Below are 115,343 nucleotides of genomic sequence, written 5' to 3'. Positions count from 1 at the left end.
ACCGCCGCTGGTTCCGATGGAGTACTCGTGCGCGATGTCGTCGAGTACGTCGGCGCTGGCAGTGCCCACGCCGGGCCCGAACACCAGGGCAGCAGATAGACCGACGGCGGCCAGCGCGGTGCCTGCGAGGGCGCTTACGCGTCTCGGCATTGTTGGCATTGACGAGTTCCTTCTGGTGTTCCCGGGAAGTGCTGAGCCGCCAGCCTAACAACAACCAGGCATCTCAGCAGCGGAAGGCGACGGGCAGGTGTACCGGTCCGCGAATTGCGGGGGTGTCCCGCCATACCGGCGGACCTGCGAGAACAGGATCGCGGGCGAGGATCCCGCGCAACGCGATCTCGGTTTCCAACCGGGCAAGCGCGTTACCCAGGCAGTGATGCGCACCGTATCCGAATGACAGCGGCAGTGGCCCCCCTCGGCTTGGACGGAAATCCGTGGGGTTATCGAAGATGTCGGGGTCCCGGTTTGCGGCGGCGATGATCACCAGCGCCTGCTCACCGATGCTGATGTGCGCGCCGTCGAGGTCGTGTCGCTGTGTCGCGACGCGACCCACGGCCTGCACCGGCCCGTCGAGGCGCAGCAGTTCGGTGATGAGCGCGTTGTCCACGCCTGCGCATTGGTCAAGCAATCGGGATCCGTCGGGGAAAGGGGTGAGCAGCCGCAGCATCGCGGTGCCCAACAGGTTGGCGGTGGTCTCGTGCCCGGCGACCGCGATGGTGACGGCCGTGACGACGACATCTTCGAGCTCGAGGTTGGCATCGGCAGCCAGGTGGCTGATCAGATCCTCGCCGGGGTGTCCGCGACGGTCGGCTGCCACCGGCAAGAGTTCGGTCATCAACGTCATGAACGCGCCGATGCCGGCGTCGAAGGCGGCTGTCTCAGAAGGACCCAACGCGCCGAGCATTCGGGCGATGGCCGGTGATTCGTCACGGAGCAGTCGCGAGGAATCGGGTTCCAGGTCCAGCCAGGCGGAGACGACGGCAATCGGCAGCGGCAGTGCGATCTCCGACATGAAGTCGACGGTGGTTCCCACCGGCACCTGGGCGATCGCAGCACTGGCGATCGCTTCGATTCCGTCGCGCAGACCGCCAATAAAGTTGGAGGTGAACACATCCCGCACTGATCCGCGGAGCCGACGGTGATTATCGCCGTCGGAGAAGAGCATGGAGCTCGAGAACATGTCGGGCCCGGCGACGGCCGTCAGATCCCTGAATTGGGGTGTATCGGTGGCGTCGCTGGTCCAGCCGGCGTCACTGAGTACCTGCCGAGCAGCGCGGTACCCGAGCACCAGCCACACCTCGTTTGCGTCATCACGGATCACCGCGCCGCGTCGGCGCTGGTCCTCGTAGTACGGGTATGGGTTCGTCGCATTCCACGGAAGGCGTCGAATATCGGGACTATCGACAGTTGTCATGATCATCCAATCCGAGAGGCGCGCTGGCGATGTTCCTCGTGGTCATCCAGCCCGAAGGGCAGCCCGCGCTCGAGCACCCACGCGCGATGCTGGATGCCGAGCGGTGACACGGGATCTGCGAGGCCGGCAAGGTCTTCTATCATCCCGCGGGCATGGAAAGTGCACCCGAGCGTTCCGAGAATGATGTTGATACCAAAGGTGATTCGTCCGAAGTAGGTGTGTTCGCCGGGGACCGTGAATTGGCGGACCCGCGGGTCGCCGATACTGAATGTCCTTCGAGCCGAACGATCGGCGGTCTCTCTGTCGTAGGTGACCGGCTGTGGCGCCAGAAACTCTTGATAAGCCTCCGCCATCCAGGAATACGCATCCTCGGCCGATATGGTCGAATCCGTGGGTATGAAGCCGCCCTTGACCATTAGGTGCCGCCACTCATCGGGCTTCAGGTATCCCATCCCGAACATCAGATCGACGATCTGGCGACGCTGCACCTCGGTATATCGCCTCACGCAACCGAAATCGACGATCCCCACAGATCCGTCGGTCCCAAAACGGTAGTTGCCGGGGTGTGGGTCCGCGTGAAAAAGGTTGGAGTGGCAGAGCGACCCGCCGACAAAACGCCAGATCACCTCTCCCCATGAGTCTTTCAACTCTTGTCCGGCCTCTTGGGCAGCGGCCCAATCGAGACCCTCGACAAAGGTCATCGTCAGGACCTTGTCACCGCAGGCCTCGGGGATCAGCTCGGGAACTCGGATGAACGGATGCGCCCGGTACAGCTCGCTGAATGCCGTGATGCTTGCGGCTTCGTACCGGTAGTCGACCTCTTCGGAGATTCGAGCGGCAATCTCCTCGGCCATTTCACGCAGGTCCACTCGAGCGATCCCTGTGGCCGACATCCCGAGTCGCATAAAGGTGGTCACCAACTCTGTGTTGGCGAGGTCATCCCGGATCGCCTGTGCCACACCGGGGTACTGGATCTTTACTGCCACCTGCCGGCCGTCGTGCAGCACGGCGCGATGTACCTGCCCAATCGACGCCGCAGCCATCGGCTCGTCGGAAAACTCGGCAAAGATTTCCTCAACGGTGCGTCCGAGATCGGCCTCCAGCACGTCACGAGCGAGCTGCGGCGCCATGGGCGGCGCGTCGGCCTGGAGACGGCTCAAGGCTTTCTGATACGGCGAGAAGTTCCCTTCCCCGATGTGGGCCATATCCACCATCGACAGCATTTGCCCGACCTTCATGAGCACGCCCTTGGAGTGACCCAGGTACTCGGCGTACTGCTCGGCGGTGTGCTCATGGAACCGCCTCACTGCCCCAACGTCGCCAGCCTTTTCACGTATGCCTGCGACCAATCGACCGCCTGCGGCGCGTGCCGTGAATCCGGCCAACGGCATGGTGCGCCGCATTCTCCCCCGCGTGATTCCGTCCTCGCCGGCCATCGTGACCTCCCTATCGCCGAGCGTATCGAGCTGATAAAGTGCTCACTTGGAAACACTAAGTGGTCACTTTGGAGCTGTCAATGGTGGAAACGAGTACCAAGGATCGCCTGATCGTCGAGGCGATGCGGCTCTTCGGCGAGCAGGGGTACAAGGCGACGAGCGTCGCGCAGATCGAGAAGGCTGCCGGGCTGACGCCAGGTTCCGGCGGGCTGTATCACCACTTCAAGTCCAAAGAGGCACTCCTGGATGCGGGCATCGATAGGCAACTGGATCGGCGCCGGGCCATGCAAGACATTCGTTCGCTCTTCGTCGGGCTCGGAGATCTTCGCAACGAACTGACGATGCTCGGCAGATATGTCTTGGTAGTACTGGACGAGGAGAGCCAGCTGTTTCAGCTCGCTTCCAGTGTTCCGGCCGGGCGTCCGGAGCGACTCACGAATGCCCTTGCGGCGCTGTTCGACAGCATGTACGGGGAACTGTCGGAATGGATCCGGGGGTGGGCACCCGACGTCCCCGCCGCCGAGGCCAAAGCGATTGCGGTGGTGGGCATCAACGCACTGATGGGTAAGCGCGTCGCCAATGGGCTATTGGCGTCGTCCGGAGTCGCGATCGCCGATGAGGACTTTGTCGCAGAGTGGACCTCGACCCTCGCCGTCCGCATCGAGTCGCTTCGCTGACCCGGCCCGCGGCCGTGTCGAACGGCTAGCTCGCGCGTCACCGCTGCCTTCGCTACGGCATGGCCTCCTGCAGCGTGTCATAGGTCGCGGCGGTAAGTCGCTGATAGGCACCGGATTTCGGGTCGAGGTGCCAGGTCTGCCGCCCCGGCTTCGGCAGTCCCAAGGCCCGCAGGTGTGTGGTGGACGGCCGATAGGTCGCGCTGAGCGGCAGATTCGGCACGACCTTGATGATGTCCGGCCGCTCGGAGATCGGAACGGAGGCAAAGGCTTCCGATAGGTCGGCCGGAGATAGCGCCTCTCCCGGTCGCAGCACCACGGCCGTCACCGCGATGCTGGTGTCGCCCGTCTCCACCGGGTAGGTGGCAACCAGGTCGATGGCGGTCACGGAGCCCAACGCGTGGCTGGTGGCTTCGGCGTACACGACGCCGTTCGCGGTGCGGATGGCCGTGTTGCGGCCATCGAGCATCCAGTAGTCGCCGTCCTCGTCCGTCCGGAACAGCGACTCCGAGGACACCCAGGTGTCCCCGGGTGCGAAGACGCCGCGTCGTACCGCGGCGGCGGGGTCGACGTCACCCGGGGGCTTGGCCAGCAGCAGGCCGACCTCGCCGGGCCTGGCGATCTGGACGAAACCGTCCTCGTCCTCAATGATCACGTCGTCGACGGGGTCGTACGCTGCCAGTCGAATCTTGCCACCACCGGGCAGCGGCCGCCCCTTGCTGCCGACCTTGGTGCCGGACACGTTGGCTAGTACCGCCTCCCCATCGGTCGTCGCAAAGAACTCGACGACACGTGCCGGGTCGAACTTGTCGGTGACGCGTCGCCACAGCCCCGACGGCATACCGGATCCGATAAACAGCCGCACCGGGTGATGGACACCCAGGGTAAGGGCCGGGTCATCGATGACTTCGTGCATCATGGCCCAGGTGTAGGACACGACCGTGACGCCGTACTGGTGGATCTCCTGGACGAACCGGTCGGGATTCAGTCCACGCGACAACGCAATCCGCGCACCGCCGGCCACCGCACCGCCGAGGCTGACCAACAGGCCCGATTGGTGGTGCAGCGGGGTGAGGCAGTACACGGTGTCGTTGGTATTGAGCGCGGCCGCTGAGGCGGTGCCGAAGGCCGATAACGCCCAACGGTGATTGGTGATCTGCTTGGGGACCAGCTTGGATCCGTATCCGCTGAACATCACGAATGCCAGATCGCGAGCCTGCCCCGGATCGGGTCGGTACCAGCCGGGCAGCTCGACAGCGTCGGGATCGATCTTTTCCATATCGATGACCGAGCTATCGTCGGGCACCGATAGGTCGCGATTGGCCGCAGCGCCGAGCACCAGCACGTGCACGGGAAGATCCTGTGCAACAGGAAGATTCGGCGGATCGGTGAGCAGCTCGGATATCTCTCCCAGCTTCACGGCGACTTCGAGGTCGGCATCGGGCGGAAGCAATACCGCAACGGCACCCAGGCGGGACAACGCGGCGATCGCGACCAGTGCGCTGGGGCGGGTTTCCATCAGAATCCCCACCCGGACACCCTGGCGGACGCCCACCTCGATGAGACCCTTGACCACGTTGTTGATGCGCCGGTCCACCGCCTCATAGGTGTGCACCCGGCCGTCGAACAGGAAGCACTCACCGTTCGGGGTACGACGAGCTTGCTCGGTCATCAACCGGCCCATCGAGATGCGGGTGTGATCATGGATCTGGCCCAGGCGCGTCAACCGAGGTAGCGTGCGAACCGCCTCGACGGCAATAGATTTCACGGACTTGTTGGCGGCCGCCGCGGCCGCACCCGCGGTACGTGCGGCGGTGATCGCGACCTCGGTAGTGGTGCTCAAACCATGCGCGACGCGCGAAGTCAGCGGGACGCCGCCGCCGTCCAGCTGACCACTTTCGTGTTCGTACATGAGGTCGACCGACGGGGGTTTGGGCGCATCACCGTCGCGCCACCGCACCCATTGACTTACCGTCGGCCAGGTCTGGGCCACGGCTGTCGAGCCGACCACCAGCCCAAAGTGGCCGGCGCGAATCAGGTACTCGTACACATCGGCCTTCGGCGCGGCGCGCAGGATGCCGCGCACCGAAGCAGGCTGCCCGATGTCGTCGACCTCGCCCACCACCGCGAGCACCGGGCAGGTGATATCGCCGAGAGTGACCACGCGATCGTTGACGGTGAAGCCGCCGGTGGTCATGCGGTTGTGCACCACGAACTGGCGCAGCAACTCGGCGATCGCCGGGCCGGACCAGGCGATCCAGCCCTCGTTGGCGAGAAACTTGCGCTGCTGCTCACGCGGTAGCAGCGCGTCGCGGTCATGCAACTGCCGCAGGAAATCCAGGCGGCCCTTGATGGTCTTGACCGGGTCGAGCATCTGGAACCCGATCCGGGCCGACCACGCCGGAATCGAGAACCGGCTGAAGACATGGTCTGCCATGAACTCGGCGATATCGGCGGTCAGTCCGGCCGGTAGACCCATAGGCATCGCGGCATTGGCATCCACCGGGGATCCGAAGGTGATGATGCTCGCGATGGTGCGCGACTTACGCAGTGCTGCAGTCTGATAGCAGAACATGCCACCTTGGGAATACCCGGCCAGGTGTACCTGACGGCCCGTGATGCGATGCACGGTTTCGATGGCGTCGCTGACGGCTACGACGTGATCGGACAGGGTGCGTTCCATGCCGCCGGCCATCCGGTCGGGGCTGCCGAAGTCGATGACCCAGGGATCAATGCCGGCCCGATTCAGGATGCCGACGGCGCCGCCCTCCTGCGCGACGTCCCACATATCGGCGGCCATCATCATCGGGTGCACCATGAGGACCACCGGACCCGCGTCTTCCCCTGGCGAGATGGGCGGGAAGTAGCGGCGCAGGCGGTACATGGGCACGCTCTCGACGATCTGGTGCGGCGAGGCAGTGCTGCCCGTCTCGAGTCCGCCGAGCCGCAGCACTTCCAGACCGTTCTGGGCGGTCGCCGCCAGGCGTGCGACGGGCTTGGTCAAGGAGGAGAGATTGAAGGGCACTGCCACTCCTTAGATGCCGATCATCGACGCAGGTAGCCCTGGTGAGGGCCCGCTTATCCTGTCACAACGGGGGTGCCCGGCTCGCCGAATCCCAACACCCGATCGGACGCGATCGCGTGATAGGAGCCACTACGATGGCCCGGTGGGGAATCTGTTGTTGCGGCCGCTGCGCCTGTGGGTGATGTATCTGCCGCAGCTGGCCGCGTGTTACCTGCTGGGACTGCTGGGACGAAACGTCGCCATCGGGCTCGCGGCCTGGGTGGGTGCAGACAACGCACTGTGGGCCGACCTGCTCATGCCTTTCGCGGGCTTCTCGCGCCTCGCATCGTTTGTCGCGATGTTCATGGTGCTGCGGCGCGCCATCCCTGCGTTGGAACGTCTGCCCAGAACAGCTGCCAACGGCGTCGACCTCTTCTCGAATGTGGTGGTCCCATTCTTCGCCATCTACATCGGCTGGCAGATGCTCAAGGACGATTGGATCGCCTTCGGCGCCACCAGCCTGTACTACATGGGTATCTCCAGCGCCCAGGACAAGGTGACGCAGCTGGATCCGTCCGATATCCCGATCTCCGATGTGGCGTGGGCGCTGATCATTGGCGCATTCGTTCTGCAGCACGTCCTGAAATGGTTCGAGGCGCGTACTCCCAAGTGGTTTGCGGCAATTCGGTTGTACCTGCAGATTTTTCTGGTCTTTCTCACCCTGTCCTTCGCCGCCAGCAAGGGTGCGACCGTGATCCTGGAGCCGTCGAAGTGGTTCTCCGAGCGACGGCTCGTGGTGTGGTACAACGCCGCCAAGGAGCATCTGGTCCACGAGTACGCACCGATCCGCATCGGTTCCAACATCGTCACCGCCATTTGGCATACCGTCTGGGACGTCGCGGCGATGCCGCTGCTGTGGCTGGCGATTGCCGGCCTGGTGTACGGGGTGTCGGCGGCCGCAACGTGGCGCGGCGCAGCGCGTGGCGTCGTCGGCGAGCGTGGCGCGGCGATGATCGATCGTGCGACGCCAGCGCAGGAACGCCTGCAGCAGCGCGTCCAGGAGCGGTTGGCGGTGGCACCCCCCACCTTGGTGGAAAAGTCATGGGCGTGGGTCAAGAACCAGTTCACCGGGTTCTTCGGCAAGTACAGCACCATCGTCAATTCGGCGCGCCCGCTGCTGCACGCGGGGCTGCTTCCGCTGTCGGTCTACGTGCTGGCATTCGTGGGGACCGCCTGGCTGTCGGTCACGGACAGCTTTTACCGGCTGTCCATCGAATCCGGTTATCTGTTGCGGGGCTTCGCGTGGTTAATGGATTGGCATGACGCAACTTTTTGGTATGGCCCCGGTGGGCTCATCTTCCTGCTGGCAGACACGTTGGTGACATGCTTGCGGATCTGCCTTGTTGCTTCGGTATACGCCTACTGTGTCGAGAAGACCGAGGCAGAAGAGCGGGTGGCTGCTCCTGGTCCGGTCCCGGTTACAGCTTCAGTCGCACCCTGACCGCATTGTCGGACCCCATGATTTCGATCGACGAGGGATCCGCGTCTACCGGGACCAAGAACGAAAACTGCAGCGACCCTGGTTTGTTGCAGTCTTGTGAGGTGCCGTCGTCGGGTGGCTTCACCCAGTAGTCGCCGCCATAGGCCGTCTCCGCCTTCCAGCGCCGGTCGCCTTGCACGAGGTAGGCCGTGCATAGATCGGGGTTGGTGGGAGTCCCGGTCCGGACAATCTGCACGACGGTGATCTCGGTGCCCTTCGGTGCCGGATGACGTGCAGTGGGCGCCTTGCCGAGCTCACGGATCGAGCCAAGCTTCCACTCCTGCCCGTCGATCAGCGTGCTCTGACCACGAGTGACAGTGTGTACGAGGTATCTGGTCTCGACGTACTCATGGATCCGCCCGCGCTCGAGGACGTCGACCCAGCTCGAGGCCGCCACCGCGGACGCTGCCAGCACCGCGCCCACCGTGTTACGCACCCACAGACGTGAGAAAGGGCCCGGCGTTGACGCACGGTGTCGCGCTTCGTGATTGCCATCAGGGGCGGTATCGGTGGTCATTGCGCGCCCTCGATCGCGTTCGGCGGAATGATGGTCTGCACACGCGGCGCATGTCCATCGTCGAGGGGGACGGATACCGATGGAATCCTCGGGAAGAACCGCGGAATCGCGGATCCAGTCCCGACCCAGACGCGCAGTTCCGCCGGCCCGGACTCGAGGGCATCATTCGGAACTTCAAACACCCATGCGCCCCGTTGAGTGATGCCTGCGGCGAGGGGTCTGGCGGCGTTCTGGAACGTCCCGAACGGCGCGCGTTCGGACGGGAAATAGGTGCGGTCGCCAATTACCAGGTTCGCGGAGGCATAACCGGGACCTCGAAGGGCCGTGACTGTTCCGTCAATCATGATCCAGTGTCCGGTGGATTTGATCAGGGCATTTCTGGTCTTGAGCTGATTGCCGACCTTCGCGCCAGCCACAGTGAGCTCAATGGTTGGGGTGTCCACCTTCTGGCCGACGGTGCCGTGTGCATAAAACGGTGCCTCCACATCGACCGGATACGGGAGCCGGTTCCACACCAGCACGGCTGCAGTGAGGACGACGACTACCGCAGCACCGCGCACCAGCAGACGGACCCACGAGTTCTTGAACGTCATTTGGGCCCCTCAATCGGGACGGTGATATCGGCATACGAGTCGGCGTCGACCCACATTCGACCGAAACCCGTTGCGGTGTCGCCGAATTTCCGGTCCGGTACCCGGAAAGTTGCCGTATCCCCCACTGCGAGAGCGTTGCTCGGCACCGACCAGACGAATATCAGTTCCTCGGTCATTCCCGGCTGCAGTCTTGCGGAGCTCCCGTCCGACTGCCGAATCACCGGGGCGGGGTATGCCGTCTGGTAGGGGATCTGAACGGGGATCACGGTCCGGCCGAACGGCCCAAAACCCTCGGGAACGGTTCCGTCATTCGTCACATTTGCGACGAGCGCGAGATACAGGCGGCCCTCAAGTGGTTTGAAGACCTTGCCGATTGACGGAACGAGTCTGGCGCGCATGACAACAATGGTCAGCTCCCCGGTGCTGTGCGCTTGGTTCAGTGAAAAGCCCGCCGGTGCGGCGGCGACAGTGTCCATGCCCCCCAACCCTGCCGTCGTGACGACCGCAATGACCGCGAAAACATGCCACAGCTGCTGAATCTGCAGACCGGCCAACCACTTCCTGATGTCGGCACGCTGCCCCGCCGCGAAGCTTTCCCGCGCAGGAGCTGGCGGCGCCTCTGAAGCTGGCGCAGCAGCCGGTGCGGGCACGTGCACACCCTCGTCGCCGCCGGGGCGACGCCATGCCGCATTCGGGTCGTCCGGTGTCTGTCCCCCGTCCATGGCTACGGATGTTAGCCGCTCTGCCCGCGGAGCACGTTCAGACGGGCCAGCACCAGTTCACGCTGCTCAGCCACTCGTTCCGGTGCAGTACCGCCGCGCGCGTCCCGGGAAGCGACGGACCCGGCCGTGGTCAGCACGGCACGTACCTCACCAGTCAGCTCCGGATGAATGCCGGCGAACTCGTCGTCGGTGAGGTCCTCGAGGCCGACGCCGCGTGCTTCCGCTGCCCGTACCGCCTCCCCCGCCGCCTCGTGCGCGACTCGGAAGGGCACGCCCTGGCGCACCATCCATTCGGCCAGATCGGTGGCGAGGGTGAAACCTGCGGGCGCAAGCGCGGCCATGCGATCGGTCCGGAACCGAAGCGTCGCGACCAGACCCGCCATCGCGGGCAGCAGCAGCTCCAGTTGCGCCACCGAATCGAACAGCGGCTCCTTGTCCTCCTGTAGGTCCCGGTTGTACGCCAACGGCTGCGCCTTCAACGTGGCAAGCAGGCCGGTGAGGTTGCCGATCAGGCGTCCGGACTTGCCGCGGGCCAGTTCGGCGATATCGGGGTTCTTCTTCTGCGGCATGATCGAGCTGCCGGTCGACCAGGAGTCATCAAGCTGTGCGTAACCGAATTCGGTTGTGCTCCAAAGAATGATGTCCTCGGACAAGCGGGAAAGGTCGACGGCGATCATCGCGAAAACGAAGGCCGCCTCGGCCGCGAAATCGCGGGCCGAGGTGGCATCGATCGAGTTATCTGCGGCGGCAGTGAATCCCAGATCCAGCGCGATCGCGTCCGGATCCAGTCCTAGCGAGGACCCTGCCAGCGCACCGGCACCGTATGGAGAAACCGCGGTGCGCCGATCCCAGTCGACGAGGCGATCCACGTCGCGTAGCAGCGGTTGCGCATGCGCCAGCAGATGGTGTGCCAGCAGTACCGGCTGAGCGGCCTGAAGGTGGGTCTTGCCGGGCATGATCGCTTCGGGATGCGCACCGGCCTGATCGGCCAGTGCCTGCGCGACATCGAGCACACCCTCGGAGACTCGTCCCGCCGCGTCACGCAGCCACATCCGAAATAGCGTGGCCACCTGATCATTTCGAGACCGGCCCGCGCGCAGTCGCCCGCCGATATCGGGTCCGACGCGTTCGATCAGCCCGCGTTCCAAGGCGCCATGCACGTCCTCGTCGGTGTCGGCCGGCACGAAGGTGCCCGACGCGACGTCCTGATCGAGCCGCTGCAGGCCGTCCACCAGTGCTGACAGCTGGTCGTCGGTGAGCAAGTCCGCCTTACGGAGCACCCGGGCATGCGCAATCGATGCCCGAATGTCATACGGTGCCAACACCCAATCGAAATGAGTGGACTTGCTCAACGCGGCCAGCGCAGGGGCGGGGCCACCGGCGAACCTGCCACCCCACAGCGATCCCTCGTTGGTGCTCACTTCCCCGACAGGTCCCGCTGAGCGGAGATCTTCGAGGACAGGCCGTGGATGTGTACGAAGCCCTTCGCGCTCGACTGATCGAAGCTGTCTCCCTCGTCGTAGGTAGCGAGGTTGAAGTCGTACAGCGACTCGTGGCTCCGGCGACCGTTCACGGCGATGTTCCCGCCGTGCAGCACCAGCCGGATGTCACCGGAGACATGCTCCTGGGTATCGGCGACGAATGCCTCCAGAGACCGCTTGAGCGGCGAATACCACAGGCCGTCGTACACCAACTCTGCCCACTTCTGGTCGGTGTGCCGCTTGTATCGGCCCAGCTCGCGCTCCAGCGTGACGTGCTCCAGCTCCTCGTGTGCCGTGATGAGCACCATCGCGCCTGGAGCTTCATAGATTTCGCGGCTCTTGATGCCGACCAGCCGGTCCTCGACCACGTCCAGGCGGCCCACACCCTGCGCGCCCGCCCGCCGGTTGAGTTCGACGATGGCCTCCAGCACGGTGACCGGATGCCCGTCGATGGCCGTCGGCACACCCTTGTCGAAAGTGAGAATCAGCTCATCGGGTGCACCCCAGTTGAGGGTGGGATCCTCGGTGTAGTCGTACACATCCTTGGTCGGCGCGTTCCAAAGATCTTCTAGGAAACCGGTTTCTACCGCACGGCCCCACACGTTCTGGTCGATCGAGAACGGCGATTTCTTCGTCACGTTGATCGGGATGGCGTTCTCCGCGGCGAACGCGATGGCCTTCTCGCGGGTCCAGGCGTAATCACGGACCGGTGCCAGCACCTCCAGATCCGGTGCCAGCGAGGCAAATCCGACCTCGAACCGCACCTGATCATTGCCCTTGCCGGTGCAGCCGTGGGCGACGATCCCGCCGCCGTATTCACGTGCCGCGGCCACCAGGTGCTTGACGATCAGCGGGCGGCTGATCGCGGACACCAGCGGGTACCGATCCATGTACAGCGCGTTGGACCGGACGGTCGGCAGGCAATACTCGTTGGCGAATTCATCACGAGCATCGACCACAACGGCTTCAACGGCACCGCAGTCCAGGGCGCGCTGCCGCACAATCTCCATGTCCTCGCCGCCCTGGCCGAGGTCGATCGCAACGGCGACTACTTCGCGGCCGGTCTCCTTCCCGATCCAGCTGACCGCCACCGACGTATCGAGCCCGCCCGAGTAGGCGAGGATTACGCGATCCGGGTTAGACATTCAATCTCCTAGGCAAGCTGTTCGAACAGGGTGGCGAGCTGGGCTCCGGTCAAGGGTTCGCGGGCGATCACCGCAATGGTGTCATCCCCCGCAATGGTCCCGACAACGTCGGGAAGGGCCGCGCGATCGATCGCACTGGCCAAGTAGTGCGCTGCGCCCGGTGGGGTGCGCAGCACTGCGAGGTTACCGCTGGCGTCGGTGGATACCAGCAGCTCCCCCAGCAATCGGGAGAGCCGGTCGGTGCCGCCGGATACGCCGCGTACCGGACTGCCATCCTCGGGCACCACGTACACACCCACGCCGCCGTCGGCGGCGCGCAGCTTGACGGCGCCGAGTTCGTCGAGATCCCGGGACAAGGTGGCCTGGGTGGTTTCGATGCCCTCGGCTGCTAGCAGGACCGCCAATTCGCCTTGGCTGCGCACCGACTGAGTGGACAGCAGCGCCACGATGCGCGCCTGTCGCCCCGCCCGCGTATCGGCCGCGTGCGCGGCGGTCATCGCGACTCCAGCAGATACACCAGCAGCGCCTTCTGGGCATGCAGACGGTTCTCGGCCTCATCCCACACCGCGCTCTGCGGGCCGTCGAGCACTTCGTCGGTGATCTCATGGCCGCGATGCGCGGGGAGGCAATGCAGCACAACGGCTTCGGAATCCGCAATGGCTAGCAGTTCTTCGTTGATCTGGAAGGGCCGGAATGGCCGGACGCGGTCGAGCCCGTCATTCTCCTGCCCCATGGACGTCCATGCGTCGGTGACGAGCACGTCGGCTCCGGTCGAGGCAGCCCGCGGGTCGGCGGTCACGGTGACCGTGGCGCCAGTCCTTGCGCCGATCTGCTGGGCCTCGGATACGTACTTCGCGTGTGGTGCAAACCCATTGGGCGCGGCGATGGTCACGTCGATGCCGGCGGTGACGCCGCCGAGCATCAGCGAGTGTGCCATGTTGTTCGCGCCATCACCGAGGTATGTCAGGCGTAGACCCGCCAGCGAGCCCTTGCGCTCGGCGAGTGTCTGCAAATCCGCGAGCACCTGGCAGGGGTGGAAGTCATCGGACAGGGCATTGACAATCGGCACGGTGGAACCGGATGCCATGGCGGTCAAGCGTTCCTGCGCGTAGGTACGCCACACGATGGCTTCCACATAGCGGGACAGCACCTGTCCGGTGTCCTCAAGGGTCTCTTCGCGGCCCAGCTGGGTGGTGCGGCTATCCACGACCACCGCGTGCCCGCCCAGCTGCGCGATGCCCACTTCGAAGGAGAAACGGGTGCGCGTGGAGTTCTTCTCAAAGATGACGGCCACCCCGTGCGGACCCTCAAGCGGGCGACGCGAAAACGGGGCCTTCTTCAGTTCTGCTGCGAGCGCGAGGACTTCGGCCTGCTCGGCCGGTGACAGGTCGTCGTCCCTCAAAAAGTGCCGGACACTCATGCCTGCTCCTGTTCTGCTGCGGTGTCGAGGATGCCGGGCAGCGCGGTGACGAACTCCTCGAGTTGTTGGTCGCTGATGATCAGCGGCGGCGCCAGCCGCAGCACGTCGGGTGCGGCGGCATTGATGAGGAAACCGGCACCGCGCGCCGCCGCCTCGGCGGCCTTGGCGCGCTGCTGCGTCAGCACAATCCCCAGGAGCAACCCGGCACCGCGCACGTGCGACACCAAGGGGTGGTGTAGCTCTTCGATGGCGTGGCTCAGGGTCTTACCGGCAGTCGCGGCATGGTGGACGAGATTCTCCTCGTCGAGGACACGCAGCACCGCCAGGGCGGCGGCGGCACACACGGGGTTGCCGCCAAACGTGCTGCCGTGCAGACCCGGTGTGAGCAGATCCGCGGTCGCTCCGGTCGCGATGCAGGCGCCGATGGGCAAGCCGCCGCCGAGGCCCTTGGCCAGCGTGACAACGTCGGGGGTGATGCCCACCTGCTGATGCGCGAAGAACGTTCCGGTGCGCCCGATCCCGGTCTGCACTTCGTCGAGGACGAGGAGCGCGCCGTGGCGAGCGGTGATCTCACGGACCCCGGCGAGATACCCCTCCGGCGGAACCACAACTCCCCCTTCGCCCATGATCGGCTCCAGAAAGACCGCAGCGGTATCGCTGTCCACGGCCGCTTCGACGGCGGCGAGATCGCCGTACGGCACGTGCACAACCCCGGCGGGCAGCGGCTCAAACGGGGCTTGCTTGGTCGGTTGGCCGGTGAGTGCAAGCGAACCCATGGTGCGGCCATGGAATGCGCCATGGGCTGCAACGACTTTCGTGCGCCCGGTGAGCCGGGTCAGCTTGAACGCCGCCTCATTGGCCTCGGTACCCGAATTGCAAAGGAAGACCCGGCCGGGGACGCCGAGCCGAGCAATCAGCGCCTCGGACAGCTCGATTCCGGGCTCCGTCGCGTACAGATTGGAAGTGTGGCCGAGCGTGGACAGCTGCCCAGTCACGGCGTCGATGACGGCTTGATTGCGGTGGCCCAACACGTTAACGGCAATGCCGCCCAACAGATCCAGGTACTGCTTGCCGTCGACGTCGGTGACGACTGCGCCTTCCCCGGAGGCCAGAACAACCGGCGGTGTGCCGTAGTTGTTCATCATGACGCGTTCCCAGCGCTGCTGGGTCTGACTGGTACCGCTGGTCGCCTCGGTCATGACTGCCTCCTGACGATCGTCCCGACGCCCTCGTCGGTGAAGAGCTCCACGAGCACGCAGTGTTCGACGCGCCCGTCGATGATGTGGGAGCTGGGAACCCCGCCGTCGACCGCGCGCAGACACGCCTCGATCTTCGGGATCATCCCGGACTCCAAGCTAGGCAACAGCACGCGCAGGTCATCGGCTCCGATCTCGGTGACTAACGACTCCCGGTCTGGCCAGTCCGTGTATAGGCCCTCGATGTCGGTAAGCATCAGGAGACGTTCGGCGCCAAGGGCTTCAGCGAGGGCCCCGGCCGCGGTATCGGCGTTGAGGTTGTGCACCACACCATCGGCATCGGGGGCAAGGGTGGACACCACGGGAATCCGTCCCGCGTCGATCAGGTCGAGAATCGCCGCGGGGTTCACCTCGTCGACATCGCCCACTAGGCCGATATCGGTCTCGACTCCGTCAACGGTCGCCGTGCGCCGGACGGCGGTGAACAGTTGGGCGTCCTCGCCGGTGATGCCGACGGCGTACGGACCGTGACTGTTGATTAAACCCACCAGCTCGCGGCCGACCTGGCCGAACAACACCATCCGCGCGATATCGAGGACTTCCGGTGTGGTGACCCGGAATCCGCCCTTGAATTCACCGGATACGCCCAGCTTCTTGAGCATCGAGGTGATCTGCGGGCCGCCGCCGTGCACAACGACGGGGTGAATGCCGCAGTTACGCAGGAACACCATATCCTCGGCGAACGCACTCTTAAGCGTGTCGTCGGTCATGGCGTTGCCGCCGTATTTGATGACGACGACGGTGCCGTGCAGCGCCTTGAGCCATGGCAGCGCCTCGGCGAGCACTCGTGCCTTCTTTGGGGCCTTCATGCGGACGCCTTCATGAGCTGTACGCCGAATTCTCTTCGACATAGGCATGCGACAGGTCGGTGGTCCGGATGGTTGCCGCCTGGTCTCCGGCGCCGAGGTCGATGAGCACCTCGACGTCCGGCCCGGACAGATCGATATCGCGGGCGCTTGGTACACCGGTGCAGTTGGCGCACACCAGATTTCCATTGAAGGACACGGTGACGCGGTCGGGGTCCAGGTCTATCGGTGACATGCCCACCGCGGCCAGCACTCGACCCCAGTTGGGGTCGGAGCCGAACAGTGCGGTTTTCACCAGGCTGTCGCGGGCGACGGTGCGGGCAGTGGCGACCGCGTCGTCCTCGCTCAGCGCGCCGGTGACGGTGATCAGGACCCGTTTGGTGACGCCTTCGGCATCTGCTTGTAGTTGCGCGGAGAGGTCGTCGCAGACCCGGAACACCGCCTCGGCGAATTCGGCTGCGTCAGGCGTGATCTCGCTGGCTCCGGAGGCCAGGAGAAGCACCGTGTCGTTGGTGGAGCAGCTACCGTCGACGTCGAGCCGATCGAAGGTGCGTGCGGTAGCGGCGCGCAGCGCGGCATCAAGCTGCCCGGCGGGTACCGCGGCATCGGTCGTGATGACCACCAGCATGGTGGCCAGCGAGGGTGCGAGCATGCCCGCGCCCTTGGCCATGGCGCCCACGGTCCAGCCAGCCTTATGGTGCAGCGCAACCTCTTTGGGCACGGTGTCGGTGGTCATGATGGCGTGGGCGGCCTCGGTTCCGCCACCCAGGCCGCCGGCCAGCTCGTGCACGATCTCCTGCACGCCGGCCAGCATCTTGTCCATAGGCAACCGATCGCCGATGAGGCCGGTGGAGCACACCGCAACCTCGATGGCCCCGGTTTCGGTGCCCCAGTCGCTGAGCGTCTTGGCAACTTCTTCGGCGGTGGCGTGACTGTCCTGGAAGCCCTGCGGTCCGGTACAGGCATTGGCCCCACCGGAATTGAGAATCACGGCCCGCAGCCGGCCGGTGGTGAGCACCTGCTGCGTCCACAGCACCGGGGCGGCCTTCACCTTGTTGCGGGTGAACACGCCTGCCGCGGCGTAGTCGGGTCCCTCGTTGAACACCAGTGCCAGATCCGGTTTCCCGGAAACCTTGATACCGGCAGTGATTCCGGCCGCCTTGAATCCTGCAGGCGCGGTGACGCCCTGGGTACGCAACAGCGGGCCGCTTGCGGGAAGTTGATCAGTCACGGTGCTACCCCCACAACAGACAGGCCATCGCCCTCGGGCCAGCCGAGTGCGAGGTTCATGGATTGGATCGCGGCGCCAGCGGTGCCCTTCACGAGGTTGTCGATGGCCGCGATCGCCACCAGCACACCGGCATCGGGATCGACGGCCAGGCCGATGTGCGCGGCGTTACTCCCCGAAACCGCCTTGGTCGTGGGCAATTGCCCCTCGGGCAGCACGTGAATGAACGGCTCGTCGCGATACGCCTCCTCGTACGCCTCGCGGATATCGGCGAGGGTTGAGGTGGTCGGCGCGGTGCAAGTAGCGAGGATGCCGCGGGGCATCGGAATGAGCACGGGAGTGAACGAGATGGTCACTGACTTGCCCGACGGATGTTGGAGTCCCTGAGCGATTTCCGGGGTGTGCCGGTGCGCACCGGCGACGCTGTAGGCGCGTGCCGAACCCATCACTTCCGAGGCCAGCAGATCAGCTTTAGGGGCACGACCCGCGCCGGTGGTGCCACTCACCGCGACAACGGTGATCGAGGGTTCGACCAGACCCGCGGTCACCGCGGGAGACAAGGCAAGCAGGGCCGCCGTCGGATAGCAGCCGGGTACCGCGACACGCCTGGTGCCGTGCAGGGCAGCGCGACCGCCGGGCAGTTCGGGTAGCCCGTAGGGCCAACTGCCTGCATGCTTCGAGCCGTAGTACCGCTGCCATGCCGCGGCGTCGGTCAGCCGGAAGTCGGCACCGCAGTCGATGATGAGGGTCTGGGGGCCCAACTCTTCGGCAATCTTCGCCGAGGAGCCGTGCGGTAGCGCCAGGAACACCACGTCATGACCCCGCAGCAGCTTGGGGTCGGTGGGCTGTAGTTTGTGATCAGCCAGTGGCGTCAGGTTCGGATGATGTTCGATGAGGCTGCTTCCGGCATTCGAACCGGCGGTCAGCACCCCGATACGTAGGCGGCCCGCGGCATATGCCGGATGTGCGAGTAGCAGGCGCAGGATCTCACCGCCTGCATATCCGCTGGCACCGGCGACTGCGACCGAGAACCCAGTAGTCATGGAGACAATTCTGTATCTTTATGCAGAATAACGCAAGTTTATTCGCCCGGTTTCTTGCCGAAAATGCATCTACGCAGGAGATTCGGCGGAAATCGCCGTGTGAGTGCCTTCTCGACACAAAAGTTCACTAAACCTCAAGTTGAGATCAACGGTGTATTGGTGGGTGCCCACAGTTACGGTGAGAGGTAGCTGGCGAATCCGCCGGCAGCGAGGAACGAGTACGAGAAGGGAGTCTTCCATGTCGGATCGTGCCGATCGTCAGCGCCAGGAGCAGCACCGCGAGCAGGCTGACCAGCGAGGCAAGTAGACCCGCTAGGCGCGTTGGGTAGCCCCGACGCGTCCGGCCGCAGAAGCCACCGCCGCCACCCGTGCGGCGGTGGCTTCGTCTTCTGTGAGGGTCCGGTCGGCGGCGCGGAAACGCAGCCGGAAGTTCAGCGACTTGTTGCCCTCGCCCGCCTGCGGTCCGGTGTACACCTCGACGAGCCGCACGTCTTCGAGCAGCTCCCCCGCGCCGTCCCGCAACGCACCAGTGACGGCATCGGCCGGCACCGTCTCGGTCACCACCAGTGACACGTCCTGAAGTACCGCCGGAAAAGGCGAAATCCTTGGAGCAGGAAGCGGATTGGCGAACGGCAGCGCATCGAGGCTCAGCTCCAAGGCGCAGGTGCGCTTGGGTAGATCGAGGCGCTCGATCACCGCGGGATGTAGCTCACCGGCGTGCCCGACGATGTGTCCATCGACCACGATCTCCGCGCAGCGCCCGGGATGCCACGGCAATTCCTCAGCGGCGCGCAGCGATACGTCGACATAGGCGGCTCGCCCGATGATGCGGGCCGCCTCCAGCACGTCGGTGACGTCGACGGGACGTCCACGCCCCCACGGTCCGCTCGGCTCGCGGGCCCCGGCCAGCACGAGCGCCACGTGAACCGGCTGTGCAGGCAGGGATTCGAAAAGTGCGGCCAGCTCGGTCTCGGACGGGCGATCGCTCATATCGAGCAGCGGGATGGCCCGGGTTGCCGCCGTAGGCCGCACGACCTGACCGATGGTGAACAACGCGAGGTCCGGAGCGCCGCGGGAGATGTTGCGTGACAATGCTTCGAGCAGTCCGGGCAGCAGGGTGCTGGCCAGCTCCGGGCGATCGGACTCCAGCGGGTTCAGCACCGCCGTGGTGCGGCGCCGCGGATCTGCGTCGGCCAGACCCCATGCGTCGAAGACGCCGGCAGGCAGGAACGGCATCGGGAGTATCTCCGTGTACCCGCCGAGCGCCAGCGACTTTCCCACCGCCCGGCGACGGCGTTGTGCGGGATTGAGACCACCGCCCTGGGGTGCCGCCGGCAAGATCGACGGGATGTCCTCCAGGCCTTCCAGCCGAAGCACCTCTTCGACCAGGTCGGCACCCTCCACGATGTCCGGACGCCAGCTCGGGGGTGTCACATGCAGGGTGTCGCCCTCGGCTGTCTTGTCCCGGCTGACCACGGCGCCAATCTGACGCAGGCGATGCTCCGCCACCCCGTCGGCGTAGTCGATTCCAGCGACGCGTGCGGGCAGGTCGGCTGGAATTGAGATGACGCGGCGCTTAGTGGCCTCGATGGCATCTGAGGTCCAGTCCGTCAACTCCGGTGGCGTGCTCCCGCCCGCGATATCGCGCAGCAGCGCTGCGCAACGATCAAGGGCGGCAATGGATATCGCCGGGTCGACGGAGCGTTCGTAGCGACGTCCGGCCTCGCTGTGTAGGTGCAGTCGACGTTGGGTGCGCAGCACCGCGGCCGTGTCCCATATCGCCGCCTCCAGCAGCACATCGGTGGAATCAGCGCGCATCTCGGTGCTTCCGGCACCCATCACCCCGCCGATCGCGGTGACGGCCGCGTCGTCGACGATCAGCACGTCGCCGGGTTCCAGCGTGCGTTCCACATCGTCAAGCGTGACAACCGTTTCACCCGGTGTCGCGAACCGGACCCGGAAGTCGCCGGTGATGCGCGATTTGTCGTGGGCGTGCATGGGGTGACCGATTTCGAGCATCACGTAGTTGGTGGCGTCTACCGCGGGTGAGATGGTACGGATACCGCACAGCATCAGCCGGCGCTGCAGCCACCAGGGCGAGACCGCCGCCGGGTCAATGCCGATCACGGGGCGGAGCCCGAAACGTTTGACACCGGTCCCGGCATCAACACGCACGGGCAGCGACGGCCCGTCCGCCGGGAGTGGTGGTACCACTGCGGGATCGACGAATTCAAGGTCGTACGCGCACGCAAGGTCGCGGGCCAGCCCACGCACCGACAGGCAGTACCCACGGTCGGGAGTGATGGACAGGTCGAAGACAGCGTCGTCCAGCCCGACCACTTCGGCGGCGTCGGCGCCCGGCTCGGCGGTGCCCGCGGGCAGCACCAGAATCCCTGAAGATCCTGACGATTCCGGGCCCAGGCCCAGTTCGGCGGTCGAGCAGATCATGCCGTCGGAGGTGTGCCCATAGGTCTTGCGGGTTGCGATGGCGAAGTCGCCGGGCAGTGTCGCACCCGGGAGGGCGACCACCACCAGGTCATCGATCGCGAAATTGCTCGCACCACAGACGATTTCCCGCGGCTCATCCTCCCCGACGTCCACCAGGCAGAAGCGGATCGGCTTCTTGAATTCGGTGAGTTCGGTGATCTCGGCGACCCGTCCCACCACCAGTGGTCCGGTGACCGGGCCGGGAACCACGACCTCTTCAACCTCGTGGCCGAGGCGGATCAGGGCTTCCTCAATGTCGGTCGGCGTGGCGGAAAAATCCGGGGCGCCGACGCGCAGGACCTCGATCAGCCAGCTGTAGGGAATGCGCATCAGGCGCTCACCCCGAATGGCTGGCTGAAGCGCACGTCGCCCTCGATCATGTCGCGCATATCGGGCAGGCCATTGCGGAACTGCAGAGTGCGCTCCAGGCCCATGCCGAACGCGAATCCACTGTACTCTTGCGGGTCAATGCCACTGGCCCGCAAGACATTCGGATTTACCATGCCACAACCACCCCATTCGACCCAGCCGGCACCGCCCTTTTTGTTCTCGAACCAGACGTCGACCTCGGCCGAGGGCTCGGTGAAGGGGAAGAAATGCGGTCGCATCCGGGTGTGTGCCTGTGCCCCGAACATGGCGCGGGCGAACGCGTCGAGCGTGCCCTTGAGGTTGGCCATGGTCAGTCCGCGGTCCACCGCGAGCCCCTCGACCTGATGGAAGGCGGGTAGATGGGTGGCATCGATTTCGTCGGTCCGGAAAGCGCGCCCCAGAGAGATCACATACACCGGTAGGTCGCGCGCCAGGAGGGTTCTGACCTGAACCGGTGAGGTGTGCGTGCGCAGCACCTGCCGGGAGCCCTCGGGCGCGATGTAGAAGGTGTCTTGTGTGCTGCGCGCCGGATGATCCGGCAAGAAGTTCAGGGCATCGAAGTTGAAGTGCTCGGTCTCCACCTCGGGGCCGTCGGCCACCTCCCAACCCATGGCGATGAAGGTGTCGGCAATGTGTTCGGACAGAATCGTGATGGGGTGGCGCGCGCCGATGGCCTGGCGGGTCGACGGCAGCGTGACGTCGATGCGTTCGGCCACCAGCGCTGCCGCGTCGCGCTCGGCGCGCAGCGCTACCAGCCTGTTGTCATACGCCTGTTGCGCCTGCGTGCGTACGGTATTGACCAGCTTTCCAGCCTCGGCACGTTGATCCTTCGGCAGTGCACCCAATGCCTGGCGGGCGAGCGCCAGCGGTGACTTCTCCCCGAGATGGTCGATCTTGGCCTGTGCGAGGGCGTCGAGGTCGTCGGCGGCGTCGAACGCGGCGCGAGCAGCATCAACTGCGCTGTTCAAGGTTTCCTGCGAGTGTTCGGCCACGGATGCCGATCATAGGGTAAGGCGGGTTAACCACCGTTCGGTCGTACCCACCGCATCGGCCTAGTGTCGACGATATGGAGGGCGCCCCCGTACGCCGCTGGATCTTCGAAAGACATTGTCACCCGGTGAGTGCATGGTCACGCTGGGTAACGACCCCGCTATTGCTGGTGCCGGTGTGGACGCGGCGATGGCGTTGGGTGTTCCCCATAGCCCTCTGGCTCGTGGTCAACCCCGTCCTGACTCCGCCGCCCAGCGACGACAGTGCCTTCGCCACCCGTGCGATACGTGGTGAGGAGATCTGGATGACCAAACCCACATCGGATACCGCACTGACCATCCTGAGCCTCGTCGGGAGCGCCGCACTGCTGTTGGCGCTTGTCGCGGCCTGGCGCCGTTCGATCGTCGGCGCGACTGCGGGAACGGGGGCGTCGATGGCGGTAACGCTGCTGGCCTGGCGCCGCTATGCGCTGATTTGGGAGATAAACCGTCCTTGACGGTAATGTCCGATTTCCGCTAGCGCTGCTCTCTGTACGCGGGCATGCTCATGGCATGGAACTTGACGCGGAGGCCTGCTACCGGGCCGTCCAGTCCCGCGATACGCGATTTGACGGGCAGTTCTACACGGCGGTGCGCACCACCGGAATCTATTGTCGGCCGTCGTGTCCCGCCATCACGCCGAAACCCCAGAACGTCTCCTTTCATCCCACCGCGGCCTCGGCGCAAGCCGCCGGCTACCGCGCGTGCCGCCGGTGCCTGCCCGACGCCGCACCGGGCTCGCCGTTGTGGAATCTCAAGTCTGACTTGGCCGTCCGCGCGATGCGCCTCATCGGTGACGGCATGGTCGAGCGCGATGGCGTTGACGGGCTGTCACGTGCCCTCGGGTACTCGAGCCGCCAACTCAACCGGGTCTTGCTCGCGGAGCTTGGCGCAGGACCGCTGGCCCTGGCGCGGGCTAACCGGGCCACTACCGCACGGTTACTGATTCAGCGGACCGACTTGTCGATGTCGGATATCGCCTTCGCCGCAGGGTTTTCCAGCATTCGTCAATTCAACGAAACGATTGCCGCGGTATTCGCGACGACCCCATCGAAGCTGCGCACGGAACTCCCCCGCAGCGGTAGCGCAGCCTCGGCGCCGGTCCCCGGCGCGGTGAGCCTAAAACTGCCACTGCGGCAACCCCATAACGTCTCCTGGTCAACGTGGCTGTTGGAGCATCACTGTGCGCGGGGGGTCGAGGAATTCTCCGACGGGCGGTACACCCGAGCCCTGAGGATGCCGCACGGTGCCGTCATTGTGACCTTGACGGTCGCCGAGGATCAGGTTCGCGCGGACCTACAGCTGACCGACATGCGGGACTTAGCCCCGACGGTGGCGCGCCTGCGTCACCTCCTGGACCTCGACGCCGATCCCGCAGCCGTCGACGAGGCGTTGCGCATTCATCCGGCCCTGGCCCGCCTGGTGGATGAGGCGCCCGGTTGTCGAGTACCCGGCAGCGTCGATGGAGCGGAGCTGTTGTTACGCACCATGATCGGTCAGCAGATTTCCGTTGCGGCGGCCAACACCGCGACCGCGGCACTGGTCGCCGCGCTGGGTGATCAGGTGACCGACACGACGGGGCGGGTGACTCACCTCTTCCCCCTTCCGGAAGCCGTCGCGGAGCTCGGTGCAACGGTGCTGGCAGGCCCGGGCGCACGAATCGAGGCAGTGGTGGGTGCTGCAGAACGGCTGGCCACCGGCAAGCTGGAGCTGCATCACGGGATGACCGCCACCGAATTGCGCCGGCAACTGTTGGACATCAAGGGAATCGGTCCGTGGACCGCGGATTACGTGGTGATGCGCCAACTTGCGGATCCGGACGTTCTCCTCGAGCACGATCTGGTGCTGCGCAAGGGTGCGGAGGCTGAAGGAATCGACATCACGGCTGCCCGCGGCTGGTCGCCGTGGCGGTCTTATGTGTCTATGCACCTATGGCGCAAAGGAATTGCCGCCCAATCGCGTCCACGCACCCGCAAACCGAAAGGAAACTCATGAGCGACTACTCGACCGTCACAACACCGGTAGGACCATTCACCGCGATCATCGATGGTTCAGGAACGGTTCTTGCCTCGGGCTGGACCGACTCCCCCGAACTGCTTCGTGCACTGATACACCCGACGCTGCGACCGCAGCTACTGAGCCACAAGCGTGACCTCGGAAAGGTCACGAAGGCCGTCGCGGACTACCACGCGGGCGATCTGACGGCCATCGACCCGATACCCGTTACCCAGCATTCCGGAGACTTCCTCATCCACGCCTGGGACGTGCTGCGCATGGTTGGTCCGGAAGCCCCGATCACCTACAGCGAGTTCGCCGTACGCGCCGGTAGACCCGCGGCCATCCGCGGCGCCGCCAGCGCCTGCGCACGCAACGCGGCGGCACTGTTCGTACCCTGCCACCGGGTCTTCCGCGTCGGTGGAGCGCTAGGCGGCTTTCGATATGGCTTACCTATCAAGCGTTGGCTGCTTGACCACGAGGCTGCCTCCGCACGCTGACCCAGTGCGTGATCAACACCACGGCACCGGCGGCAGGTAATGCGACCGCAAGCGTCTGGCCCTCCTCGGCGAATAACATGACCGCGAACAGGCCTCCAAAAATCAAGAGCGACAGTCGAAGAGTCGACCAGTGGGGCGTGTGCGACGGCACCATGCGCGCGGCAAGCATCCCCAGCAACAGCGCCGTTAGGTGGCCGACCTCGGTAAAGGTCTGATTGCAGATGATGGATACGACGCCGACGGTGATCCAGCCCGCCACCCATGAGCCACGCCAGCGCGGCGGGATCGAAGCCGTGAGCGCACCGACGACGGCGGCCGTCCCGTAGCTCATCCCCACATCGCTTGCCCGCGCGATGGAGACCGGGGCCCACTGCAACCAGATGGCCAGCGCAAGCCCGACCCCGACGATAAGGGTGGCGCCAATGTGGCCAAGTGCAAAGGTGAGTGCCAAGCGCCCACTGCGCCATTGCAGTTCGGCGAGGGCGAGAATGCAGACCAGGCCGGGTAGCCACAGGTAGATCGGTCCGGCGTCGGTGACGAACGCGCTGCCGATGAGAGTGCCGAGACGGCCCTGATGGAGATTGTGCAGATTGGTGCTTGCATGGGCGACGACCCGGTCTTGCATCCGCGGACTTTCGCCGACCAAAAGGGTGGCCACCGCGACCAGGGCCGCCGCATAACCGATCGTCACTCGCAGCCGGACTAGCGCGGCCCAGACTCTCCGCATGACACATCATCGCACCGGTTAGGCGCGACCGTCATCCCCCGCGACTGGCAGTTCCCTGCGAGTTTCGAGCAGATACATCTTCATGTTCTCGGGCACTCCGGCGGGCCTGCTGGAGAACAACGGGCGTCGCACAGGAGTGGGCGTGAGTCCTAGCTGGTCGAGTAGCGCCAACGGCACCTTGGCGAGCGCGGGTTGCGAGATGGCAAGCCCGCCTTTCGCGGCGCTCTCCATGACGCGAGCAGCGATGTTCACGTCAACCCCCAGCCAGTCCGACCCGATTCGCTGGGGTGTGCCGGTGTGGATGCCTATCCGCATCAGCGGCGTGTATCCCTGGATCTCAACGTTTCTCAAGGCTTCGCGGGCGGGGATCACGGCACGCAGGGCCGTCACCGGATCGTCAAAGACAGCCATGATGCCGTCGCCCATACGTTTGACGACATGGCCTCCGGCGTTGAGCATGGGCGGTTCGGAGACCACCGCCACGCGGCGCAGCAATTTCAGCGTTGCTTCGTCGCCGGCCTCAAGCGCCCATGCCGAGAAGCCGACGAGGTCGGTGAAGACCAGCGTGACTTCGCGATTAGCTGGCTGCTTGCTGACCTTCTCGGTAAAGGCCTGCCAGATCTGCAGGGCGCCGAAGCCGAACTCGCGGAATGCAGTATCTCTATCGGTGACCAAACGGTCGGCGGCACGTGCCACGGCACTCGCCCCACCAAAACCGCTGGTCGAGAGCGGGTCGCCGAAGTATGGATCACCAGGCAGTGAGCGGCGTGCGCGGCGTACCGCCGCCACGACCGCGGGGTCCCGATCCATCTTGCGGAACCAGGTGCCGGCCGTGCGGGACGCACGCGAAATGTGGCGAGATGCGGGTTCTACGGGAACGGAGCCGTCTGTGGCCTGATCTGACCCGGATGAGCCCAGCGCGGGATCATGCTGCACAGGCCCACGGGTGCGGCCTCGCCTGCGCTTACGGATCCCAGTGTCGTGCTCACCGTCCGGTTCGGCATCGAGGCCTGACGGCTCGACATCCACTGGGTCAGCCTATGTGCTGGGCCGGGCGGCGGCAATCTTGTCGTTGCCAGTGTCGCCGTAAGCGTGCCGATCCTCAACTGCCTGGTCGCCGTCCGTCGGCGCTGGTAGCGGCGGAGTGGAGTTACGGACACGGATGGCAAACGGTTCCGAACACCGTTGACGTATTCGTTGACAACGTCAGTTGTCACCCATAACGTACGTGATAGGCACCACACAGGAGGGTCAACGATGACATCCGCCACTGCCGATCGAGGCACCCGCCGATCTACCCCCACGCGTTCGTTGCGTGCGCATCCAGCCCCAGAATCTGGGGGCGAAATCGATCAGGACGAGACTCCGCAACCGCTCGGTCCAGATTCGCTGACGTGGAAATACTTCGCGGATCTGCGTACCGGACTGCTGGGTGTGTGGATCGGGTCGATCCAGAACATGTACCCCGAGCTAGGTGCCGGCGTCGAGGATCACTCGATTCTGCTCCGCGAACCCTTGCAGCGAGTGGCGCGTTCGGTCTTCCCCATTATGGGTGTGGTCTACGACGGTGATCGCGCCGCCCAGACCGGGCGACAGATCCGCGGCTATCACGACACCATCAAGGGTGTGGACGCGAAAGGGCGCCGGTATCACGCCCTCAATCCAGACACCTTCTACTGGGCGCACGCGACCTTCTTCATGCTCATCATCAACACGGCCGAGTACTTCTGCGGCGGGCTCACCGAGGCCGACAAGCGCCAACTCTTTGCCGAGCATGTGCAGTGGTACCGGATGTACGGCATGAGCATGCGGCCCGTGCCCAACTCATGGGAGGAGTTCCAGGAGTACTGGAAGCGGGTCTGCGCCGACGAGCTAGAGATCAACCGGGCGACGCTGGATATCTTTCGGATCCAGATCCCCAAGCCGAAGTATGTACTGATGCCGGATTTTCTGTGGCATCAGATGTGGGCGCCCGCGCGGGCCTTCCAGAACTGGGTGGCGGCCGGGGTGTTCGATCCGTCGGTCCGCGAGAAGGCCGGAATGCGGTGGACCCCAGGCGATGAGGTACTTCTTCGATTGTTTGGGAAGGCGGTCCAGCTGGCATTCAGCCCGCTGCCCGACGATATTCGGCTCCACCCTCGCGCGGTGTCGGCGTACAAGCGCTCCCGGGGCGATTTGCCTGCGGACGCACCTCTCATCGAGGCCCCCAAAATCACCGCTCCGCCAAGGGAGCGGCGCGGGATGCCCATGCACTACGTGCCGCCGTCGGCACAACCGAAGTCGATCGCGGCACGAGTGGGCGAGCTGCTACATGCCACCTTTTCGCTTGCATCTCCCCCGACGGTGGCACGCGGTCGCAGGGACGTGGCATAGCGAATTTCCGTCGTTTACAAGACGTTTACGCGCCCTGGTTGTTGTGTAGACCACAGTTCAAATATTCTTCTGGCAGACGAAATCGAATCGTCCGGATAATGGGTTTACGTTGCCGTAGATGCCCCGACATCCGCCGTTCACTCTGCGATTAGCGCTGCATACAGCCTGTTTTGCGTCATTGACGCCCTGAGCTGGGCAAATGTCCAGCAACGAACATCAACTCACAGCGAATGAATCACGAAAGTGAGCGGTCATGTCAGCCGAGTCCATTCCTGGGATTTTCCTGTGAATTTTGGCCAGCGACGCCGCTGGTGGAGGCGTATCTTCGCCTCAGTTCACATCACGATCCCGTCACGACCGGTAATCAAAGGCGCTGCAACATTTCTCAAATGCAGCGCCAATTATGCCCTCAAGGGGAAGCGAGGCACTTTCATGGCAGTTGTTCCACGCGTCGGCGCCGTCATGGCGATGGTCGCCACGATCTGCATGCTGGGTACAGCGACGGCGTCCGCCGATCCGGTGTCGATGGCGGCTCAGACGTACACCAAGATAAGTCGTGACGGGTGGACTCTGATGATCCGGATCGACCACGAGTCGATCAACTCGATACCCAACCTCGCTGAGGCATCGAACTCCCGGGAAGCCTTCGTGACGTTTGACGCCACCGCCATAGCCACCGGCGGATCGGCTCCGATTACCGACAGCCTCTTCATTGCCGGCTACCAACTCGGTTGTCAGACAGATGTTTCCAGCGGTCTACAAATCGGCGGCACCGGTGGTCTGGCAGGAAATGTGGGCTACAGCGGTGGTCCGCAAGTGGGCGGCGCCGGCGGCGTGGCTGGCTTCGCGCAGACCATCCTGCAGCCCGGTGTGATCACCGATCTGCCGCTGGCCAATATGGCGCTAAGCGACGGCGGGAAGGCGATGCTTGACGTGGACAACCTGCACGTCAAGGCGGATGCTTGCGGAGGCGACGTCACCATCCGCTCGTACGTGTACCTGCGGATCTCGACCGCTGCCGCGCACACCGAATTCGCCATCTATGGCGACCCGATGAAGATCTAGGGAGGTTCTTGTGCCGAAACGAAGAATCGTCGCGACGGTGGCCACGGTGGCCGGAGCGTTGGCGCTCGGCGGGCTTGCCGCTCCCACGGCCGCGGCGGATCCCCCATCGATTCCGTTCCTTCCGGGAGTTCCCGCGCCGCTGCCTGCGACCCCGGGTAGTTATACGTACATCTACAACAACTTCCCGGCTGTTGCGCCCGCAACGGTGGACGCACGTGGGGTCAAGATCGCGACCAATGCTGACCCTGCCGCCGGAGCCACCGGGCTCCCGGGCAGCAAGTTGGGCAACAGCGCGCATATGTCCAATCAGCTGACGTCGTCGAGCACGCGTTATGGGATCCAGGGCGGGTCCACGGCCCCCGCCCCGGCCAGTACCACCGGAGTGCAGTTCGGTGCGGGGAATGAGAATCCCGCACTGGAGGACCCGCATGGCGAAGCGCCAAAGACTGCTGCCGCAGTCGAGCCGACCGCGCCTACGGTGAATCCAGGTGCGCCGGCCCTCCCGGTGCTGGAATCGCCGGACGGTCAGCCGCCGAAGGCAGAAGAGCCAGCTGGCGGTTAGATCTGGAGCGAGTGACGGGCGAAACACGTTGCCTGACATGATTGTTGAACTCGTATCGGGCTGATGCGGGGCGCGCGAGTGCCGCCAGTTCTCCAATTCAGCGGACGGCACCCACCAAATTGGTCGGCGGCGGTTTCCGGCAGTGATTGGTTGTGTGACATAGCTGTCGCTGCTACCGTCGACCGACACGAGGGGGTGGGATGAGTTCTGGGCTCGATATCAATTCCGAAGACATCAAGAAGTTAGCCGGTGCGTTGAAGCGCACGGTCGCCGAGCTGGGCATAACCGGAAATGCTCTATCTGGGCTTGCTAGCGAAGCTCCGAAGTACTTCAAGGGCGAGGCCGCTGTCCGCATTGCATCTGCGCTGAGTGAATACAACGCGGTATGGGCAAAGGTCTCTGAGGAAGAGAACCGTATTATGGAGCAGCTTTCTGCAACGGGGATCTCGTTCGCTTCCGCTGACGACGAGTCCGCGGGCACCTTCCAAACCGGCTCACTGAATTTGTAGGGAGACGTTATGGGCGGTTCGGTGTTCAATTTTGCTGGCCTCAGCACGCTGGGGCACGAGTGGCAATCGAATATTGTCCACATGCAAGCGCTTCTGGAATTGCAGAAAGTCGACATCTCGAAGTTGGGCGCGGCGTGGACCGGCGAGGCCGGCGAGGCATTTCGTCGAGAGCAAGCTGCCTGGCAGACGCAGGCAGATGCACTTCTTGTGGCGGGGGCCAAGATCGGCGAGATGCTGCTCGCTGCGGGGGCGCAAATGGAGAAGACGGAGCAGACGGTCGTCGAGCAGCTCGAAGCCGCCAAGGACATTGACGTCGACTACGAACCGCCCCCCAAGCCTGCGCCAAAACCTACGAAGACAAAATAGAGCGAGTGACGGGACTCGAACCCGTGTGAACGGCTTTGCAGGCCGGTGCCTAGCCTCTCAGCCACACCCGCGTCGAGCACCGATATTGCCGAACCTCGGTGCCCGACACGAGTGTTGGACTCAGGGTGATCCCAGTCAGGCCTTGCCGGTGAGGGCCGAGTAGTCCGCGCCGGTCAGCTCCACTGACTTTTCCCACAGCTGGGCGGCCAGCTGCGGGTCGCGAGCCTCACGGTTGCGCGGCGCCCGCCTCACCGGCCCTCGCATACCCTGCAGCTGCGTGGGCCCCAGGTAGTCATCGGGCTGCACATCAGGCATGGTCGCCGCGTACAGCTCCCCCTCAGCACCCTGACGCTCATCCTGCAAAACCAGGCCCATGCCGAAATAGAAGGCCTTCTGCACGCCGGGCAGATTCGGGATCATCGAATCGAAAAGGTTGGTGGCAGCCACCCCGGGATGGACGTTGACCGAGAGCAGCGCGGAGCTGGCTGCCGCGGCCTTGCGGGCCAGTTCGGAGCCGAACAGCATGCAAGCCAATTTGGAGGCGCGGTACGCGGTCAACCGGTTGTACGGCCGCCGGTTGAAGTTCAGATCGTCGACGTCCAAGTTATTGCGGCCCTGGGCGTGCGCGATGCTGCCCAAAGAGATGACCCGCGGCGCGTCGGCGGCGAGCAGCGAGGGCAGCAGCGCGTCGGTGAGAACGAAGTGTCCCAGGTGGTTGACGCCGATCTGCGTCTCGAACCCTTCGGCGGTGCGCCGCAACGGGATTGCCATCAGCCCGGCGTTGTTGAGCAGCACGTCGATCTTCGGTGCCTGGGTGCGGATGGCTTCGGCGGCCGAGCGTACCGAGGCGAGGCTGGTGAGGTCGAGCTCGACAAGCGCATGGTCGGCGTTCGGTCCGAGGGAGCGGACCTTGTTCAGGGCGGCGCGGCCGGTGTCCTGGTTGCGGCAGGCCAGCACCACGCGGGCGCCGGCGCGGGCGAGCGCCTCGGCAGCGACCAGGCCTAGGCCGTTGTTTGCGCCGGTGATGACGTGTGTCTTACCGGTCTGGTCGGGAACATCCGACTCGCGGAAGTGCCTGATCTGCAGGGGTGCGGGCATGAGGTTCCTCGATCCGTGGAAGTTACTAGTACTCGTTGTTACGGCTATGTCGGATAGTACTGGAGGCTATTGACTGCGATGCATCCGCGCTGTGGCGTACAGGCAAATCGAGGCCGCGCTGGCCAGGTTGAGACTCTCGGCTCCCCCGCGCATGGGGATCACGATCCGATGCGTCGCCAAGGCCGCGGTGGCGTCATCCAATCCGTGGGCCTCGTTCCCGAACATCCATGCGCACGGACCGGACAGAACGGTGTCGGCGTCGTCGAGAGACAGATCCCCATCCAGAGTGGTGGCCAGAATGGCGACGCCCTGCTGCGACAACCCTTTGAGGATGGTCTCGGCGCTGACGTCGGAGACCACCGGGATGTTGAAGATACTGCCCGCGGAGGCGCGCAGGGTCTTGCCGTTGAACGGATCGACGCTGTTTCCCGCGAGTATCACCGCGTCGGCGCCCATGGCATCGGCTACTCGGATGAGGGTCCCTGCATTGCCGGGCTCCGAGATATCCACCGCCACCACGACGAATCGTGGCGAACGGGCCAGCACCTCGGCATGGGGTACCGCGATCGAACGGCACAACGCCACCAGTCCGACAGGAGTGACGGTGTCGGACAACGCCTTCGCGGCACGGTCGGTCACGAGACGCACGGGGGTTGAGGACAGCAGGGCGGCGAATCGCGCCACGGCGGACTCGGTCGCGAAGACTTGTTCCACCACGCCGGAGTGCAGCGCAGCCTCAACCAGGTTGGGTCCTTCTGCCAGAAAAAGACCGGCCCGCCGACGGGCGGCGGGCCGGTGCAGTTTGACCGCGTCGATCACTGTCTGTGATCGCTCGGTCAGAGGCAAGTTGCTCAGGCGGCTTCGCCGGCCGGGGCGTTGACATCCTCGGGCAGTGCAGCCTTGGCGATCTCGACCAGCGCGGTAAACGCGGCGGCATCGCTTACGGCCAGCTCGGCGAGGTTCTTGCGGTCAACCTCGACACCAGCGATCTTCAATCCCTGGATGAAGCGGTTGTAGGTGATGTCGTTGGCGCGAGCCGCGGCGTTGATGCGCGCGATCCACAGCTTGCGGAACTCACCCTTGCGGGCGCGACGGTCCCGGTAGGCGTAGGTCAGCGAGTGCAGCTGCTGCTCCTTGGCCTTCCGGTATAGGCGCGACCGCTGACCGCGGTAGCCCTTGGAGGCCTTCAGGATTGTCCGGCGCTTCTTCTGGGCATTGACGGCCCTTTTCACGCGTGCCATAAGTCTGTTCCTTCTAGTAATGCAGTGTGGTGCTGAGTATTGGGGTGGTCGTAAACGAGGCTGGCTAGCCGGCCAGCATCTTCTTGACGCGCTTGGTGTCGTTCTCTGCTACCACGGCGCGGCCGTCGAGACGGCGGGTGCGGGAGGTGGGCTTGTGCTCCATCAGGTGGCGACGGTTCGCCTTCTGACGCACGATCTTTCCGCTGCCAGTGGTGCGGAAGCGCTTCGACGCACCGCTGTGGGTCTTGGCCTTGGGCATCTTGTGTTCCCTGTTCTTCGTTGTGTCGGTACTTAGGTACTTGGGGTACTAAGTCGTTTGTTCGGTGGGCGTCTGTTCGACGGGCGCCTGTTCAGCGGGTGCGGTCGCCGGGACAGGTGCCGGCCCTGCGGGCCCCTCTGCCTGCTGGGCAGCCTTGGCCCGAGTCTTCGCGCCACGGTGCGGCGCCAGCACCATCGTCATATTGCGGCCGTCCTGCTTGGCCGACGTCTCCACGAAGCCGTACTCGGCGACGTCCTTGCCGAGCCGCTGCAGCAGCCGGTATCCCAGTTCGGGGCGGGACTGCTCGCGTCCGCGGAACATGATCGTGACCTTGACCTTGGATCCGGCTTCCAAGAAGCGGACCACATGGCCCTTCTTGGTTTCGTAGTCGTGATCGTCGATCTTCGGCCGCAGCTTCTGTTCCTTGACGACGGTTTGTTGCTGATTCTTGCGAGACTCGCGCTCTTTCAAAGCCGTCTCGTACTTGAACTTGCCGTAGTCCATGATCTTGCAGACCGGGGGCCTGGCATCGGGAGCTACCTCGACAAGGTCGAGATCGGCGTCGGCGGCGACGCGGAGCGCATCCTCGATCCTCACGATGCCGACCTGCTCGCCCTTCGGGCCGATCAGGCGGACTTCGGGTACTCGGATGCGCTCGTTGATCCGGGTCTCAGTGCTGATGTGGCCTCCCTGGCTCGTCTTCTACTGTCATGACCGGACGTGGTCCGGGGACGTCAGGGAAGCACCGAGCGGGGCCCATCAGCACTCTGTTCATATCGAACAGAAAAGCCCTGCTCATGGCAGGGCCCGTAGCCGACCGGTCATGGCGAAAACGCCATTCTGCATGCGCAGAACAAGCTCCCTTGCGGGATGCTGGGACCGGACCGCTGGATCGTGAGATCAGCGGTGGGAGCGGGACTCCACTTGGTGTCCCCGGCGTAACCGGGAACGGTCGTGCGTGTCACTCTAGCAGCCGTGACCGATGACCTCGAAATTCATGACATCCCATCCGGAGGCGAAGCCCGGGATGCCGCCCCGAATGACGACTCTGTTCGTGACCTGGCGGATATCCCGGCAATCGAGGTGATCACCAAGGCGATTGTGATGCTGATGAGCTCCAGTGCCGAAAAGTTGGGACTGTCCTCCCCCGATCCGGAGGAAAGCCCGCACCGCGACCTTGACGAGGCCCGCCGGCTGATCACTGCGCTCGCCGGTCTGGTGGCCGCATCGGTCGAGTACCTCGGCCCGCATGCCGCGCCGATCCGCGACGGATTGCAGAGCCTGCAGAGGGCGTTCCGCGAAGCCAGCGCGATCCCGGACGAACCCGGACAGGGACCCGGCGAGAAGTACCTGCGATAACGCCGGAACTCGAAACTCGCAGAGAACACCAAGGCGTGCCACTTATTCTCGCAAGGTGACATTCACCAAGTCGGAAGCTCAGTTACCCGACCCGGGCCAACCCGCGACCACTCCGCTTCCGGGCATCGGCGCCAAACCTGCGAAAATACCGCCCGCCACCTCCCGGTGGCGTTGGGTGCCGCCCTTCTTCGGCTGGCTCGTCGGCATCTTGGCGATCCTGAATTTCCTGTCGAGCATCTCGCCCTTCATCCGCGTCATGACGCGGATGCCACGGGAGTTCGTCGACGAATACCTGTTCGGCTGGCCGGATAGCAGCCTGTCGTGGGCGTTCGTTCTCTCGCTGTTGGCCGCTGCGCTGGCGGTCCGCAAGAGCATTGCCTGGTGGTTCCTGCTGGTGAACCTGACGGTCCTTTCGGCGTTGAACGTCGGCGGGTACATCGAGCACCGCGACACGATCGAGCTGCTGGGGCTGATCGTGCACGGCGGGATCATCGTCCTGCTGCTCCTGGCCCGCCGAGAGTTCTATGCCAAGGTCCGTCGCGGTGCGACGGTGAAGGCGGTCGCGGTTCTGATTGTCGGTATGGCGGTGGGAACTCTCGCCGCATGGGCGCTGCTGGAACTCTTTCCCCACACTCTGGTTCCCGGCGATCGATTTTGGTGGGCGCTCAACCGTGTGGCGGGATTCTCGATCGCGTCCCATCGCGATTTCGACGGTGTGCCGCCCCACTTCTTGAACTGGTTGTTCGGGTTGTTCGGGGCGCTGGCACTGATCTTGACTGCCATCGTCCTCTTCCGCTCCCAGCGGGCCGTGAACGCGCTGACCGGCGACGACGAGTCGCTGATTCGTGGGCTGCTGGAGCGTTACGGCCAGGACGATTCCCTTGGATACTTCGCGACGCGTCGAGACAAGGCGGTCATCTTCGCGCCCAACGGCCGTGCGGCGATCACATATCGCGTCGAGGTCGGTGTGTGTTTGGTCAGCGCCGATCCCATTGGTGACAAAGCCGCGTGGGGGCAAGCGATCTCGGCGTGGCTGCAGGTGTGCCAAGCCTACGGATGGGCGCCGGCGGTGATGGGTGCCAGCGCCGAGGGCGCGCTGGCCTATCGCGAGCACGGCCTCAGCGCGTTAGAACTTGGCGACGAGGCGATCCTGTACCCGCGGTCATTCTCCATCTCGGGCCCCCACATGGCGGCCGTCCGACAGGCGGTCAATCGTGCACGGCGCTCGGGACTCTCGGTGCGCATTCGCCGCCATCGCGAGCTGGGGGCGGAGGAGACGAAACAGGTCATCGCCAACGCCGACCTGTGGCGCGACGGCAATACCGAGCGCGGATTCTCCATGGCGCTCGGCAGATTAGGTGACTCGACCGATGGCGACTGCCTGCTGGTCGAGGCGGTTGACCCGGACGGCAACGCCGTCGCCATGCTGTCGCTCGTACCCTGGGGGAGCAACGGTGTTTCCCTCGAACTCATGCGGCGCTCACGCCAATCACCCAACGGGACTATCGAATTCATGGTTACCGAGCTGCTCACTCGGGCGGAGGGCATGGGAATCGCCAGGGTCTCCCTGAACTTCGTGATGTTCCGCTCGGTCTACGCCGATGGGTCCCGGATCGGAGCCGGCCCGGTGCTCCGCCTGTGGCGCTCAGTATTGATGTTCGCGTCGAGGTTCTGGCAATTTGAGCAGTTGTACCGCTCGAACGTGAAGTACCAGCCCGAATGGGTGCCCCGGTACTCGTGCTACGAGGACGCTCGGCTCATCCCCCGGATCGGCATCGCCTCGGTAATCGCCGAAGGATTCTTGGTGCTGCCCTTCGGTACTCGAGACAAGCCTCGACACACCGGTCAATACAGCGCGGTGCCGCAGGCCATCGTGGCTACCGGCCTGCTGCATCACGACGGCAGCACCCCTGATCTGCCCGCCCCGCACTCGCCGCCGCAGCGGGTGCCCGAACAGGTCAAGGTGCGGCTTGGCAAGCTGGCCGCCTTGCAGGACAAGGGAATTGACGCCTACCCCGTCGGCTCGCCGCCGTCCCATACCGTCACCGAGGCGCTGGCCGCCGACGACGGTACCAACGTGGTCATCAGTGGCCGACTGCTGCGGATCCGCGACTACGGCGGCGTGCTGTTCGCACAACTACGCGACTGGTCGGGCGAGATGCAGCTGCTTCTCGACGACCCGGTGCTGCACCACGAGTTCACCGCCGCCATCGATCTGGGCGACTTGGTCGAAGCCAGCGGAGTCATCGGACACTCACAGAACGGCACCCGGTCTGTGCTGGTGCGGTCGTGGCGGATCATCGGGAAGTGCCTGCATCCGTTGCCGGACAAGCGCAAGGGTCTCACCGATCCCGAGGCCCGACTACGTGCTCGGTACCTGGACCTCGCCATCAATCCCGAGGCCCGCGATCAGATCGCTGCACGCAGCGCCATCGTCTCGTCGCTGCGCAATACCCTGCTCTCCCAAGGATTTCTGGAGGTGGAAACACCGATCCTGCAGCAGGTACATGGAGGCGCCAATGCCCGCCCCTTCCTCACCCATATCAATGCCTACAACTTGGATTTGTATCTACGGATCGCTCCCGAGCTCTACCTCAAGCGGCTCTGCGTGGGTGGCGTTGAGAAGGTTTTCGAACTCGGGCGAGCGTTCCGCAACGAGGGCGTGGACTTCAGTCATAACCCTGAGTTCACGCTGTTGGAGGCGTACCAGGCCCACGCCGACTACCTGACATGGGCCACCGCAACCCAACTGCTCATCCAGAACGCCGCCACGGCGGCCCACGGCAGCGAGGTGGTCATGCGAGCCGATCAGGATGGGAAGCTGGCGCCGGTGGATATCAGCGGCGAGTGGCCGATCATTCCCGTGCACGAGGCAGTTTCTCAAGCACTCGGCGAGTCCGTCGATGCGACGACGGAAGTTCCTGCGTTACAACGGCTCTGTGAATCTGTCGAGGTGCAGTTCAATCCGCGATGGGATGCCGGCCACCTAGTGCTCGAACTCTACGAGCGGCTCGTCGAGAAGCACACCACAACGCCCACCTTCTACAGCGACTTTCCGGTCTCGGTGTCGCCACTGACCCGTCCGCACCGCAGCACCGCGGGTCTGGCCGAGCGCTGGGATCTGGTGGCCTGGGGAGTTGAGCTCGGCACCGCGTACACCGAATTGACGGACCCGGTGGAACAGCGCCGCCGCCTGTACGAGCAGTCGTTGCTCGCAGCGGGTGGCGACGCCGAAGCCATGGAACTCGACGAAGATTTCTTGAGCGCCATGGAGTACGCAATGGCCCCTACCGGCGGAATGGGCATGGGCGTCGACCGCGTGGTCATGCTCATTACCGGCCGCAGTATTCGCGAGACGCTGCCATTTCCTCTCGCCAAGCCCAGGTAGCCAGCACTGCACTGAGTAGTCTTGAGTTGTTGGCATTCCGTATCCGGACTTGTCGGACAGCTGACAGACAATTCACAGAAACCTAGGTCATCATGAGTGCCGTGTCCGGTCATGATATCTCCCTGTTACACGGGAGTTTTCCCGTCGCAATGCAGGTCATTGCCGGGTTCGCGCTCATCATTGCGATCGGTCTGCGGTCCGGCCGGTGGTTTCGGCGCTGGCTGCCCATCGCACTAGTCGTCGGTGTCGCGTTGGCCGGGTGGGCCTACTGGTACATCCAATCCGAAGGCTGGGCCGACAAGGGCAATCCTGCTCCGCTCATGCTGTGGGTGTGGATCGCCCTGTCCGGCGTGGCCATCACTGTCCTACTAGTGAGCTGGCGTTCGGCTCGGTGGTGGCGTCGCGGGATCGCGCTGACAGCGGTGCCCATGACGATCCTGGCCGGGTCACTGATGCTGAACCAATGGGTCGGATATGTGCGCAGCGTCCAATCTGGTTGGGCACAGTTGACCGCAGGCCCGCTGCCCAACCAGGCGGATATGGCCACCGTGACGGCAGCACGCGCGGAGCGTCGCGGGCCGACCATGACCAAGGGCAAGCTCGTCCCGGTGGATATCCCGGCCGATGCCAGTGGATTCCGGCACCGCCAGGAAATCGTCTACCTCCCCCCGGCCTGGTTCGACTCCACCCGCACACAGCTGCCGACGATCATGATGATCGGCGGTGAATTCAATACCCCAAGCGACTGGATCCGCAGTGGGAACGCGGTCGAAGCGGCCGATGCCTTCGCCAGTCAGCACGGTGGAAACGCCCCGGTAATGGTGTTCGTCGACGCCGGCGGTTCGTTCAACAACGACACCGAATGCGTGAACGGCCCCCGCGGCAATTCCGCCGACCATCTCACCAAGGACGTGGTCCCCTTCATGGTGTCGCGCTTCGGAGTCAGCCCGCGAGCGCAGAACTGGGGCGTGGTTGGTTGGTCGATGGGCGGCACCTGCGCCGTGACACTGGCCGCCAAGCATCCCGAATTGTTCAGCACCTTCGAGGACATAGCCGGTGACATGTCACCCAACTCCGGGAACAAGGCCCAGACCATCGCCCGCCTATTCGGCGGCGACACCGCCGCCTGGGAACAGTTCGATCCGGCGACGGTGATGTCGCGTCACGGCCAATATGCGAACACCGCGGGCTGGTTCGATATCAACGGAATGCATCGCGCGGGTTCCGGAGCCATCACCAGCACCGGAGCGAAGCCAGGAGCCGCGGCGCCGGTGCCATTAAGCGATCAGGACCGCGCCGCCCATCGGCTGTGTGAAATCGGTGCGGCACAAGGGATCGCATGCACCGTGCAGCATAAGCCCGGCGAGCATAAGTGGCCGTTCGCACAGACCGCGTTCACGTCTGCGCTGCCGTGGATGGCGGCAAGAATCGGCACACCCGCGGTTCCGGACGTACCGCTCCCCCGCTAGCCGACCTGCCGGGGCGGAGTAGCGTCCACCGGTATGTCCGATACGCCTGATCCGGGATACACCGACAGCGGTGTGCCGACGTTTGAGTCGGTACGCGAGAAGATCGAAACCCGGTCCGGCACGGCCGCTGGGTCCGCTGAGCTGGACGCCGAGAGCGGCGAGGGCCGCCAGCTCGAGGAGCAATTCGAGGCCAGGAAGCGGGCCGCCGCGGAGCGCGTTGAAGAGATCCGCAAGTCGATGCACAACTCCGGCGACGAAATCGAGAGCTAGCCAGTCGCATTCCGGCGAGCAATGGCCTGCTCGCGGATAAGGCTGCGCCGCACCTTTCCGGAATCCTCGCGAAGCGGCTCCGCCACGAACTCCATGGTGCGTGGCACCTTGTACCGAACGACCTGATCCAGCAGATAGTCGCGCAGCTGCTCCTCTATGACATTCGATTCGGTATGCACAACGGCGTGCACGGCTTGTCCGAGGTCGTCATCGGGCAGACCGACGACAACACTGTCAACCACGCCGGGATAGCCGTTGATGATCGATTCCACTTCTGCGGGAAACACATTCGCACCACCGGTCACGATCAGGTCGGTGCGGCGATCACTCATATAGAGATAGCCGTCCTCGTCGAGCCAGCCGAGATCGCCGATGGATTCCCAGGTTCCCACTCGCTTGATCTCAGCGCCGAGGTATTTGTAGGGCTTGGGCATGCCTTCCCACGGCCGCATGAAAATCTCGCCCACCTCCCCTGCGGGCAAGGGATTTCCCTCATCGTCGAGGATAGTCAGTTCACCCAGCGCCGGTTTCCCAACCGAGCCACGATGGGCCAGCCATTCCTTGCCGGTGATGATGGTGCCGCCGATGGCCTCGGTGCCGGCATACAGCTCCCAAATTGTCTGCGGGCCCAGCAGGTCGATCCAGGACTGCTTCAGCCACTCTGGACACGGAGCGGCCATATGCCACAGCACCCGAATGGTGGATAGCTTGAAACCCCCTGGATGCTGGCGAATTTCGCGCAGCATTCGCGACATCATTGTTGGCACCACCTGCAACCAGGTGACCTTGTATTTGCCGATCAACTCCAGCGCCTCCGCGGCGTCGAACTTGGGTTGCACTACGAGATGGTGGCCGAGTAGTAGGCCGTACGACGAAAACATCAGCGGCGCATTGTGATACAGCGGACCGGCAACGAGCTGAACATCCCCGGCTTGCATGCCCATGACCTCACCCGCGGCGGTGCCGGTGATGGCGGCTGGGCTGGGCGCAACGATGATCTTGGGTCGGCCGGTGCTGCCACCGGATGTGGGCGCCTTCCAAGCGGGCGATACGACCAGGGGCAGTGGCCCAGCGGCAACGTCCTGGACTGTGGGCTCGAATCCCGCTGGGACACACACCCGATCCGGATGTTCGGCGGGGTCCACCCCCACCACTAGTGAGGAATCCGCGAGCCCGACGATTGCGCGACGCTCGGCCAGCGGCAACCGCCACGACACCGGCTGCGGGGTAGCGCCAAGCTTCCACACTGCAATCATTGCCGTGAAGAATTCCACCGAGTTGGGCAGCCCGATGGTGACCAGATCGCCCTCCCGCACTCCGAGGCGGCGGTACGCGTGCGCGAGGGCGGTCGCACGCCGCTCCAGTTCGGCCCTGGTGACCGATTCGGCGCCGCAGGTGACCGCGGGGGTGTCGGGCGCGGCGACCGCGAGGTCGGCGAGTATCCGGACAAAGGGTTCACCGACGGCGGCGTCGCTCATGAGTGCCACCCTAGACTGGCGCGACAACCTTCCTGGTCCGCGACTTGGCCGGCGTCTTGGCCGTGGTCTTGGTGGGCGTCTTGCCATTCCGAACCGGCTTGGGCAGCAGATCCGCCAGGAACTCGCCGGTGTAGCTGCCCGCTGTCGTTGCGACGGACTCGGGCGTGCCCTGTGCCACCACGGAGCCACCCCCGGATCCGCCCTCGGGCCCCATGTCGATGATCCAGTCCGACGTCTTGACTACATCGAGGTTGTGCTCGATGACGATCACGGTGTTGCCCTTGTCGATCAGACCGTTGATGACGGTGAGCAGCTTGCGGATGTCCTCGAAGTGCAGCCCCGTGGTGGGCTCGTCGAGAATGTAGACGGTCTTACCCGTGGAGCGCTTCTGCAGTTCGGCGGCCAGTTTCACACGCTGCGCCTCACCACCGGAGAGCGTCGGGGCGGGTTGGCCCAACCGCACATAGCCCAGGCCGACTTCCACGAGCGTCTTCAGATACCGGTGGATGGACGTTATGGGTTCGAAGAACTCGGCGGCCTCCTCGATGGGCATGTCGAGTACCTGGGCGATGGTCTTGCCCTTGTAGTGCACCTCAAGTGTTTCCCGGTTGTACCGGGCGCCATGGCATACCTCGCAGGGCACGTACACGTCAGGCAGGAAGTTCATCTCGATTTTGATGGTGCCGTCACCGGTGCACGCCTCGCAGCGACCGCCCTTGACGTTGAACGAGAACCGGCCAGGCTGATAGCCGCGCACTTTGGCCTCAGTGGTCGCCGCGAAAAGCGTGCGGATCTTGTCGAAGACTCCCGTATAGGTGGCCGCGTTGGAGCGCGGGGTGCGCCCGATGGGCGACTGGTCCACCCGAACGAGCTTGTCGACCTGGTCCAGGCCCGTCACTCGGGTGTGCCGGCCGGGCACCTGGCGTGCACCGTTGAGCTTGTTGGCCAGCACCGTGGCCAGGATGTCGTTGACGAGAGTCGACTTACCCGACCCCGAGACTCCGGTGACCGAGGTCAGCACGCCCAGCGGGAAGGCGACATCGATCTCCTTCAGGTTGTGCTCGCGCGCCCCGACCACGGTGACCTGACGCTTGGCGTCGACCGGGCGGCGCATCGGCGGCAGGGGAATGCTCTCTGCCCCAGACAAATACGAGCCTGTGACGGACTTCTTGTTCTTAAGCAACTCGGCGTAGGTGCCGCTGTGCACTACCTGGCCGCCATGCTCCCCGGCCGCCGGGCCAATATCGACGATCCAGTCGGCATGCTTGATGGTGTCCTCATCGTGTTCCACGACGATCAGCGTGTTGCCGAGATCCCGCAGACGCGTGAGCGTTTCAATGAGTCGCCGGTTATCGCGCTGATGCAGGCCGATGGAGGGCTCATCGAGCACGTACAGCACGCCGACCAGTCCGGAGCCGATCTGGGTGGCCAGCCGGATGCGCTGTGCCTCGCCGCCGGACAACGTGCCCGCCGCACGCGACAGAGAAAGGTATTGCAGCCCGACATCCAACAGGAAGCCGAGCCGGAACTGGACCTCCTTGAGAACCTGTCCGGCGATCGCCTGCTCGCGATGTCCGAGAGTCAGCGCGCCCAGGAATTGAGCGCAGTCGGCGATCGAGAGTTCGCAGACCTGTGCGATCGACTTGGTGCCGTGCTCACCGGCGGTCAGCGTGACCGAGAGGATCTCGGGCTTGAGCCGGGTTCCGTTGCACTCGGGGCACGGGATGTCCCGCATGAAGCCCTCGTACCGCTCCTTGGCCCATTCGGATTCGGTCTGCTCCATACGCCGTTGCAGGAACGCCAGCACGCCTTCGAATTCGGCGTAATACGACCGGGTGCGGCCGTACCGGTTCTTGTATCGGACATGGACCTGTTCGGTGGAGCCGTCCAGGATCGCCTTCTTGGCGGCCGCCGGCAGCTTCTTCCAGGGTGTATCGACATCGAAACCGAGGGCATCCCCGAGCCCGGACATGAGCCGGACGAAATAGTCCGCGTTTTGCCCCATCGACCATGGTGCGATCGCACCCTCGGCCAGGGTCATGTCCGGATCGGGCACCACCAGGTCGGGGTCGACTTCCTTCTTGATCCCCAGACCCGTGCATTCGGGGCAGGCACCGTAGGGCGAGTTGAACGAAAAGGACCGCGGTTCAAGATCATCCACGGCGAGCGGGTGGCCGTTGGGGCAGGCGAGTTTCTCGGAGAATCTGCGCTCACGTTCGGGGGAATTCTCTTCGGCGTCGACAAACTCAAGTACCACGATGCCGTCGGCCAGGCGCAGCGCCGTCTCCACAGAGTCCGTCAGTCGCTGCTTGGAGCTGGCCTTGACGGCGAGGCGGTCGACGACCACCTCGATATCGTGCTTCTCCTGCTTCTTGAGCTTGGGCGGGTCGGTGAGCGAGTGCACCACGCCGTCCACCCGAATTCGGCTGTATCCCTGGGAGTTCAGCTGCTCGAACAGGTCGACGAACTCGCCCTTGCGAGTACGCACCACGGGGGCGAGCACCTGGAATCGCAGGCCCTCCTCCATATCGAGCACCTGATCGACGATCTGCTGCGGCGTCTGTTTGGCGATCTTCTCCCCGCACACCGGGCAATGCGGTGTTCCGGCCCGCGCATACAGCAGACGCAGATAGTCGTAGACCTCGGTGATGGTTCCCACCGTGGATCGGGGGTTGCGGTTGGTCGACTTCTGGTCGATGGACACCGCGGGCGAGAGCCCCTCGATGAAATCGACATCGGGTTTGTCCATCTGCCCCAGGAACTGGCGGGCGTACGCCGAGAGCGACTCGACATATCGTCGTTGCCCCTCGGCGAAGATGGTGTCGAAGGCCAGACTGGACTTCCCGGATCCCGAGAGGCCCGTGAAGACGATGAGGCTGTCTCGGGGTAGGTCAAGGTCGATACCGCGCAGGTTGTGCTCACGCGCGCCCCGCACGATTAGACGGTCGGCCACCAGTGTCCTCTCACGCTGCCCCTTTCAGGCGTTTTCGCATAGCCCAGCGGTTGATTGACCAAGCCGGCTGAGTCATCGTCTCCATGCTAGGACGAGGTACCGACAACCCCCGCGTCGATGCGGGTCAGTACCGTCAGAGCATGACCTCCATCACCATCGACGACAACTACTCCGGCCACATCGAACCCGGTTCCGGTGTGGCGCGTCGCACCGTGGACGGCGCCACCATCATCAAGGCGTCGGTGGGCCCGATGGATAACAACGCCTACATCGTGACATGTGCGAATACCGGCAAGTCGCTGCTGATCGACGCCGCCAACGACGCCGAGCGCCTGGCCACCCTGCTGGACGAGAACGCCCCCAACATCGAGCTCATTGTCACCACACATCAGCACTTCGATCACTGGCAGGCCCTTGAAGCGATCGTCGGCAAGACCCAATCATCCAGTGCTGCACATGATTTGGACGCTGGACCACTTCCCGTCCGGCCCACTACGCTGCTGTCCGGGGGCGACAGCTTCGCGATCGGCGACCTGCACTTCGACGTGATCCACCTGCGCGGGCATACGCCGGGTTCGGTAGCACTGGCCTTCACCGCCAGCGGGGTGACGCACCTGTTCACCGGGGATTCGTTGTTCCCGGGCGGTGTCGGCAAGACGTTCAACCCGGGGGATTTCGACCAACTGCTCGACGATGTCCGCGTGCGGCTCTTCGGTGCGTACTCGGATTCCACGGTCGTCTACCCAGGGCACGGCGATGACACCACCCTAGGTGCCGAGCGTGGATCTCTTGGCGAATGGCGCGAACGCGGCTGGTGACGCCTCCTGTCCGGCCTTGCGGCGGGTAAGTGCAGCTCAATAGTAGTTTGTGTGTATACACCGCTCTATAGTCTCTCTTGGTTAGCAAATTTCGAGAGAGGTAGCCGTACCAATCCTGAATCACACGCCAATCCGCCATTTCCGTATGTCCCAAGACATTTGGGAGAGACTTCGCGCGAAAGCGGTGATTCGGGGTCGGCCAGTGTCAGAGATTCTGCGAACACTCATCGAAGACTGGCTTGAAACGGAGGGCGCGTGATCAACGAGACGGCACACACCACCGCAGAATCGGCCGCAATCGACCGCGCCGCTATGGCCGCTGAGCTTGGGAAGACCCAGACCATCGCCAAGGCAGTAGAGATCCACACAGCGGGGATGTCGGATGACGAGCTGCGGCCGGTGCTCTACCGACTGGCGGCCTCACACTCGGCGGCGATCAAGCTCGGGGGCTGCGATTGCGACTGTGAGAAGTGCGATCCCGACGAAGACGAAAGCACTGAGCAAAGCACCAAGCAATCCGGCCGACTTGACCTGCGGTGTGTATTGGGTCGCTAACCTGATCGCTCGTGGCGGATGCGAAGAAGAACCCCGAATATCTACGAGGCTTGGCGAAAGCGGTACAGGACTTCAAGGACGCGTTTCTTGAACTGATGGAGTTCTATATCCCCGACCAGATCGGTCCGAAGGGGATTACGCCCGCGATGTGGCTAGCGGATGAGGTGGACGAAGACGAGCTGAAGTCGAGGATGGCGCGTGTAGCTTACGCGGCCGGGCGCGCGGTGCAGGTCGCTCCAATCACCAATATCAACTTCGCCGTGCAGGGTATTGGCGTAGTCGACCCAATTACCAACTGGGAAACAGTTATTCAGCCGAAGTCCTTCTTGACCCCGGAGAACGTGACTAACGCGTGTGACAGTGCGCTGGGGCGGTTGGAAGCGCAGATCGCAAAAGCGGAAGCCGAGGCACCTCCGGAGGTCGGAGTGGCGCGGATGCACCCACTCGTGTGGGGTGCAGCTCGGATACTATGGAAAGACGGTCATTACCGCGACGCCGTACGCAGTGCGGCAGACGCAGTGGCACAACATGTTCGGTCGATTACAGGACGCCACGATGTTCAGGAGACATCAGTATGGCAGCAAGCCTTCTCCAACGACCCGCCCAAGCCAAACATGCCGCGCCTCCGCTGGCCGGGTGATCCGGCCCATCAGTCGGTCAGATCCATGAACGACGGTCTCCGCCAGTTCGCGCCGGGAGTCCAGATGACCATTCGCAACATGGCAAGCCACGGAGCAGGCGAATTCACCGAGCAGCAAGGCGTCGAGCGGTTGGCAACGCTGAGCCTGCTAGCCCAATGGGTGGACACGTGCGAACTACACGAAGATCCGGGAGTTAGGGAAGGGCCCGATCAACTTTCGTCCGGATCGGCGTAATCCGCTCTCTCCTCCATGGCTCGGATGAAGTCGGCGCAGAATTCGGGATGTGCATGCTCCAGAACAATCGCATGGAGGTCTTGCACGCTGTCGGCATCTTGCGCTGTCCCTAGTGCTTGTTTTCGAGTGTGGTCTTCGATGACCGCCATTTCCACGACGCCGGCGACACGCTCCAATTCAGTAGCCACCGGCTCGGCGGGAGCATCCAACGGAGATCCGAACTGCCCTTGGCTATCTGCGGTGCTAGCCACATAGAAACCGTCCTGTTTCGTCTGATTCACGATTGCCGGGTCACGCCCAGGAATACCCCCGGAGCCCTCTGCCCACGCGCTGTAATCACCCCAGAATGGGCCTAGTCCCTGCCCGTAAGCATCAGCGGCAGAAATCTTCTCGCGGTGATCTCTGGACTGCGCTAAGTGAGAGCGCGGAGGCACCTCGACTTCCGACGCATGCCCCTCCCATGCGGACACCGAACTGTTGTACAGGGCTTGAGCCCGCGCAAGCTCTTCCTCGGCAAGGATCAGAAGCGCGCGCGCCCGTCCGGCAGACCCATGCCCCAGCAGGACGGCGGCGTCATCGACTAGGGACACCGCGTTCGCCATCAAGGCACGCCAGTACCTTCTTGAGGCAGTTGCCGACAGCCGCATTGTCATTCCTGCCATCATGCCGAAGCAGGGTGATGTCCACAGCGGTATTCGTCCATGCCAGGAGCATTTATTGAAATTTCCGCCAGAAGTAGAGAGGACCCGATACCGAGGAGTTGGGTCCGCTCTGAAGTCTGTGGAGATTTGCCCCCTACCCCGAGCTAAGTTCAGAGGCGTGAGCAGTCAGCCGTTGGCGGGACTGGCGTCGGCGGCGGCGATTCTTCAAGGTCTCTGCCGGTGACATCCTGTCGGCCGCCGCAACTATCAGCGCCAGAACGCTTTGGCTGAGCTGTTCGGCGAGACTCCTGATCTCCTCGACATAACTCTCGAGTTGCTCGACGGTTTCCATGTCGGGTGCATCAGCTCTGACGGCCATCGTCGTGCGTAGTCGCGTTAGCGCGATGTAGGCGACCCCCATCGCCTCCCAGCACGGTGCGTCGATGATGGTCAATCTTCCAATCGCGAAAGACCTTTCAACGTCGAGCGTCGCCTTGCCTAGGGCAGTGGTTGCTGTTATCAGCTTTGCCGCTAGATGCTCGCCGGGTGGTAGGTCCTGCCGAATATGTTGGACCAGCTCGATCTGGACCATCCGCGATTCAAGCTCGCGAAGCATGAGATCGTGCGTTGTCGCGAGAAGGTCGCCAATGGCTTGGCGTTGCGGGGCTCGATACGCGTCGAGAGTGCGCCGCCGTTCGCGCAACCAGGCTAGCCCTGCCGTGAGAAGACTGCCTGCCGCGCCGCCAACCAAGGCCGCGACGACGGTCGCGCTCATGACTGGAACGAGTGGTGGGAGTGGGGCTGGTAGTACACCCCACCACCCTATGCCCACGACTCAGCCCCGAGTGGTCCGATGAAGTTCTGCCACTCGGGGCTGGCGCTCGGACCACAGAGTGCTGTCCAGCCAGGGATAGTGCTGGCCCGCAATCGAGTTCGGAGGGTTGCGCGGCGGTGCCGACCTTCACGATGGCCTGCGGCTGCAGCGCGCTGATCTTAGCGCGGGTGGTAAATGCGTTGCGCTGGAACTGGTCTCCGATTATCCGACACTCACGTTGAATACACCGTCCGCTTCCACGACGCAGGACCCGTCACCGATGACGAGCCCGGCCGTCGCCACGATATTTCTATCTTAGAACCTTCAGTCTTCCCGGGCGGCGTCGCAAGACCTTCAGTCCCGAGGACTTCAGCCAACTCCTCGATGACGTCGGTGAGCGTCTCTTCGGCGCCTACCGGGATTCCACAGTGGTGTACCCCGGGCATGGCGACGACACCACCCTGGGCGCCGAACGCGGATCGCTCGGCCAGCGGCGCGAAATGCGGCTGGTGAACTAGCGCGGTTCGGGTTCAGGTGCGGTTAGTCGCTCACGTTGGTCGAGTTCGATCTGTATCGCATTGGCCAAATTTCTCCACGATTGAGCCACCTCCTGTAGATGCGTGAGATCGAACCGAAAGCTGAAGGCCGCTGTACCTTTGGCGCCGGTGGGCTCACGCCAGGTCCACAGCGACCCATTCGCGTAGTTGTGGGCACCATGCACTAGGTGATTGCGAAACTCATGCATCTCCTTGTAGCCGTCTCTGATCTCAACAAAGAGTGCGCTCGGCGCCTCGACCTTGCGAAGTTCGTCCACAAGCCGGGCGCCGCTCAGACCGCGGCGAGGCGGTTCCTCACCAGCGGGGACCAGACAACGGTCCAGCCGCATCTCGACCAGGCCGCCGAGGTACAGCAACCGTCCGAGCGCAATCGCAAAATCGTCGGGCAGGTCATCCATACGCCCATGCTTCCTCGCGGGCGTGCCACAGAGCAAACGGTTATGACACCGTGCCGAAGCCGCCAACTGTCCAAGCGGAGGGGATGCGAGCGTGGCGAACCAATCGAAGCCCGGCATGGCGCGACATTTGTGCGGATCCACACGCATGCCCGATTTTGCACATTTGTACTGGCTACGAAGTATGCTCGAGTCGTGCGGCAGCCCTTGATAATTCGAGATACAGTGGGTTAGCTTCCGCGCCACCAGCCCCGCCGGCCGCCCGTGAAGCCGCCGCGCTCAACCGCGTCGTCTGTGTCCTGCTGGATCAGCAGGATCCTCTCAGCGGTCATCGGTCAGTGGACTTTCGTCGTGCCGGCGCGTGCGTTCATTTCGGCCGAGAGCTTGTTTGAGACGTCCGTCGACGACATGCAGGCTTGCTCGACCGACCGCGGGCCCAGAACGAGAGGATCAGCTCGTCTGAGGTCCGGCTGCCAATGGCGTAAACACTGACTGCGGAATCATCTTCTCGCAGATCCAGAGGAACCCCGATGGATCTGGGCGGACTGCAATGCCCCGTATGCATCGATCAAGCGGGGTGTCCCCCTGGACGTTCCCGAAGGGGTCGGGTTCGGCCGTCGCCTTCACCCGACCCACTTCCGCGGTGAGATACTGGTTCGCGGAGTTGATGATCGGCCCGAGCCCTGCATTACGGTCACGGACCTCGGCCTCGTCATGCCAGTACGCACTCCCGTTGCTCAGATACACATCAACATGAACGACCCGCAACTGTGAGGGTGCCTCAATCGTGGCGTGCACGGTGGCCTTGCCCTTGGTGGTTGGCACGGGCGCGGAAGGCACACCTCGAAGAAACATGCCCCACTCCGTCGAGAACCGCAGAACATGCAGTGTTCGTTTGTTGACTCTGCGACCGGTGAACGGTATCGGCAATACCTTCGTGGCGTCTACCGACATCCCTCCCCCTGCATTAGCGGCCTTGACTCCAGCCTCTCTGCGGTCGAAGTCAAATCGAAAGTGTTCCTTCCCAGGATGTTTCGGATCAGGTCCGTGAAGACTCACCTTTGTCGACTTGAGCGCCGGGTAGTTCGATTTGATGTAGAACGAGGTTGTTGACCATTCGATCAACCAGGAGTAGCCGCAGATCGACTTGTCTCGATCCAGAACGAAAAACACAATCGCGTGCTCGCCAGCCATGCTGATCGGAGTCGTCATGCCGGGCATCCAAGTCCAGACCCGTCAGCCCGGTCGCGTTTCCTCACCTAGAGACTTGCTCCAGCGGGAAGTGCACCGAGGTTCTCAATGGGTATTGAACTTCAACGAACGTATCTCCCATGCCCGACTGCAGAAGGAGACCCACTGAAGGCTGTCCATCAACGAGATTCTTTGGATTGGTCATCATCATCCGCCCCAGCCCATCGCAGTCGATCTGGAGGCTTGCCGTCGCACTATCCATCGCCGCAACCTCGACCGGACCGGAGTGCGCCGACGCGACAACAGTTGATCGGTAGCCGTCGGGCGTAATCATCCAAACGAAGAGGCGCAGGTTCAGAATCCGGCCCGCGAGCCGTCCGTAGTTTTGAACAGATACTTCAATGTGCAGTGGGTCATAGTCCGCGCCGCACATGCCTGTCAGTCTTGCGATCGGATTGATTGTCAGGATCGAACCCGCGGTATCAGCTGCGTGTCGCGTGACGGCTTCAGATGCCTGCGCGGTTCGCCACGACAAGAAGGCCGCGACCGCTGAGCTGGTTGGCGCCAGTAGAGCGACTACAGAGATGAAAATCGTAAGCAGAACCTTCTTATCTTCGACCCATCCCACCCATGTGCGGTCTGCTCCCTGATCGTCTGCGTCACTATCTGACGTGGTCCCCACAGGCTGGGAGCATAAGCGAACAACCGCGACGGGCACGCCCAGCCGCGGTTGTTGCGGAAGATCAACTTTTTCGGAGCGAGCACTCACCCCAAGCTGACCTCCAGTGGATCTACGTGGTGTGGACGATCAACACGTCGCACTTGGAGCGACGCGCGACATCCGAGGGCACCGATCCCAGCAGGCGTCCGGCGATGGTGTTGAGGCCGACGTTGCCGACCACCAGCAGGTCCGCCTTGGAGTCCACGATGAGCTGCAGCAGCGCATCCACCGGCGCGCCTTCGATCGAGCGCTCTTCCACATTCGTTGCGCCGACAGCTGCAGCACGCTCACGGGCGGTACGCAGAATGTCGTAGACGGGCGCCTTACCGGTGACCTTGTAGGCGTCCTCCTTCAGCACATCGGCGGATTGGGGGTTGCTCTCCGGGAAGTACGCGGTAGCGACGATGAGCTTGGCGCCCGCGGCGCCCGCGATGGCTCCAGCGCGGTCGACCGCCCGATATGACGAATCCGATCCGTCAGTACCGACAACGACAGTGCTGTATGCACTCATGAAAGATCCTCCAGTTCAGTTTGACCAGGCCAGATGAGATTAGCCGGGAAGGATCCCGGCCATGCGCCATTTGACTGATTGTGTCTGGCTATGCGCGCGATTTTCCCGTGCCGAGGGCGCGCGCCGGTATGGCGTGCGCCTCAATCTGACTATGAGGACCGTCACGGAGGACCGTCACGCGGCGATGAGTGCATGTACGAAGAGCATCAAGCACCGTTCGCATACTGCTTGATGACTTGATAGAGAAATGCCCTTCCGTCATACAGGGATTTCACCTGGATGCGTTCGTCCAGGCCATGCGCGTGGGTCTCCCCCGGCTTCGCGAAGATGCCGCTGAGGCCATACACCGGGGTCTTTCCGAAGTAGATGGCATCGGTTGCCCCGGTCGACATGGTGGGCACCAGCGGCACACCCGGCCACATCGACCCGGCGACAGCCTTGATGGGGTCCACGATCTGTGGGGTCAGGGGTGGGACGCTGGCGGCGTTCGTGCGGAACGGTGCTGCGGGCTTCACCATGACCTTGGGGTCATTGATTGCGGTGACGATCGCCTGCTGGGTGGCCTCCGCGGTGCCGTCCGGCAAGATTCGGCAGTTCACATTCGCGGTAGCGCGCTGCGGCAGGGCGTTATTGGCATGTCCGCCTGCGATTTTCGTGGGGACACAGGTGGTGCGGAGCATCGCGTTGTACAGCGGGTTCCTGGACAACACCGCCGCGGCGGCCGAATCTTGCGGATTGGCGACAATGCCCGACATGGCCTGACCCACCTCTTCGGGCTGAAGCGGAGCCTGTGCCGTGAAGTACGCCCGGGTCACGTCGTTGAGCCGAACAGGGAACGGTGCGGCAGCGAGTCGATTCAGGCCGGCGCCGAGAGCCTGTATGGCGTTGAAGGCTCCGGGCTGGCTGCTGTGTCCGCCCTCATCGGTGACCTCAAGAGTGAAGTCCTGATAGATCTTTTGGCCCGCCTGGATTTCGAGCAGAATCGGTGTGTTGTCCTCGTTCAGGTCGCCGCCCGCGCCCTCATTGACGACGAACTGCGCATCGATGAGCTCGGGCCGGTTCTGGTGCAGCCACTCGGCCCCATTAACCTGCCCGCCGCCCTCCTCGCCGCAGGTGAGCGCCACCCGGATTGGGACCTTCGGGACAAATTTCTCGGTGCGGTATCGAATCAGGCTGTCCACGAATATCGCAGCCATGGCCTTATCGTCCTCGGCGCCGCGCGCATAGAAGTACCCGTTCTCTTCCGCGAGGGTGAACGGATCTCGTTTCCAGTCCTCGCGTTTGGCTTCGACAACATCGATATGCGCCAGCAGCAGAATGGGTTTGGCTATCGGGCCGCCGGCATTCTCCGCGCTGTTCAGCGTCGCCACCAGGCCGCCGTCCTTGGGGTGATCGGGCGGGTTGAACAACACCAGGTCCTTATCGGTGTATCCGGCTGCCTTAAGACGATTGGCCATCTTCTGCGCGGCTTCGGTGCAACTCCCCTGGGACGCTGTCGTGTTGGTCTCGATCAGCTCCCGATAGAGGTCTCGAAACGCGCCACGATCATCGTTGGCCGAGGGAGTGCTGGTTGACGGCGGGCTCTGGTTCTGCGACGTTCCGCAGGCGGCGAGGGTGAGCACGGCAGCCGCGAGGGCGAGAGTCCGAAGCATGGTTTCGTTCATACACCCGTGATCGTCACACCGGGGCCCGAACTGTAGGTTCCTTTGCCTTATCCGTCACCTCGCGCGTCCCGGTGGTTCGCACGCGAAACACTCTGGAGGACAGGGCGACACCCAGCAACGCGACCGCGGCGAACCCCAGGAACAGCAGATGTGCGCCCCGAGTGGAGGTTCCGCCGAGGTTGACGAGAACTCCGGCCAGCCCAGCACCGAACGCCCCGGCGATCAGCTGCACGGTGCTGATTGCCGCGGCGGCCGCCGCACTTTCGGCCGGATCGCCGGACACCGACATCGCCGCGGCCGCCAGATGCGGCCAGGCCATCCCGATACCGGCACCGGTGACGGCGAAACCCAACGCCCACAGTCCGATCTCCGGACCCGTAGCGCCGTCACGTTGCAGCACACCGGCGAGTAGCAGTCCCGCGGCGACCGCGACGGGAGAGAGCATCACCACGCGTGCCACGGTCCTTGGCTTCGCCGATGCGCTAAGCATTTCTCCAACGGTCCACCCGAATGCCAAGGTGGCACCGAGGAATCCGGCAGCGACGGGGATCAGGTGGCCCAGACGCTGTCCGAAGAACGGAATGAACGTCTCGACCATTGACGTCACCGAGAGCACGGCGATCGTCAGATAGATCCATTTCAGCGGATTGCGCGCGAACACCGCCTTGGGTAGCACCCACGCCGAGGAGCGACGATCGAGCGCGACGAACGTAACGACCAGCACCCCCGCGGCGACGATCAAGCCCACCATGGTCGGCAGGGCCGATTGAAGCCCGGCCACGGCCACCAGGCTGGCGGCCGCCGTCAGTACGAGCAGCGACCGTACTGGGACACGAGGCCGTGCGGTGCCGGCCCTCGCATCCTGACCCCTGGCCAGCACATAGGGCACCATCGCGGCGATGCTCACGGTAATCACTGCCAGTGAGCCGAATGCCCATCGCCAGAGCCCAAACTGAGCGAATAGCCCGCCGGCCGCAGGACCGACGAACGTTCCGACACCCCACATCGCAGAGGTGAGCGCCGACGCGCGTGTCCACAGCCGTCGCGGCAGCGCACGATTGATGACCGCGTAGGCAAGCCCGGCCAGCAGCCCGCCCGCGGCGCCCTGCACGGCGCGCCCGGCCAGCATGACCTCCATCTCCGGGGCGACGGTGCACACCAGCGTGCCCGCGGCGAATGCACCGAACGCGAGGAGGTACGCGCCGCGCGGACCGGCCCAGCCGAGCAATGGGCCTACCACCGTGGCCGCGCCCACCGAGGCGATCAAATACACCGTTGTCACCCAGGCGTAAAAACGCTCCCCGCCGATGTCCGCGACGGCACTCGGCAACAGGCTGGTGGTGAGATAGACATTGGTGGCGTACAGCGCCACCCCGCCGGCGAGCACCGTGATGATCCCGAGCTGCCGCCCTCCCAACAGATCTCGCCAGCTGCCACCGTCCACGTCACGCGTCATGCCGACACGGTATGAGCTAAAGTCCACTTGAGATCAAGGCCGGAGGAGGCTTGATGAAGGACAAGGCCGAGCTGCTACCCATCGGCGAGGTGGCCAGGCGTACCGGCATCGCGGTGTCCGCGGTCCGCTACTACGCCGATATCGGTCTGATTCCCGCTGAACGGACGTCCGGGAATGCGCGCGTATTTCGCCGGCACGCTTTGCGCCGCATCTCGCTGATCCGCGTCGCAACCGGCTTCGGTATCCCACTATCGGAAGTCGCCGATGTCCTCGCGAGCCTGCCCGACGATAGAGCACCGAATACCCGTGACTGGCAACGTATCTCACGTCAATGGCACGCCCATCTCGAAGCCCGTAAGAGCGCGATCGCGGACATGCAAGCGAAGCTCACCGGATGCATCGGTTGCGGCTGCCTATCTATGACGAAGTGCACGCTGTTCAACCCCGGTGATGTCCTCGCCGACGACGGCTCCACCGGTGCCCGATTGCTCGCGGATCCGGACTGACTACTTGAGACCGGCGGCATCCATGCCGCGTAGTTCCTTCTTGAGATCGGCGATCTCATCCCGGAATCGGGCGGCCAGCTCGAACTGCAGATCGCGCGCGGCGGTCATCATCTGCTCGGTCATGTCCTTGATGAGGTCGGCCAGCTCGGCCCGCGGCATGCTCTTGGTATCGCGGCCCTCGAACACGCCGGCGCTGACCGCACGACCGGGCTCACCCTGTGCCCGGCGACCGCGACTGGCATTGCGGCCGGATCCGCCTACCGAAATCGCCTCGCTGGCTTCGGTATCCGACGCTTCTCGATAGACCTGGTCGAGGATATCGGCGATCTTCTTACGCAATGGCTTTGGGTCGATCCCATTCGCCTCGTTGTAGGCGACCTGCTTGGCGCGACGCCGATCGGTCTCGTCGATGGCCTCTTTCATCGAGTCGGTCATGGTGTCGGCATACATGTGCACTTCGCCGGATACGTTCCGCGCGGCTCGACCGATCGTTTGAATCAGACTCCTGCTGGACCGCAGGAACCCCTCCTTGTCGGCATCGAGGATCGCGACCAGCGATACCTCGGGCAGATCCAGGCCTTCCCGGAGAAGGTTGATGCCGACGAGGACGTCGTACTCGCCGAGGCGGAGCTGACGCAGCAGTTCGACCCGTCGCAGGGTGTCTACCTCTGAATGCAGATACCGCACTCGGATACCCATCTCCAGCAGATAATCGGTGAGATCCTCGGACATCTTCTTGGTCAGCGTGGTCACGAGCACGCGCTCATCGACTTCGGTACGTTGCCGTATCGAGGCGATGAGATCATCGATCTGTCCCTTGGTGGGTTTCACCACCACCTTCGGGTCGACCAGCCCGGTCGGCCGGATCACCTGCTCCACGAACTCACCGCCGGCGGCGCTGCGCTCGTAGTTCCCGGGCGTCGCCGAGAGATACACGGTCTGACCGATGCGTTGGGAGAACTCCTCCCAGGTGAGGGGACGATTGTCCTGGGCCGAGGGCAGCCGGAACCCGAAGTCCACCAGATTCCGCTTACGCGACATGTCCCCCTCGTACATGGCGCCGATCTGGGGAACCGTCACATGCGATTCGTCGATGACCAGCAGGAAATCGTCGGGGAAATAGTCGAGCAGTGTCGACGGCGGTGTACCTGCCCCCCGTCCGTCGATATGCCGTGAGTAGTTCTCGATACCCGAGCAAAAGCCCACATTGCGCATCATCTCGATGTCGTAGTTAGTGCGCATCCGCAGGCGCTGGGCCTCTAGGAGTTTGCCCTGACCTTCGAACTCGGATAGACGTTCCTCGAGCTCTTGCTCGATACCCACCAGTGCCTTCGCCATGCGGTCAGGTCCGGCCACGTAATGCGTGGCCGGGAAGATCCGTAACGAACTAGTTTGCCGAACCACGTCTCCGGTGAGCGGATGTAGGTAATACAGCGCCTCAACTTCGTCGCCGAAGAACTCGATGCGGACGGCCAGCTCCTCGTACGAGGGAATGATCTCGACGGTATCGCCCCGGACTCGGAAGGTGCCACGGGTGAATGCGACGTCATTGCGGTTGTACTGCATATCGACCAGCAGCCGAAGCAGCGCGTCCCGGGGCACTTCCAGTCCGATATCCAATTGCACGGAACGATCCAGATAGGACTGCGGGGTGCCCAAACCGTAGATGCACGAGACCGATGCCACTACCACGACATCACGACGCGACAGCAGATTCGAGGTTGCCGAATGCCGCAACCGCTCCACATCGTCGTTGATGGAGCTGTCTTTCTCGATGTATGTGTCCGTCTGCGCAATATATGCTTCCGGCTGGTAGTAGTCGTAGTACGAGACGAAGTATTCGACAGCGTTGTGCGGCAACATTTCTCGAAGTTCGTTGGCGAGCTGTGCGGCGAGCGTCTTGTTGGGCGCCATAACGAGCGTTGGCCGTTGCAACCGCTCGATGAGCCACGCCGTGGTGGCCGATTTGCCGGTACCAGTGGCACCCAGCAGCACCACGTCCTTCTCCCCCGCCCGCACCCTGCGCTCGAGCTCCTTGATGGCGCCCGGCTGGTCACCGGCGGGCTCGTACGGACTGACCACCTCGAACTGCCCGTCAGTCCGCAGAACGTCCGATACCGGGCGGTACTCGGAATGCGCAACGACGGGGTGTTCTGTTGCGAAAGCCATGAGCTCAGAGTAAGCCGATGGTCTGACACCCGCCGTGCACCATGAGGGACGGCAGTAAGGAAAGCGTGCATCCACCTAAACGCGAGATCTTCGACCTGGACGCGATGACCAACACCGACCCCAAGGGGATCGTCCGATCGGTGGACCACTACCGGGTTGAGCCGTGGGGGTTGTACTTGGCGCGACCGACACCGGGACGGGCGCAGTTCCACTACCTCGAATCCTGGTTGCTCCCGGCGCTGGGGCTGCGTGCGAACATCTTTCACTACAACCCGGGTTACGAACGCGACCAGGACTTCTACCTGGACGTCGGCGACTTCGTCGCCGGGCCGTCGCAGTGGACAGCCGTCGACCACTATCTTGACCTCGTGGTGCGTTGCGGGCGTGAAACCGAACTGGTGGATGTCGACGAGTTGCTCGACGCCCACAAGGCGGGACTGTTATCCACCGCCACAGCGGAACTCGCGCTCCGCCGGGCGACGGGCGCAATCGACGCGCTCGCCGGGCATGGGCACGATCTGAACGCGTGGCTCACCGCCGCAGGAATGCCGTTGACCTGGCGCGAACCGAACGGAGACGTCGATGCCTGAAACCATTCGCTGGGGAATCGTCGGACCGGGCCGTATCGCCGGCAATGTGGCCCGCGACTTCCCGCTCACGCCCGGCGCAGAGCTGATCGCCGTCGCTTCCCGGTCGGCCGAGCGTGCTCAAGAATTCGCCCAGGTGCATCGAATTCCACGGGCCTTCGGGTCATACCGGGCACTGCTCCGCGACCCCGATGTGGACGCCGTGTACATCGCAACTCCGCATCCGCAGCACCGACAGGTCGCCATCGCGGCGCTCACCGCCGGAAAGGCCATCCTCGTCGAGAAGGCCTTCACCGCGACCGCGTCTGGGACGCAGGAGATCATCGATATCGCCAGGGCCCGTGGTGTTTTTGCAATGGAAGCGATGTGGACGCGGTTTCAACCTGCGATAGTGGCAGCCAGAGCGCTCGTCGACGAGGGAGCCATCGGCGAGGTCCGACAGGTCCAGGCGGACCTCGGCGTGGACCGCCCATTTGACCCAGACGACCGATTGTTCAATCCGGCATTGGGCGGCGGCGCTCTATTGGATCTTGGTGTCTATGTGGTGTCGCTGGCCCAGTACTTTCTGGGAGATCCGGCGGCGGTGGTGGCCCATGGGTCGTTGTTCCCCACCGGCGTAGATGCCGAGGCCGGGCTGCTACTGCGGTACGACGACGGGTGCGCCGCCACATTGCTGTGCTCGCTCCTGCATCCCACTCCGGGCCAGGCGCGCATCTTCGGCACCGAGGGCTGGATCGATGTCCTGCCCCGCTTTCATCACCCTCGCGAGATTGTGTTGCACCGCAAGGGATCTGATCCCGAGGCAATTGTGAAGCCGCCAGTCGGCGGCGGTTACAGCCACGAGATCGCGGAGGTGAACCAATGCCTAATCGAGGGCCGGTCGCAGAGCACGGTGATGCCGCTCGCCGATACCTTGGCGGTACAGCGGGTACTCAACACCGCCTGCGAACAACTCGGTGTGCATCACACCGAAGGCCCCGCTGACCTGGAGTAATCGTGTTGTCGCTGACTGCCGAGCACCGGTAAGATGCCGGGTATGCGCCCCCTCCTTCGTGGGTTAGGCGCTGCCGGGACAGCGGTGGTCACTCTCGCCCTGCTGGCAGCACCAGCCTCCGCAGCCGAGCTGCACAACATCAGCTACATCGCCCGCGTCGACGGTATCGGCCGCGGGATCTCCGTGACGTTCAAGACTGATCCAGTGGATCGGAGGACCGAGCAACCGCGTCTGTCCCCGGGTGAAACCTGGGAGGTGAACCTGGTCATGGATGACGCGCAGCAGGCAGGCATGACCGTGCGGGTGCTGCCTCCCTACGGCGTCGGATTGCACTGCGAGGTGCAGGTTGACGATGTGGTGGTCGATTCGCAGGACCTGACCGTCCCGCCCGCCCTCGGGATCTTCAACGGACCCGTCAACGACACCGTCACCTGCGGTCACTTCAACACATAACCGCCTGCCGAATAAGTCACTTCCGTACCCCGGACCTGCACGGAAACCGCTACAATAGCTCCATGCGCCTGAACTCCATTCGCGGTCTTATTCGCGGTCCTGCCCGCACTGCCGGAATTGCGATAGTGACCGCGGGAATCGCCGCGAGTACATTCCCCGCGATTGCCTCTGCAGACTCCACCGATGACTACCCGGTCCCCCGGCGAATGCTGAAGACCACGTGCACCGCCGAGCAATATCTGGCCGCGGTGCGCGATTATGACCCGATCTATTACACGCGGTACATGATCGACAAGAACAACAAGCCTCAGCAGGTGCAGGACGCGACGATCGACCGCATTCACCAGTTCTTCGCCAAGGATTATGCTGGGCGCCGCGCGGAGTCCGAGGTCTTCGCGGTGAACTACCCGCCGGAGGCATTGACCTCGCAATGGCCCAACTGGGGCAAGATCTTCTTCAACAACAAGGGTGTCGTGGCCAAGGGCACCGAGAACTGCAGCAAGTATCCGTCCGACATGGCGGTCTGGGACGGACCCTAACCAAGCGAACAGAGAAACGCCCCGCGGTGATCACACCGACGGGGCGTTTTTTTTGCGCTGTTTCTGGCCGCCGCATGTCGCGTTTCCCGCGCTGTCGCGGACTCATGCCCGAATGGCATTTACCCCCGAAACGAATTCGGTCCCCACGCCATAAGCATGGGGACCGAATTGCGGTGGTGCTAGACCGGAGGTCTCGGGAACTCCGCGGTGACTGCGTCGTCATGCGCGGGACCGGGACCGACCGGCACGGGTACCGGTGGCTGGACCGGTACCGGAGGGGCCGGCGGATCGGTGGCGTACTTACTCACCTTCATGGGCCACCAGAACCATCGGCCCATCAGGGCGGCGATTGCCGGTGTCATGAATGCCCGGATCACGAAGGTGTCGAAGAGCAGGCCCAGACAGATCGCCGACCCGGCCTGGCCGATCGCGATCAGGTCGCTGGTGATCATCGAGCCCATAGTGAACGCGAACACGAGGCCTGCCTGGGTGGCGACGCTGCCGGATCCGCCCACGCCGCGAAGGATCGCGGTGTTCAAGCCGCCATGTAGCTCTTCCTTGAATCTGGACACCAAGAGCAGGTTGTAGTCCGATCCGACCGCCAACAAGATGATGACGGTGAACGGCAGTACAAACCAGTGCAGCTGCAGACCAAGGATGTGCTCCCACAGCAACACCGACAGACCGAAGGACGCTCCCAGCGAAATCGCGATGGTGCCGACGATCGTGAACGCCGCCACGATGCTTCGGGTGATGACCAGCATGATGACGAAGATCAGGCACAGCGACGCGATGACCGCAATCATCAGGTCGTACTTCACCATCTCCCCGATGTCGTGATAGGTCGGAGCGGTGCCGCCGAGATAGAGCTTGGCCTCGTCGAGCGGCGTGCCCTTGATCGCGTTCTTGGCGGCCTTGAGCTCGACCTGGGTATTGGCAAGCGACTCGTTGCTGGCGTAGTCACCCTCGTGCGTGATGATGAACTGCGCGGCCTTCCCGTCCGGCGACATCATCAGCTTGACGCCCTTCTTGAAGTCCTCGTTATCGAAGGCTTCCGGCGGCAGGTAGAAGAAGTCGTCGTTCTTCGCCTCGTCGAACGACTGACCCATCACCGTTGCGGTGTCGGTCATGCGATCCATCTGGGTGATCATGCCGTTCATCGTGCTGTACATGGTCAGCATGGTGTTTCGCATGTTCTTGGTGATGGCGATCATGGGCGGCAACTGCTCCACCATCTGCGGCATCAAGGTGTCCATCTTGTTGATGTCCTTGACCATGCCGTCCATGTTTTCGGCCATTTTGTCGATGCCGTCTAGGGTGTCGAATATTGACCGCATCGACCAACACATGGGGATATCGAAGCAGTGCTTTTCCCAATAGAAGTAGTTACGCAACGGCCGGAATTGGTCGTCGAAATTCGCGATGTTGTCGCGCATTTCGTGCACGGTTCCTTGTAATTCCGTGCTGACGCCCGCTAAATCGTGCGTCACACCGACCAGCTCTTTCATGATGCTGTACATGCGTTCCATGATCGTGATCATCGAACCCATATCATCGGCCATCTTCAACATGTCCGACATGCTGTTCTTCAGGTAATTCATGTTCTCGGTCATTGACACCGATTGCATGCTCACCTGGAATGGCACCGAGCTGTGATCGATCGGCGCGCCCATCGGCCGCGTCATGCTCTGAACCTTGTTGATGCCCTCGACACGGAAGACGTTCTTGGCAATCCGGTCCAGCACCAACATGTTCGCCGGTGTTCGCAGGTCCTTATCGGCCTCGACGATCAAGATGTCCGGGTTCATTCTCGCCTTGGAGAAGTGCCGGTCGGATGCCTGGAAACCTTGGATCGACGGCAGGCCGCTCGGGATGTAGTACCGGTCGTTGTAGTTGACGTTGTACGTCGGCAAGATGGCTAGACCGACGATGGCGATGATCATGGAGACAGCCAGAATCGGCCCGGGCCACCGCACGATTGCGGTGCCGATCTTGCGCCATCCCCGAGACTTGATCGTGCGCTTCGACTCCAGCAGCCCGAACTTCGTCGCTATCAGCAGCACCGCGGGCCCGATGGTCAGCGAGGCCGCCACCACGACGAGCATGCCGATCGCACACGGCACACCCAAGGACTCGAAGTACGGGAGACGCGTGAACTTCAAGCAGAACGTGGCGCCGGCAATGGTCAGGCCGGAGCCCAGAATCACGTGCGAGACACTGTGATACATGAGGTAGAAGGACTCGAGCCGGTCCTTACCTTCGGCTCGCAATTCGTGATAGCGGCCGATTTGGAAGATCGCATAGTCGGTGCCCGCGGCAATCGCCAATGAGGTCAGCAGGTTCACCGCGAATGTTGACAGGCCGATGATCTCGGCATTGCCGAGGATCGCGACCACACCGCGGGCGGCACCGAGTTCCACGAAGACCATGAACAGGATGAGCAGCACCGTCGTGATGGATCGGTAGATGATCAACAACATGACCGCGATGACGATGAAGGTGATGCCCGTCATCTTGAGCATGCTCTTGTCGCCGGCGTCGTTCATGTCCATCGTCAGGGCGGCCTGCCCGGTGACGAAGACCTTGAGCCCATCGGGATAGGTCCCGTTCTTCTGACTCTCGTTGACGAGCTTGTCGACGAGGTCCTGGACGGCGGTGACGGATTCCTTGCCTTCCGTCGTGCCTTGGTCCCCACGGAGATTCAGCTGAACATAGGCCGCTTTTTCATCGACGCTCTGCGCGCCGCCGGCGGTAATTCGGTCGCCCCAGAAATCCTGGGCATACTCCACGTGCTTGGTGTCGGCCCGGAGGCGCTTGACCATCTCGCGGTAGAAGGTATGCGCCTTGTCGTTCATATCGGTGGAGAACTTGGTATCGCTCTCCAGCAGGACCATGACCATGCTGTCGTCTTTGAACTGCTGGAACAGCTCGCCCTGGCGCTTAATGGCCTGATACGACGGCGCGTCCTTGGAGGCCAGCGACACCGAATGCTCTTTACCGACCTCTTCGAGCTGCGGCACCACCACGTTGACGATGACCGTCAACACCAGCCAGGCAAGGATGATCGGCACGGAGAACGTGTGGATGAATCGCGCTATGCGCGAAGGCTTTTGGGGCGCTCCATGCACTGGAGTCCCGTTCGTGGGGGCGCTGTGTGTACTCATGCGGATTTCACCATGCAGAAGACTTGGGCGTTGCGGTTGGACACGACCTGCTCGTCCTTAACTTCGCCGTTGGACAGGATGCGGCAGCCGATTTCGTCGCTATCCCCCATCGCGACGACATTGGCGAAAACAGAAGTCATCGTCGTCGTGATGGTGAGCGTCCAGGGCAGCGTCGTGAACTGGGCGCGTTGGGGCTGCGCCCTGTCGTCGAGGTAGTTGACTTCACCCTTTGTCCCTGCGGGGCCGAAGATCTCGTAGACGATGTCCTTCGGGATGATGTTCTTTGAATCATCCTTGATGCCGACCGCCTCATTGATATTGGTCGAGCCGAACACACCGTGAAGCCGAAAGACGCCGAAAGCAGCGGCCGCAAGGACCACCGCCACAACGAGCGGGATCCATACCCGCTTCAAGACCTTGAAAATCGTCCAATCCCCTTCACCCGTGTGGCCCGAGGGCCAACAACTCGACTCTGCCTATCGCGTCCGACTGTGCGCGTCCGCGACTTTCGCGCAAATAATTACCAGTCGGTACGGCACCGTGTTGTCTTTGCGGAGTCCACGCGCATGTGGGGTGTCCGGCCGCATTGTCGGTTCATCTCACGTGACTCCGCTCATGCCTATTTCTTAGTAATTCTTAAGGGATACTACATACGTTTGTCAGGTAACCGTACATGTGTCGTCGCTCACAACTTGCGTATTTAGTCCCGCAACCACCCGCAACAGCTTAGTTAGCTACAAGAAAATGTCAACAACCGGTGACACGGATCTATTCCCCGCTTCTTTTCGCCCGTGTTACGAAATCGCCAGCTCGCACACATGCGTTGGTGACTGATCCGAGAATTGCACCAGCTAATGGACCCACCCGGTGTTTGCCGTCGCTACCTCTTGGTTGCGGGCCTGGGTCGGCTCACCCGGCTCGGAATGATCCCCGCTGCCGATGGCGGCGCGCTTGCCGACAGTGATGCACTTCCGTCGATTCCATCGGGCGTGTCCTTCGCCACACTACGAGACGCTTGTCGAGTAGTGACGGCATTCCGCCGGGTGCGAGATGTCGGCGATATCTGCTACAGCAAACATTCAAAGCGCCATCGTGGTGACGGTGTGGCGTCGGAAACGCCCGCAGAACAAGGCCCTCAATGACTGATCGCCGCACCTCAATGAGAGGTACGGCGATCAGCGGCAAGCGTTTAGACCGATGGCCTCGGGAATTCGGTCGTCACCGGTTCGTCCCCATGCGCCGGGCCGACCGGCACTGGCGAGGGCGGCGGTACCGGCTGCGAGTTCGACGACACCCGCGGGGGCGGCGCAGGTCGCGTCCGTACGTTGAGCGGCCACCAGAACCAACGGCCAAGGATGGTCGCGATCGCCGGCGTCATGAAGGACCGCACGATGAGGGTGTCGAAGAGCAAGCCGAGCGCGATCGTCGTACCGACCTGACCGATGATCCGCAGATCGCTGACCACCATCACAGCCATGGTGAACGCGAACACCAGGCCGGCAGAGGTCACCACACTGCCGGTACCGCCCATCGAGCGGATGATGCCGGTCTTCAGCCCGCCGTGCAGTTCCTCCTTGAGGCGAGATACCAACAACAGGTTGTAGTCGGATCCCACCGCCAGCAGCACGATGATGGCCATCTGCATGACGAGCCAGTGCAACTCGATGCCCAAGATGTACTGCCAAATGATGACGGACAGGCCGAATGATGCACCCAGCGACAGCGCCACCGTCCCCACGATGACAAGCGCGGCCACGAAGCTGCGGGTGATGATCAGCATGATCAGGAAGATCAACGACAACGCGGAGATGCCGGCGATCATCAGGTCGTAGCGGGCGCCATCGGACATGTCCTTGAACACGGCCGCCGTGCCGCCCAACTCGATCTTGGCGCTCTCGAGAGGCGTGCCCTTCACCGCCTCGATCGCCGCCTGCTTGATCGGTTGGACGTGGGAAAGCCCTTCCGGCGTAGCGGGATCCCCGCGATGCGAGATGATCATCCGGACCGCCTTGCCGTCCGGCGACAGGAATGACTTCAGACCGCGTTTGAAGTCCGCGTTGTCGAAGATCTCCGGCGGCAGATAGAACGAGTCATCGTTCTTTGCGGCATCGAACGCCTTACCCATGGCGGTCGAGTTCTGACTCATCTCGTCCATCTGGTTGTAGAACCCAGACATGGTGCTGTACTGCGTCAGCATCATGTGCTGCATGTCTTCCATGATGGGGATCATCTGCGACATGTCCGACACCATCTTGGGCATCAGCACATCCATCCGCCCCATGTTGACGACCATGCCATCCATGGTTTCGGTCATCTCGTCGATCTTGTCGAGGGTGTCGAAGATCGAACGCGTCGCCCAGCACATCGGGATGTCGAAGCAGTGCTTCTCCCAATACAGATAGTTGCGGATCGGCCGGAACCAGTCATCGAAATTCGAGATGCTGTCCCGCATCTCGTGGATCGTGCCCTGGAGGGTGACCATGTCGCCGACCAGCTCGTGCGTAATACCCGCCATCGCGGTCATGTTGGCGAGCGTTCGCTTCATGATGACGACGTTCTCGCCCATCTTGTCGGCCTGGACCTTCATGTCCGACATCCGGTCTTTCATCAGCTTCATGTTCTGTAGCTGTCCCACGCTCTGCATGCTGATGAGGAACGGGATGGAGCTGTGTTCGATGGGTGTGCCCTGTGGACGGGTAATCGCTTGCACGCGAGCGACTCCCGGCACACGGAACACTGCCTTGGCCACCTTGTCGATGACGAGGAAGTCTGCTGAGTTGCGCATATCGTGATCGGCCTCGATAAGCAGCATCTCCGGATTCATTCGAGCCTGCGAAAAGTGCCGGTCCGCAGCCTTGAATCCCGCATTGGCGGGAATATCCGGCGGAATGTACTTCTTGTCGTCGTAGCTGGTTCGGTATCCAGGCAGTGCCGCCAGGCCAATGATGGCGATGGCGAGCGCGGCTGCGAGCACCGGGCCCGGCCAACGCACGATCGTGGTGCCGATCTTGCGCCAGCTGCGAATACGCATGGCGCGCTTGGGTTCGAACAGTCCGAACTTGCTGCCAATGGTGATGAGCGCCGGGCCCATGGTCAGCGATACCAGGACGCCCGTGAGCAGGCCGACCGAGCAGGGCACGCCGAGACTGACGAAATACGGCATGCGCGTGAAGCTGAGGCAGTACATGGCGCCCGCGATGGTTAGGCCCGAGCCCAGGATGACATGGGCCGTGCCATGGAACATCTCGTAATACGCGGCCTCTTTGTCGGCGCCCATGGACCGGGCTTCCTGATATCGGCCGATAAGGAAGATGGCGTAATCGGTGCCCGCGGCGATCGAGAGCATCACCAATAGATTCACCGCGAACGTGGACAGTCCGATGATGTTGTGGTTACCCAGGAAGGCGATGACACCCCGGGCGACGCTCAGCTGGACGCCCACGAACAGGAACACCATGACCACGGTGAAGATCGACCGGTAAAAGAAGAGCAGCATGACCACGATGACCAGGAAGGTCAGTCCGGTGATGAGCTGGAGACTGCCGTCGCCAGCGTGGTTCATATCGGTCTGCAAAGCGCCGGGTCCGGTGACGTACACCGTCAGCCCGTCCGGAAGCTTTGCGCCGTCCTTCGTCCAATCCGCCTCGAGTTTCTTGACTGTGTCGCGGACGGCCTCTGTCGACTCGTTCGAAAGCGTCTCGCCCATGTTTCCGGCGAGGTTCACCTGCACATAGGTGGCCTTGCCGTCGGTGCTCTGTGCGCCGGCCTCGGTGAGCGGATCGCCCCAGAAGTCCTGGATGTGCTGAACGTGTTTGGTGTCGGCGCGCAACCGCGACACCATCTCGTCATAGAACTTGTGGGCGCCGGGCCCCAACCGCTCCTGCCCCTCAAGCACGACCATCGCGACGCTGTCGGAATCGGATTCCTTGAACGTCGCGCCCATGTTCTTCATGGCCTTCATGGACGGTGCGTCGGTAGGGCTCAGCGAAACGGTCCGTTCCTTGGCGACCGTTTCGAGTGACTTCTGCATGCCGAAGGCGACTACCAACAGCACCCAGAAAATGATGATCGGGATCGACAGGCGCCGAATCCATTTGGCCAGGAAGGTGGGCTCACCGCCGCCGTGCGCCCCGCTCATGCGGACTTCACAAAGCAGTAGACGTAGGCGCTCACCTCGTTGACATACCTTTCATCTTTTTTCTCGTCATTGGCACTGATGCGACAGCCCAGACCGTCGGCATTACGCGTCTGCGCCAAGATGTTGCCCGTCATGGACGGTGCCGTGGTGATGATCTCGATGGACCACGGCAGGACCGCCCCGTTGATCTGGTGCGGCTCGCCCTCTTTGTCGATGTAGTTGATGTCCGCGACAGTGCCCGGGGGGCCGTAGATCTCGTACACCACGTGCTTGGGCTTGGAGTTGTTTTTGTCATCGGTCATGCTGCCGGCATAGGTGGGCATCTGTTGAGAACCGAAGATGCCGCGAATGCGCCATACCGCGAAGCCGGCGATGGCCAGGACAAGCACCATCACCACCGGGATCCACGCCCGCTTTAATACGCTGAGAATCGTAAAACCCCTTCACCCGTTGGCGTTTCGCAAACCGACGCCGCTCACCAGACCGGACCTGGCACAACTACTGATCGGATTTCCGTACCCGACCGCCCACTCGATAGGGCGGCGCAGCTATAGCCGCATGATGGCTGTTTCGAGTGAGCGATCGCGGGACACCCGAGCCCGGATCTTTCGTCGAAGTAAACCATGCCTAAGGCCGGAACAGTCGACTCCCTTCCAGCGCGTTCATCGGGCATTTTTAACGCATACTACGTGCGTAACGCACGCTACCGGGTGGTTCGCTGCGCTGCAAATCACATGCCGTGCGTTATCCTCGGCGAGTGGCGCAATTGACATTCCAGCGCGCCCGCACGGACGAAAAGAAGCGTCAGCGGGCGGCAGCAATCGTGGAAGCCGCACGATCGCTGGCTGTCGAGTCGGGCGTCACCTCGGTGACGCTGACCGCTGTCGCTAACCGCGCTGGGGTGCACTACTCGGCGGTGCGCCGCTACTTCAGCTCCCATAAAGAAGTGCTCCTGCACCTGGCCGCTGAGGGCTGGACTCGCTGGTCGGACACGGTGTGCTCCACGCTGTCCACGCCTGGCTCCGGTTCCCCCGCCAGCGTGGCCGAGGCCCTTACACACGGACTCGTCGACGACCCACTGTTCTGCGATCTGCTCGCGAACCAGCATCTCCATCTCGAACACGAGGTAGACGTGGAACGCGTCGCGGAGGTCAAACAGATCAGCAACGCCGCCGTGATCGCCATCGCCGAATCGATAGAACGCACCCTTCCTCAGATCGGACGGAAGGGTTCATTGGACATCCTGGTCGCGGCCTTTTCACTGGCCGCGATGCTGTGGCAGGTCTCGCACCCGCCCGAGGGACTCGATCATGATTACCAGAATGAACCCGGTGTTCCGCCAGACTGGAGTCTCGACTTCGAGCCGGCGATGACGAGACTCCTGACGGCGACCTGCATCGGAATCGTCGCGCAGGCTCGCTAGAGATCGCGGTTTAGGCGGTCCATCCGGTCTCTGCCGCCCACGCCAGTGCCCGGGGATACGCCAGTGCGAACCAGGGTTCCTTGGCTTCCACATACGCCGCGCCGTCGGTCGAGTTCTGCGCCGCTGTCTGTTCGGCGCGACGCTTGATGTCCAGATACTCGGCGCGAGCGCCCGAGTCGGCCCGTAACCAGTCCCGGAAGATCAACGCGTACCGCTGACCCGGCCACCCGTCGACCCGAAGGTGAACGTGCGCGAGTCGGCCAGGATCGGCGGAGGCGTGAAAACGCTTGCCCCATAACGCCGGATCGTCGCCATGTGGGTTATCCCCCATGATTCGATCCAGTCTGGGCAGCCCGATGTCGGCCAAGGGGTCAGCCAGGGCATCGGCCACGTCAAGAGATTCGACGGTCACCTGGATGTCGATGACATCCTTGGCGTCCAGCCCGGGCACTGCGGTGGAACCAATGTGGTCGATTCTCAGCGCCTTCGACCCGCACGCCACCGCCAGGCGATTGATGATGCGCTGCGCCTGCGCGGGCCAGGTCGGATCTGCCGAGACCAAAACCGGGTTGGCCCGCACCCGTTCCCGAGTGCGCAAGTTGTGCTGGTACGGCACGAGTCGGTCTACCCACAGGGCGCGGACGGTGTGTGCGAGAGGGGCGGCATCCCCCGAATTGTCCAGCCACACATCGGCGATGGCGCGACGTTGCTCATCGGTGGCCTGCGCCGCCATGCGTGCTCGTGCATCTTGCTCGCCCATCCCCCGGTGCTTGACGAGTCTTCGCACCCGTATTTCCGCGTCCGCGTGCACCACCAGCACCAGGTGGTAGAACGGAGCCAAGAAGTTCTCGGTGAGTAATGGAATGTCTTCCACCACAATGGCATCATCACCCGCAGCGGCCATCAGCTCTGCCCGTCGGGCGCCGACGAGCGGATGCACGATCCCATTGAGCGTGGCGCGATGCGCGTCGCCGGAGAACGCAATCGCGGCCAACGCGGGGCGATCAAGAGCGCCGTCGGGCAGCAGGATCGATTCACCGAATGCCTCAACCAATGAGGCAAGGCCGGCTGTGCCCGGTTCCACCACCTCGCGCGCGATGACGTCGCTGTCCACAATGAAGGCACCGCATTCGGCCAGGGTCCGCGACACCGTGGATTTCCCCGCGCCGATCCCGCCGGTCAGGCCGATCCGCAACATGCTCGAAAGTCTGTCACAGGCTCAACGGCGTCTGATGACCAGCACCGATGAGTCCACCTGTGGTGGCGGACGGAAAGCGGTTCGCGGCAATGCGATTCCCTCTCGCATTGTCCAGCGCGCTAAGTGTGAACGTTCTGCGTGCTTTCGCACCGCGGCGCGCTGCAGTACCAGGTCCGCCGCCGTCAATCCTGATCCCGGTTTCATCATGCTCCGCACCAGCGCGCCGGTAATCCCGAACGGTGGGCTTACCACGACGCGGAAGGGCCGGCGTGGCCAGCGAAAACCGAGTGCATCGACCTCGACGACTCGGACGTTCTCGTGCTCGAACCGGGACCGTAGGCGCTGTGCGCGGCCCGAACGCAACTCGACCGCCAGGACGCGGGCGCCGGCGGCGACCAAGTGCGCGGTCAGCGCACCGTCACCGGCACCGATGTCTACAACGAACTCCCCTCGGCGAACATCTGATTCGACGACGACTCGCGATGCCCAGATGTCAGTGAGCGGGTGCCAGCCCCACTGCCGCCGTGACTGTTGCCCGGACACGGCGCAGCGCCATCGTGAACAAACTCATGTGCTCAACGTATCGGGGCGCACAACCGAACTTGTTCAATAAAGAAGGCCCCGGTCGGATGACCGGGGCCTTCTTCAACAACTGCAGATCAGGCGTTGCCAGCCAGCTTCTCGCGCAGCGCAGCGAGCTGCGCGTCACCGGCGAGCGAACCGCCCTGCGGGGCCGAATCATCGGACCGCGACGAGCTGGAGGAACCGTTCGCGATGGCCGCGGCCTCTGCCTCGGCGGCAGCGGCTGACTTCTCCATCTGAGTGGTGTGCATCTTGTGACGACGCTCGGCCTCGGCGTACCGGGCCTCCCATTCGGAGCGCTCCTTGTCGTGACCCTCGAGCCACTCGTTGGTCTCGGCGTCGAAGCCCTCCGGGAAGATGTAGTTGCCCTGCTCGTCGTAGCTGTCGCCCATGCCGTACTTCGAGGGATCGAACTCCTCGGTGTAATCCTCGTTGGCCTGCTTGAGGCTCAGCGAGATACGGCGACGCTCCAGGTCGATGTCGATGACCTTGACCATCGCGTCGTCGCTCACGCCGACAACCTGATCCGGCACCTCGACGTGGCGCTCCGACAGCTCGGAGATGTGCACCAGGCCCTCGATGCCCTCTTCGACGCGGACGAACGCACCGAACGGCACCAGCTTGGTGACCTTGCCGGGCACGATCTGACCGATCGCGTGGGTCCGGGCGAAGTGGCGCCACGGGTCTTCCTGAGTTGCCTTGAGCGACAGTGAAACCCGCTCGCGGTCCATGTCGACGTCGAGCACCTCGACGGTGACCTCGTCGCCCACTTGAACAACCTCGGACGGGTGGTCGATGTGCTTCCAGGACAGCTCGGACACGTGCACCAGGCCGTCAACCCCGCCGAGATCGACGAAGGCGCCGAAGTTGACGATCGAGGACACGACACCCTTGCGGATGGCGCCCTTGGTGAGCTGGTTCAGGAACTCGCTGCGCACCTCGGACTGGGTCTGCTCCAGCCAGGCGCGACGCGACAACACCACGTTGTTGCGGTTGCGGTCGAGCTCGATGATCTTGGCCTCGATCTCCTTGCCGATGTACGGCTGCAGATCGCGGACACGCCGCATCTCCACCAGCGATGCGGGCAGGAAGCCGCGCAGACCGATGTCGAGGATCAGGCCGCCCTTGACGACCTCGATGACGGTGCCCTTGACGGCCTCGTCCTTTTCCTTGAGCTCCTCGATCGTGCCCCACGCGCGCTCGTACTGAGCGCGCTTCTTGGACAGGATCAGGCGGCCTTCCTTGTCCTCCTTGGTGAGGACCAGGGCCTCAACCTCGTCGCCCACGGAAACGACCTCGTTGGGGTCGACATCGTGCTTGATCGACAGTTCGCGGGACGGGATGACACCTTCGGTCTTGTAACCGATGTCTAGAAGAACTTCGTCGCGGTCAACCTTGACGATGGTTCCTTCGACGATGTCGCCATCGTTGAAGTACTTGATTGTTTTGTCGATAGCGGCGAGAAAATCCTCGGCCGAGCCGATGTCGTTGACGGCTACTTGCGGCGAGGTGACGGTGGGACTTGGCATGTGTGGGGTTGCTCCGGACAAGTGGTGTAGTAGGGACAGTGCTGGCACAGCTAGCTTCAGCTGCGGACGTGCTTGGTACCCCCGCGCGTGTGGCAGAGATGCGCTTTACCTTACTCGACGGGCCTCCACCAGCACAAACCCGGTCGCCTCGACTGGTCGAGTCTCCAGGTGGTTACCGCTCATGACCGAGTGCTCGCCGCTACTCTTCGGTGGTGTCCTACGCACCCGCGCCGCCGCCGATGCCGCCCCAGCCCGGATTCCCCCAGCGGATCAGGAAGGTGGGGGCGCCGATAGCTGTCATCATCCTGCTCGCCCTGGTGACGGGGTTGATCCTGATCCTGATCCTCGCGTCCAACCCGGCCGGGGCAACCATCGGCTTGGTGCTGTCAAGCATCGCGATCGGGTTCGTCGTACTCGTCTACCTGTGGCTGGACCGTTGGGAACCGGAGCCGTCGCGGTTACTCGTGCTTGCCTTCATCTGGGGTGCCTCGCTGGCGGTGGTGGTGTCGGTGGTCCTCGAAACCGTTCTTGGTGGTGCCGCCACTCCCGATGGAAGTCCCACTTTTAGATCACTCGCGATCAACGCGCCCTTCATTGAGGAGGCCGCCAAGGGCGCATTCCTGTTGTTCATGCTGACCGGCCGTCGTCGCCGGGAGCTCAATTCACTCACCGACTGCCTGGTGTACGCGGGTATTACGGCGGCGGGATTCGCGTGGCTGGAGGACATCGTCTACATCTCCTCGAGCGAAACGGCCGGCGGCTCGATGTTGATCGCCGTGGTCCGGCTGGTCTTCGGACCGTTCGCTCATCCGCTGTTCACCACCATGACGGGTATCGGTGTCTACTTCGCATTGCGGCAACGCAGTGGCATCGCCAAATTCCTGTGCATCCTGGTCGGCTACCTTGCTGCGGTGCTCATGCACGGACTCTGGAACGGATCGGCCTTCTTTGGGCCCGAGGCCTATATCGGCGTGTACCTGCTGTGGATGGTGCCGATCTTCGTGCTGATGATCGTGGTCGGCGTGCGCAGCCGACGCAAGGAGCAGCGCGTCGTCGCCGAGAAGCTGCCCGGCATGGTGGCGGCCGGGCTCGTCACCCCCTCCGAGGCCGGCTGGCTCGGCTCGATCAAGGCGCGTAAGCACGCCATCGCCGAAGCGAAACGTGTCGGCGGGGCCCCGAGCGGTGCCGCGGTGAAAAACTTCGCGGCGCAGGTCGTCGAGCTGGCCTTCGTTCGCGATCGCATCGAGCAGGGCTCCCGCGACCCCCGCGATGTCGAGATGCAGACCGAGGAGGCGTACGGGGTCATGGCTGCCCGGGCCGCCGCGCCGGTCTTGCAAGCACTCTCCGGATACCGCACACCTTTCACGGGGTAGCGTGATCACTGGTCAACGGCGATCAGGAGGACCATGTCCGATACTGCGGAAAACACCTTGCTAGACGTCCTGATAGTGGGTGCCGGGATATCCGGTATCAATGCCGCCGTCCGGCTGAGCGCGGCGGGTCGCAGCTTCCACATCGTCGAACGCCGAGAGCGCATCGGCGGGACTTGGGATCTGTTCCGGTACCCGGGAATTCGCTCCGATAGCGATATCTACACACTCAGCTTCGGATATCACCCCTGGCATGAACGCAACACCATCGCCGACGGCTCCGACATCCGTGACTACCTCGAGCACGCTGCCCGCGACTACGGCATCGACGAGCAGATCACCTTCTCCACCAAGGTGATCGGCGCCGATTTCGGTACTGATACCGATACGTGGTCGGTCCGGGTGGAGACGCCGGCGGGACCGGCGACATATCGGGCCAGGTTTCTGTACCTGTGCACCGGCTACTACAACTACGACGACGGTTACACCCCGGAGTTCCCTGGTCTGGCCGACTTCACCGGCCGGCTGATTCATCCGCAGCATTGGCCGGAGGATCTGGACTGTGCCGGGAAGGAGGTCACGGTCATCGGCAGCGGCGCGACAGCCGTCACGCTGGTGCCGTCGCTGGCTCGGGCGGGCGCGAAGGTGAGCATGCTGCAGCGTTCTCCGAGTTACGTGTACCCCATCACTCGCGCCGACCCCGTCGTGGGCTTCATGCGAAAAATCCTTCCCCCCAGAGTTGTTCAGCATTTCGCCCGCGTCTGGCTAGGCGGTTTCAGCTGGATCATGTACCACGTGTGCCGTCGGGCGCCCGGGTTCGCCAAGTGGTTCATCAGGCGCCGGATCTCCCAGCTGCTGCCCGCCGACTATCCGGTGGACGTTCATTTCAAGCCGCGGTACAACCCGTGGGACCAGCGTGTGTGCGCAGACACCGACGGCGATCTGTTCGAGTCCATCAACGCCGGTGGCGTCCGGATGGTCACCGACACCATCGACTCCTTTACGCCGTCGGGCATCCGGCTTGGTTCCGGCGAGGAACTGCGTGCCGACGTGATCATCACCGCGACCGGCCTCAACCTCCAGATTTTCGGCGGGGTCGCGCTGAGCATCGACGGCACCCCCGTCGATTCCCCGAATCGGTTCATTTACAAGGGGTATCTGATCGAGGGAGTTCCGAACGCCGCGTGGAGCGTCGGCTACACCAACGCTTCCTGGACGCTGCGCGCGGACCTGAGCGCGCGGTCTGTCGTCCGACTTCTCGAATACATGGAGCAGCACGGATACACCCACGCCAGCCCGGACCGACACGGCGAGGAGCTCGAGGCGCGACCATTCTTCAATCTGTCTTCCGGGTACGTGAGTCGAGGCGACGACCACATGCCGCGGTCGGGAATCAAGGGCCCCTGGGCGATTCGGCACAACTACGTGCTCGATTTCATTGCGTTTCACCGCGATCGGATGGACGAGAATATGCGTTTCGGCTCGACCACGTCGAAGGTCGCGTCCTCTGCGGCCTAGCTCGTCGGGGAGATCTCCGAATCGTCTAGCTCGGCAAGATATTTCAGTACGCGAAGGAACGCGTCACGGTCTGTCGAGGGCACTCCTGCCAGTATCCGATTCTCGTTGTCCTGAATCGCTTTCTGCGCTGCCGTGACGGTTTTTCGGCCGGCGAGGGTCAGTGACAGCAGGTTGCTTCGCCGGTCGCTCGGGTCGGGCTGACGGTTGATCAGCTTTCGCTGCTGCAGATCGTCGAGCACGGCGATGATGCGCGTACGGTCGGCGCCGATGGCATCGGCCAGACTGGCTTGACTGCTCGCCTCATCGTCCCGCAGCGCGGTCAGCACGACGTAGGCCCACATGGTGACGCCGTGCGCTTCTAGGAGTGGCAACTCCGCACGGGTCAAGGACCGACTGAGTGGAAACATGAGTGCGGCCAGGTCGGGCCTGCTATCGGGTGTCTGTTGGGCCACGGACAACACCATAATCTACTGCCCGAAACCATAAGCCTTGATAAATCATAGGTGCATGCATACGGTTAATGTCATGACGCAGAACATGGATCGCCAAGTAATCGTTGAGCGAGTCATCGACGCCAACGCGCAACACATCTTCGACGTGCTCGCCGACCCGGCGAGCCACACGGCCATTGATGGCACCGGCGCCCTCCGGGACCCGCTGATCGACGCCCCCGGCCGCCTCTACCTCGGCGCGAAGTTCACCATGGGCATGCGCACTCGGCTGCCCGACCTGTCCCCCGCCTCCGTAGTCCAGGTGCTGGTTGCGCTCACGCATCGCGGTCGACTGACCAATGTCGTCAAGGAATTCAACGAAGGACGTCTGATCTCCTGGCGAAACTTCGGTCGGCACATCTGGCGCTACGAGCTTGAGCCGCTGACGGACGAACGCACCCTGGTGCGGGAAACCTTCGATTACTCAACGAATATCGCGCCATGGCTGCTCGAACTGGCGCGATTCCCGACCGTGAACCGTCGCGCCATGCGAGAAACCCTGGACAGACTGGCCAATGCTGTCAGCTGAGGTAGATCGACCCATTGAGCTCGGGGCGACCGTGCGGCTATCCTAAATCACTTGTGCCACTTTGGTTTCTGGCGTCACATCGCAACGCTTCTTGTCGGTGGGTGTCGCTAGTGTTAGCACATGCGTTCGATTGGATTGTTGGAGGAGGCGGCCGACGCCTTCGGGTCCGACATGTTCGTCGAGCTCACCGCCGCGCAGGCGTTGACGGTTCTGGCCCGGTTGGAGGTGGTGCAGCGACGTCTGTCGGCCAGCGGGCTGGGGTTAATCCCGACAGTGACAACGCAGGCCTCTCCGGTGGAGTTGGGTGGGACGTCCTTCCAGGATGTGTTGTCACAGCGCCTGCATATCAGTAAGGGTGCCGCCCGGCGCAGGATCGCCGATGCCGAACAGTTGGCGCCGCGGCGCGCGTTAACCGGTGAGATGTTGGCACCGCAGTTGCCGAATGTGGCTGCCGCCTTTCGGCGTGGCGAGGTCGGCGAGGAACACGTGCGGGTGGTGCGCCAATTCTTTGACCGACTCCCGGTAGTGGTCGATGCGCCCACCCGCGAACGCGCCGAAGAGCAGTTGGCGGACATGGCGGTGCGGTTTCGGCCCGAACAACTGCGCACCGGCGCCGACCGCATGATGGCCTTGTTGAACCCCGACGGGGAGTTCTCCGATGTGGACCGGGCCCGTCGTCGGGGGTTGACGATCGGGCAGCAGGGCTTTGACGGCATGTCACCGATCTCGGGTTTGTTGGATCCGGAAACCCGCGCCTATCTGGATGCCGTCTTCTCCAAGCTCGCTGCCCCGGGCATGTGCAACCCCAACGACCAAACACCCACCGTGGACGGGGAACCCGCACCCGAGGCCGCCGAACGCGACACCCGCACCAGCGCCCAGCGCAACCACGACGCATTCCGCGCATGCCTGCGCTCGAGCGTGATGTCAGGCGAATTGGGTTCTCATCACGGATTACCCGTCACCGTCGTGGTCACCACCACCCTGCACGAGTTGGAGCAGGCCGCGGGTGTTGCGATCACCGGCGGCGGCACCCGACTACCCATGCGCGACCTCATCCGCATGGCGAGCCATGCCCACCACTACCTGAGCATCTTCACCGACAACGGCCGCCCGTTGTATTTGGGCCGCACCAAGAGGATCGCCAGCCCCGATCAGCGGATCGTGTTGCACGCCAAGGACCGCGGCTGCACCCACCCCGGCTGCACCACCCCCGGATACCTCTGCGAAGTCCACCACATCAACGAATGGGCACACGGCGGTACCACCGACATCGACCGACTCACCTTCGCCTGCCCCGCCCACCACCGCCTCCTCAACCACGGCTGGAAAACCCGAAAACAACCAGACGGCACCACCCAATGGATACCCCCACCACAACTGGTTCGGGCGTAGCGTCCGGGTATGACGCAAGTTCTGCAGACTCAGGTCTGTGTCGCCGGGGGCGGCCCGGCCGGGTTGATGCACGCACTGCTGCTGGCTCGGGCCGGGGTCAAGGTCGTCGTGCTGGAGAAGCACGGCGACTTCCTGCGCGACTTCCGCGGGGACACCGTGCATCCCACCACCCTGCGGATCATGGATGAGCTCGGATACATCGACGAGTTTCTTCAGCTGCCGCACACCAAGATCGACCACGTCGCGTTCGATGCCGATGGGTCGCTGGCGGTACGGACGGTCGGCGACTTTCGCGTCCTGAAATGGCTCGGCTTCCCGCAGCCTTATATCGCGCTGATACCGCAGTGGGACTTCCTGGATTTCCTGGCCGACAAGGCAGAGAAATATCCCGAATTCACCTTGATTCGCAATGCAGAGGTCACCGAACTCATCGTCGACGGAGACCGCGTTGTGGGAGTACGGACCCCCGAATTGGAGGTGCGGGCCGAGCTGGTGGTGGCTGCCGACGGGCGTAAGTCCGCGGTCCGGGCCGCCTCAGGTCTGGACCTGGCCGCCGAAAGCTCGCCAATAGATGTGTTGTGGTTCCGACTCAATTGGCGACCGGGCGATCCGCAAGAGCTGTTCGCGGTGGTCCGCAAGGGACTCTTCATGGCCATGATCTACCGCGGCGATTACTGGCAGGTCGCTTACCTGATGCCTAAGGGCGCCAACCCGCGCTCTGGATCTCTGGACGAATTCAAGGACAAGATCGTCAAGGTCCGGCCGCAGCTGGCCGACCATTTCGACGACCTAAAGTCCTGGGATGACACCAGCTTGCTCGACGTGCGGGTCGACCGGCTCAAGACCTGGTGGCGCCCCGGCCTGCTCTGCATCGGCGACGCCGCTCATGCCATGTCGCCAATTGGTGGGATCGGAATCAACTACGCCGTCGCGGATGCCGTGGCGGCAGCCAACGTCCTAGTGGCGCCGCTACGCGAAGGGTGTGTCACCACTGCGCACCTGGCGCAGGTGCAGAAACGGCGCGAGTTTCCAGCCAGGGTCGCCCAATCCATCCAGGTGTTCATCCAAGACAACGTCGTGGATCCGATGATGAAAAGCGGTGACCTGTCTCCGATGAACGTTCCCGGATTCATCGGTTGGGGCCCGTTGAAGTTCATACCGCCGCTCTTCGCCGGGCGCGGGCTCCGGCCCGAACACGTGCGCACCCCCGACGTGCACTAGTCGCAGTGCATTAGTGCGCCGCAGCATCCCAGCTGCGCCCGTATCCCACCGAAACCTCAAGCGGCACATCGAGCGGATAGGCCGAGCCCATGGTTTCGCGTACCAACGCCTCGAGGGTGTCCCGCTCCCCCTCGGCAACTTCGAAGAGAAGCTCGTCGTGCACCTGAAGAAGCATGCGCGACTGTAAGCCCTTGTCGCGCAGCGCCTTGTCGGTAGTGATCATCGCGACCTTGATGATGTCGGCGGCGCTGCCCTGGATAGGCGCATTGAGGGCCGCGCGTTCGGCGGCCTCGCGCCGCAGCCGATCGCCACTGTCCAGGTCGGGCAGGTAACGCCGCCTCCCGAGCACCGTGGAGGTGTACCCGTCCTTACGGGCCTGATCCACCACGGCGTGGAGGTAGTCGCGGACACCGCCGAACCGCGAGAAGTACTGCTCCATCTGCTCTTTGGCCTCGTCATTGGAGATCTTGAGCTGGGTGGCCAGACCGTAGGCCGACAGCCCGTAGGCAAGGCCGTACGACATCGCCTTGACCCGGCGCCGCAGTTCGCCGGTGACCTCGTCGATGGGCACCCCGAATGCGCGGGCAGCCACGAACGAGTGCAGATCCTCGCCGGTGTTGAACGCCTCGATGAGGCCCTCGTCTGCCGACAGGTGCGCCATGATGCGCATCTCGATCTGGCTGTAGTCGACCGTCATCAGCTCGGCGTAAGCATCCGAACCGCGTGAGCCGACCACAAAGCCGTCCCGGATCTCGCGACCGGCCTCCGTGCGCACCGGGATGTTCTGCAGGTTCGGTTCGGTGGACGACAGTCGTCCCGTCGCCGCGATCGTCTGGTTGAAGGTGGTGTGAATACGTCCATCCGCGGCAACGGATTTCAGTAATCCGTCGACCGTCACCTTGAGTCGGGTGACATCGCGATGAGTGAGCAGATGTTCCAGGAACGGGTGGCCGGTCTTGTCGAACAGGGTCTGTAGCGCGTCGGCGTCCGTCGTGTAACCGGTCTTGGTCTTCTTGGTCTTGGGCATGCCGAGCTCGTCGAACAGCACCACCTGCAGCTGCTTGGGCGAGCCGAGGTTGATCTGCTTGCCGATAACCGCGTAGGCGGCTTCTGCGGCATCGCGAATGCCGGTGGCGAATTCGTTCTGCAGCGAGGTCAGATGATCGATGTCGACGGCGATACCCACGGACTCCAGCGCCGCCAGCACCCGTAGCACCGGTAGTTCCATATCGGTGAGCAGTGCCACCGATTCGATGCGGTCCAGCTCGACATCGAGCGCATCGGCCAGATCGATCACCGCGCGGGCGCGCAGCATCTGCGCCTGAGCCTGCTTGGCCCCATCCGCTCCCTCGTCGTCGAGTAGCGAAAGCTGTTGTTCCCCATCGTCTTCTGCACGCAGCTCGCGTCGCAGGTAGCGCAGCGATAGATCATCCAGGGCGAAGCTACGTTGCCCGGGGCGCACCAGGTAGGCGGCCAGTGCGGTGTCGGAGGTGACGCCGTCGAGCTGCCAGCCACGGCCTGACAGCGCATGCATTGCCTGTTTGGCCTCGTGCAGGGCTTTCGGCTGGGCCGGGTTGGCGAGCCAATGTGCCAGCGCGGTTTCGTCCTCCGGGGTCACCTTCGTGGTGTCGATGTAGGCGCCCTCGCCATCCGCGGCGGCAATCGCCACAGCAGTCGCATCGCCGTCGTACGGGGTGTACGTCCCCACCACCGCGAGCCCACTACGGCGACCGTCGACGGTGTGTGTGGACAGCCAATCCGACACTGCGCCCGGTTCCAGCGCCTGCCCGACGAGTTGAAATCCCTCATCCACCTCAGGCTCAACGGCTTCCAGGGTGTCGAACAGCCGGTCGCGCAGCACCCGAAACTCCAGGTCATCGAAGAGCCGGTGGATCTGATCGCGATCCCAAGGAGCCAAGGCCAGCTGACCCGGCACATATGGCAGCGGCACCGTCCGCACCAGGTCGGTGAGCTCTCGGTTGAGGATCACTGACCCCAGGTTCGCCCGCAGGGAGTCGCCGACCTTGCCGCGCACGGTGTCGGCCTTGTCGACGAGTTCCTGCAGCGAGCCGTACTCAAGGATCCATTTCGCTGCCGTCTTCTCACCCACCCCCGGGATGCCCGGCAGGTTGTCGCTCGGGTCGCCGCGCAGCGCCGCGAAGTCGGGGTACTGGGTGGGCGTCAGCCCGTACTTCTCGACGACCGCCTCCGGCGTGAACCGGGTGAGCTCGCTGACTCCCTTGCGGGGGTACAAGACGGTGACGTCCTCGTTGACCAGCTGTAGCGCGTCACGGTCGCCGGTAACGACGAAGACCTTGAAGCCCTCGGCCTGCCCCTGCGTGGCCAGGGTGGCGATGATGTCGTCGGCCTCGAAACCCTCCTCGGCAAGCACCGTGATGCCGAGGGCCTGCAGAACTTCCTTGGTGGTGTCGATCTGCCCCCGGAATTCGTCCGGGGTCGCCGATCGAGTCGCCTTGTACTCGGGGTAGCGCTCCGAGCGGAAGGTCTTACGCGAGACATCGAAGGCCGCGGCGATATGGGTGGGTGCTTCGTCGCGCAACAGATTGATCAGCATCGACGTGAAGCCATAGACGGCATTCGTGGTCAGGCCAGATTGCGTCTTGAAGTTCTCGGCGGGCAGCGCATAGAACGCCCGGAATGCCAGCGAGTTGCCGTCGAGCAGCAGGAGGGTCGGCTGTTTGGTTCCGGTCACGGGCGCAGTCACCCTCCTACCCTAGGCAACCGCCCCGACAGCGTTTACTCCCCTGAGCCATACGGCCTGGTGATGATTTCCAGATAATGGCCGGATGGATCGCGGAAGTAGACGCCTCGCCCGCCATCGTTGTGGTTGATCTCGTCGGGGTGCTGACCGCGCGGATCGGCCCAATGGATGATGCCGCGAGCGGTGATGCGGCCGTAGATGGCGTCGAAGTCGTCCTCGGTAACCAGGAAGGCGTAATGCTGTGGGGTGATTGTCTCGCCGCCGACGGTCGCGAAATCGAGATTGCCGCGGTATTCGAGTTCCACGTTGAGGAAGTGGCCGACCTCCACCGCGTCGGCCAGTCCGAAGACCTCGACGAAAAAGCGTGCGGACTCTTCCCGGTTCTGCGAATGAACAATTGTGTGGTTGAACGCGATACCCATAACTCCACGGTAGGCGCGATGACCGACGGTGACCGGTGACCGGGATGCCAAACTGGAACACGTTTCAGTTACGAGTAGTCTGGCTGCGTGCCTGAGAAAGTGCCCCTGCCCCAATCCCCCGCCGTCGACGGCTGGTTCGACACCGACGGTGCCGGCCAGCCGCATTTGATCGGCGGTAAGTGCACCCAGTGCGCCACCATCGTGTTCCCGCCGCGCGCCAACAACTGCCCCAATCCCGCGTGCGACAGTGACGTCCTGGATCAGGTACCGCTCTCGCGCCGCGGCACCGTGTGGAGCTACACGGAGAACCAGTACGCGCCGCCGCCGCCGTACCCGCCGTCCGATCCGTACGAGCCATACGCCATCGCCGCGGTCGAGCTGGCCGATGAGGGCATCATCGTGCTCGGCAAGGTGGTCAAGGGCATCGGTGCGGCCGATCTCAAGGTGGGCCAGACCATGGAGCTCGCGTTGGAACCGCTCTACACCGATGACGAGGGTGTCGAACGTCTGGTCTACGCATGGAAGAAGGTCTCCGCATGAGCGGCACCCCAGATCCCGTCTACATCCTCGGCGCGGGCATGCATCCGTGGGGTAAGTGGGGGCGGGACTTCACCGAGTACGGCGTCGCCGCCGCCCGCACGGCACTCGCTGATGCCCAATTGGATTGGCGCCAAATCCAATTCGTCGCCGGGGCGGACACCATCCGCAACGGCTACCCGGGCTTCATTGCCGGGTCGACCTTCGCGCAGAAGCTGGGCTGGAACGGCGTGCCCATCAGCTCAACCTATGCGGCCTGCGCCAGCGGATCGCAGGCGCTGCAGAGTGCCCGCGCCCAGATCCTGGCCGGCTTCTGCGATGTGGCGTTGGTCATCGGTGCCGACACCACACCCAAGGGTTTCTTCGCTCCCGTGGGCGGTGAGCGCAAGGCAGATCCGGACTGGCAACGCTTCCACCTCATCGGTGCCACGAACCCGGTCTACTTCGCGATGCTTGCTCGACGCCGCATGGACCTCTACGGCGCAACCTCGGAGGACTTCGCCCAGGTAAAGGTCAAGAACGCCCGGCACGGTCTGAACAATCCGAACGCCCGGTTCCGCAAGGAATCCTCCGTCGAGGACGTGCTGGCGAGCCCGGTTGTGTCGGATCCGCTACGCCTGCTGGACATCTGCGCCACCAGCGACGGCGCCGCCGCCCTTATCGTGGCCAGCGCCGAGTTCGCCAAGAAGCACCTTGGTTCGGTCGAGGGCGTGCCGTCGGTACGCGCCGTCGCCACCATCACCCCGAAGTACCCGCAGCACCTTCCCGAATTGCCCGATATTGCCACCGATTCCACCGCAGTGGTGCCGGCACCTGATCGGGTGTTCAAGGATCAGATCATCGACGCGGCATATGCCGAGGCCGGCATCGGCCCCGAAGACGTGAGCCTTGCCGAGGTATACGACCTGTCGACCGCCTTGGAGCTGGATTGGTACGAGCACCTGGGTCTGTGCGCCAAGGGCGAAGGTGAGCAGCTGTTGCGTAGCGGCGCCACCACCGTTGGCGGCCGGGTTCCGGTGAACGCCTCGGGCGGCCTGGCCTGCTTCGGCGAGGCCATCCCGGCCCAGGCCATCGCGCAGGTGTGTGAGCTGACGTGGCAGCTGCGCGGTGAGGCCGGTGACCGGCAGGTCGAGGGTGCACGGGTGGGCATCACCGCCAACCAGGGCCTGTTCGGCAACGGCTCGTCCGTCATCGTCGCTCGGTAACCGCGCTCGGTGCTGATGCTCGGGCGTTAGCCTCAGGCGATGACACGGCAGTTCCACGCCTACGGACCGTCGCACTGGGCTGTCCTTGCCGTGTTCGTGCTGGGCGCGGTCCTCTTGGTGTGGCGGGGCAGTCGGCTCTCCGATACTCAGGCACGCGCGCTGGGGCGGGCACTCGGGACGGTGACCGCGGCCATCTATGCCGCGATACTGATTTCCGGGTGCATTCCGCCGCGCCTCGACGTGTCGCTTCCCCTTCGGTTGACCGACCTGGCGACTGCGGTGGCCGCGTATGCCCTGTGGTCGCAGCGACATTGGGCCTATGCGCTGACGTACTACTGGGGTCTCGTGCTCAGCAGCCAGGCGTTGGTATCCCCGGTCCTCACCGGTCCCGATTTTCCGGGATACGAGTTCCTCGCGTTCTGGTCGATACACCTGCTGGTCGTCTGGGCCGCCATCTACCTGACCTGGGGACGGGGTATACGACCGACGTGGCGCAGCTATCGCATGGCCGCCGCCGTCACCGTGTCATGGGCGGTGCTCACCATGGCGTTCAATGCCGCCGTCGGCTCGAATTACGGATTCCTCAACAAAAAACCTTCGACCGCAAGCCTTCTCGACCTGATGGGACCGTGGCCGTGGTACGTGGTATCGGCGACGGCATTGGTGCTGACGGTGTGGGCGTTCATGACCTGGCCGTGGCAGCGGGCGGCAGCTAAATCTCAGGCAACGCCGAGATAAGCGGCGCGAACACTCTCGTCCTGCAATAGTTCTCGCCCTGCGCCGGATCGCACGACCGACCCGGTCTCCAGGATGTAAGCATGATCCGAGCGCGTAAGGGCTTGCTGCGCGTTCTGCTCGACGAGCACCACGGTCATCCCGGCGGCGTTGATCTCCTCGATGATGTTGAAGATCTTCGTGATCAGCAACGGCGCCAAACCCATTGAGGGCTCGTCGAGCAACAAGATCTTGGGCCTGGCCATCAGCGCGCGTCCGATAGACAGCATCTGCTGTTCACCGCCGGACAGCGTGCCGCCTTGTTGGTGGCGACGCTCGGCCAGTCGCGGGAACAATGCGTTGATCCAGTCGAGGCGCTCCCGGCGTTCGGCGCGCGACCTAAATTTGCGTCCATAGCAACCCATTTCGAGATTCTCGGCGACGGTCATGCCGGGAAATATCCCCCGCCCCTCGGGGGCCTGCACGATCCCGGCCTTGACTCGCTTGTGCGCCTTCATCTTTGAAATGTCCTGGCCCTCGAAGAAGATCGTTCCAGCGCTCAGCGGGACCAAACCGGAGATGGCACGCATGGCGGTGCTCTTCCCCGCGCCATTGGAGCCCAGCAGGGTCACGAGTTCGCCTTCGCGGACGTCGAGTGACAGTGTGCTTACCGCCTGAATCGGGCCGTAATGGACCCCGATGTTGTTGAGTTTCAGTTGCACGGGGGGCATCTACTTCGCGCCTTCCTCGTCGACCCAAACAGGCGTATGGAGGTCCTCTTCGGCCACTCCTAGGTATGCCTCGATCACGGCGGGGTCATTCCTGACCTCGGCGGGCGGACCGTCCGCGATCTTTCTGCCGAACTCGAGCACCACGATGCGGTCGGTGACCCCCATGACCAGCTTCATGTCGTGTTCGATGAGGAGCACGGTGTATCCGTAGTCGCGGATCCGCTGGATCAGCTCGATGAGCGATTCCTTCTCGCTCGGAGTGAAGCCGGCGGCCGGCTCATCCAGGCATACCAGCTTGGGTTCGGTGGCCAGCGCCCGCGCGATCTCAAGTCTGCGCTGACTCCCGTAGGGAAGGTTCTTGGCCTTGACGTCGGCCACATCGGCGATGCCGACGAAGTCGAGCAGGCCCATCCCCACGTCGACGGCATAGTGTTCCTCGCGACGATGCCGCGGCGTGCGCAGCAGCGCGCCCAGCACCGAAGTCTTATGGCGGGCATCGGTTCCCACCGCAACATTCTCCAGCGCGGTCATCTCCCCGAAGAGCCGAATGTTCTGGAAGGTCCGGGCAATCCCGCGGCGGGTGATCTGATGCCGCCGGAGCCTGCGCAGTGGTTTCCCGTCGAACACGATGGTGCCGGACGTTGGTTTGTACACACCGGTAATGGCGTTGAAGCAAGTAGTCTTGCCCGCACCGTTGGGCCCGACCAACCCGAGAATCTCCCCGCGCCGGATATCAAAGCTCACCCCGTCGAGGGCTTGCAGGCCACCGAATTTCAGCGTCAGTTCCTTGACCTCGAGTAACACCTCGGGTTGGGCCTGACTATCCTCGGCAACCTCAACATCGACGTCAGACTCGGTGAGCTCGATCGCGCCGGGTTGGTCGTCGAGCGCGGTTGTCTCTTGTTCGGTCATGCCGGGGCCTCGGCTTCCTCGGGCTTCTCAGCGCGTACACGTTCAGATGCCTTGCGCCAGTAGGCCATCAACTTCTGGTGCGCGGGGAACAGCCCCTGTGGACGGAAGAGCATCAACACGACCAGAGCCAGCCCGAAGAAGAGGTACTTCAGGTTGCCCAGGTCGACCTCTCCCACGTGCACGCCGAGAAGCCGGTTCGGGAGGTAAACGATGATGAACGCGCCGACGATGACGCCTAGCTTGTTGCCTTGTCCGCCCAGCACCACGGCGCACAGAAAAAGCATCGAGTTGATGATGTTGAAGGCCGGCGGCGCCACGTACTGGACCTGACCCGCGTACAACGCACCGGAAAGCCCCCCGATGCCCGCGCCAATCACGAAAGCCCACAGCTTGAATCGGAAGGTGGGGACACCCATCATCTCGGCGGCGTCCTCGTCCTCCCGGATGGCCACCCACGATCGGCCCACCCGGCTGCGCTCCAGATTGCCCATGAGCACCAGCACCACGGCGATCAGACACAGTCCAAGCCAGTACCACCACACCCCATAGTTGAGGTGGCCGATGGAGTTGCCGCTGGAGAAGACTCCGCCGTTGACGTGCCGCTCCCCCACATGCGGGTAGGCGACCTTGTGGAGGCCGCGCGGACCGTTCGTGACGTCCAGGTTGTCTGCCAGCAGGCGAATGATCTCGCCGAATCCCAGCGTCACGATGGCCAGATAGTCGCCTCGGAGTCGCAGAGTCGGGGTGCCGAGCAGCAGACCAAAGAAGGCGGTGACGGCCACCGCGATCGGCAGACAGGACAACCAGGCCCAGTCCGAGTTGAAGAACGCCGAGGTGCCCATGCGATTCCACGGGCTGTCCGGGCTGGTGAGCAGTGCCACCATGTACGCGCCGATCGCGTAGAAGCCGACATACCCCAGATCCAGCAGACCGGCTTGCCCCACAACGACATTCAGGCCGATTGCGATGAGTGCCACTATCGCGAACTGTGCCATGACAGGGCCGAATGCAGCGTTGGGTGTGTCCAGGAAAGGGATCTTCCACACCGGCAGCAGCGCCATGATCACGAATCCGAGCAGCCCCAAGACCCATTGCAGGGGCCGGGCAAGTTCCGACCACCACCCGCGCACCGAATCCCCCGGTGCCAGGGCACGCGGCGCGCTCATGCCTTGGCCCTTCCCAGGCTCTCGCCGAGAATGCCGGTGGGCCGGAACATGAGCACCAACACCAGCACGACGAATGCCACGACGTCCTTCCACTGGGTGCCGAACACCGCCTGTCCGTACATCTCCATCACTCCGAGCAGGAGACCGCCCAACAGTGCTCCGCGAGTATTGCCAATCCCGCCGAGGACCGCGGCCGCGAATGCCTTGATGCCCAACAGGAATCCGCCGTAGTAGATGATGCCCTGTGGCACTCTCAACGTGTACAGCAGCGCTGCAGCCCCGGCCAGCAATCCGCCGATGACGAATGTCGTCGTGATGATGCGTTCGCGAGATACGCCCATCAAGGTGGCGGTCTTTGGATCCTGCGCCACCGCCCTGATTCCTCGACCGAACTTGGTGTGGTTTATCGCGATATCGGTCAGGACGGCCAGCACCACGGCAGCTGCGACGATGACAATGGTGATGTTGGTGAGCTCGCCCTGGAACGGGATGTGGTGGCCACCCACCTCGAAGGGCCCAAACGTCCAAACCGGCCGTTCGGCCACCAGCTGGATGAGCGGTTGCGCGTCGTTCCCGCCGTAGTTCTTGTTGATGTGCGGCAGCACAGAGTGCACAAACTCCTGGATGACGAAGGACATCCCGATGGCGGTAATGAGGAAGGTCAGCGGGCGGGCTCCTCGACGCCGCAGCGGACGGTATGCCACCGTTTCCAAGCCCAGCGCAGTCGTAGCCGATACCGCCATGGCAATGAGCATCGCGATACCGAGGTACAGCACCGTCGTGGAGACACCCATGTTGTAGGCGTTACCGCGCGGCGTAAAACCCAGCACCACGTCCAGGGCGAAGTACGCCCCGAACATGCCCACCATGAAGACCTCGGAATGCGCGAAGTTGATGAGACGCAACACTCCGAAGACCAGCGTGTATCCCACGGCGACCAACGCATAGATGGCGCCCCACGCCAAACCGTTGATCGTCTGCTGACCGATGCTGGTCCACAATCCGTGCAGATCGAATGAAATTGTGCTGGCCTGTATGCCAGTCTGTGCCATCCACCCCGAAATCATTTGCGGCTGAGCCTAGTCCCTTGTTTGCCCTATATGACCTTATATACCCAGATAAGTGTTGACGTTAGCTCACCGGTTTCGTTCCACTTGTACTCGCGTGCAACACCTTGCCCCTGGTATGTGCGAACCCAATCAAGCAGGCCTGCTCGCGTGGTCTTGCCGGCGTCGATTCCCTTCACCAGGATCGTCGCTAGGTCATACCCCTCGGTGCTGTACGTCCCGGGATCCTGCTTGAACTTAGCGGTGTACTCCTTGGCGAAGGTGTCCGACGCAGGTCCGCACGGGCAGGACAGGAGCGCGTCCTTGGATGAATCGCCCGCCTGCTTGACGAACTGGATGTCCTTGGTGCCGTCCGCCGACACGAATGTCGCGGTTACGCCCGCGTTGCGCAGCTGCTGGACCAATGGGGCCGCCTCGGCGTAGTACCCACCGAAGAACACCGCATCGGGAGCGGCGCTCTTGAGTTGCGTAACCGCCGCCGAGAAGTCCTTATCCCCCTTCTTAACCGAGGCGTTGCAGTTGTTGCCGAGCGTCCCACGTACCGCATTGGCCAGCCCCGAGCCGTAGTCGGTGCTGTCGTCGACGACGCAGACCTTCTGACGACCGAGCGTCTTCTTGAGGTAGTTGGCTATCGCGGGACCCTGCACCCCGTCGTTGGCCAGCCCTCGGAAGAAGGTCTTCCAGCCCTGTTGCGTGAGCGTCACATTGGTGGCCGAAGCGGTCGTGGAAACCAGACCTGCGTCACTGAAAATCTGCCCGGTGGACTTGGTTTCACCAGAGAAGCCCGGCCCGAGGAGCCCGGTGATGGCGGGGTCACCGATGATCTGCGGGGCTATGTTGCTGGCGTTCTGCGCCAGTCCCTCGGTGTCGAACTCGCGGAGTTTGATCTGGCATCCGGGGTTGGCGGCGTTGTGCTTGTCGACCGCCAATTTGGCCCCGTTGAGAATGTTGGTCCCCAGGGCCGCGTCGGGCCCGGTGAGGGCGCCGGCCATTGCCAGAGACACGTTCTCGCACTGGGCTTTTCCATCTCCGGCGGGATCGGCCGGAGTTTTTGCATTAGACGCTGGCACCTCGGTGCCGTCTTGAGCGATCTGCACCAACGGCGAGATCTTCAGGATGGACTGATTAGCGTCGTCCGATTGAGAACCGTTATGACAACCGGCAAGGACGAGGGCCACCGCGCCCAGCATCATCACACTCGCGCGTGCACGCACGATTACCTCCGAATGGCTGGGCCGACTGGTCGAATCAAAATCGCTGATCAGAAAACATAGCCAACCGGAGGGCAACGCGCAGTGCTTACCCGCGTTTCAGCTTGTCGTGTCGGTGTCGAGCGTCTCCAACACCACTTCGGCAACGCGTTTCATGGTGGTGCGGCGATCCATCGCGGCGCGTTGGATCCACTTGAACGCTTCCGGTTCGGTGAGGCCCTGGGTGGACTGTAGGACGCCCTTCGCGCGCTCCACCAGCTTGCGGGTCTCCAGCCGGTCGGAGAGCGTCTGAACTTCCTTCTCCAGCGCCGCCATTTCGCCGAAACGGCTCACCGCGACCTCGATGGCGGGCACCAGGTCGGTCTTGGAGAACGGTTTGACCAGATACGCCATGGCGCCGGCGTCGCGGGCCTTCTCCACCAGGTCACGCTGGCTGAACGCGGTGAGGATGACGATCGGCGCGATGCGCTTGGCGGCAATCTCAGACGCGGCGTCGATGCCGTCGCGACGCGGCATCTTGACATCCATGATCACCAGGTCGGGTTTGAGTTCCACAGCCAGGTCGACGGCCTCTTGCCCATCCCCGGCCTGACCCACCACCTCATAGCCCTCCTCCTGGAGCATCTCGACCAGGTCGAGGCGGATGAGCGCTTCGTCCTCGGCGACAAGCACGCGGTGTGCCGGTGCCGCCGATTCAGTGTTGTCAGGGCCGGTCGCAGGTAAGCCGCTTACGCGAAGACCATCGTTCATGGCGACCATTGTGACGCATGTGGTCGCGGGCGCGGCGATACCCTGGTGAAAGCGGCGCTGCGCATCCCTTAAGGTTGGAGATCGCGCGACTGGCCGACGGCCACCACATCGCCCGTAACGCAAGGCCCTCGTATCCCAACTGGCAGAGGAAACGGATTCAAAACCCGTGCAGTGTGAGTTCGAATCTCACCGAGGGCACCAAGATCTACCGCTACCGTGTTTGGATTCGAAGGATGAATCGAGCATTGGTCAGCTTGCTGGGGGTTGTCACGTGTGCCGAAGTGATCTCGGGTTGCCAGAGCAACCCGGGCATCACCCGCGTATCCACGACTTCAGCAATGGCAGCCTCGACATCGAGAAGCATCCCGCCGACGGCAGCGCGCGACGCCGACGACCCGGTGAAGCGCCTGCACGACATGTTTCGCAGCCTGAGGAACCCTGTCATTGCCGCCACCCAGGACGGAACCGGCAGCTACGACATCAAGGTGCCACCCCAACCCTCCGCGACGGGCAAGGGTGCACATATCGGTGCGCTCTGCACCGGTGGACCGAACGTCAACATCACCCTCGACAGCACGCCCGTGCCCGTTGGTGGGATATGCGGGGACGACCCGGGCAAGCCCGGAAGCATCCTGATGCTGCTTGCCGTCAAGGCTGACCCATCCGTGGCGCACACCATCAAGGTGCAGGGGGCCGACGGCCAGCACAGCTGGGTGTCGCTCGCCTACGGCAGCATGTACTAGCCCGCGAGCCGGTCCCATTGCTTCTGTACGCGTGCGGCGATGTCTTTGAGCGGGCCACCCGTGTACACGACGTACCGTCCACGGGACAGCGCACATCGCGTATACGGGTCCTCGGTGAGCATTGTCTCCTTGAAGCAGCGCGCGGCCGGAGCGCCCGCCGGCAGATCGAACGGCGCATACCTGTTGTCCGAGGCCAGGATGGCGACCATCATTTCCAGGACGCGGGGCGCTCCAGACTCATCGGAGACCCGGAAAGCCTCGCCGGTGGTGGTACCGATGAATCGGTCCACGCCCGCGGCGTTGAAGACGTCCAAGGCCTGCTGTGCATCGGACATGAACAGCAGGCCACCGGTTGCGTCGAAGACACCGCCGGCCCCGGTCGGGCCAACCGTCTCCTCCTCCATCACCATCTTCTTGATACTGCCCTCGGGATCGAATGGCGCCTTCAAATCTTTCAGTTGTCCCAGGGGCGTCGGTGTGAAGCCCTCCAATGCGTTTGCCTGCCGACCCAGGTACCGAGCGATCAGATCGACACGCTCGGCATCCGGGAGTTGAGCCACCACGAGCCTGATCACGAGCGGGCCGCGCTGTAGGTACGCGGTCGTCTGGATATGGGTGACCTTGCCGTCACGGGTGGTCCGTGACATGTAGGCCTTGGCGTCAGGAAAGCCGGGGATTTCCGTCGGTTCGGCGCGCAGACTCGGGTCGCCCGCGGGTTCGCCGCGTAATCGGTAACCTGCTTCGACAGCAGCCGCCGCGGAGGCGTCGTCCTTGAAGACAAGCACAATGTTCTCCACGTTCCCAGGCGCGGAGGCTGGATCCGACGCACCCGCCAATTGGCGGTACGTCTGGACCCCGGTGACGAATCCGTAGCGTTCGATGGCCTTATCAAACTGACCGTCGCTATCGAAACCGTCGCCGATCAGCCCCTCCTTGTAGAGGATCAACGTGCCGACGTGGGCGGTAAACCGTGGGTCGACGAGCGTGGGGGCAACCACGTGGCTGGCGAGGCGTACCGCCTCGTTGAATCGCTTGCCGCGCTTGATATCCCCGATGCCGCCGGTGGGCGGCGGCATCGGCACGGTGATACTGACGGTCGGCTTAGTGGTTGTGGTGGAGGGCTGCGGCGATGCCGGTGTCTCACCATTGGTAACGATCTCGATGCCCTCGGCCGGCGGCGGTCCGCACGCTGCCGACACCAGAACAATGGCCACCGCCAACCAAACCCGCCCGCGCATACGTCCCCTTTATCGAACGATCGTTCGCTGAGGGTAGCGCGCGGCAGGGGTGTTACGCGCCGGTCTAGCCGACGTCAGTGCAGGTAACTCCCGGGTTCTCGCACTCCGCGCCCGTCTCGCCTGGTGCGCTGACCCACTGGCCGGAGTCATCGTTTCCCGGAGAGATATTGGATTCGGGCGGGTTGTTGTCGGAACCGCACACGACCCAAGCGTTCTCGCACTGAGAGCCCGCGGCGCCCGGCAAGTAACCCCAGCCGCTGTTTCCGTCGTCACTCGGTTGGTCGACGAGGGATCCGTGAGATGGCGAGTTGGGCGCGCCGGGGACGGGCGGCTGCGGGTTCGGCTCAGCCGAGGCCACCGCTCCCCCGAAACCGATGAATGCCGCTGCCATAACGCCCACCGCAGGCGCCACAACAAGACGAGTAATTGTGTTCATGGGGCACCTTTTCCGAACGGCTGACATATACAGGACAAATGTACTACCACGCACAGCGATCTCGGATGATCTCGTTAGGAACTGTCCATGTCGTCCTGTACAGATTCGGCAACGCATCCCTGCCGGCGTGCTAAGACTGGCTGCATGGAAAGTCCTACCCTCGCTGACCTTGTCGATATCCACGAAATCACCGAGCTCAAGTACCGCTATGCACGCACTCTCGACAACAAGATGTGGGACGAGTTCGCCGAGACTCTTACCGAAGACCTTCAAGCCACATACGGCACCGCGGTGCACGGCGCACCGCTCGAGTTCACCTCGCGGGCTGAGGTTGTCGACTACATGCGAACGTCGCTGACGACCGATATCACCAGCGTGCACACCATGAGTCACCCGGAGATCCAGGTTGACGGCGATACCGCCACCGGCAGCTGGGCCATGAGCGATGTCGTCATCGTTCCGGCGCACAGCGTGGTGATCACCGGTACCTCCTATTACACCGACCGCTATCGCCGCGGCGTCGACGGGAAATGGCGCATCAGCTACATCTCGTACTACCGCCTGTATGAGGCCATGCAGAACACCAAGGAGATCGGCTTCAACCTGATCGCGAACCGCTGGTCGCAGTAGCGCCGAGAACCGGGTACCCTAGCGCCGGGTTTGGAGACATGCGTGCTCCACATAGCTGGCTAAGGAGAAATCGGTGCGCTGCCGCCTGTGCGACTCAACACATCTGTTCAGCGTTGTCGACCTGGGGGCCACCCCACCCTGCCAGAAGTTTCTGCACGCAGACGACCTTGACCTGCCGGAACCTACCTATCCACTGCACCTGCGACTCTGTCAGAGCTGCATGTTGCTGCAAATTCCGGCGCTGATTAGCCCCGAGGAGAATTTCACCGAGTACGCGTACTTTTCGTCGTACTCAGACAGCTGGGTTGACCATGCCCGCACGTACGTCACCAATTCCATTGCACGCCTGGGCCTTTCTCCGGACAACCAGGATGACTTCGTCATCGAAGTAGCTAGCAACGACGGGTACCTGCTCCAGCATGCCGTCTCGGCCGGCATCCGCTGCCTAGGAATCGAGCCCTCTGTCAATGTCGGGCAAGCGGCCCGTGACAAGGGCATTCCGACCTTAACGGCCTTCCTTGACGAGGACACTGCGGCCCGGGTGCGTGCCGAACACGGGCCCGCGCGGTTGGTCACAGCAAACAACGTGTACGCGCACATCCCCGACCTGCGCGGGTTCACGCATGCGCTTCGCGGGCTCGTTGCCGATGACGGTTGGGTGAGCATCGAGGTGCACCATGCACTTAACCTCATCGAGCTCGGCCAGTTCGACACCATCTACCACGAACACTTTCAGTATTACACCGTGCTAGCGGCCCAAAAGGCACTCGCTGTAGGTGATCTGGAAGTTGTGGACGTCGAACTCCTTGAAACGCACGGTGGTTCAATCAGACTATGGGCGCGTCCGCGTGAATGCCGGCCCGAGATCGCACCGTCGGTGGCAGCGGCCTTGGAGCTCGAACAGCGCGCGGGCCTGCATGAACTGTCCGGATACGAGCGGTTCCGCGCGACAACCGAACGAATCCGATTGGAGCTCTTGCAGTTCCTCCTCACCTGTAAGGCAGAGGGCAAGACCGTCGTCGGCTACGGCGCCCCCGGCAAGGCCAACACTCTGCTGAATTACTGCGGCATCCGGACCGATCTCCTGGAGTACACCGTCGATCGGAATCCTTACAAACAGGGCATGTTCAGCCCCGGCACGCGGATTCCCGTGTACTCCCCAGGCCGCATCGACGACGACAAACCCGACGTCGTGCTGGTGCTGCCGTGGAACTTGGAAACCGAGATCACCGCACAGCTGCGGCATATCGGCGAATGGGGCGGCAAGCTCGTCTATCCCCTACCGCGGCTACACGTCGTCGAACCTCACGTTGAGCCAAAAGGAGCATCGGTATGAAGGTTGTGCTGTTCTGCGGCGGCTTCGGCATGCGCATGCGCAACGGAGCCGGGGACGTGATCCCCAAACCCCTTCAAATGGTGGGGCCGCGTCCGCTCATCTGGCATGTGATGAAATACTATGCGCACCACGGACATAAGGACTTCATCCTGTGTCTGGGTTACGGCGCGGAGGCGATCAAGGATTTCTTCCTCAGCTACAACGAGGCTCAGTCCAATGATTTCATCCTCGCCGATGGCAAGGTGCAACTGTTGCAATCCGACATCGCCGACTGGACCATCACGTTCGCCGACACGGGGGCCGAATCGCCTATCGGCGAACGGTTACGCCGCGTCCGCCATCACCTCGGCGACGATCCATACTTCCTCGCCAACTACGCCGACGTTCTCACCAACGCTCCCCTGGATGACCTGGTGGCCAAGTTCCAAGGTTCGGGTGCCGCCGCATCGATGCTGTTGGTTCCACCGCAGTCGTCTTTTCATACCGTGGACGTGAACGACGGCGGATCCGTCACCGAGATCACCGCAGTCTCTAAACTCGATATGTGGGAGAACGGTGGCTATTTCGTGCTCTCCCAGGATGTCTTCGACTATCTGCCCGCGGGTGGCGATCTGGTCGAGGATGCCTGCGGCTCACTGGCTAAGGAGGGCAGGATGTTCGGGTACAAGTTCAGCGGATTCTGGAAGCCCGCCGATACCTTCAAGGAACGTGCGGAACTAGACGACGGTTACCGCAAGGGCGTACGCCCGTGGATGGTCTGGGAGCAGGAGCCGGCCACCACGTGATCGAGCTAAGCACAGGCGCTGTCGATGAAATCGCGGTGCTGGCAGCGCATTGCGACGATATCGCGATCGGCATGGGCGGAACGCTGCTCACCATGGCCAACCGCCGGCCCGGTCTGCGGGTACGGGCCCTTGTGCTTACCGGGGGCGGCTCCGTACGTGAGACCGAGGAACGTTCGGCACTGGAGGCTTTTTGCCCCGGAGCCGAGGTGGTTCTCGACGTGCTCGACTTCCCCGACGGACGTGCCCCCGCGCATTGGAACGAGATCAAGGATGCCCTGGCGGCCTTTCGCCGTGAGGCGGCTGCCTCGGTAGTTTTCTCTCCTCAGCGCGAGGACGCTCATCAAGACCATCGACTACTGGCGACCTTGGCGCCCACCGAGTTCCGCGACCACCTGATCTTGGGCTACGAGATCGTCAAGTGGGAAACCGATACCCCTACACCGACCGTGTTTCAGCCGCTAGACGATGACGTGGTCCGGGACAAGGCCGATCTGCTGTACATGCACTATCCGTCGCAGCGCGAACACGATTGGTTCGACGAAGAGACCTTCCGTGCGCTGGCGCGGGTGCGCGGGGTGCAATGCCGTCACCGATACGCCGAAGCCTTCGTGTTGGAAAAGGCAACCATCGAGTTAGGAGCCGCACCGTCGGCGACATCCCAGTTAGGAGTAGCGCCGCAGTGAAGGTTCTCATCACCGGCCATCAGGGTTATCTCGGCACAGTGATGGCCCAGGTCGTGGCCGACGCCGGTCATGACGTTGTTGGCCTGGACTCTGGCCTCTTCGCAGACTGCGTGCTGGGGCCGGAACTTGTGGATCCCCCGTCGATCGCGGTCGACCTGCGCGATGTGACGGTCGAACAACTCGCCGGTTTCGATGCGGTGATCCACCTCGCGGCCCTGTCCAACGATCCGCTCGGCGCGCTCGCACCAGACCTCACCTACGACATCAATCATCACGCCTCGGTACGGTTGGCTCAGCTGGCCAAGGATGCCGGGGTGAGCCGCTACTTGTACGCCTCGACGTGCTCCGTATACGGGTCCGCGGGCGAAGACCTGGTGACTGAGCGCGCCCCGCTGAAACCGTTGACACCTTATGCGGAGAGCAAGGTTCGGGTCGAAGACGATGTCGCCGCGATCGCCGATTCCGGGTTCTCGCCGGTGTTTCTGCGCAACGCCACGGCGTTCGGATACTCGCCCCGACTGCGCGCCGACATCGTGCTGAACAATCTTGTCGGGCATGCGGTTCTCACCGGCGAGGTCCGCGTGCTGTCCGACGGAACACCCTGGCGTCCACTGGTGCATGCCCGCGACATCGCCACCGCATTCCTCCAATGTCTCACGGCGCCAAAAGAAGTGATCCACTGCGCGGCGTTCAACGTCGGTACGGAGGAGAACAATCAAACCGTGGCGCAGATCGCGGAGGCCGCCGTTGCCGCGGTGCCGAACTCGACGCTGGCCATCACCGGGGAAACCGGTGCCGATCCGCGCTCCTATCGTGTCGACTTCTCGGCGATTCGGAGGGCACTACCGGGATACCGCGCAGAATGGTCGATCGAGGCCGGCGCCAAGGAACTCTACGAGCAGTGCATCGCCGGCAATCTCACCGAATCGATGTTCCGCCAGTCCTTCACCCGACTCGCCCACCTGAAGAAGCTGCGCGAATCCGGGGCCGTCGACGACAGTCTGCGCCCGGTCGCCCGGTGAGACGGTCAGCGGCCGGTCAACTCCGCCCAACTGCCCGCGGCGGCATCCTTGGGGCTGATGACAGTGACCGGAAGCGGCCAGTCGATACCGAGGTCGGGATCGTCGCGCGCGACGGAGACGTCCTCGGCCGGGGCATGCGGTCGGTCGATGCGGTAGCAGAGGTCGGCCCACTCTGTCAGCGCTTGATGACCGTGCAGTATGCCGGCCGGAACGAATAGGTGCGCAAAGGTGGAATCGTCGAGAGTGAAGCTCTGCCACTGTCCGAAGGACGATGATCCGGGGCGCGCGTCCACCAGCACGTCGAAGACGGCGCCGCGTGCACATCGGATGAGCTTGCTTTCACCGCGGCCCGAGCGGCCGTGCAGACCCCGCAACGCGCCTTGGCGCGAACGTGATTGGGAGTCCTGCAGGAAGTCTGCGGCACGGACCGCACCACCGGTTCTGGTCTGGTACTCATCGAAGATCGCGGCATCGAATGTGCGGGTGAAGAATCCGCGGTCATCGTGGTGTGGCGTAGGTTCCATCAACAGCACGCCGTCGATGTCGGTGGTGTGGATGCGCACAATGCCATCCTGCCGTACCACGGAACGATCCGGGCGCCAACAGTGATCAGATGCCGGTATTGCCACGGCCAATCGTTGGCGCGGGTGCTTGACCTGGGTGCCGTTCCAGCCGCAGATCACTTTCCCACCGCAGCCAGCCCGTCCAGCGCGGATGAGGCGCATCCCCTGGCGATGACCCTGTGTCCGGAGTGTGCACTTGCGCAGCTGGAGATCGACGACACGAACACCGAGGAACCGCGAGCGGTGGAACCGCAAGCTCTGCGGGATCAGGCTGCCGATGCGGTGGCTCGGGTGGAGGCGGCCGGCCTTCTTGCCGGGCACACAGTGTACGAATTCACGAGTCCGCACGGCGGGAGCTGGCTGAACCTTGTTACTCCCAAGGGTTTCCAGGTCGCTGATCCGGCCCTGGGTGGGCCCGCAGATGTGGTGCTGGACAGCTTCGGCATGATGCACGACGCCGACCAATCCGCAGCAATCAGGACGCGCGCCCGCCGCACTAGCGCCGAGGGCGTGCTGCTACTTCAATTCCACTCGATCGCGACCATCCTGGAGCTCGGCCAGTGGAACTCACTACGGCACGGACATTTCGCCTACTACTCCCTGACAGCGCTGCGCCGAATGCTCTCCGATGTCGGGATGTCGGTGGTGGGGATCTGGGAATTTGACCTCTACGGCGGCACCTTGCTGGTCGCGGCGCGCCACGGTGAACACCCTGCGCCTCCCGCGGTCGAGCAGATTGTCCACCGCGAGAACGCAATCGGCGCTATCGAGGCGGACGGATTCATCCCGCTGCAGCGTGCGGTGGACGAGCAGGTGCACCGGCTCACCGCGTGGCTGGAGGGCAAACGGTCATCCGGCCGGCGCGTGTACGCCTACGGGGCGGCCTCGCGCACGGTGGCGTTGTTCGCCCGTGCGGCGCTGACGACGAAGTCGGTGGTGGCAGTCGCCGATGCCTCTCTCGCCAAGCAGGGGCGCCGCATGCCCGGCACCGACATCCCCATCATTGCGCCCGCCGATCTGGTCGCAGCCGATCCCGACGAGGTGTTGCTCACCCTGCCCGATCTCTATGACGAGGTTCACCAACGCTTTCCGGATCTGGAGGGCCGCTGGGCGACGGGACTCTGCTAGCGCAGCAACGTTGCGGCAAGGGTGGGACTGAACTCTCCACCCTGCGCGTCGGTGATGTTGCCACAGGGGCCGTTGGAGGCGCCCGGAGCAAGAATCCACAGATTCATATCGAGACCGTCGGACTGTCCGCCGACGGCCGGCGGTGTGCCCAGTAGGCGGCCGGCAGGGTTGCACCAGTCGAAGTTCCATTCCGGGTTGCCATTCTGCGAGGTGTCGACGATGTAGCGCGGGTCGCGCACCCCGAACCACCGTTGCAACGACGCCCGGATGCGTTGGGCGTACGCGGTGATCTCACGGGTCGGGGCGAACGACGAGACGTTGAGGGCATACCCGACTCTGTCGGAAACGCCAACCTTGGCCAGCAGCGCCGCCATTCGCTCGGGCGTCACCGAACCGGACGACGTTCCGGCGTCCACGTAGATTCGCGTCCGGGCGTTGCGCGCCGAGAATGCCTGCACCGCATACTGCAGGGACTGGATGCGGTCATCGAAATCCGTGCCTTCCAGGGATTGTCGATCGGCGAACCACAATGCGTCGGGTTCGACAACGAGCGCCATGCGCGCGTCTCCTACCACCGTGGACACCCGGTCGATCCATGCTCGATAGACGGCGGAGGTGACCGTGTGGTTGGGCCCGGAGAATCCGTCGTCCCGGTCCGGGATGTTGTACAGAACCAATTGCGCGGTGCCATCGATGCGCCGCGCGCGCTCGACGATGTCGCCGATGTTGCGAACGTCGTCTTCGTCTGAACCGGTGACCCACATCGCGATCGGATATCGCGCGATCCGCTCCAGGATGGCCGCCGCGCGTGGGTCGTCGGGATGCTCGCGCACCCACGACTCGACGATCAGAGAACCGGCCACCAGTGGACCGGTCTCGAGCTGGCGCGGTGCGGTGTCCGCGGCGCGTGGATAGACGGACCTGCAGGAGTCGCGCGGTAGCGCCATGGCGACGATCGCGGCCAGCACCAGCAGTCCAACGCAGCGCACCAGCGGCCAGGCCCTCCTACCGGTCACCGCGCGGAACGATCGCGAGGGAGAAGCTGCGCGCATATCGCGAGCAACTTCGTTGCGGCGTGCTCGGCGGTGAAGTTCTGCGCATAGTGCTCGCGCGCCGCGGATCCCGCCATCGCGGCGACCGCGGGATCCGCGTGCCGATCGAATGCCGCGGTCAGGCCCGGCACGTCGTCTCGGTCCAGCGCCAATTCTCCACACGGCTGAAACTCAGGCAATGCGCCTTCCGTGGAGACGATGGTGTTCACCCCGAGCTGCATCGACAGTGTCTGCACTCCACTCTGCGAGGCCTGCCGGTAGTGCACCAGCGATGCCTTTGCCGTGGAGAGCGGTTGCAGCACATCGTCATAGCTGTAACGGCCGCTGATCCACCGAACCGAATCGGGCAGGGAGGCAACGACATCGCCGTCGCCGATAAGCACCAATTGGTCTCCCTGCCACAGCGGTCCACGGACGTGAGCGTCCCACGCACGCAAGACGACCTCGACATTCTTGTAGCCATTGAGCCGCCCGACGAGGACGAAATCACGGCGACCGGCCGCAGGCACAAAGGGCGGCACCCGGTTCGGGTCGAGATCACTGGTCAGCGGAACGACGCCGACCGGTGACGGTGCGTGTGAAGCGATCTCACGCGCTACGTAGTCACTGAATGCGACACGCTGGCGCGCACCGGCCTCCCACGTGCGGAATAGGACGTTTCGCCAACGCGCACGTTCTTCGGAGGCATCATGGGGCTTGTCGTCGTGGACAAGCAGTACGCGCGGGCGGCCCGCGCCGAATATCTGCCAACGGGGATCGAGAACTAGCTCGGTGATCACCACATCGGGTTGGAACGCGCGAACTTTCGGCACCGCGCGTGCCCAGGGCGCCCAGCTGGCAGCCTGTTTCAGCGAGTGCGGCAGCACCAGCTCGTAGTCCCGTGCCGGCCCGGATTCCGGATGCATGTCGGTGGTCACCAACAGCACCGAGGCACCCTGAGCGGAAAGGGCCTCGGCGTGGACGCGAGCCAGCGGACGCATCCAGGGCGACAGCCAGAGAATTCTCATCGGCGAAATCAGTCCTTCAGCACCGCGATAAGGGCTTCCTCGTACGAGTCGGCCATCGTTTTCATGTCCGCTGTCCCCTCAAGACACCTGCGCATGTTGGGGGCTATGACTCTGCGTGACCTCCCGAACGGGCGCCACAACGCAGCGCACCTAATCTCGGCAAGGGTGTCACCCGAAACCAGGATCGCCGGACCCTCACCGAGGTCGAACACCGGGCACCACCAGGGTTGACGAACCACCCGAACCGTCGGAGGAATCTCGGCCACTAACGGCCCGAGGCGCCGCATGCATGCGATGGTCACGAAGTATCCGCGTCGATCCAACTCGATTGCCAGCAGCACGCGTTGGCGTTGCGCGTCCCCGTCGGCGAGGCGGTCCATGGTCAGGATTACCTGGGGTTGTCCGGTGTCACGTCGGATCCGTGCCTTACGCACGCGGCGCGCCGAACGCTGCAGGTGATCCAGTAGGGATGTCCCGGCCAGATACAGGTCGGCGGTTCGCGCCCCCTTCGCATGTTCAAGAGTGAGGGCAATGTTGGCGCGAAGCAGATCATCGGAGCGCAGGCTACGCTGCTGATCCCCCACGACAGTTCCCTTGGCGCTGTGAGTGATTCCCGGTTCATCGACGAAGATCAATCTCCACCCCGACGACCGGACCCGCAGCTGCCAATCGGCTTCCTCGCCGTATAAGAAGAACTCCTCATCGAAGGCGCCTACCGCGTTCCACGCCCGCCGGTTGATCAATAAGCAGGCGCCGGTCAGGTATCCGTCCACCTCGGTGGGGGGCGTTCGGTACAACTCGGAGATTGAGCGTCCGGAGAGCGCGGGGGCATAGCCCGCACGCGACACCAGTGCCCGAAGCAGATTGGGTGCACGATGTGCGTTGAACCAAGGCATCTCGCCGGGATATGGGGTGGCCGCGGCTATCCGGGGCGCCGCCGCGGCCACCGTGGTATCAGCAGTCAACTGAGCGCGTGTCCGCACGAGGGCGCCGCTGACGATTGCGTCGGGATTCAACAGCAGCATGTGCGCACCCGGCACGAGGTCCGCCAATCTGTTGACGGCAGCGGCGAATCCGAGATTGACACCCGTTCCGTGCCAGTTCACGGCCGGATACGACGCCCGAACTTCGCTCATTCCCGGATGGTCGAGTTCGGAGTTGTCCCACACGTGCACCGGCAGATCGCCCAGGTGAACACGGCACGATCGCAGACAATCGCTGAGCAGATCGGGGCGGCCATACGCCACGATCAGCACCGCAATTCCCCCGTGCACGTCATTCATCGGACGATGCCTTGCGGAGCACTTCCCGGATGTCCCGCAGATGAACCGGGCCCGTCGAAAGATTCACCACGACATACACTCCGGCGGCAACTAGCGCGGCGAGCAATCGCGGAAGCCACAGCTCGGTAATCATCAGAGCACCGACCGCGGCAATCAACGGGATCGCGAGCCGGACAATGAACATCCACGGTGTGCGATAGGGGCTGCACGTCGTCAACCTGGCGGTAGCGGCCACCAGTCCCACGACCTCACTGGTCACCAACGCGATCGCAGCGCCTGCCGAGCCCAGGTGTGGAATCAGCAGGACATTCAGCGTGATGTTTCCGATGAGGTTGAAGATGTTGAGCCGCAAAAGGAACGATTGGTGGTGTGCGGCGAACAAGGCCTGGCTAACGGTCCCGGTCAGGAACGTGAGGCCGACGGCCACCAGGAGCAGCGGCATGACCAGACTCGATTGGTCGACGAATTCCGAGGAACCCAGCATCTCGATGAGATCGCGCCCCACGAAGAACCCGACGACCGAGATGGGCAGTGCCATCGACAGCATCAGCGCTACTGATTTCTCGATGAAGCGCGCGAATCGCTGCTGGTCTGCGGCGTACAGATTCGACATCGTCGACAGAGTGGCCCCCTGGAAGAAGGCGCCTACCAGCGACAATGTGAACGCCGTCTGATACGCCAACCCATAGCGGCCGACCTCGACGGAGGTGCTCAGCAGACTCAGGAGGACTCCGTCGATTCGCCAGTACAAGATCCCGATGATGAGAATCCCTGTCTGAGGCAGGCTTTCACGTACGAGGTCCCAGGTCTCACGCACGGACATCACGATGCGGAGCCGAATCATCCGCCGAGCCGCAATACCCTGCACGAGCAGCAAGACCGCAGGCGGAATGAGTTGAGCGACCGCAAACCAGACCGGCTCGGTCCCGTTGGTGACAAGAATCCACGTGAAGCCCAGGACCGCGACTCGCGAAAGCAGATCGGCAAGCGCGACCGCCGGGAACCGGACAGATGAGACAAACACTGGGGTGAGGCAGCTTGCGAGGGTTGTCAGCGCCAGGCTCCCGCTGATGATCAACAGCATCGACACGACCTCGGGCTGCCCGCGATAGACGAGCACGCCGGTCGCTGCGGCCAACACGGTCAGTGGCACACAGTAGGCAAGGGAGAAGCCGAAGTTCACCCCGACCAGCCGCTCGAGACTCCCGCCGCCCGACGACACCCGGCGCACGATGACGGCACCGATACCCAGCTCGGTCAGGCTCGTCCACAGCCCGATGAAGAAGATCGCTGCGTTGAGATCGCCGTAGGTCTGCGCACCAAGAGCGCGGGTGGTCAGTGCGATCGTCGCAATCGTGGCGACCAGGCCCAGTGCTCGTCCGCCCAATTGCCATGCCATGGCACCGGCGATCCGTCGTCCGGATACCGATCCGGCGCTTGGCGATGCATCGCCGCGTTCGGGCGTCATGTGTTATCTTTCGCCGAAACGGGATGGGAGCAATGCAACCGAGCCAACAACTGCGTGCGTATGTGGCTTTCCCGCAAGGTCTTTCGACTTCGCAATGGGAAGCCCGGAACCTGGCTGATGAGGTTCCGGACCGGGTGCCCTACGGGCTCCACCGGTTGCCCCGCTACGGCGTGACACCGACGTTCAGCGAGGTCTCCTTTGGTCGTCGACTTGAGTACGTCGCCAGCCGAGTTCGTTACCGCACTGGCGATCTGGAGTTTCTGGAGACGGTCGCCGACCGCGTGGCGAGGCGATCGAGCGACCTCGTGTTCTGCTATGACGAACGCACCGGAATACCCGCGGCGGTGGGGACGGCGATCGGGATGAGCCCTCCGGTGGTGACCGGAGTCGGCTGGCTGACCGAGCCTTCCGAGTACTCGCCGGCTCGGCGCGGCCTGGCGCGCTATGCGTTGACGCGCAGCGCGGCGGTGTTCTCGCAGTCTCATCCCCAGGTCGAACTGCTGTCGCGCGCCTGGGGCGTCAACGACTCGCAGTTGCACTTTGCCCCGGTGGGGATCGATACGGATTTCTACCGGGAGCAACCGTGGAAGGACCCGGTAGCCCCCCTGGTGGTCAGTGCCGGCGAAGATGTCCACCGAGACCACGCGCTGCTGGTTCGGGCCGTCCTCAGCGCCCGGCAACGCTGCCCCGGCCTGACGCTCGAATTGGCTACCGCGCTGCCGGTCGAATCGCCTGCCGACGTTGTCACTCTGCACACCGAACGGCTCTACGGCCGAATGCGCGATCTGTACCGCCGGTCGTCGGTGGTGGCGATCGCGGTGCGCCCCAACGTTGTCACCGGATCTGGGCTGACGGTTGCGCTCGAGGCGTTGGCGAGTGGGCGTCCGGTTGTCATGACCGACAACCCTGGGATCGCGCACTACGTCCGGCACGATGTTGACGGTCTGCTGGTCCCGCCCGGCGATCCCGAGGCCTTCGCGAAGGCCATTGCCGATCTGGTGCGCGACCCCGATCGCGCCCGCGCCCTCGGACGGGCGGGGGCGCAGCGGGTGCGGGCTGAGTTCAGCTCCGAAGTAATGGCTGAGCATTTCGCGAGCATTATGCATCGAATCTAGGTAATCGTCGTATCAAGATTGCTCACCGCGCCAGCAGTGACTGAGGAGGCCCAATCTCGGCCGCGCGCAAGCGTGCCAATGCGGCCGGCCCCTGTACCAGATACCGGCGGGCCATTCGCCGCGGTTCACGGCTCAATCGGTACGCCCACTCCAATCCGCTGCGCTGCATCCACGCCGGGGCGCGTGAGACGGCACCGGCGAGAAAGTCTGCGGAGGCGCCAAACGCCAGCAACACGTGGGCTCCGGTGAGAAGGCCATGCCGCGCAATCCATAGCTCCTGCAACGGTTTTCCCAGTCCCACCACCAGAATCTGGACGCCGGCGGCGGCAATGTCACGCGCAAGGGCGTCGCCGCGAGCGGGGTCGGTGAGATCGGCACGATCCGGGGACCACAACCCAGCAACGTCGAGGTTCGGAAAACGCATACCCACCACCGCACGCAGCCGGTCATGCACCTGCGGAAGGCCGCCGAGGAACCCGACCCGCAGCCCTGCGGCGGACGCCTGCTCGAGAATCAGAGGCAACAGATCGACGCCGGTGATACGGCGCCAGCTCCGACCGGTCCGCAGCCGCGCACGCGCCACAATCGGTGCCCCGTCGGCGAGCATCAACCAGTCCAGCTGCGGCCCCAACTCGGCACAATCCCGATGCGCGCGCTCCTTGCCGAAGTGGTGAAAGTGATCCAGATTCACCGAGCCGACAACGAGCGGGCGGTCGTCGGCCAGCGTCGGCCGCCGAGCGATCGCGGCCAGCGCGTCCTGCGCTGAGCAAAGATCGACCGATACCTGGGAAATCGTTACCCGAACCGGAGGAGCCAGCGATTCTGTCGACACGGCGGTTAGCCTAGCCACAGTTGATTCCACCCCGTAGGCAAGTGTGGGTTATGCTCGTACCCAATATCGCTGGTGAGGGACGGCGCGCCTTTCGCGAACAGTCCGGACGAGAGCAAGAGTCGGAGCGCCGTGAACGTCAACGACCTGGTCAAGCGGATCTTGAACCGGCGAATTGCGCTCGTCATCCTTGCCCTATCGGTCTGCGGCGCGGGAGCGTACGGCTACACGCAGGGCGTCACTGTTCGGACATCGACCGCCTCTGCCGTCGTCGTCCCGCCGCCCACGTTCTCGGCGAATGGCGACACGTTGGGCGCCAACCCGATGCTGAATCTGTCCCCCGAAAAGGCGCAGCTCGCCGGCATCCTGGCCACCTCCCTGTTCAGTCAGCCCACGCAGACTGCGGTGGCCGCCGTCGCGCCTGGCGTGGATTACAAGGTGTCCAACACCATCGAGCTGGGACCTAACAATCAACTGCCCTCGCCTCAATTGTCGATCGAGGTGCTGTGCAGTGCCACGTCAGACTGTCAGGCCGGTGCCGCGGCCCTACTGGATATAGCCCGAGACAATCTGGTGAAACTTCAGGTGGGCGCCTCCGTCGCGCCCGAGAACTGGGCCAGCCTCACCATCCTCCAGGACCCCACCGCGCCGGTCGTCACATCGACAAGTTCGATGAAATCCGCAGGCTCGATGGCCGTCGGTGCACTGCTCGCCGGGATCATCGTGATGCTGGGGTACGACGCGCTGGCGGTGCGCCGGCGCACCGAAAAATCCGCTGCCCGACCTTCCAGCGGCAAATCCCAACCCAAGGCCAGGGATACGCGCGACGAGCCGGTCTCGGCGGTTGCCCCTACGGCCGACCCGGTGCCGGTAAGCGCCGGCAGCGGAGATGGCCAGATCCTGGCGAAGACCTCGACGACCAACGGCACCAATGGAACTCAGGCCACACCCGCGATCATCGACGACGACCTAGACGACGTCGAGATCGACGACGAAGCACTAGCCCAAGCGGTGCTGAACTGGACACCGCCCCGACTCACCGATTTCCGTGAATGGCGTGACGACAAATCATCCCCGGACCGATAATCTGCGCGCCGCGATGACAGATCGCGGGCTGGGAATCATCAAGTTCGCCGCCCTGGCGTTGATTGTGTTGCTGAGTACGCGGCAGGCCTACGCGGTGTACGCCCTCAAAGGGCTCAGCCCAGCCCAGGTCGCCTTTGTCTGCCTCGGAGTGTTGGGCATCTATTGGGTGCTGTCGGGGCATCGACTCGCACTCGGCGCGCGAGGACTCACGATCGCTGTTCTCGTGAACCTGCTGACGGTCGTGGTGTCCTACGGCATGGCCACCACACGTGTCCTTCCGCGAGATGCGGTGATTCTGGCGGGCCAGGGCGCCGCAGCCTTCGCGGTGTCGGTGGGTGCGCTCACGGGATTTGTTTTCCTGTTCGCCGCACACCCCGAGAACACCGCGCGGATCATCGAGATCCTGCTGAAAGCGCTTGTCATCGGCGGCGCCGTCACCGCAACATTCGCGCTGGTGCAATTCGTGACCGGGATCGATATCGCGGCAATGGCCCGGATTCCCGGGTTCATGAGGTACGTCGATACCGGTGTCGCCCATGGGATCGTCCGTGAGGGGGTGGTCCGAGCACAGGGCGCCGCGGGGCACTCCCTTGAACTCAGTGCGGTGTTGACCACCATCGCGCCCATTGGGGCGGCGCTCATCTACAACGCTAAGACCGCCGCCAAGAAGACCTGGCCCTGGGCGGCCCTCACCGCGATCGTGATAGCCGGCTCCGTGGTCACGGTGTCGCGATCCGCATTCGTCGGATTGGCGGCGGCAATCCTCGTCATGTCCTGGCGTTGGCCGGTGCGGCGCCTCGCCGGACTGCTCGGCGCCGCGGTGGCGGCCGCGGTAGTCGCGGCGGTCAGCGGGCTCGGCATATTTGAGGCGATCATCAAGACCTTCCTGGGCAGCGACAACGATCCGTCACTGCAGTCACGCGCTCGGGGTATCGACTACGTGATGTCACATTGGACGGAGCACTTCTGGCTGGGACAGGGGTCGTTTACCTATCCCACGGGTCCAGAACAACCGGTCCTCGACAACGAGTACCTCAGCCGCCTGATTGAAGGCGGTGTTGTCGGTGCGGCCGCGCTAGTGATCCTGACGATCACCGCGATTGTGTACGCAGGCACGGCACGCAATCGCTGCAACGACGCCGCCGCGACGGAACTGATCAATGGCGTGCTCGGCGCATTGGTGGCGCTTGCCATCATTAGCACGGTGCTGGATGTTTCTGCTTTCCAACAGATTTCAATGATTCGATGGGTGTTGATCGTGCTGGCGGGTGCCGCGTGGGTACTTGTGAAACACAACCAGATCCCCGCTCCCCCCATCCGGCAGGCGGTGCGGACGTGACGCACCGGGGATTCGACCAGTCCAACGCGTGGCAGGACCGGCTGCACACCACCGTGCCCGGCGGCGCGCACACCTACGCGCGCGGCGCTGACCAGTACCCGTTCGGTATGGCCCCGGTGCTCACCCACGGATCGGGCGCACGGGTGTGGGATGCCGACGGCAACTGTTACGTGGAGTACGGCATGGGCCTGCGTGCAATTACCCTCGGCCACGCCTACGGTCCCGTCATCGAGGCCGTCCGCGCAGTGCTGGAGCGAGGAGTAAGTTTCAGCCGCCCAACAGTATTCGAAGCAGAAGCCGCGGATGATTTCTTGGGCGTCGTTCCCACCGCCGAGATGGTCAAGTTCGCCAAGAACGGATCGGATGTCACCACGGCGGCCATTCGTCTGGCGCGCGCGATCAGCGGTCGCGCGATGGTGGCCGCATGCCGGCAGCCCTTCTTCTCCACCGACGACTGGTTTATCGGCACCACCGACATGAACGCCGGAATACCGAAATCGACAACGGACGACATCGTCAGGTTCGACTACAACGATCTCGGCTCTTTGACAACGCTTTTCGATCAGTACCCGGGCCAGATAGCCTGCGTCATCCTGGAGGCCGCGACGGCGGCCGCCGAACCCGATCCCGGATTCCTGGAATCGGTGCGCACACTGTGCACTAGCCACGGCGCATTGCTTATCTTCGACGAGATCATCACCGGCTTCCGGTGGTCCAGCGCGGGCGCCCAATCGGTGTACGGGGTGACTCCGGACCTTTCCTGCTGGGGTAAGGCGATGGGAAACGGTTTCGCTATCGCCGCTCTCGCCGGTAAGCGTGAGTACATGGAACGTGGCGGGTTACGCACCGACGATCCTCGAACCTTCCTGCTGTCCACCACCAATGGGCCGGAAACGGTGGGACTGGCCGCGTTCCGCGCGGTGGTGCAGGCCTACCGAGATGATGCCCCGGTCCAGATCATGGACGCCACCGGCCAGGTCCTCGCCGACGGAGTTGCCGACGTTACCGCGGAACTTGGTGTGGGCGAACATATCCGGACCATCGGCCGCCCGTCGTGTCTCACCTTCACCAGTCTCGACCCGGACGGGCAACCTTCGCAGGCCTACCGGGCATTGCTGTTGCAGGAACTCTTGCGTCGTGGGGTGTTGGGGCAGTCTTTCGTGATCTCCGCCGCGCATACCCCCGCCGATATCGAGCTGACCCTGGATGCGCTGCGCGGCGCCGCGCAGATCTACCGACGCGCTCTCGAGGCGGGTAGCACCGACAAGTTCCTCCTCGGCCCGCCGGTCGCGCCCGCACTGCGCTCGCTGGCCACGCCTCGACGGATCCCCTAGCGAGTTCTCACGGCCGATACGGCACCTTGCGGGTTCACGCGTTTTTCGCCCCCCATTTGTCCGGTTGGCGTATTAGTAAATGTGGCCCGTATCGCGTTGATCTTCGAATGCAACTACTACTACGCTACGTCGTAGGAGGTGGCGATGAACGCCCTGGACGTATCCCGCTGGCAATTCGGCATCACCACCGTGTATCACTTCATCCTGGTGCCGTTGACCATTGGGCTCGCGCCACTTCTCGCCATCATGCAGACCGCATGGGTTATCACTGGAAACAACGCGTGGTATCGACTCACCAGATTCTTCGGGAAGCTCTTCCTCATCAACTTCGCGCTCGGGGTGGCCACCGGAATCGTGCAGGAATTCCAGTTCGGGATGAACTGGAGCGAATACTCCCGATTCGTCGGTGACGTGTTCGGTGCTCCGTTAGCTCTTGAAGGGATGGTCGCCTTCTTCTTGGAGTCAACCTTCCTCGGGCTATGGATATTTGGTTGGACGCGCCTGCCCAGGCTCGTGCACCTGGCTTGTATCTGGATGGTCGCGATCGGAGTCAATGCCTCCGCGTTCTTCATCATCGCCGCCAACTCCTTCATGCAGCACCCGGTCGGCGCGATCTACAACGCGGAAACCGGTCGTGCCGAGCTGATCAGCATCACCGAACTACTCACCAACAACACCGCGCTGGCGGCGGTCCCCCATACGATTGCCGGAGCCTTGCTGACCGCAGGCACCTTCGTCGCTGGCATCTGCGGGTGGTGGATGGTGCGATCGCACAAGCTAGGGACACTCGAAGACGCACGCACCATGTATCGCCCTGCCGCCATCGGCGCGTGTGCAGTGATGATCTTGTCCGGAATCGGACTGGTCGCGACGGGTGACGTTCAGGGCAAGCTGATGTTCCAGCAGCAGCCGATGAAGATGGCCTCCGCAGAATCCCTGTGTCACACCGAGAAAGACCCCAAATTCTCGGTGCTGACGGTGGGTACCCACAACAATTGTGGCAGCGTGACACACGCCATTGAGGTGCCCTACGTCCTACCGTTCCTCGCCGAGGGCAAGTTCAGCGACGTCACGCTCAAGGGCGTGGAGGACCTCCAGAAGGAGTACGAGCAGAAATTTGGCCCCCGTAATTACCGGCCGAACCTCTTCGTCACCTACTGGGCGTTCCGGGCAATGATCGGTCTGGCCGCCGGCTCCGCGGTGCTGGCACTTGCCGGCCTGTGGGTGACGCGGCGCGGGCGGATCCCCAACCAACGCTGGTTCGCTTGGCTCGCGATTCTCGCCATCCCCACCCCGTTCCTGGCGAACAGTGCCGGGTGGGTCTTCACCGAGATGGGTCGACAACCCTGGGTCGTTGCTCCGAATCCCACGGGGGTGGACCAGATTCGGCTGACCGTCGACATGGCGGTCTCGCACCACTCCGCCGCGACGGTATGGCTGTCGCTCATCACCTTCACATTGCTGTACGGCTCGCTGGGCATGGTGTGGTTCTGGCTCATTCGCCGATACACCGTCGAAGGGCCGCTTGAGCACGACACCGAGCCCGCACCACCCGTCACCGACGACGACAGCCCCAAGCCGCTGTCCTTCGCCTACTAGTCCCGTAAGGAGGCTGGATAACGTGAATCCCACGACATTGCAACAGCTCTGGTTCTTCGTCGTAGCGGGGCTGTTCCTGGGCTTCCTGGTGCTCGAAGGTTTCGACTTCGGCGTCGGAATGCTCATGTATCCGTTGGGCCGCGGCGACGACCGCCGACGACGGGCTGTCCTGAACACCATCGGACCGGTCTGGGATGGCAACGAGGTGTGGCTCATTACCGCTGGTGGTGCCATGTTCGCCGCCTTCCCGCACTGGTATGCGACCGTGTTCTCCGGCTTGTACATTCCGCTGCTGGCGATTCTCGTCGCCATGATCGTCCGAATCGTCGCCATCGAATGGCGCGGAAAGATCAACGACCCACGCTGGCGCGCCCGCTGCGACCTCGGGATCGCCATTGGGTCCTGGATTCCGGCGTTGCTTTGGGGTGTGGCGTTCTCGTCCCTGCTTGCCGGACTTCCGGTAGACGGCGCCAAACAGCTCACCCTGTCCCTCGGCGATGTGCTTAGGCCGTATGTACTCCTCGGCGGCGTGGTCTTCGTGGGGCTCTTCGTCTTCCACGGCGCGCTATTCATCGCGCTGAAAACTGCGGGCGAGGTCCGTGAGGACGCCGTCGCGATCGCGCACAAGCTGGCCATTCCGGTGGTTGCCGCCGCCGGCGGATACGGACTGTGGACGCAGCTGGCCTACGGCAAGGGTTGGACGTGGCTGGCGCTCGCCGTCGCCGCACTCTCGTTGGTGGGCGCCGCGGTCGCTTCGCGAATGTCTCGTGACGGCTGGGCATTCGCCTGCACCTGCCTGACCGTGGTCGCCGTCGTCGTACTACTCTTCGGATCCCTGTACCCGAATCTCATTGTGTCCAGCCTCGATCCGGCCTACAACCTCACCGTGACCAATGCCTCCTCCAGCCCGTACACACTCAGGGTGATGAGCTGGGCGGCCGCGATCACCGCACCGGTGGTGCTGCTATATCAGGGCTGGACGTACTGGGTATTCCGACAGCGCATCTCGGCCGATCAGATTCCCGAATCCGTCGGGCTGCCCGTGCGATGACCAGAACGCGCGGCGCCCCGGTTGATCCGCGACTGTGGCGCCGCAGCGCACCCGCCCGCCGCTACTTGCTGCTGACGGTGCTCTGCGAAGTGGTGATGACGGGCTGCACGCTCGCCATCGCGATTGTGCTGGCACATGCCCTGGCCGGGCTGATCACCGACCCAACGGCCCGCGACCTGGCCCAGATGGCGAGACCGCTCACCGCCCTTGTCGTGCTCTGGATTCTGCGGGCAGGCACCCAGGCTGTGCAGGTCCGGTTCAGCGAGCGCGGTGCGACGGGCGTCATCGCAGACCTTGACGATCAACTCCTGACGAGAGTTGCACAGGCACAGCCCCGCGACCTTCACCGGTGGCGGGAGTCGGCCACCACAGTGCTGACCCGCGGACTCGACAACCTACGTCCCTACTTCGCCGGATATCTGCCGGCCGTGCTCAGCGCCGCGATCGTGACACCGGCCGCGGCCCTGGTGATCGCGATATCCGATATTCGTTCCGCCGTCATCGTCGCGATCACGCTGCCCCTGATACCCATCTTTATGATTCTCATCGGCCTGCTGACGCGGGATCGCGCCGCGGCGGCACTGAATGCCTCGACCGTCGCCGCCGGTCAGATCCTCGACTTGATCGCGGGCATTCCTACCCTCCGTGCGCTCGGACGCACCGCGACACCGCTGCGCCGGATCACCGAACTCGGCGCAGCGCAGCGACGCTCGATCATGGGCACACTACGGGTCGCATTCCTTTCGGCCATGGTGCTGGAAATGATCGCAACCCTCAGCGTCGCGCTGATCGCGGTGAGCATCGGGATGCGGCTGGTATTCGGGCATCTCGATCTGACGACTGCACTGACGGTCCTGATTCTGGCGCCCGAGGTCTACTGGCCGCTGCGCCGTGTTGGGATCCAGTTCCACAGTGCCGCCGATGGAAAAGCGGCTGCCGACAAGGCTTTCGAGCTGATCGATACCCTCGGGGCCTCGGTGCCCGCCGCTGCCGGTGACGGAACGACTCCCCCACCGCCGCAACCGGTGATCCAACTGGACGCGATCAATGTGGCGGACCGAGGCGGTTATGCACCATGGGAATTGACGGCGACTATCCGTCCCGGCAACGTCACCGTACTTACCGGACACAACGGCGCCGGTAAATCGACGGCCCTGCACGCGATCACCGGACTGACGGCGCCAACCCATGGCCGGGTTCTCGTGGACGGGGTGGCCCTCGACCAGATCAACCGCGACGCATGGTGGTCGATGATCGGCTGGCTGCCCCAGCGACCCGTGCTGATACCGGGCACCATTCGTGAGAACCTCGAAATGTTCGGGCCGCTGGATAAACTGGAATCCGCCCTCGCCGATAGCCAATTCGACAGCACCGTAGCGACATTGCCTCACGGGTTGGACACCCGCCTCGGCGCAGGTGGCACTGGGCTGTCGCTGGGTGAACGGCAGCGGCTATGCCTGGCACGTGTGCTCGGCACCAACCGACCGATCTTGCTTCTCGACGAGCCCACGGCGCACCTCGATGGTGACACCGAGGCGGCCGCGCTGGCCGCACTGGTGACGCGAGCTCGTCGTGGTGTCACGGTGGTCGTCGTGGGTCACCGCGCCCCTGTCCTGGCCGCGGCTGACGAGGTATTCACCGTTCAGGCCAGGCATGCTGCGCACCTCTGACCCGTTGCGGCACTGGCTGATCGCGCTTCGTGTGCGCCCGTCCCGGATGGCCGCGGCCATAGCGTTTGGCGTACTCGCCCTGGGGAGCGCGCTAGCGCTGGCAGGGCTGTCGGCGTGGCTCATCACTCGGGCCTGGCAGATGCCACCGGTTCTCGACTTGTCGGTTGCGGTGGTTGCCGTGCGCGCACTGGGTATTTCGCGCGGCATCTGGCGGTACTGCGAGCGACTTGCCGGGCACGATATCGCGTTACGTGGCGCCGCTACGGTGCGCGCGCATGTGTACGAACGCCTACTCGGCGGCTCTGCCGGAACGCTACGCAAGGGCGCCGTCCTCGATCGCATCGGCACCGACATCGACGAGCTGGCCGAGACCATCGTGCGCAGCGTCCTTCCCGCCGCGGTGGCCGCCGTGCTCGGGGTAGCGGCCACGGTGACGATTGCCTTGATATCGCTGCCGGCAGCCGCCATGCTGGCGTGCGCGTTACTGGTCGCCGATGTGCTGGCACCGATGCTGGCGGCCCGCGCGGCGACCACGCAGGAGACGCACGGCGCGCAGGCACGCGCCCGCCAAGCCGAGACCGCCGTGGAGATCCTGGATCACGCTCCTGAGCTCCGGGTGGGAGGCCGTCTGCCGGATCAGCTTGAGCAGGCCCGGCAACGGCGCCGAGAGTGGACCGTGGCGCAAGACGCCGCCGCGGTCCCCGCCGCGTGGGCGGCCGCGGCACCCATCCTGGCCGTTGGCGCCACCGTGGTCGGCGCCTTGGCGGTCGCTGTCGATCTCGCCGGACATATAGCGCCCACCACCCTTGCCATCCTGGTGTTGTTGCCACTTGCCGCCTTCGAAGCCTCCACCGCGTTGCCAGCCGCGGCCATCGGCGTCGCCCGAGCGCGCGCATCGGCACGGCACCTGGAGCAACTGGCCGGAAGCGGTACCGACCTTCCCGCGCCGGTCGACGTCATGCCGAATGGTCAGGAAGCATCACTCGCGCTGGAATGTGTCGAACTGTGCTGGCGCACTGGCCCTTCGACATCTGGCCCGCTGTCGTTCCGGATACCCGCGGGGGCACGGTTGGCCGTCACCGGCGCCAGCGGGATCGGTAAGACATCACTGCTAACGACGCTCGCCGGACTCGCACCACCCGTCGCCGGCTCCGTGCGACTCGGAGACCATGCGCTCGCCGCCCTCTCGCCCACCGAACTGCCCTCGCTCATCAGGTTTTACGCCGAAGACGCGCACCTATTCGCCACCACAGTGCGTGACAACCTCCTGGTCGCCCGGGGCGACGCCACCGATGGCGACCTTGTCGACGCGTTGTCGGCGGTGGGCCTGCTCCCGTGGATCGAATCGCTACCGCGCGGGCTAGACACGGTGCTCACGGCGGGCGCGGCCTCGGTATCGGGCGGACAGCGCCGACGGCTCCTCCTCGCGCGAGCCGCGCTGTCCGAGGTACCCGTACTGCTGCTGGACGAGCCCACCGAACACCTCGACGGCCATACCGCAGAGGCGATCCTCTGGGACCTGCTGAACAACAACGGCTCGCTGCTGGCCGGGCGGACAGTCCTGGTGGCAACACACCATCTGCCCGAATCTGTGGACTGCCTTCGGATCCAACTCGGCGATACAGTGCAGGTATGACGGAAACACCGCCTCCGCCGTATCCTGCGCCATATCCGCCCCCTCCCGGATATCTGCCGTACCCGTACCCGTACGGGGCGCCGGTGCCGGTACCGACACCCAAGAATGGTCTGGGACTGAGCGCGCTCATCGTCGGTATTATCGCTATCATTCTGTCCTGCACCATCTTTGGCGGCTTCGTCGGCGGCGTTGTCGCTATCATCCTGGGCGCGCTCGGGCTGGGCCGAGTCAAGCGCGCGGAGGCCGACAACCGGGGTGTCGCCATCGCCGGCATCGTGCTCGGCGGCCTCGCCATCGTGCTATCCGGTGTCATCGTCGCGTTCACGCTGATCTTCATGGGCTCGTCAGGGTTCGGCGAGCTCTACACATGCGCATCCCACGCCAACGGCGACAAAGCCAAGATGGATCAATGCCAGAAAGACTTCGAGAAGCGCATGAACCCGGGGCCGGGAGAACCTACACGGTGACCTCTACCTCTACCGAGAGGGCGGATCGGCAGGCAGCACATGCTCGCCGATCCGGTCCGTCGCCAGGCTCAGCGACGAAATGTACTGCTTCTCACCGTTAGGACCGGGCTTGGCAGAGGCCAACATGTCGGGCCGCTCGAATTCGATGCCACTCACCGCACAATGGAGCAGCTCACCGGACGGGTTTCCGTATTCGTCGTACATCGGTAGATCGATACCGTCATCGGTGCGGCGCAGGTAGTACTTTCCGCGGGTCGCGATGGCGAGGATCGGCGGCATGACGAACGCGATGACGACGGCGACAATCGGCGAGTAAGGCCGAATCGCCTCTCCGAACACTCCGAAGAACACCAAGATTGAGATGCCCGCGGACATCAACATCGACCCGAACCCCACCGGGTTGACGTTGTAAAGCATGCCCCGGCGGAATTCCGGTTCCATGGGCGAGAGCTTGAGCAGATACTTGTTGATCGCGATATCGGTTGCCACGGTCACCACCCAGGCCATACCGCAGTTGGCATAGAAACCAAGGATGGTGCTTAGCCGGTCAAACATGTTGGCTTCCATCAGAGTCAGCGCAACAACCAGGTTGAACAGCACGAAGATCAATCGGCCCGGGTAATGCTT

Annotated in this window: 107 protein-coding genes, 2 tRNA genes and 1 pseudogene (2 of these 110 running past the window's edge); 49 read left to right on the top strand and 61 right to left on the bottom strand. The window is 63.6% G+C overall.

Annotation, left to right across the window (positions count from 1 at the left end):
* From FZI91_RS14855 to FZI91_RS14845, 3 genes are all read right to left on the bottom strand, one after another.
* On the bottom strand, positions 1-150 hold the 5' end (the start) of the coding sequence (locus FZI91_RS14855; RefSeq protein WP_155940097.1) for a hypothetical protein. 330 nt of this gene lie to the left of the window's left edge; 150 of the gene's 480 nt are visible here — the first part of the coding sequence; it begins with the start codon at positions 148-150; its stop codon lies beyond the left edge, outside the window.
* 73 nt (positions 151-223) lie between these two features.
* Positions 224-1,414, bottom strand: coding sequence for a cytochrome P450 (locus tag FZI91_RS14850; RefSeq protein WP_155939759.1), 1,191 nt, complete (start codon positions 1,412-1,414; stop codon positions 224-226).
* 2 nt (positions 1,415-1,416) lie between these two features.
* Entirely contained in the window at positions 1,417-2,850 is a 1,434-nt protein-coding gene (locus FZI91_RS14845; RefSeq protein WP_375234364.1) for an ABC1 kinase family protein, read from the bottom strand.
* 80 nt (positions 2,851-2,930) lie between these two features.
* On the opposite strand from FZI91_RS14845, the gene FZI91_RS14840 reads away from it, so the two are divergent.
* Entirely contained in the window at positions 2,931-3,527 is a 597-nt protein-coding gene (locus FZI91_RS14840; protein WP_155939758.1) for a TetR/AcrR family transcriptional regulator, read from the top strand.
* Between the two features lie 52 nt (positions 3,528-3,579).
* Here FZI91_RS14840 and FZI91_RS14835 read toward each other — a convergent pair whose 3' ends face one another.
* Entirely contained in the window at positions 3,580-6,549 is a 2,970-nt protein-coding gene (locus FZI91_RS14835; protein ID WP_162526074.1) for an acyl-CoA synthetase, read from the bottom strand.
* 142 nt (positions 6,550-6,691) lie between these two features.
* On the opposite strand from FZI91_RS14835, the gene FZI91_RS14830 reads away from it, so the two are divergent.
* Positions 6,692-8,029, top strand: coding sequence for a hypothetical protein (locus FZI91_RS14830; protein WP_155939757.1), 1,338 nt, complete (start codon positions 6,692-6,694; stop codon positions 8,027-8,029).
* Here FZI91_RS14830 and FZI91_RS14825 read toward each other — a convergent pair.
* From FZI91_RS14825 to pheS, 13 genes are all read right to left on the bottom strand, one after another.
* Positions 8,007-8,504 carry a hypothetical protein gene (locus FZI91_RS14825; protein WP_155939756.1) on the bottom strand — a complete coding sequence of 166 codons (498 nt, stop codon included), beginning with the start codon at positions 8,502-8,504 and terminating at the stop codon, positions 8,007-8,009. The genes FZI91_RS14830 and FZI91_RS14825 overlap by 23 nt on opposite strands.
* Before the next feature lie 77 nt (positions 8,505-8,581).
* On the bottom strand, positions 8,582-9,178 hold the full coding sequence (locus tag FZI91_RS14820; RefSeq protein WP_155939755.1) for a hypothetical protein: 597 nt from the start codon (positions 9,176-9,178) through the stop codon (positions 8,582-8,584).
* The gene (locus FZI91_RS14815) at positions 9,175-9,900 is read right to left on the bottom strand and encodes a hypothetical protein (protein ID WP_155939754.1); all 726 of its coding nucleotides are present in this window, start codon (positions 9,898-9,900) and stop codon (positions 9,175-9,177) included. The genes FZI91_RS14820 and FZI91_RS14815 overlap by 4 nt, the downstream gene beginning before the upstream one ends.
* Before the next feature lie 11 nt (positions 9,901-9,911).
* Positions 9,912-11,321: an argininosuccinate lyase gene (gene argH / locus FZI91_RS14810; protein WP_162526075.1), complete on the bottom strand. Its 1,410-nt coding sequence runs from the start codon at positions 11,319-11,321 to the stop codon at positions 9,912-9,914.
* Positions 11,318-12,526 carry an argininosuccinate synthase gene (locus FZI91_RS14805; RefSeq protein ID WP_155939753.1) on the bottom strand — a complete coding sequence of 403 codons (1,209 nt, stop codon included), beginning with the start codon at positions 12,524-12,526 and terminating at the stop codon, positions 11,318-11,320. Before FZI91_RS14805 ends, argH begins: the two co-directional genes overlap by 4 nt.
* Before the next feature lie 8 nt (positions 12,527-12,534).
* Entirely contained in the window at positions 12,535-13,023 is a 489-nt protein-coding gene (locus tag FZI91_RS14800; protein WP_155939752.1) for an arginine repressor, read from the bottom strand.
* Positions 13,020-13,946, bottom strand: coding sequence for an ornithine carbamoyltransferase (gene argF, locus FZI91_RS14795; protein ID WP_155939751.1), 927 nt, complete (start codon positions 13,944-13,946; stop codon positions 13,020-13,022). Before argF ends, FZI91_RS14800 begins: the two co-directional genes overlap by 4 nt.
* The gene (locus tag FZI91_RS14790) at positions 13,943-15,145 is read right to left on the bottom strand and encodes an acetylornithine transaminase (RefSeq protein WP_155939750.1); all 1,203 of its coding nucleotides are present in this window, start codon (positions 15,143-15,145) and stop codon (positions 13,943-13,945) included. Before FZI91_RS14790 ends, argF begins: the two co-directional genes overlap by 4 nt.
* Positions 15,142-16,011 carry an acetylglutamate kinase gene (argB, locus tag FZI91_RS14785; protein WP_155939749.1) on the bottom strand — a complete coding sequence of 290 codons (870 nt, stop codon included), beginning with the start codon at positions 16,009-16,011 and terminating at the stop codon, positions 15,142-15,144. Before argB ends, FZI91_RS14790 begins: the two co-directional genes overlap by 4 nt.
* Before the next feature lie 10 nt (positions 16,012-16,021).
* Complete coding sequence (argJ, locus tag FZI91_RS14780; protein ID WP_162526076.1) at positions 16,022-17,239, bottom strand: bifunctional glutamate N-acetyltransferase/amino-acid acetyltransferase ArgJ; 1,218 nt, start codon at positions 17,237-17,239, stop codon at positions 16,022-16,024.
* Positions 17,236-18,279, bottom strand: coding sequence for an N-acetyl-gamma-glutamyl-phosphate reductase (argC, locus tag FZI91_RS14775; protein WP_155939748.1), 1,044 nt, complete (start codon positions 18,277-18,279; stop codon positions 17,236-17,238). The genes argJ and argC overlap by 4 nt, the downstream gene beginning before the upstream one ends.
* Positions 18,280-18,591: 312 nt before the next feature.
* On the bottom strand, positions 18,592-21,096 hold the full coding sequence (gene pheT, locus FZI91_RS14770) for a phenylalanine--tRNA ligase subunit beta (protein ID WP_155939747.1): 2,505 nt from the start codon (positions 21,094-21,096) through the stop codon (positions 18,592-18,594).
* Complete coding sequence (pheS, locus tag FZI91_RS14765) at positions 21,096-22,127, bottom strand: phenylalanine--tRNA ligase subunit alpha (protein ID WP_309224127.1); 1,032 nt, start codon at positions 22,125-22,127, stop codon at positions 21,096-21,098. The genes pheT and pheS overlap by 1 nt, the downstream gene beginning before the upstream one ends.
* Before the next feature lie 74 nt (positions 22,128-22,201).
* Here pheS and FZI91_RS14760 point away from each other — a divergent pair, with 74 nt between their 5' ends.
* Genes FZI91_RS14760 through FZI91_RS14750 form a run of 3 tightly spaced genes read left to right on the top strand, consistent with a single transcriptional unit; the run spans position 22,202 to position 24,658 of the window.
* Complete coding sequence (locus tag FZI91_RS14760) at positions 22,202-22,621, top strand: DUF6653 family protein (protein ID WP_155939746.1); 420 nt, start codon at positions 22,202-22,204, stop codon at positions 22,619-22,621.
* 55 nt (positions 22,622-22,676) lie between these two features.
* Positions 22,677-24,158, top strand: coding sequence for a DNA-3-methyladenine glycosylase 2 family protein (locus FZI91_RS14755; RefSeq protein WP_155939745.1), 1,482 nt, complete (start codon positions 22,677-22,679; stop codon positions 24,156-24,158).
* Complete coding sequence (locus FZI91_RS14750) at positions 24,155-24,658, top strand: methylated-DNA--[protein]-cysteine S-methyltransferase (RefSeq protein WP_155939744.1); 504 nt, start codon at positions 24,155-24,157, stop codon at positions 24,656-24,658. Before FZI91_RS14755 ends, FZI91_RS14750 begins: the two co-directional genes overlap by 4 nt.
* Here the strand turns inward: FZI91_RS14750 and FZI91_RS14745 are convergent.
* The gene (locus tag FZI91_RS14745; RefSeq protein WP_162526099.1) at positions 24,615-25,349 is read right to left on the bottom strand and encodes a rhomboid-like protein; all 735 of its coding nucleotides are present in this window, start codon (positions 25,347-25,349) and stop codon (positions 24,615-24,617) included. The two genes, FZI91_RS14750 and FZI91_RS14745, sit on opposite strands and share 44 nt — an antisense overlap.
* Positions 25,350-25,403: 54 nt before the next feature.
* Entirely contained in the window at positions 25,404-26,414 is a 1,011-nt protein-coding gene (locus tag FZI91_RS14740; protein WP_162526077.1) for an adenylate/guanylate cyclase domain-containing protein, read from the bottom strand.
* Between the two features lie 228 nt (positions 26,415-26,642).
* Between FZI91_RS14740 and FZI91_RS14735 the strand changes: the two genes are divergently transcribed.
* The 5 genes from FZI91_RS14735 (at position 26,643) to FZI91_RS14715 (ending at position 30,260) form a co-directional block, all read left to right on the top strand.
* Positions 26,643-27,758, top strand: a complete 1,116-nt coding sequence (locus tag FZI91_RS14735) for an oxygenase MpaB family protein (RefSeq protein WP_155939742.1) — start codon at positions 26,643-26,645, stop codon at positions 27,756-27,758.
* Between the two features lie 432 nt (positions 27,759-28,190).
* The gene (locus tag FZI91_RS14730) at positions 28,191-28,823 is read left to right on the top strand and encodes an MspA family porin (RefSeq protein WP_155939741.1); all 633 of its coding nucleotides are present in this window, start codon (positions 28,191-28,193) and stop codon (positions 28,821-28,823) included.
* Between the two features lie 10 nt (positions 28,824-28,833).
* Positions 28,834-29,385 (top strand): hypothetical protein, encoded by a 552-nt coding sequence (locus tag FZI91_RS14725; protein ID WP_162526078.1) that lies wholly within the window; start codon positions 28,834-28,836, stop codon positions 29,383-29,385.
* Positions 29,386-29,585: 200 nt separating this feature from the next.
* On the top strand, positions 29,586-29,894 hold the full coding sequence (locus tag FZI91_RS14720; protein WP_155939740.1) for a hypothetical protein: 309 nt from the start codon (positions 29,586-29,588) through the stop codon (positions 29,892-29,894).
* 9 nt (positions 29,895-29,903) lie between these two features.
* Entirely contained in the window at positions 29,904-30,260 is a 357-nt protein-coding gene (locus FZI91_RS14715) for a WXG100 family type VII secretion target (protein WP_155939739.1), read from the top strand.
* Here FZI91_RS14715 and FZI91_RS14710 read toward each other — a convergent pair.
* The 6 genes from FZI91_RS14710 to infC all read right to left on the bottom strand — a co-directional run bounded on the left by FZI91_RS14710 (position 30,261) and on the right by infC (position 33,539).
* Positions 30,261-30,331, bottom strand: a tRNA-Cys gene (locus tag FZI91_RS14710).
* A gap of 64 nt (positions 30,332-30,395) precedes the next feature.
* A complete protein-coding gene (locus FZI91_RS14705) occupies positions 30,396-31,358 on the bottom strand; it encodes an oxidoreductase (RefSeq protein WP_155939738.1) in 963 nt (320 codons plus the stop codon).
* Positions 31,359-31,424: 66 nt separating this feature from the next.
* On the bottom strand, positions 31,425-32,177 hold the full coding sequence (locus FZI91_RS14700; protein ID WP_162526079.1) for an RNA methyltransferase: 753 nt from the start codon (positions 32,175-32,177) through the stop codon (positions 31,425-31,427).
* 32 nt (positions 32,178-32,209) lie between these two features.
* The gene (gene rplT, locus FZI91_RS14695; RefSeq protein WP_155939737.1) at positions 32,210-32,599 is read right to left on the bottom strand and encodes a 50S ribosomal protein L20; all 390 of its coding nucleotides are present in this window, start codon (positions 32,597-32,599) and stop codon (positions 32,210-32,212) included.
* Between the two features lie 64 nt (positions 32,600-32,663).
* Positions 32,664-32,858 carry a 50S ribosomal protein L35 gene (rpmI, locus tag FZI91_RS14690; RefSeq protein WP_155939736.1) on the bottom strand — a complete coding sequence of 65 codons (195 nt, stop codon included), beginning with the start codon at positions 32,856-32,858 and terminating at the stop codon, positions 32,664-32,666.
* Between the two features lie 48 nt (positions 32,859-32,906).
* Complete coding sequence (gene infC, locus FZI91_RS14685) at positions 32,907-33,539, bottom strand: translation initiation factor IF-3 (protein ID WP_309224132.1); 633 nt, start codon at positions 33,537-33,539, stop codon at positions 32,907-32,909.
* Between the two features lie 294 nt (positions 33,540-33,833).
* Here infC and FZI91_RS23995 point away from each other — a divergent pair, with 294 nt between their 5' ends.
* The 4 genes from FZI91_RS23995 (at position 33,834) to FZI91_RS14665 (ending at position 39,344) form a co-directional block, all read left to right on the top strand.
* A complete protein-coding gene (locus tag FZI91_RS23995) occupies positions 33,834-34,217 on the top strand; it encodes a DUF1844 domain-containing protein (RefSeq protein WP_162526080.1) in 384 nt (127 codons plus the stop codon).
* 124 nt (positions 34,218-34,341) lie between these two features.
* The gene (gene lysX, locus FZI91_RS14675; protein WP_375234365.1) at positions 34,342-37,605 is read left to right on the top strand and encodes a bifunctional lysylphosphatidylglycerol synthetase/lysine--tRNA ligase LysX; all 3,264 of its coding nucleotides are present in this window, start codon (positions 34,342-34,344) and stop codon (positions 37,603-37,605) included.
* A gap of 92 nt (positions 37,606-37,697) precedes the next feature.
* Complete coding sequence (locus FZI91_RS14670; protein WP_155939735.1) at positions 37,698-39,074, top strand: alpha/beta hydrolase-fold protein; 1,377 nt, start codon at positions 37,698-37,700, stop codon at positions 39,072-39,074.
* 33 nt (positions 39,075-39,107) lie between these two features.
* Positions 39,108-39,344, top strand: coding sequence for a hypothetical protein (locus FZI91_RS14665; protein ID WP_155939734.1), 237 nt, complete (start codon positions 39,108-39,110; stop codon positions 39,342-39,344).
* Here FZI91_RS14665 and FZI91_RS14660 read toward each other — a convergent pair.
* The gene (locus tag FZI91_RS14660; RefSeq protein ID WP_155939733.1) at positions 39,341-40,822 is read right to left on the bottom strand and encodes an AMP-binding protein; all 1,482 of its coding nucleotides are present in this window, start codon (positions 40,820-40,822) and stop codon (positions 39,341-39,343) included. The genes FZI91_RS14665 and FZI91_RS14660 overlap by 4 nt on opposite strands.
* 10 nt (positions 40,823-40,832) lie before the next feature.
* The gene (gene uvrA / locus FZI91_RS14655) at positions 40,833-43,775 is read right to left on the bottom strand and encodes an excinuclease ABC subunit UvrA (protein WP_162526082.1); all 2,943 of its coding nucleotides are present in this window, start codon (positions 43,773-43,775) and stop codon (positions 40,833-40,835) included.
* Between the two features lie 140 nt (positions 43,776-43,915).
* Between uvrA and FZI91_RS14650 the strand changes: the two genes are divergently transcribed.
* The 3 genes from FZI91_RS14650 to FZI91_RS24240 all read left to right on the top strand — a co-directional run bounded on the left by FZI91_RS14650 (position 43,916) and on the right by FZI91_RS24240 (position 46,023).
* A complete protein-coding gene (locus FZI91_RS14650; RefSeq protein ID WP_155939731.1) occupies positions 43,916-44,593 on the top strand; it encodes an MBL fold metallo-hydrolase in 678 nt (225 codons plus the stop codon).
* Between the two features lie 255 nt (positions 44,594-44,848).
* Positions 44,849-45,148 carry a hypothetical protein gene (locus FZI91_RS14645; RefSeq protein WP_155939730.1) on the top strand — a complete coding sequence of 100 codons (300 nt, stop codon included), beginning with the start codon at positions 44,849-44,851 and terminating at the stop codon, positions 45,146-45,148.
* Positions 45,149-45,159: 11 nt separating this feature from the next.
* Positions 45,160-46,023 (top strand): TIGR02391 family protein, encoded by an 864-nt coding sequence (locus FZI91_RS24240; protein ID WP_155939729.1) that lies wholly within the window; start codon positions 45,160-45,162, stop codon positions 46,021-46,023.
* Here FZI91_RS24240 and FZI91_RS14635 read toward each other — a convergent pair.
* Positions 45,999-46,676 carry an AbiV family abortive infection protein gene (locus FZI91_RS14635; protein WP_166548255.1) on the bottom strand — a complete coding sequence of 226 codons (678 nt, stop codon included), beginning with the start codon at positions 46,674-46,676 and terminating at the stop codon, positions 45,999-46,001. The genes FZI91_RS24240 and FZI91_RS14635 overlap by 25 nt on opposite strands.
* Before the next feature lie 142 nt (positions 46,677-46,818).
* The gene (locus FZI91_RS14630; RefSeq protein ID WP_155939727.1) at positions 46,819-47,439 is read right to left on the bottom strand and encodes a hypothetical protein; all 621 of its coding nucleotides are present in this window, start codon (positions 47,437-47,439) and stop codon (positions 46,819-46,821) included.
* 366 nt (positions 47,440-47,805) lie between these two features.
* Between FZI91_RS14630 and FZI91_RS23985 the strand changes: the two are divergent.
* Positions 47,806-47,996 (top strand): annotated as a pseudogene (locus FZI91_RS23985) (MBL fold metallo-hydrolase); the annotation flags it as partial.
* Here FZI91_RS23985 and FZI91_RS14620 read toward each other — a convergent pair.
* From FZI91_RS14620 to FZI91_RS14595, 6 genes are all read right to left on the bottom strand, one after another.
* Positions 47,993-48,433, bottom strand: coding sequence for a hypothetical protein (locus tag FZI91_RS14620; RefSeq protein ID WP_155939726.1), 441 nt, complete (start codon positions 48,431-48,433; stop codon positions 47,993-47,995). The pseudogene FZI91_RS23985 and the gene FZI91_RS14620 sit on opposite strands and share 4 nt — an antisense overlap.
* Before the next feature lie 447 nt (positions 48,434-48,880).
* Complete coding sequence (locus tag FZI91_RS14615; RefSeq protein WP_155939725.1) at positions 48,881-49,642, bottom strand: hypothetical protein; 762 nt, start codon at positions 49,640-49,642, stop codon at positions 48,881-48,883.
* A 43-nt stretch (positions 49,643-49,685) separates the two neighbouring features.
* Positions 49,686-50,249, bottom strand: coding sequence for a hypothetical protein (locus FZI91_RS14610; RefSeq protein WP_162526084.1), 564 nt, complete (start codon positions 50,247-50,249; stop codon positions 49,686-49,688).
* 163 nt (positions 50,250-50,412) lie between these two features.
* Positions 50,413-50,853: a universal stress protein gene (locus tag FZI91_RS14605; RefSeq protein WP_155939724.1), complete on the bottom strand. Its 441-nt coding sequence runs from the start codon at positions 50,851-50,853 to the stop codon at positions 50,413-50,415.
* A gap of 206 nt (positions 50,854-51,059) precedes the next feature.
* Complete coding sequence (locus FZI91_RS14600) at positions 51,060-52,517, bottom strand: M20/M25/M40 family metallo-hydrolase (protein WP_155939723.1); 1,458 nt, start codon at positions 52,515-52,517, stop codon at positions 51,060-51,062.
* 13 nt (positions 52,518-52,530) lie between these two features.
* Positions 52,531-53,973 (bottom strand): MFS transporter, encoded by a 1,443-nt coding sequence (locus tag FZI91_RS14595; RefSeq protein WP_155939722.1) that lies wholly within the window; start codon positions 53,971-53,973, stop codon positions 52,531-52,533.
* Between the two features lie 53 nt (positions 53,974-54,026).
* On the opposite strand from FZI91_RS14595, the gene soxR reads away from it, so the two are divergent.
* Positions 54,027-54,479 (top strand): redox-sensitive transcriptional activator SoxR, encoded by a 453-nt coding sequence (gene soxR, locus FZI91_RS14590; RefSeq protein ID WP_155939721.1) that lies wholly within the window; start codon positions 54,027-54,029, stop codon positions 54,477-54,479.
* Here soxR and uvrB read toward each other — a convergent pair whose 3' ends face one another.
* On the bottom strand, positions 54,480-56,648 hold the full coding sequence (gene uvrB, locus FZI91_RS14585; protein ID WP_155939720.1) for an excinuclease ABC subunit UvrB: 2,169 nt from the start codon (positions 56,646-56,648) through the stop codon (positions 54,480-54,482).
* Between the two features lie 65 nt (positions 56,649-56,713).
* Between uvrB and FZI91_RS14580 the strand changes: the two genes are divergently transcribed.
* From FZI91_RS14580 to FZI91_RS14565, 4 genes are all read left to right on the top strand, one after another.
* Complete coding sequence (locus FZI91_RS14580) at positions 56,714-57,238, top strand: DUF402 domain-containing protein (RefSeq protein ID WP_162526085.1); 525 nt, start codon at positions 56,714-56,716, stop codon at positions 57,236-57,238.
* Positions 57,231-58,229 (top strand): Gfo/Idh/MocA family protein, encoded by a 999-nt coding sequence (locus tag FZI91_RS14575; protein ID WP_155939718.1) that lies wholly within the window; start codon positions 57,231-57,233, stop codon positions 58,227-58,229. Before FZI91_RS14580 ends, FZI91_RS14575 begins: the two co-directional genes overlap by 8 nt.
* A gap of 42 nt (positions 58,230-58,271) precedes the next feature.
* Positions 58,272-58,682 (top strand): hypothetical protein, encoded by a 411-nt coding sequence (locus tag FZI91_RS14570; protein ID WP_155939717.1) that lies wholly within the window; start codon positions 58,272-58,274, stop codon positions 58,680-58,682.
* Between the two features lie 62 nt (positions 58,683-58,744).
* Positions 58,745-59,221: a DUF5078 domain-containing protein gene (locus FZI91_RS14565; protein ID WP_155939716.1), complete on the top strand. Its 477-nt coding sequence runs from the start codon at positions 58,745-58,747 to the stop codon at positions 59,219-59,221.
* A 179-nt stretch (positions 59,222-59,400) separates the two neighbouring features.
* Here the strand turns inward: FZI91_RS14565 and FZI91_RS14560 are convergent, their stop codons facing one another.
* From FZI91_RS14560 to FZI91_RS14545, 4 genes are all read right to left on the bottom strand, one after another.
* On the bottom strand, positions 59,401-62,385 hold the full coding sequence (locus FZI91_RS14560; RefSeq protein WP_155939715.1) for an RND family transporter: 2,985 nt from the start codon (positions 62,383-62,385) through the stop codon (positions 59,401-59,403).
* Positions 62,382-62,798, bottom strand: coding sequence for an MmpS family transport accessory protein (locus FZI91_RS14555; protein ID WP_155939714.1), 417 nt, complete (start codon positions 62,796-62,798; stop codon positions 62,382-62,384). The genes FZI91_RS14560 and FZI91_RS14555 overlap by 4 nt, the downstream gene beginning before the upstream one ends.
* Before the next feature lie 776 nt (positions 62,799-63,574).
* Entirely contained in the window at positions 63,575-66,523 is a 2,949-nt protein-coding gene (locus FZI91_RS14550) for an RND family transporter (RefSeq protein WP_155939713.1), read from the bottom strand.
* On the bottom strand, positions 66,520-66,915 hold the full coding sequence (locus FZI91_RS14545) for an MmpS family transport accessory protein (RefSeq protein WP_155940086.1): 396 nt from the start codon (positions 66,913-66,915) through the stop codon (positions 66,520-66,522). The genes FZI91_RS14550 and FZI91_RS14545 overlap by 4 nt, the downstream gene beginning before the upstream one ends.
* Positions 66,916-67,280: 365 nt before the next feature.
* Here FZI91_RS14545 and FZI91_RS14540 point away from each other — a divergent pair, with 365 nt between their 5' ends.
* Entirely contained in the window at positions 67,281-67,946 is a 666-nt protein-coding gene (locus FZI91_RS14540; RefSeq protein ID WP_162526086.1) for a TetR family transcriptional regulator, read from the top strand.
* Between the two features lie 10 nt (positions 67,947-67,956).
* On the opposite strand, the gene coaE is transcribed toward FZI91_RS14540, so the two are convergent.
* From coaE to rpsA, 3 genes are all read right to left on the bottom strand, one after another.
* Positions 67,957-69,144: a dephospho-CoA kinase gene (coaE, locus tag FZI91_RS14535; protein ID WP_155939711.1), complete on the bottom strand. Its 1,188-nt coding sequence runs from the start codon at positions 69,142-69,144 to the stop codon at positions 67,957-67,959.
* 21 nt (positions 69,145-69,165) lie between these two features.
* Complete coding sequence (gene erm(41), locus FZI91_RS14530) at positions 69,166-69,687, bottom strand: 23S rRNA (adenine(2058)-N(6))-methyltransferase Erm(41) (protein WP_162526087.1); 522 nt, start codon at positions 69,685-69,687, stop codon at positions 69,166-69,168.
* A 116-nt stretch (positions 69,688-69,803) separates the two neighbouring features.
* A complete protein-coding gene (gene rpsA, locus FZI91_RS14525; protein WP_155939710.1) occupies positions 69,804-71,255 on the bottom strand; it encodes a 30S ribosomal protein S1 in 1,452 nt (483 codons plus the stop codon).
* Positions 71,256-71,494: 239 nt separating this feature from the next.
* On the opposite strand from rpsA, the gene FZI91_RS14520 reads away from it, so the two are divergent.
* Positions 71,495-72,628, top strand: coding sequence for a PrsW family intramembrane metalloprotease (locus FZI91_RS14520; RefSeq protein ID WP_155940085.1), 1,134 nt, complete (start codon positions 71,495-71,497; stop codon positions 72,626-72,628).
* Between the two features lie 33 nt (positions 72,629-72,661).
* Complete coding sequence (locus FZI91_RS14515) at positions 72,662-74,143, top strand: NAD(P)/FAD-dependent oxidoreductase (RefSeq protein WP_155939709.1); 1,482 nt, start codon at positions 72,662-72,664, stop codon at positions 74,141-74,143.
* Here the strand turns inward: FZI91_RS14515 and FZI91_RS14510 are convergent.
* On the bottom strand, positions 74,140-74,595 hold the full coding sequence (locus FZI91_RS14510) for a MarR family winged helix-turn-helix transcriptional regulator (protein WP_309224129.1): 456 nt from the start codon (positions 74,593-74,595) through the stop codon (positions 74,140-74,142). The genes FZI91_RS14515 and FZI91_RS14510 overlap by 4 nt on opposite strands.
* Positions 74,596-74,668: 73 nt before the next feature.
* Here FZI91_RS14510 and FZI91_RS14505 point away from each other — a divergent pair, with 73 nt between their 5' ends.
* The 3 genes from FZI91_RS14505 to FZI91_RS14495 all read left to right on the top strand — a co-directional run bounded on the left by FZI91_RS14505 (position 74,669) and on the right by FZI91_RS14495 (position 77,779).
* Entirely contained in the window at positions 74,669-75,163 is a 495-nt protein-coding gene (locus FZI91_RS14505) for an SRPBCC family protein (protein WP_155939707.1), read from the top strand.
* A gap of 120 nt (positions 75,164-75,283) precedes the next feature.
* The gene (locus FZI91_RS14500) at positions 75,284-76,558 is read left to right on the top strand and encodes an HNH endonuclease signature motif containing protein (protein WP_155939706.1); all 1,275 of its coding nucleotides are present in this window, start codon (positions 75,284-75,286) and stop codon (positions 76,556-76,558) included.
* 9 nt (positions 76,559-76,567) lie between these two features.
* Complete coding sequence (locus FZI91_RS14495; protein WP_155939705.1) at positions 76,568-77,779, top strand: FAD-dependent oxidoreductase; 1,212 nt, start codon at positions 76,568-76,570, stop codon at positions 77,777-77,779.
* 10 nt (positions 77,780-77,789) lie between these two features.
* Here FZI91_RS14495 and polA read toward each other — a convergent pair whose 3' ends face one another.
* Both polA and FZI91_RS14485 read right to left on the bottom strand, forming a co-directional pair.
* Positions 77,790-80,504 (bottom strand): DNA polymerase I, encoded by a 2,715-nt coding sequence (polA, locus tag FZI91_RS14490; protein ID WP_162525830.1) that lies wholly within the window; start codon positions 80,502-80,504, stop codon positions 77,790-77,792.
* A gap of 32 nt (positions 80,505-80,536) precedes the next feature.
* A complete protein-coding gene (locus tag FZI91_RS14485) occupies positions 80,537-80,923 on the bottom strand; it encodes a VOC family protein (protein WP_155939704.1) in 387 nt (128 codons plus the stop codon).
* 99 nt (positions 80,924-81,022) lie between these two features.
* On the opposite strand from FZI91_RS14485, the gene FZI91_RS14480 reads away from it, so the two are divergent.
* From FZI91_RS14480 to FZI91_RS14470, 3 genes are read left to right on the top strand one after another with little or no spacing between them, the layout of a single operon-like run.
* Positions 81,023-81,463: an OB-fold domain-containing protein gene (locus tag FZI91_RS14480; protein ID WP_162525834.1), complete on the top strand. Its 441-nt coding sequence runs from the start codon at positions 81,023-81,025 to the stop codon at positions 81,461-81,463.
* Positions 81,460-82,665: a lipid-transfer protein gene (locus FZI91_RS14475; protein ID WP_155939703.1), complete on the top strand. Its 1,206-nt coding sequence runs from the start codon at positions 81,460-81,462 to the stop codon at positions 82,663-82,665. The genes FZI91_RS14480 and FZI91_RS14475 overlap by 4 nt, the downstream gene beginning before the upstream one ends.
* A gap of 39 nt (positions 82,666-82,704) precedes the next feature.
* Positions 82,705-83,403 (top strand): TIGR02206 family membrane protein, encoded by a 699-nt coding sequence (locus FZI91_RS14470; RefSeq protein ID WP_155939702.1) that lies wholly within the window; start codon positions 82,705-82,707, stop codon positions 83,401-83,403.
* Here the strand turns inward: FZI91_RS14470 and FZI91_RS14465 are convergent.
* From FZI91_RS14465 to FZI91_RS14440, 6 genes are all read right to left on the bottom strand, one after another.
* Positions 83,385-84,110, bottom strand: a complete 726-nt coding sequence (locus FZI91_RS14465) for an ABC transporter ATP-binding protein (protein ID WP_155939701.1) — start codon at positions 84,108-84,110, stop codon at positions 83,385-83,387. The two genes, FZI91_RS14470 and FZI91_RS14465, sit on opposite strands and share 19 nt — an antisense overlap.
* On the bottom strand, positions 84,111-85,022 hold the full coding sequence (locus FZI91_RS14460; RefSeq protein WP_155939700.1) for an ABC transporter ATP-binding protein: 912 nt from the start codon (positions 85,020-85,022) through the stop codon (positions 84,111-84,113).
* The gene (locus FZI91_RS14455; RefSeq protein WP_155939699.1) at positions 85,019-86,188 is read right to left on the bottom strand and encodes a branched-chain amino acid ABC transporter permease; all 1,170 of its coding nucleotides are present in this window, start codon (positions 86,186-86,188) and stop codon (positions 85,019-85,021) included. Before FZI91_RS14455 ends, FZI91_RS14460 begins: the two co-directional genes overlap by 4 nt.
* Positions 86,185-87,255, bottom strand: a complete 1,071-nt coding sequence (locus FZI91_RS14450; RefSeq protein ID WP_155939698.1) for a branched-chain amino acid ABC transporter permease — start codon at positions 87,253-87,255, stop codon at positions 86,185-86,187. The genes FZI91_RS14455 and FZI91_RS14450 overlap by 4 nt, the downstream gene beginning before the upstream one ends.
* Before the next feature lie 29 nt (positions 87,256-87,284).
* Positions 87,285-88,469 carry a branched-chain amino acid ABC transporter substrate-binding protein gene (locus FZI91_RS14445; protein WP_309224084.1) on the bottom strand — a complete coding sequence of 395 codons (1,185 nt, stop codon included), beginning with the start codon at positions 88,467-88,469 and terminating at the stop codon, positions 87,285-87,287.
* A 96-nt stretch (positions 88,470-88,565) separates the two neighbouring features.
* Positions 88,566-89,216, bottom strand: coding sequence for an ANTAR domain-containing response regulator (locus FZI91_RS14440; RefSeq protein WP_155939697.1), 651 nt, complete (start codon positions 89,214-89,216; stop codon positions 88,566-88,568).
* A gap of 124 nt (positions 89,217-89,340) precedes the next feature.
* Here FZI91_RS14440 and FZI91_RS14435 point away from each other — a divergent pair.
* Positions 89,341-89,417, top strand: a tRNA-Leu gene (locus tag FZI91_RS14435).
* Positions 89,418-89,449: 32 nt separating this feature from the next.
* Positions 89,450-89,959 carry a hypothetical protein gene (locus FZI91_RS14430; RefSeq protein ID WP_155939696.1) on the top strand — a complete coding sequence of 170 codons (510 nt, stop codon included), beginning with the start codon at positions 89,450-89,452 and terminating at the stop codon, positions 89,957-89,959.
* On the opposite strand, the gene FZI91_RS14425 is transcribed toward FZI91_RS14430, so the two are convergent.
* Positions 89,956-91,197: a hypothetical protein gene (locus tag FZI91_RS14425; RefSeq protein ID WP_155939695.1), complete on the bottom strand. Its 1,242-nt coding sequence runs from the start codon at positions 91,195-91,197 to the stop codon at positions 89,956-89,958. The genes FZI91_RS14430 and FZI91_RS14425 overlap by 4 nt on opposite strands.
* A 64-nt stretch (positions 91,198-91,261) precedes the next feature.
* Complete coding sequence (locus FZI91_RS14420; protein ID WP_155939694.1) at positions 91,262-91,633, bottom strand: hypothetical protein; 372 nt, start codon at positions 91,631-91,633, stop codon at positions 91,262-91,264.
* A gap of 144 nt (positions 91,634-91,777) precedes the next feature.
* Between FZI91_RS14420 and FZI91_RS14415 the strand changes: the two genes are divergently transcribed.
* From FZI91_RS14415 to FZI91_RS14395, 5 genes are all read left to right on the top strand, one after another.
* The gene (locus FZI91_RS14415) at positions 91,778-92,263 is read left to right on the top strand and encodes a nuclear transport factor 2 family protein (protein WP_155939693.1); all 486 of its coding nucleotides are present in this window, start codon (positions 91,778-91,780) and stop codon (positions 92,261-92,263) included.
* 73 nt (positions 92,264-92,336) lie between these two features.
* Positions 92,337-93,599, top strand: a complete 1,263-nt coding sequence (locus tag FZI91_RS14410; protein WP_162525829.1) for a class I SAM-dependent methyltransferase — start codon at positions 92,337-92,339, stop codon at positions 93,597-93,599.
* On the top strand, positions 93,596-94,384 hold the full coding sequence (locus FZI91_RS14405) for a glucose-1-phosphate cytidylyltransferase (RefSeq protein ID WP_155939691.1): 789 nt from the start codon (positions 93,596-93,598) through the stop codon (positions 94,382-94,384). The genes FZI91_RS14410 and FZI91_RS14405 overlap by 4 nt, the downstream gene beginning before the upstream one ends.
* Positions 94,381-95,067: a PIG-L deacetylase family protein gene (locus FZI91_RS14400; protein WP_162525828.1), complete on the top strand. Its 687-nt coding sequence runs from the start codon at positions 94,381-94,383 to the stop codon at positions 95,065-95,067. The genes FZI91_RS14405 and FZI91_RS14400 overlap by 4 nt, the downstream gene beginning before the upstream one ends.
* Positions 95,064-96,089 carry an NAD(P)-dependent oxidoreductase gene (locus tag FZI91_RS14395; RefSeq protein ID WP_162525827.1) on the top strand — a complete coding sequence of 342 codons (1,026 nt, stop codon included), beginning with the start codon at positions 95,064-95,066 and terminating at the stop codon, positions 96,087-96,089. The genes FZI91_RS14400 and FZI91_RS14395 overlap by 4 nt, the downstream gene beginning before the upstream one ends.
* Positions 96,090-96,094: 5 nt before the next feature.
* Here the strand turns inward: FZI91_RS14395 and FZI91_RS14390 are convergent, their stop codons facing one another.
* Positions 96,095-96,652 carry a dTDP-4-dehydrorhamnose 3,5-epimerase family protein gene (locus tag FZI91_RS14390; protein ID WP_162525826.1) on the bottom strand — a complete coding sequence of 186 codons (558 nt, stop codon included), beginning with the start codon at positions 96,650-96,652 and terminating at the stop codon, positions 96,095-96,097.
* Here FZI91_RS14390 and FZI91_RS14385 point away from each other — a divergent pair.
* Entirely contained in the window at positions 96,641-97,780 is a 1,140-nt protein-coding gene (locus FZI91_RS14385; RefSeq protein WP_309224083.1) for a class I SAM-dependent methyltransferase, read from the top strand. The genes FZI91_RS14390 and FZI91_RS14385 overlap by 12 nt on opposite strands.
* On the opposite strand, the gene FZI91_RS14380 is transcribed toward FZI91_RS14385, so the two are convergent.
* The 4 genes from FZI91_RS14380 to FZI91_RS14365 are packed head-to-tail and all read right to left on the bottom strand — an operon-like array spanning position 97,777 to position 102,590.
* Positions 97,777-98,796, bottom strand: a complete 1,020-nt coding sequence (locus FZI91_RS14380; RefSeq protein WP_162525825.1) for a glycoside hydrolase family 6 protein — start codon at positions 98,794-98,796, stop codon at positions 97,777-97,779. The genes FZI91_RS14385 and FZI91_RS14380 overlap by 4 nt on opposite strands.
* The gene (locus tag FZI91_RS14375; RefSeq protein ID WP_162525831.1) at positions 98,793-99,833 is read right to left on the bottom strand and encodes a glycosyltransferase family 4 protein; all 1,041 of its coding nucleotides are present in this window, start codon (positions 99,831-99,833) and stop codon (positions 98,793-98,795) included. The genes FZI91_RS14380 and FZI91_RS14375 overlap by 4 nt, the downstream gene beginning before the upstream one ends.
* 14 nt (positions 99,834-99,847) lie before the next feature.
* Positions 99,848-101,122, bottom strand: a complete 1,275-nt coding sequence (locus tag FZI91_RS14370; protein ID WP_155939686.1) for a glycosyltransferase — start codon at positions 101,120-101,122, stop codon at positions 99,848-99,850.
* The gene (locus FZI91_RS14365; RefSeq protein ID WP_155939685.1) at positions 101,115-102,590 is read right to left on the bottom strand and encodes a flippase; all 1,476 of its coding nucleotides are present in this window, start codon (positions 102,588-102,590) and stop codon (positions 101,115-101,117) included. The genes FZI91_RS14370 and FZI91_RS14365 overlap by 8 nt, the downstream gene beginning before the upstream one ends.
* Positions 102,591-102,622: 32 nt before the next feature.
* Here FZI91_RS14365 and FZI91_RS14360 point away from each other — a divergent pair, with 32 nt between their 5' ends.
* Positions 102,623-103,705: a glycosyltransferase family 4 protein gene (locus FZI91_RS14360; protein ID WP_155939684.1), complete on the top strand. Its 1,083-nt coding sequence runs from the start codon at positions 102,623-102,625 to the stop codon at positions 103,703-103,705.
* 22 nt (positions 103,706-103,727) lie between these two features.
* On the opposite strand, the gene FZI91_RS14355 is transcribed toward FZI91_RS14360, so the two are convergent.
* Positions 103,728-104,537 (bottom strand): WecB/TagA/CpsF family glycosyltransferase, encoded by an 810-nt coding sequence (locus tag FZI91_RS14355; RefSeq protein WP_155939683.1) that lies wholly within the window; start codon positions 104,535-104,537, stop codon positions 103,728-103,730.
* Positions 104,538-104,666: 129 nt separating this feature from the next.
* Between FZI91_RS14355 and FZI91_RS14350 the strand changes: the two genes are divergently transcribed.
* From FZI91_RS14350 to FZI91_RS14315, 8 genes are all read left to right on the top strand, one after another.
* Complete coding sequence (locus FZI91_RS14350) at positions 104,667-105,620, top strand: hypothetical protein (protein ID WP_155939682.1); 954 nt, start codon at positions 104,667-104,669, stop codon at positions 105,618-105,620.
* Positions 105,592-106,959, top strand: a complete 1,368-nt coding sequence (locus FZI91_RS24235; RefSeq protein ID WP_155942079.1) for an O-antigen ligase — start codon at positions 105,592-105,594, stop codon at positions 106,957-106,959. Before FZI91_RS14350 ends, FZI91_RS24235 begins: the two co-directional genes overlap by 29 nt.
* Positions 106,956-108,293 (top strand): glutamate-1-semialdehyde 2,1-aminomutase, encoded by a 1,338-nt coding sequence (locus FZI91_RS14340; RefSeq protein ID WP_313884535.1) that lies wholly within the window; start codon positions 106,956-106,958, stop codon positions 108,291-108,293. Before FZI91_RS24235 ends, FZI91_RS14340 begins: the two co-directional genes overlap by 4 nt.
* A 144-nt stretch (positions 108,294-108,437) precedes the next feature.
* Positions 108,438-109,892 (top strand): cytochrome ubiquinol oxidase subunit I, encoded by a 1,455-nt coding sequence (locus FZI91_RS14335; protein WP_155939679.1) that lies wholly within the window; start codon positions 108,438-108,440, stop codon positions 109,890-109,892.
* Between the two features lie 22 nt (positions 109,893-109,914).
* Complete coding sequence (gene cydB / locus FZI91_RS14330) at positions 109,915-110,943, top strand: cytochrome d ubiquinol oxidase subunit II (protein WP_162526459.1); 1,029 nt, start codon at positions 109,915-109,917, stop codon at positions 110,941-110,943.
* Complete coding sequence (gene cydD, locus FZI91_RS14325) at positions 110,940-112,613, top strand: thiol reductant ABC exporter subunit CydD (protein WP_155939678.1); 1,674 nt, start codon at positions 110,940-110,942, stop codon at positions 112,611-112,613. Before cydB ends, cydD begins: the two co-directional genes overlap by 4 nt.
* Complete coding sequence (cydC, locus tag FZI91_RS14320; protein WP_155939677.1) at positions 112,597-114,249, top strand: thiol reductant ABC exporter subunit CydC; 1,653 nt, start codon at positions 112,597-112,599, stop codon at positions 114,247-114,249. The genes cydD and cydC overlap by 17 nt, the downstream gene beginning before the upstream one ends.
* Positions 114,246-114,716, top strand: coding sequence for a DUF4190 domain-containing protein (locus FZI91_RS14315; RefSeq protein WP_155939676.1), 471 nt, complete (start codon positions 114,246-114,248; stop codon positions 114,714-114,716). Before cydC ends, FZI91_RS14315 begins: the two co-directional genes overlap by 4 nt.
* Positions 114,717-114,725: 9 nt before the next feature.
* On the opposite strand, the gene FZI91_RS14310 is transcribed toward FZI91_RS14315, so the two are convergent.
* Positions 114,726-115,343 carry the final stretch of a cytosine permease gene (locus tag FZI91_RS14310; RefSeq protein ID WP_162526460.1) on the bottom strand. 1,074 nt of this gene lie beyond the right edge of the window, so the window shows 618 of its 1,692 coding nt (coding positions 1,075-1,692); its start codon lies off the right edge, out of view — the gene reads right to left on this strand; the stop codon is at positions 114,726-114,728.

Origin of the sequence: Mycobacteroides sp. CBMA 271 (genome assembly GCF_009729205.1) — a bacterium.
Taxonomy (GTDB): domain Bacteria; phylum Actinomycetota; class Actinomycetes; order Mycobacteriales; family Mycobacteriaceae; genus Mycobacterium.
The sequence above is the reverse complement of the archived record's forward strand: the minus strand, read 5'-3'. Positions and strand labels throughout refer to the sequence as shown.

What these genes read in the sequence shown, in the direction of transcription:
- FZI91_RS14850 (WP_155939759.1), bottom strand. Translation starts at nt 1,414, where the DNA reads ATGACAACTGTCGATAGTCCCGATATTCGACGCCTTCCGTGGAATGCG.
- FZI91_RS14845 (WP_375234364.1), bottom strand. Translation starts at nt 2,850, where the DNA reads ATGGCCGGCGAGGACGGAATCACGCGGGGGAGAATGCGGCGCACCATG.
- FZI91_RS14840 (WP_155939758.1), top strand. Translation starts at nt 2,931, where the DNA reads ATGGTGGAAACGAGTACCAAGGATCGCCTGATCGTCGAGGCGATGCGG.
- FZI91_RS14820 (WP_155939755.1), bottom strand. Translation starts at nt 9,178, where the DNA reads ATGACGTTCAAGAACTCGTGGGTCCGTCTGCTGGTGCGCGGTGCTGCG.
- FZI91_RS14815 (WP_155939754.1), bottom strand. Translation starts at nt 9,900, where the DNA reads ATGGACGGGGGACAGACACCGGACGACCCGAATGCGGCATGGCGTCGC.
- FZI91_RS14805 (WP_155939753.1), bottom strand. Translation starts at nt 12,526, where the DNA reads ATGTCTAACCCGGATCGCGTAATCCTCGCCTACTCGGGCGGGCTCGAT.
- FZI91_RS14800 (WP_155939752.1), bottom strand. Translation starts at nt 13,023, where the DNA reads ATGACCGCCGCGCACGCGGCCGATACGCGGGCGGGGCGACAGGCGCGC.
- argF (WP_155939751.1), bottom strand. Translation starts at nt 13,946, where the DNA reads ATGAGTGTCCGGCACTTTTTGAGGGACGACGACCTGTCACCGGCCGAG.
- FZI91_RS14790 (WP_155939750.1), bottom strand. Translation starts at nt 15,145, where the DNA reads ATGACCGAGGCGACCAGCGGTACCAGTCAGACCCAGCAGCGCTGGGAA.
- argB (WP_155939749.1), bottom strand. Translation starts at nt 16,011, where the DNA reads ATGAAGGCCCCAAAGAAGGCACGAGTGCTCGCCGAGGCGCTGCCATGG.
- argC (WP_155939748.1), bottom strand. Translation starts at nt 18,279, where the DNA reads ATGACTACTGGGTTCTCGGTCGCAGTCGCCGGTGCCAGCGGATATGCA.
- pheT (WP_155939747.1), bottom strand. Translation starts at nt 21,096, where the DNA reads ATGCGCATTCCCTACAGCTGGCTGATCGAGGTCCTGCGCGTCGGCGCC.
- FZI91_RS14760 (WP_155939746.1), top strand. Translation starts at nt 22,202, where the DNA reads ATGGAGGGCGCCCCCGTACGCCGCTGGATCTTCGAAAGACATTGTCAC.
- FZI91_RS14755 (WP_155939745.1), top strand. Translation starts at nt 22,677, where the DNA reads ATGGAACTTGACGCGGAGGCCTGCTACCGGGCCGTCCAGTCCCGCGAT.
- FZI91_RS14750 (WP_155939744.1), top strand. Translation starts at nt 24,155, where the DNA reads ATGAGCGACTACTCGACCGTCACAACACCGGTAGGACCATTCACCGCG.
- FZI91_RS14735 (WP_155939742.1), top strand. Translation starts at nt 26,643, where the DNA reads ATGACATCCGCCACTGCCGATCGAGGCACCCGCCGATCTACCCCCACG.
- FZI91_RS14730 (WP_155939741.1), top strand. Translation starts at nt 28,191, where the DNA reads ATGGCAGTTGTTCCACGCGTCGGCGCCGTCATGGCGATGGTCGCCACG.
- FZI91_RS14720 (WP_155939740.1), top strand. Translation starts at nt 29,586, where the DNA reads ATGAGTTCTGGGCTCGATATCAATTCCGAAGACATCAAGAAGTTAGCC.
- FZI91_RS14715 (WP_155939739.1), top strand. Translation starts at nt 29,904, where the DNA reads ATGGGCGGTTCGGTGTTCAATTTTGCTGGCCTCAGCACGCTGGGGCAC.
- FZI91_RS14705 (WP_155939738.1), bottom strand. Translation starts at nt 31,358, where the DNA reads ATGCCCGCACCCCTGCAGATCAGGCACTTCCGCGAGTCGGATGTTCCC.
- rplT (WP_155939737.1), bottom strand. Translation starts at nt 32,599, where the DNA reads ATGGCACGCGTGAAAAGGGCCGTCAATGCCCAGAAGAAGCGCCGGACA.
- rpmI (WP_155939736.1), bottom strand. Translation starts at nt 32,858, where the DNA reads ATGCCCAAGGCCAAGACCCACAGCGGTGCGTCGAAGCGCTTCCGCACC.
- FZI91_RS14670 (WP_155939735.1), top strand. Translation starts at nt 37,698, where the DNA reads ATGAGTGCCGTGTCCGGTCATGATATCTCCCTGTTACACGGGAGTTTT.
- FZI91_RS14665 (WP_155939734.1), top strand. Translation starts at nt 39,108, where the DNA reads ATGTCCGATACGCCTGATCCGGGATACACCGACAGCGGTGTGCCGACG.
- FZI91_RS14660 (WP_155939733.1), bottom strand. Translation starts at nt 40,822, where the DNA reads ATGAGCGACGCCGCCGTCGGTGAACCCTTTGTCCGGATACTCGCCGAC.
- FZI91_RS14650 (WP_155939731.1), top strand. Translation starts at nt 43,916, where the DNA reads ATGACCTCCATCACCATCGACGACAACTACTCCGGCCACATCGAACCC.
- FZI91_RS14635 (WP_166548255.1), bottom strand. Translation starts at nt 46,676, where the DNA reads ATGACAATGCGGCTGTCGGCAACTGCCTCAAGAAGGTACTGGCGTGCC.
- FZI91_RS14630 (WP_155939727.1), bottom strand. Translation starts at nt 47,439, where the DNA reads ATGAGCGCGACCGTCGTCGCGGCCTTGGTTGGCGGCGCGGCAGGCAGT.
- FZI91_RS14620 (WP_155939726.1), bottom strand. Translation starts at nt 48,433, where the DNA reads ATGGATGACCTGCCCGACGATTTTGCGATTGCGCTCGGACGGTTGCTG.
- FZI91_RS14615 (WP_155939725.1), bottom strand. Translation starts at nt 49,642, where the DNA reads ATGACGACTCCGATCAGCATGGCTGGCGAGCACGCGATTGTGTTTTTC.
- FZI91_RS14605 (WP_155939724.1), bottom strand. Translation starts at nt 50,853, where the DNA reads ATGAGTGCATACAGCACTGTCGTTGTCGGTACTGACGGATCGGATTCG.
- FZI91_RS14600 (WP_155939723.1), bottom strand. Translation starts at nt 52,517, where the DNA reads ATGAACGAAACCATGCTTCGGACTCTCGCCCTCGCGGCTGCCGTGCTC.
- FZI91_RS14595 (WP_155939722.1), bottom strand. Translation starts at nt 53,973, where the DNA reads ATGACGCGTGACGTGGACGGTGGCAGCTGGCGAGATCTGTTGGGAGGG.
- soxR (WP_155939721.1), top strand. Translation starts at nt 54,027, where the DNA reads ATGAAGGACAAGGCCGAGCTGCTACCCATCGGCGAGGTGGCCAGGCGT.
- uvrB (WP_155939720.1), bottom strand. Translation starts at nt 56,648, where the DNA reads ATGGCTTTCGCAACAGAACACCCCGTCGTTGCGCATTCCGAGTACCGC.
- FZI91_RS14575 (WP_155939718.1), top strand. Translation starts at nt 57,231, where the DNA reads ATGCCTGAAACCATTCGCTGGGGAATCGTCGGACCGGGCCGTATCGCC.
- FZI91_RS14570 (WP_155939717.1), top strand. Translation starts at nt 58,272, where the DNA reads ATGCGCCCCCTCCTTCGTGGGTTAGGCGCTGCCGGGACAGCGGTGGTC.
- FZI91_RS14565 (WP_155939716.1), top strand. Translation starts at nt 58,745, where the DNA reads ATGCGCCTGAACTCCATTCGCGGTCTTATTCGCGGTCCTGCCCGCACT.
- FZI91_RS14560 (WP_155939715.1), bottom strand. Translation starts at nt 62,385, where the DNA reads ATGAGTACACACAGCGCCCCCACGAACGGGACTCCAGTGCATGGAGCG.
- FZI91_RS14550 (WP_155939713.1), bottom strand. Translation starts at nt 66,523, where the DNA reads ATGAGCGGGGCGCACGGCGGCGGTGAGCCCACCTTCCTGGCCAAATGG.
- FZI91_RS14545 (WP_155940086.1), bottom strand. Translation starts at nt 66,915, where the DNA reads ATGGTGCTTGTCCTGGCCATCGCCGGCTTCGCGGTATGGCGCATTCGC.
- coaE (WP_155939711.1), bottom strand. Translation starts at nt 69,144, where the DNA reads ATGTTGCGGATCGGCCTGACCGGCGGGATCGGCGCGGGGAAATCCACG.
- rpsA (WP_155939710.1), bottom strand. Translation starts at nt 71,255, where the DNA reads ATGCCAAGTCCCACCGTCACCTCGCCGCAAGTAGCCGTCAACGACATC.
- FZI91_RS14520 (WP_155940085.1), top strand. Translation starts at nt 71,495, where the DNA reads ATGCCGCCCCAGCCCGGATTCCCCCAGCGGATCAGGAAGGTGGGGGCG.
- FZI91_RS14515 (WP_155939709.1), top strand. Translation starts at nt 72,662, where the DNA reads ATGTCCGATACTGCGGAAAACACCTTGCTAGACGTCCTGATAGTGGGT.
- FZI91_RS14505 (WP_155939707.1), top strand. Translation starts at nt 74,669, where the DNA reads ATGACGCAGAACATGGATCGCCAAGTAATCGTTGAGCGAGTCATCGAC.
- FZI91_RS14500 (WP_155939706.1), top strand. Translation starts at nt 75,284, where the DNA reads ATGCGTTCGATTGGATTGTTGGAGGAGGCGGCCGACGCCTTCGGGTCC.
- FZI91_RS14495 (WP_155939705.1), top strand. Translation starts at nt 76,568, where the DNA reads ATGACGCAAGTTCTGCAGACTCAGGTCTGTGTCGCCGGGGGCGGCCCG.
- FZI91_RS14485 (WP_155939704.1), bottom strand. Translation starts at nt 80,923, where the DNA reads ATGGGTATCGCGTTCAACCACACAATTGTTCATTCGCAGAACCGGGAA.
- FZI91_RS14475 (WP_155939703.1), top strand. Translation starts at nt 81,460, where the DNA reads ATGAGCGGCACCCCAGATCCCGTCTACATCCTCGGCGCGGGCATGCAT.
- FZI91_RS14470 (WP_155939702.1), top strand. Translation starts at nt 82,705, where the DNA reads ATGACACGGCAGTTCCACGCCTACGGACCGTCGCACTGGGCTGTCCTT.
- FZI91_RS14465 (WP_155939701.1), bottom strand. Translation starts at nt 84,110, where the DNA reads ATGCCCCCCGTGCAACTGAAACTCAACAACATCGGGGTCCATTACGGC.
- FZI91_RS14460 (WP_155939700.1), bottom strand. Translation starts at nt 85,022, where the DNA reads ATGACCGAACAAGAGACAACCGCGCTCGACGACCAACCCGGCGCGATC.
- FZI91_RS14455 (WP_155939699.1), bottom strand. Translation starts at nt 86,188, where the DNA reads ATGAGCGCGCCGCGTGCCCTGGCACCGGGGGATTCGGTGCGCGGGTGG.
- FZI91_RS14450 (WP_155939698.1), bottom strand. Translation starts at nt 87,255, where the DNA reads ATGATTTCGGGGTGGATGGCACAGACTGGCATACAGGCCAGCACAATT.
- FZI91_RS14440 (WP_155939697.1), bottom strand. Translation starts at nt 89,216, where the DNA reads ATGAACGATGGTCTTCGCGTAAGCGGCTTACCTGCGACCGGCCCTGAC.
- FZI91_RS14430 (WP_155939696.1), top strand. Translation starts at nt 89,450, where the DNA reads ATGAATCGAGCATTGGTCAGCTTGCTGGGGGTTGTCACGTGTGCCGAA.
- FZI91_RS14425 (WP_155939695.1), bottom strand. Translation starts at nt 91,197, where the DNA reads ATGCGCGGGCGGGTTTGGTTGGCGGTGGCCATTGTTCTGGTGTCGGCA.
- FZI91_RS14420 (WP_155939694.1), bottom strand. Translation starts at nt 91,633, where the DNA reads ATGAACACAATTACTCGTCTTGTTGTGGCGCCTGCGGTGGGCGTTATG.
- FZI91_RS14415 (WP_155939693.1), top strand. Translation starts at nt 91,778, where the DNA reads ATGGAAAGTCCTACCCTCGCTGACCTTGTCGATATCCACGAAATCACC.
- FZI91_RS14405 (WP_155939691.1), top strand. Translation starts at nt 93,596, where the DNA reads ATGAAGGTTGTGCTGTTCTGCGGCGGCTTCGGCATGCGCATGCGCAAC.
- FZI91_RS14370 (WP_155939686.1), bottom strand. Translation starts at nt 101,122, where the DNA reads ATGAATGACGTGCACGGGGGAATTGCGGTGCTGATCGTGGCGTATGGC.
- FZI91_RS14365 (WP_155939685.1), bottom strand. Translation starts at nt 102,590, where the DNA reads ATGACGCCCGAACGCGGCGATGCATCGCCAAGCGCCGGATCGGTATCC.
- FZI91_RS14360 (WP_155939684.1), top strand. Translation starts at nt 102,623, where the DNA reads ATGCAACCGAGCCAACAACTGCGTGCGTATGTGGCTTTCCCGCAAGGT.
- FZI91_RS14335 (WP_155939679.1), top strand. Translation starts at nt 108,438, where the DNA reads ATGAACGCCCTGGACGTATCCCGCTGGCAATTCGGCATCACCACCGTG.
- cydD (WP_155939678.1), top strand. Translation starts at nt 110,940, where the DNA reads ATGACCAGAACGCGCGGCGCCCCGGTTGATCCGCGACTGTGGCGCCGC.
- cydC (WP_155939677.1), top strand. Translation starts at nt 112,597, where the DNA reads ATGCTGCGCACCTCTGACCCGTTGCGGCACTGGCTGATCGCGCTTCGT.
- FZI91_RS14315 (WP_155939676.1), top strand. Translation starts at nt 114,246, where the DNA reads ATGACGGAAACACCGCCTCCGCCGTATCCTGCGCCATATCCGCCCCCT.